The sequence below is a fragment of the Pedobacter sp. B4419 genome, assembly GCF_059693725.1.
This window is the reverse complement of the sequence record NZ_JCASSL010000001.1, coordinates 2,076,177-2,191,519: the sequence shown is the minus strand read 5'-3', so window position 1 is coordinate 2,191,519 and position 115,343 is coordinate 2,076,177. Positions and strand designations below refer to the sequence as shown.

Annotated in this window: 102 protein-coding genes (2 of these 102 cut by a window edge); 57 read left to right on the top strand and 45 right to left on the bottom strand. The window is 40.7% G+C overall.

The window, feature by feature from the left end; genetic code table 11:
* Together AC570H_RS09135 and AC570H_RS09130 are read left to right on the top strand one after the other, a co-directional pair.
* Positions 1-3,542, top strand: partial view of a PKD domain-containing protein gene (locus tag AC570H_RS09135; protein WP_497353913.1) — the 3' portion only. 16 nt of this gene lie to the left of the window's left edge; only the last 3,542 of its 3,558 coding nucleotides appear in the window; its start codon lies beyond the left edge, outside the window; it ends in the stop codon at positions 3,540-3,542.
* Positions 3,543-3,544: 2 nt separating this feature from the next.
* Positions 3,545-4,558 (top strand): PorP/SprF family type IX secretion system membrane protein, encoded by a 1,014-nt coding sequence (locus AC570H_RS09130; protein ID WP_497353911.1) that lies wholly within the window; start codon positions 3,545-3,547, stop codon positions 4,556-4,558.
* Positions 4,559-4,853: 295 nt separating this feature from the next.
* Here the strand turns inward: AC570H_RS09130 and rpoN are convergent, their stop codons facing one another.
* Entirely contained in the window at positions 4,854-6,329 is a 1,476-nt protein-coding gene (gene rpoN, locus AC570H_RS09125) for an RNA polymerase factor sigma-54 (protein ID WP_497353909.1), read from the bottom strand.
* A gap of 192 nt (positions 6,330-6,521) precedes the next feature.
* Here rpoN and mscL point away from each other — a divergent pair, with 192 nt between their 5' ends.
* Positions 6,522-6,908 carry a large-conductance mechanosensitive channel protein MscL gene (mscL, locus tag AC570H_RS09120; RefSeq protein ID WP_497353907.1) on the top strand — a complete coding sequence of 129 codons (387 nt, stop codon included), beginning with the start codon at positions 6,522-6,524 and terminating at the stop codon, positions 6,906-6,908.
* Positions 6,909-6,965: 57 nt separating this feature from the next.
* Here the strand turns inward: mscL and AC570H_RS09115 are convergent, their stop codons facing one another.
* Positions 6,966-7,844, bottom strand: coding sequence for a ChaN family lipoprotein (locus tag AC570H_RS09115; protein ID WP_497353905.1), 879 nt, complete (start codon positions 7,842-7,844; stop codon positions 6,966-6,968).
* Positions 7,845-7,884: 40 nt separating this feature from the next.
* On the bottom strand, positions 7,885-10,134 hold the full coding sequence (locus tag AC570H_RS09110; RefSeq protein WP_497353903.1) for a S9 family peptidase: 2,250 nt from the start codon (positions 10,132-10,134) through the stop codon (positions 7,885-7,887).
* A gap of 264 nt (positions 10,135-10,398) precedes the next feature.
* Between AC570H_RS09110 and AC570H_RS09105 the strand changes: the two genes are divergently transcribed.
* From AC570H_RS09105 to tsaB, 7 genes are all read left to right on the top strand, one after another.
* The gene (locus AC570H_RS09105) at positions 10,399-11,229 is read left to right on the top strand and encodes a LiaF transmembrane domain-containing protein (RefSeq protein WP_497353901.1); all 831 of its coding nucleotides are present in this window, start codon (positions 10,399-10,401) and stop codon (positions 11,227-11,229) included.
* Between the two features lie 26 nt (positions 11,230-11,255).
* Complete coding sequence (locus tag AC570H_RS09100) at positions 11,256-12,317, top strand: sensor histidine kinase (RefSeq protein ID WP_497353899.1); 1,062 nt, start codon at positions 11,256-11,258, stop codon at positions 12,315-12,317.
* Entirely contained in the window at positions 12,295-13,029 is a 735-nt protein-coding gene (locus tag AC570H_RS09095) for a LytR/AlgR family response regulator transcription factor (protein WP_497353897.1), read from the top strand. The genes AC570H_RS09100 and AC570H_RS09095 overlap by 23 nt, the downstream gene beginning before the upstream one ends.
* 132 nt (positions 13,030-13,161) lie before the next feature.
* Entirely contained in the window at positions 13,162-13,320 is a 159-nt protein-coding gene (gene rpmH / locus AC570H_RS09090; protein ID WP_008241331.1) for a 50S ribosomal protein L34, read from the top strand.
* Between the two features lie 65 nt (positions 13,321-13,385).
* Complete coding sequence (gene rnpA / locus AC570H_RS09085) at positions 13,386-13,784, top strand: ribonuclease P protein component (RefSeq protein WP_497353894.1); 399 nt, start codon at positions 13,386-13,388, stop codon at positions 13,782-13,784.
* Positions 13,771-14,001, top strand: coding sequence for a membrane protein insertion efficiency factor YidD (yidD, locus tag AC570H_RS09080; RefSeq protein ID WP_497353892.1), 231 nt, complete (start codon positions 13,771-13,773; stop codon positions 13,999-14,001). The genes rnpA and yidD overlap by 14 nt, the downstream gene beginning before the upstream one ends.
* Positions 14,002-14,337: 336 nt before the next feature.
* Positions 14,338-15,024 carry a tRNA (adenosine(37)-N6)-threonylcarbamoyltransferase complex dimerization subunit type 1 TsaB gene (tsaB, locus tag AC570H_RS09075; RefSeq protein ID WP_497353890.1) on the top strand — a complete coding sequence of 229 codons (687 nt, stop codon included), beginning with the start codon at positions 14,338-14,340 and terminating at the stop codon, positions 15,022-15,024.
* 73 nt (positions 15,025-15,097) lie between these two features.
* Here tsaB and AC570H_RS09070 read toward each other — a convergent pair whose 3' ends face one another.
* From AC570H_RS09070 to AC570H_RS09060, 3 genes are all read right to left on the bottom strand, one after another.
* Positions 15,098-16,513 (bottom strand): DUF5723 family protein, encoded by a 1,416-nt coding sequence (locus AC570H_RS09070; protein ID WP_497353888.1) that lies wholly within the window; start codon positions 16,511-16,513, stop codon positions 15,098-15,100.
* 5 nt (positions 16,514-16,518) lie between these two features.
* Positions 16,519-18,102 (bottom strand): hypothetical protein, encoded by a 1,584-nt coding sequence (locus AC570H_RS09065; RefSeq protein ID WP_497353887.1) that lies wholly within the window; start codon positions 18,100-18,102, stop codon positions 16,519-16,521.
* A gap of 198 nt (positions 18,103-18,300) precedes the next feature.
* Entirely contained in the window at positions 18,301-19,002 is a 702-nt protein-coding gene (locus AC570H_RS09060; RefSeq protein WP_497353885.1) for a porin family protein, read from the bottom strand.
* Between the two features lie 354 nt (positions 19,003-19,356).
* Between AC570H_RS09060 and AC570H_RS09055 the strand changes: the two genes are divergently transcribed.
* Both AC570H_RS09055 and priA read left to right on the top strand, forming a co-directional pair.
* On the top strand, positions 19,357-19,743 hold the full coding sequence (locus AC570H_RS09055) for a DUF423 domain-containing protein (protein WP_497353883.1): 387 nt from the start codon (positions 19,357-19,359) through the stop codon (positions 19,741-19,743).
* Positions 19,743-22,220: a replication restart helicase PriA gene (gene priA / locus AC570H_RS09050; RefSeq protein ID WP_497353881.1), complete on the top strand. Its 2,478-nt coding sequence runs from the start codon at positions 19,743-19,745 to the stop codon at positions 22,218-22,220. Before AC570H_RS09055 ends, priA begins: the two co-directional genes overlap by 1 nt.
* On the opposite strand, the gene AC570H_RS09045 is transcribed toward priA, so the two are convergent.
* The gene (locus AC570H_RS09045; protein ID WP_497353879.1) at positions 22,217-22,897 is read right to left on the bottom strand and encodes a hypothetical protein; all 681 of its coding nucleotides are present in this window, start codon (positions 22,895-22,897) and stop codon (positions 22,217-22,219) included. The two genes, priA and AC570H_RS09045, sit on opposite strands and share 4 nt — an antisense overlap.
* Positions 22,898-23,105: 208 nt before the next feature.
* Here AC570H_RS09045 and AC570H_RS09040 point away from each other — a divergent pair, with 208 nt between their 5' ends.
* The gene (locus AC570H_RS09040; RefSeq protein ID WP_497353877.1) at positions 23,106-23,762 is read left to right on the top strand and encodes a protein-L-isoaspartate(D-aspartate) O-methyltransferase; all 657 of its coding nucleotides are present in this window, start codon (positions 23,106-23,108) and stop codon (positions 23,760-23,762) included.
* A 299-nt stretch (positions 23,763-24,061) separates the two neighbouring features.
* Here the strand turns inward: AC570H_RS09040 and smpB are convergent, their stop codons facing one another.
* Positions 24,062-24,511: an SsrA-binding protein SmpB gene (gene smpB / locus AC570H_RS09035; protein WP_497353875.1), complete on the bottom strand. Its 450-nt coding sequence runs from the start codon at positions 24,509-24,511 to the stop codon at positions 24,062-24,064.
* Between the two features lie 179 nt (positions 24,512-24,690).
* Between smpB and AC570H_RS09030 the strand changes: the two genes are divergently transcribed.
* The 3 genes from AC570H_RS09030 to AC570H_RS09020 all read left to right on the top strand — a co-directional run bounded on the left by AC570H_RS09030 (position 24,691) and on the right by AC570H_RS09020 (position 28,727).
* Positions 24,691-25,890, top strand: a complete 1,200-nt coding sequence (locus AC570H_RS09030; RefSeq protein WP_497353873.1) for a GTP-binding protein — start codon at positions 24,691-24,693, stop codon at positions 25,888-25,890.
* A 93-nt stretch (positions 25,891-25,983) separates the two neighbouring features.
* The gene (locus tag AC570H_RS09025) at positions 25,984-28,269 is read left to right on the top strand and encodes a TonB-dependent receptor (RefSeq protein ID WP_497353871.1); all 2,286 of its coding nucleotides are present in this window, start codon (positions 25,984-25,986) and stop codon (positions 28,267-28,269) included.
* The gene (locus AC570H_RS09020; RefSeq protein ID WP_497353869.1) at positions 28,269-28,727 is read left to right on the top strand and encodes a thioredoxin family protein; all 459 of its coding nucleotides are present in this window, start codon (positions 28,269-28,271) and stop codon (positions 28,725-28,727) included. The genes AC570H_RS09025 and AC570H_RS09020 overlap by 1 nt, the downstream gene beginning before the upstream one ends.
* A gap of 98 nt (positions 28,728-28,825) precedes the next feature.
* Here AC570H_RS09020 and AC570H_RS09015 read toward each other — a convergent pair whose 3' ends face one another.
* Both AC570H_RS09015 and AC570H_RS09010 read right to left on the bottom strand, forming a co-directional pair.
* On the bottom strand, positions 28,826-30,685 hold the full coding sequence (locus AC570H_RS09015) for an Nramp family divalent metal transporter (protein ID WP_497353867.1): 1,860 nt from the start codon (positions 30,683-30,685) through the stop codon (positions 28,826-28,828).
* A gap of 1 nt (position 30,686) precedes the next feature.
* The gene (locus tag AC570H_RS09010) at positions 30,687-31,337 is read right to left on the bottom strand and encodes a metal-dependent transcriptional regulator (RefSeq protein ID WP_497353866.1); all 651 of its coding nucleotides are present in this window, start codon (positions 31,335-31,337) and stop codon (positions 30,687-30,689) included.
* 138 nt (positions 31,338-31,475) lie between these two features.
* Here AC570H_RS09010 and AC570H_RS09005 point away from each other — a divergent pair, with 138 nt between their 5' ends.
* On the top strand, positions 31,476-31,946 hold the full coding sequence (locus AC570H_RS09005; protein WP_330106281.1) for an Lrp/AsnC family transcriptional regulator: 471 nt from the start codon (positions 31,476-31,478) through the stop codon (positions 31,944-31,946).
* A 43-nt stretch (positions 31,947-31,989) separates the two neighbouring features.
* Here AC570H_RS09005 and AC570H_RS09000 read toward each other — a convergent pair whose 3' ends face one another.
* The 3 genes from AC570H_RS09000 to AC570H_RS08990 form a co-directional block, all read right to left on the bottom strand.
* Entirely contained in the window at positions 31,990-32,394 is a 405-nt protein-coding gene (locus tag AC570H_RS09000; protein WP_497353863.1) for a GxxExxY protein, read from the bottom strand.
* A gap of 114 nt (positions 32,395-32,508) precedes the next feature.
* Positions 32,509-33,186, bottom strand: a complete 678-nt coding sequence (ung, locus tag AC570H_RS08995) for a uracil-DNA glycosylase (protein WP_497353861.1) — start codon at positions 33,184-33,186, stop codon at positions 32,509-32,511.
* 4 nt (positions 33,187-33,190) lie between these two features.
* A complete protein-coding gene (locus tag AC570H_RS08990; RefSeq protein ID WP_497353859.1) occupies positions 33,191-33,730 on the bottom strand; it encodes a thioredoxin family protein in 540 nt (179 codons plus the stop codon).
* 128 nt (positions 33,731-33,858) lie between these two features.
* On the opposite strand from AC570H_RS08990, the gene AC570H_RS08985 reads away from it, so the two are divergent.
* The gene (locus tag AC570H_RS08985) at positions 33,859-34,398 is read left to right on the top strand and encodes a DUF2892 domain-containing protein (protein ID WP_497353857.1); all 540 of its coding nucleotides are present in this window, start codon (positions 33,859-33,861) and stop codon (positions 34,396-34,398) included.
* Positions 34,399-34,475: 77 nt separating this feature from the next.
* Here AC570H_RS08985 and AC570H_RS08980 read toward each other — a convergent pair whose 3' ends face one another.
* The 4 genes from AC570H_RS08980 to AC570H_RS08965 all read right to left on the bottom strand — a co-directional run bounded on the left by AC570H_RS08980 (position 34,476) and on the right by AC570H_RS08965 (position 39,187).
* On the bottom strand, positions 34,476-34,688 hold the full coding sequence (locus tag AC570H_RS08980) for a hypothetical protein (protein WP_497353855.1): 213 nt from the start codon (positions 34,686-34,688) through the stop codon (positions 34,476-34,478).
* Positions 34,689-34,790: 102 nt separating this feature from the next.
* Positions 34,791-35,219, bottom strand: a complete 429-nt coding sequence (locus AC570H_RS08975; protein WP_497353853.1) for a DUF2846 domain-containing protein — start codon at positions 35,217-35,219, stop codon at positions 34,791-34,793.
* A 125-nt stretch (positions 35,220-35,344) separates the two neighbouring features.
* Complete coding sequence (lysS, locus tag AC570H_RS08970) at positions 35,345-37,066, bottom strand: lysine--tRNA ligase (protein WP_497353851.1); 1,722 nt, start codon at positions 37,064-37,066, stop codon at positions 35,345-35,347.
* A gap of 213 nt (positions 37,067-37,279) precedes the next feature.
* Positions 37,280-39,187: an AMP-dependent synthetase/ligase gene (locus tag AC570H_RS08965; RefSeq protein WP_497353849.1), complete on the bottom strand. Its 1,908-nt coding sequence runs from the start codon at positions 39,185-39,187 to the stop codon at positions 37,280-37,282.
* Between the two features lie 264 nt (positions 39,188-39,451).
* Here AC570H_RS08965 and AC570H_RS08960 point away from each other — a divergent pair, with 264 nt between their 5' ends.
* Both AC570H_RS08960 and AC570H_RS08955 read left to right on the top strand, forming a co-directional pair.
* Complete coding sequence (locus AC570H_RS08960; RefSeq protein WP_497353847.1) at positions 39,452-41,431, top strand: sensor histidine kinase; 1,980 nt, start codon at positions 39,452-39,454, stop codon at positions 41,429-41,431.
* Positions 41,432-41,609: 178 nt separating this feature from the next.
* Entirely contained in the window at positions 41,610-42,323 is a 714-nt protein-coding gene (locus tag AC570H_RS08955; protein ID WP_497353845.1) for a hypothetical protein, read from the top strand.
* A gap of 68 nt (positions 42,324-42,391) precedes the next feature.
* On the opposite strand, the gene AC570H_RS08950 is transcribed toward AC570H_RS08955, so the two are convergent.
* The 3 genes from AC570H_RS08950 to AC570H_RS08940 form a co-directional block, all read right to left on the bottom strand.
* On the bottom strand, positions 42,392-42,718 hold the full coding sequence (locus AC570H_RS08950; RefSeq protein WP_497353843.1) for a HesB/IscA family protein: 327 nt from the start codon (positions 42,716-42,718) through the stop codon (positions 42,392-42,394).
* A gap of 88 nt (positions 42,719-42,806) precedes the next feature.
* Positions 42,807-43,220 carry a Fe-S cluster assembly scaffold IscU gene (gene iscU, locus AC570H_RS08945; protein WP_497353841.1) on the bottom strand — a complete coding sequence of 138 codons (414 nt, stop codon included), beginning with the start codon at positions 43,218-43,220 and terminating at the stop codon, positions 42,807-42,809.
* Positions 43,221-43,328: 108 nt separating this feature from the next.
* Complete coding sequence (locus tag AC570H_RS08940; protein WP_497354910.1) at positions 43,329-44,540, bottom strand: IscS subfamily cysteine desulfurase; 1,212 nt, start codon at positions 44,538-44,540, stop codon at positions 43,329-43,331.
* 123 nt (positions 44,541-44,663) lie between these two features.
* On the opposite strand from AC570H_RS08940, the gene mce reads away from it, so the two are divergent.
* Together mce and AC570H_RS08930 are read left to right on the top strand one after the other, a co-directional pair.
* Positions 44,664-45,065 (top strand): methylmalonyl-CoA epimerase, encoded by a 402-nt coding sequence (gene mce / locus AC570H_RS08935; protein ID WP_497353839.1) that lies wholly within the window; start codon positions 44,664-44,666, stop codon positions 45,063-45,065.
* 150 nt (positions 45,066-45,215) lie between these two features.
* The gene (locus AC570H_RS08930; RefSeq protein WP_497353837.1) at positions 45,216-45,503 is read left to right on the top strand and encodes a hypothetical protein; all 288 of its coding nucleotides are present in this window, start codon (positions 45,216-45,218) and stop codon (positions 45,501-45,503) included.
* A gap of 12 nt (positions 45,504-45,515) precedes the next feature.
* Here AC570H_RS08930 and AC570H_RS08925 read toward each other — a convergent pair whose 3' ends face one another.
* Complete coding sequence (locus AC570H_RS08925; protein WP_497353835.1) at positions 45,516-47,135, bottom strand: amidase; 1,620 nt, start codon at positions 47,133-47,135, stop codon at positions 45,516-45,518.
* Between the two features lie 251 nt (positions 47,136-47,386).
* Here AC570H_RS08925 and AC570H_RS08920 point away from each other — a divergent pair, with 251 nt between their 5' ends.
* The 6 genes from AC570H_RS08920 to AC570H_RS08895 all read left to right on the top strand — a co-directional run bounded on the left by AC570H_RS08920 (position 47,387) and on the right by AC570H_RS08895 (position 52,313).
* Positions 47,387-47,635 carry a type B 50S ribosomal protein L31 gene (locus AC570H_RS08920; RefSeq protein ID WP_015807394.1) on the top strand — a complete coding sequence of 83 codons (249 nt, stop codon included), beginning with the start codon at positions 47,387-47,389 and terminating at the stop codon, positions 47,633-47,635.
* Positions 47,636-47,707: 72 nt separating this feature from the next.
* Positions 47,708-48,877, top strand: a complete 1,170-nt coding sequence (locus AC570H_RS08915) for a GlmU family protein (protein WP_497353833.1) — start codon at positions 47,708-47,710, stop codon at positions 48,875-48,877.
* Between the two features lie 22 nt (positions 48,878-48,899).
* Positions 48,900-49,661 carry a triose-phosphate isomerase gene (gene tpiA, locus AC570H_RS08910; RefSeq protein ID WP_497353831.1) on the top strand — a complete coding sequence of 254 codons (762 nt, stop codon included), beginning with the start codon at positions 48,900-48,902 and terminating at the stop codon, positions 49,659-49,661.
* Positions 49,661-50,500 carry a 50S ribosomal protein L11 methyltransferase gene (gene prmA / locus AC570H_RS08905; protein ID WP_497353829.1) on the top strand — a complete coding sequence of 280 codons (840 nt, stop codon included), beginning with the start codon at positions 49,661-49,663 and terminating at the stop codon, positions 50,498-50,500. The genes tpiA and prmA overlap by 1 nt, the downstream gene beginning before the upstream one ends.
* 70 nt (positions 50,501-50,570) lie before the next feature.
* Entirely contained in the window at positions 50,571-51,923 is a 1,353-nt protein-coding gene (locus AC570H_RS08900; RefSeq protein WP_497353827.1) for a UDP-N-acetylmuramate--L-alanine ligase, read from the top strand.
* Positions 51,924-51,956: 33 nt separating this feature from the next.
* Entirely contained in the window at positions 51,957-52,313 is a 357-nt protein-coding gene (locus AC570H_RS08895; RefSeq protein ID WP_497353825.1) for a helix-turn-helix domain-containing protein, read from the top strand.
* Here the strand turns inward: AC570H_RS08895 and AC570H_RS08890 are convergent.
* The 4 genes from AC570H_RS08890 to AC570H_RS08875 form a co-directional block, all read right to left on the bottom strand.
* Positions 52,290-53,408 (bottom strand): GNAT family N-acetyltransferase, encoded by a 1,119-nt coding sequence (locus AC570H_RS08890; RefSeq protein WP_497353823.1) that lies wholly within the window; start codon positions 53,406-53,408, stop codon positions 52,290-52,292. The two genes, AC570H_RS08895 and AC570H_RS08890, sit on opposite strands and share 24 nt — an antisense overlap.
* A gap of 72 nt (positions 53,409-53,480) precedes the next feature.
* Positions 53,481-53,690, bottom strand: a complete 210-nt coding sequence (locus AC570H_RS08885; RefSeq protein ID WP_497354918.1) for a hypothetical protein — start codon at positions 53,688-53,690, stop codon at positions 53,481-53,483.
* Positions 53,691-54,139: 449 nt separating this feature from the next.
* Positions 54,140-57,082 (bottom strand): sensor histidine kinase, encoded by a 2,943-nt coding sequence (locus AC570H_RS08880; RefSeq protein ID WP_497353821.1) that lies wholly within the window; start codon positions 57,080-57,082, stop codon positions 54,140-54,142.
* Complete coding sequence (locus AC570H_RS08875) at positions 57,072-57,851, bottom strand: LytR/AlgR family response regulator transcription factor (RefSeq protein WP_497353819.1); 780 nt, start codon at positions 57,849-57,851, stop codon at positions 57,072-57,074. The genes AC570H_RS08880 and AC570H_RS08875 overlap by 11 nt, the downstream gene beginning before the upstream one ends.
* A 141-nt stretch (positions 57,852-57,992) precedes the next feature.
* Here AC570H_RS08875 and AC570H_RS08870 point away from each other — a divergent pair, with 141 nt between their 5' ends.
* Together AC570H_RS08870 and AC570H_RS08865 are read left to right on the top strand one after the other, a co-directional pair.
* On the top strand, positions 57,993-58,712 hold the full coding sequence (locus tag AC570H_RS08870) for a ferritin-like domain-containing protein (protein ID WP_497353817.1): 720 nt from the start codon (positions 57,993-57,995) through the stop codon (positions 58,710-58,712).
* Positions 58,713-58,724: 12 nt separating this feature from the next.
* Complete coding sequence (locus AC570H_RS08865; protein ID WP_497353815.1) at positions 58,725-59,585, top strand: ferritin-like domain-containing protein; 861 nt, start codon at positions 58,725-58,727, stop codon at positions 59,583-59,585.
* Between the two features lie 68 nt (positions 59,586-59,653).
* Here AC570H_RS08865 and AC570H_RS08860 read toward each other — a convergent pair whose 3' ends face one another.
* On the bottom strand, positions 59,654-60,778 hold the full coding sequence (locus AC570H_RS08860; protein ID WP_497353813.1) for a CofH family radical SAM protein: 1,125 nt from the start codon (positions 60,776-60,778) through the stop codon (positions 59,654-59,656).
* Between the two features lie 408 nt (positions 60,779-61,186).
* On the opposite strand from AC570H_RS08860, the gene AC570H_RS08855 reads away from it, so the two are divergent.
* From AC570H_RS08855 to AC570H_RS08845, 3 genes are read left to right on the top strand one after another with little or no spacing between them, the layout of a single operon-like run.
* On the top strand, positions 61,187-62,425 hold the full coding sequence (locus AC570H_RS08855) for a M16 family metallopeptidase (RefSeq protein WP_497353811.1): 1,239 nt from the start codon (positions 61,187-61,189) through the stop codon (positions 62,423-62,425).
* Positions 62,418-63,692 carry a M16 family metallopeptidase gene (locus AC570H_RS08850; protein ID WP_497353809.1) on the top strand — a complete coding sequence of 425 codons (1,275 nt, stop codon included), beginning with the start codon at positions 62,418-62,420 and terminating at the stop codon, positions 63,690-63,692. The genes AC570H_RS08855 and AC570H_RS08850 overlap by 8 nt, the downstream gene beginning before the upstream one ends.
* Positions 63,693-63,715: 23 nt before the next feature.
* Positions 63,716-64,171, top strand: coding sequence for a GNAT family N-acetyltransferase (locus AC570H_RS08845; protein WP_497353807.1), 456 nt, complete (start codon positions 63,716-63,718; stop codon positions 64,169-64,171).
* 10 nt (positions 64,172-64,181) lie between these two features.
* Here the strand turns inward: AC570H_RS08845 and AC570H_RS08840 are convergent, their stop codons facing one another.
* The 4 genes from AC570H_RS08840 to AC570H_RS08825 form a co-directional block, all read right to left on the bottom strand.
* Complete coding sequence (locus AC570H_RS08840) at positions 64,182-65,222, bottom strand: sterol desaturase family protein (RefSeq protein ID WP_497353805.1); 1,041 nt, start codon at positions 65,220-65,222, stop codon at positions 64,182-64,184.
* A gap of 115 nt (positions 65,223-65,337) precedes the next feature.
* Entirely contained in the window at positions 65,338-67,233 is a 1,896-nt protein-coding gene (locus AC570H_RS08835) for a DUF3858 domain-containing protein (RefSeq protein WP_497353803.1), read from the bottom strand.
* 84 nt (positions 67,234-67,317) lie between these two features.
* A complete protein-coding gene (locus AC570H_RS08830; protein ID WP_497353801.1) occupies positions 67,318-69,303 on the bottom strand; it encodes a DUF3858 domain-containing protein in 1,986 nt (661 codons plus the stop codon).
* 69 nt (positions 69,304-69,372) lie between these two features.
* Positions 69,373-71,208: an outer membrane protein assembly factor BamB family protein gene (locus AC570H_RS08825; RefSeq protein WP_497353799.1), complete on the bottom strand. Its 1,836-nt coding sequence runs from the start codon at positions 71,206-71,208 to the stop codon at positions 69,373-69,375.
* Between the two features lie 126 nt (positions 71,209-71,334).
* On the opposite strand from AC570H_RS08825, the gene guaB reads away from it, so the two are divergent.
* The 7 genes from guaB to AC570H_RS08790 all read left to right on the top strand — a co-directional run bounded on the left by guaB (position 71,335) and on the right by AC570H_RS08790 (position 80,624).
* Positions 71,335-72,804: an IMP dehydrogenase gene (gene guaB / locus AC570H_RS08820; protein ID WP_497353797.1), complete on the top strand. Its 1,470-nt coding sequence runs from the start codon at positions 71,335-71,337 to the stop codon at positions 72,802-72,804.
* Between the two features lie 433 nt (positions 72,805-73,237).
* Positions 73,238-74,032 (top strand): M12 family metallopeptidase, encoded by a 795-nt coding sequence (locus tag AC570H_RS08815; protein WP_497353795.1) that lies wholly within the window; start codon positions 73,238-73,240, stop codon positions 74,030-74,032.
* 68 nt (positions 74,033-74,100) lie between these two features.
* Positions 74,101-74,886 carry a M12 family metallopeptidase gene (locus AC570H_RS08810; protein ID WP_497353793.1) on the top strand — a complete coding sequence of 262 codons (786 nt, stop codon included), beginning with the start codon at positions 74,101-74,103 and terminating at the stop codon, positions 74,884-74,886.
* Between the two features lie 97 nt (positions 74,887-74,983).
* Positions 74,984-75,886 carry a hypothetical protein gene (locus AC570H_RS08805; protein WP_497353791.1) on the top strand — a complete coding sequence of 301 codons (903 nt, stop codon included), beginning with the start codon at positions 74,984-74,986 and terminating at the stop codon, positions 75,884-75,886.
* Positions 75,887-75,984: 98 nt separating this feature from the next.
* Complete coding sequence (locus AC570H_RS08800) at positions 75,985-76,815, top strand: helix-turn-helix domain-containing protein (RefSeq protein WP_497353789.1); 831 nt, start codon at positions 75,985-75,987, stop codon at positions 76,813-76,815.
* 178 nt (positions 76,816-76,993) lie between these two features.
* The gene (locus AC570H_RS08795) at positions 76,994-79,924 is read left to right on the top strand and encodes a TonB-dependent receptor (RefSeq protein WP_497353787.1); all 2,931 of its coding nucleotides are present in this window, start codon (positions 76,994-76,996) and stop codon (positions 79,922-79,924) included.
* A 115-nt stretch (positions 79,925-80,039) separates the two neighbouring features.
* Entirely contained in the window at positions 80,040-80,624 is a 585-nt protein-coding gene (locus tag AC570H_RS08790) for an LOG family protein (protein WP_497353785.1), read from the top strand.
* 129 nt (positions 80,625-80,753) lie between these two features.
* Here AC570H_RS08790 and AC570H_RS08785 read toward each other — a convergent pair whose 3' ends face one another.
* The gene (locus tag AC570H_RS08785) at positions 80,754-81,467 is read right to left on the bottom strand and encodes a hypothetical protein (protein ID WP_497353783.1); all 714 of its coding nucleotides are present in this window, start codon (positions 81,465-81,467) and stop codon (positions 80,754-80,756) included.
* A gap of 167 nt (positions 81,468-81,634) precedes the next feature.
* On the opposite strand from AC570H_RS08785, the gene AC570H_RS08780 reads away from it, so the two are divergent.
* The 8 genes from AC570H_RS08780 to AC570H_RS08745 all read left to right on the top strand — a co-directional run bounded on the left by AC570H_RS08780 (position 81,635) and on the right by AC570H_RS08745 (position 90,979).
* On the top strand, positions 81,635-83,263 hold the full coding sequence (locus AC570H_RS08780) for an acyl-CoA carboxylase subunit beta (protein WP_497353781.1): 1,629 nt from the start codon (positions 81,635-81,637) through the stop codon (positions 83,261-83,263).
* 23 nt (positions 83,264-83,286) lie between these two features.
* A complete protein-coding gene (locus tag AC570H_RS08775) occupies positions 83,287-83,865 on the top strand; it encodes a toxin-antitoxin system YwqK family antitoxin (RefSeq protein ID WP_497353779.1) in 579 nt (192 codons plus the stop codon).
* 23 nt (positions 83,866-83,888) lie between these two features.
* Positions 83,889-84,503 (top strand): toxin-antitoxin system YwqK family antitoxin, encoded by a 615-nt coding sequence (locus tag AC570H_RS08770; protein WP_497353777.1) that lies wholly within the window; start codon positions 83,889-83,891, stop codon positions 84,501-84,503.
* Positions 84,504-84,506: 3 nt separating this feature from the next.
* Positions 84,507-85,664, top strand: a complete 1,158-nt coding sequence (locus tag AC570H_RS08765) for a dipeptidase (protein WP_497353775.1) — start codon at positions 84,507-84,509, stop codon at positions 85,662-85,664.
* 320 nt (positions 85,665-85,984) lie between these two features.
* Positions 85,985-86,716 (top strand): helix-turn-helix domain-containing protein, encoded by a 732-nt coding sequence (locus AC570H_RS08760; RefSeq protein WP_497353773.1) that lies wholly within the window; start codon positions 85,985-85,987, stop codon positions 86,714-86,716.
* 568 nt (positions 86,717-87,284) lie between these two features.
* Positions 87,285-88,253, top strand: a complete 969-nt coding sequence (gene trxB, locus AC570H_RS08755) for a thioredoxin-disulfide reductase (RefSeq protein ID WP_497353771.1) — start codon at positions 87,285-87,287, stop codon at positions 88,251-88,253.
* Between the two features lie 143 nt (positions 88,254-88,396).
* A complete protein-coding gene (locus tag AC570H_RS08750) occupies positions 88,397-90,301 on the top strand; it encodes a beta-N-acetylhexosaminidase (RefSeq protein WP_497353769.1) in 1,905 nt (634 codons plus the stop codon).
* A gap of 63 nt (positions 90,302-90,364) precedes the next feature.
* Entirely contained in the window at positions 90,365-90,979 is a 615-nt protein-coding gene (locus AC570H_RS08745; protein ID WP_497353767.1) for a hypothetical protein, read from the top strand.
* 165 nt (positions 90,980-91,144) lie between these two features.
* Here AC570H_RS08745 and AC570H_RS08740 read toward each other — a convergent pair whose 3' ends face one another.
* From AC570H_RS08740 to AC570H_RS08730, 3 genes are read right to left on the bottom strand one after another with little or no spacing between them, the layout of a single operon-like run.
* On the bottom strand, positions 91,145-91,687 hold the full coding sequence (locus AC570H_RS08740; RefSeq protein ID WP_497353765.1) for a DUF922 domain-containing protein: 543 nt from the start codon (positions 91,685-91,687) through the stop codon (positions 91,145-91,147).
* Positions 91,688-91,740: 53 nt separating this feature from the next.
* A complete protein-coding gene (locus AC570H_RS08735) occupies positions 91,741-92,373 on the bottom strand; it encodes a response regulator transcription factor (RefSeq protein ID WP_497353763.1) in 633 nt (210 codons plus the stop codon).
* Positions 92,366-95,308 (bottom strand): ligand-binding sensor domain-containing protein, encoded by a 2,943-nt coding sequence (locus AC570H_RS08730; RefSeq protein WP_497353761.1) that lies wholly within the window; start codon positions 95,306-95,308, stop codon positions 92,366-92,368. Before AC570H_RS08730 ends, AC570H_RS08735 begins: the two co-directional genes overlap by 8 nt.
* 171 nt (positions 95,309-95,479) lie before the next feature.
* Between AC570H_RS08730 and AC570H_RS08725 the strand changes: the two genes are divergently transcribed.
* The gene (locus AC570H_RS08725; protein ID WP_497353759.1) at positions 95,480-96,334 is read left to right on the top strand and encodes a helix-turn-helix transcriptional regulator; all 855 of its coding nucleotides are present in this window, start codon (positions 95,480-95,482) and stop codon (positions 96,332-96,334) included.
* 35 nt (positions 96,335-96,369) lie between these two features.
* Positions 96,370-96,813, top strand: coding sequence for a hypothetical protein (locus tag AC570H_RS08720; RefSeq protein WP_497353757.1), 444 nt, complete (start codon positions 96,370-96,372; stop codon positions 96,811-96,813).
* Positions 96,814-97,209: 396 nt separating this feature from the next.
* On the opposite strand, the gene AC570H_RS08715 is transcribed toward AC570H_RS08720, so the two are convergent.
* Both AC570H_RS08715 and AC570H_RS08710 read right to left on the bottom strand, forming a co-directional pair.
* The gene (locus AC570H_RS08715; RefSeq protein ID WP_497353755.1) at positions 97,210-97,809 is read right to left on the bottom strand and encodes a hypothetical protein; all 600 of its coding nucleotides are present in this window, start codon (positions 97,807-97,809) and stop codon (positions 97,210-97,212) included.
* Complete coding sequence (locus AC570H_RS08710; protein ID WP_497353753.1) at positions 97,796-98,293, bottom strand: RNA polymerase sigma factor; 498 nt, start codon at positions 98,291-98,293, stop codon at positions 97,796-97,798. The genes AC570H_RS08715 and AC570H_RS08710 overlap by 14 nt, the downstream gene beginning before the upstream one ends.
* A 152-nt stretch (positions 98,294-98,445) precedes the next feature.
* Between AC570H_RS08710 and AC570H_RS08705 the strand changes: the two genes are divergently transcribed.
* From AC570H_RS08705 to AC570H_RS08685, 5 genes are all read left to right on the top strand, one after another.
* On the top strand, positions 98,446-99,831 hold the full coding sequence (locus AC570H_RS08705; protein ID WP_497353751.1) for a dicarboxylate/amino acid:cation symporter: 1,386 nt from the start codon (positions 98,446-98,448) through the stop codon (positions 99,829-99,831).
* Between the two features lie 26 nt (positions 99,832-99,857).
* Positions 99,858-100,364, top strand: coding sequence for a hypothetical protein (locus AC570H_RS08700; protein WP_497353749.1), 507 nt, complete (start codon positions 99,858-99,860; stop codon positions 100,362-100,364).
* Positions 100,364-100,876, top strand: coding sequence for a hypothetical protein (locus AC570H_RS08695; RefSeq protein ID WP_497353747.1), 513 nt, complete (start codon positions 100,364-100,366; stop codon positions 100,874-100,876). The genes AC570H_RS08700 and AC570H_RS08695 overlap by 1 nt, the downstream gene beginning before the upstream one ends.
* A 125-nt stretch (positions 100,877-101,001) precedes the next feature.
* Positions 101,002-101,364: a BlaI/MecI/CopY family transcriptional regulator gene (locus AC570H_RS08690; RefSeq protein WP_497353745.1), complete on the top strand. Its 363-nt coding sequence runs from the start codon at positions 101,002-101,004 to the stop codon at positions 101,362-101,364.
* Between the two features lie 4 nt (positions 101,365-101,368).
* Positions 101,369-102,853 (top strand): M56 family metallopeptidase, encoded by a 1,485-nt coding sequence (locus AC570H_RS08685; protein ID WP_497353743.1) that lies wholly within the window; start codon positions 101,369-101,371, stop codon positions 102,851-102,853.
* 93 nt (positions 102,854-102,946) lie between these two features.
* On the opposite strand, the gene AC570H_RS08680 is transcribed toward AC570H_RS08685, so the two are convergent.
* The 5 genes from AC570H_RS08680 to AC570H_RS08660 all read right to left on the bottom strand — a co-directional run bounded on the left by AC570H_RS08680 (position 102,947) and on the right by AC570H_RS08660 (position 109,368).
* On the bottom strand, positions 102,947-105,604 hold the full coding sequence (locus AC570H_RS08680; RefSeq protein ID WP_497353741.1) for a TonB-dependent receptor: 2,658 nt from the start codon (positions 105,602-105,604) through the stop codon (positions 102,947-102,949).
* Between the two features lie 106 nt (positions 105,605-105,710).
* Entirely contained in the window at positions 105,711-106,664 is a 954-nt protein-coding gene (locus tag AC570H_RS08675; protein ID WP_497353739.1) for a GLPGLI family protein, read from the bottom strand.
* A 95-nt stretch (positions 106,665-106,759) separates the two neighbouring features.
* Positions 106,760-107,602 (bottom strand): GLPGLI family protein, encoded by an 843-nt coding sequence (locus tag AC570H_RS08670; protein ID WP_497353737.1) that lies wholly within the window; start codon positions 107,600-107,602, stop codon positions 106,760-106,762.
* Positions 107,603-107,631: 29 nt separating this feature from the next.
* Complete coding sequence (locus AC570H_RS08665) at positions 107,632-108,465, bottom strand: GLPGLI family protein (RefSeq protein WP_497353735.1); 834 nt, start codon at positions 108,463-108,465, stop codon at positions 107,632-107,634.
* Positions 108,466-108,468: 3 nt separating this feature from the next.
* A complete protein-coding gene (locus tag AC570H_RS08660; protein WP_497353733.1) occupies positions 108,469-109,368 on the bottom strand; it encodes a GLPGLI family protein in 900 nt (299 codons plus the stop codon).
* Positions 109,369-109,601: 233 nt separating this feature from the next.
* Between AC570H_RS08660 and rplU the strand changes: the two genes are divergently transcribed.
* Entirely contained in the window at positions 109,602-109,913 is a 312-nt protein-coding gene (gene rplU, locus AC570H_RS08655; protein WP_199138690.1) for a 50S ribosomal protein L21, read from the top strand.
* Between the two features lie 59 nt (positions 109,914-109,972).
* On the top strand, positions 109,973-110,425 hold the full coding sequence (gene rpmA / locus AC570H_RS08650; protein ID WP_497353731.1) for a 50S ribosomal protein L27: 453 nt from the start codon (positions 109,973-109,975) through the stop codon (positions 110,423-110,425).
* A gap of 268 nt (positions 110,426-110,693) precedes the next feature.
* Here the strand turns inward: rpmA and AC570H_RS08645 are convergent, their stop codons facing one another.
* The 4 genes from AC570H_RS08645 to AC570H_RS08630 all read right to left on the bottom strand — a co-directional run.
* Positions 110,694-111,656, bottom strand: coding sequence for a polyprenyl synthetase family protein (locus AC570H_RS08645; RefSeq protein WP_497353729.1), 963 nt, complete (start codon positions 111,654-111,656; stop codon positions 110,694-110,696).
* Between the two features lie 3 nt (positions 111,657-111,659).
* Positions 111,660-112,853, bottom strand: a complete 1,194-nt coding sequence (locus tag AC570H_RS08640) for a carboxypeptidase-like regulatory domain-containing protein (protein WP_497353727.1) — start codon at positions 112,851-112,853, stop codon at positions 111,660-111,662.
* Positions 112,854-112,886: 33 nt separating this feature from the next.
* Positions 112,887-115,019, bottom strand: a complete 2,133-nt coding sequence (gene rnr / locus AC570H_RS08635; RefSeq protein ID WP_497353725.1) for a ribonuclease R — start codon at positions 115,017-115,019, stop codon at positions 112,887-112,889.
* A gap of 116 nt (positions 115,020-115,135) precedes the next feature.
* Positions 115,136-115,343 carry the end of an ABC transporter ATP-binding protein gene (locus AC570H_RS08630; protein WP_497353723.1) on the bottom strand. Its footprint extends 1,517 nt past the window's final position, so only the last 208 of its 1,725 coding nucleotides appear in the window; the start codon falls outside the window, past its right edge; its stop codon occupies positions 115,136-115,138.

Below are 115,343 nucleotides of genomic sequence, written 5' to 3'. Positions count from 1 at the left end.
GTTTAGTATTTCTTTTTTTGTTGGTTGGATCTTTTGAGAAAACCTATGCCCAAAATTCGTCTAACAAAGGCAAGGATTTTTGGGTAGCCTACAGCGGGCATAGAGATGGCCTGAACTCTAGACTTACCCTTTTTCTTTCTGCCGATCAGGCTACTGATTACGAAATTTATGTAGGGGCAGCAATGGTATCAAGTGGTACGATAACCGCAAATACCTGCCTGCCGGTTATTATCGATCCCACTTCAATTCCTGTCTACATTGATGGTTCGGATACATTTGCATCGGATAGGGCTATTCATGTAGTTACTAAGAAAGCCATCTCTTTGTACAGCATCATTTCTTTCAATGCCCGAACTGGCGGTACCTTGGTTTTGCCAAGCAATACATTAGGTAAAGAATATTATACTTTTAGTCATCAAAGCAACAGTGCCGAATATTCCCAATTTACGATTGTAGCAACAGCCGATGCCACGGAGATAGAAATTACGCCCAGTAAAGAAGAAAGAAATGGAAAGCACAGTGCTGGCGTGCCTTTCACTATCCATTTAAACAAGGGTCAGATCTATCAATATCAAGCTATTGCAGACTTATCAGGGAGTCACATTAGATCGGTTGATGGCTGTAAGCCAATCGCTGTTTTTTCTGGCAGTACATGGATTGCTTTCTGCGAAACAGGCAATACCAGGGCGCCATCTGGCGGAGATAATCTTTACCAGCAGCTTTTTCCGGTAAGTGCCTGGGGCAAGAAGTTTGTTACCGCACCCTTTTTTAATACCCTGCATGGCAATACCGATATGTTTAAGATCATTGTTGCCGAAGACAACACCACGATAACCGTGAACGGAAGTACTGCTGATGCCAATGGCACGCCGTTGAGCAATCCTTATGCTAAAGGGTCCATTGTTACCTTTTATTCTAACAATCCGAATGTAATTATTGGTTCGGCTCCAATAGCTGTAGCCCATTACCAGACTTCTCAAACCTGTAACCTGAGTAATCCACCGGGCCAAAATGCCACGCCAACCTTTCCTGGAGATCCAGAAATTACGGTGCTCAATCCGGTAGAACAAACGCTGAAGAACATCACTGTTTACTCCAAGTTGCAAAATGTACCCACTAATATCCGTGTATTTTACCTGAATGTAATCATCAGAACTGCGGATATTCCAACATTCAGGTTAGATGGCAACCCGGTTACAGGTTTTGTACCCATAGATGCCGAATACAGTTATGCCATTATTGATGTAACCAATTTACAGCCACAGCATCGACTGACGGCTAATGGTGGGTTTTCGGCCATTGCCTATGGCTACGGAGAATTTGAATCCTATGCCTATTTGGCTGGTGCAAATATCCAAAACTTCACTTTTCAGCCACAAAGTGTTGCATCTGGAAATTTAGTGGCCAATGGCTGTTTAGGCGAAACCCTAAATCTAAAGGTCAATTTGCCTTACCAGGCTACACAAATAGTTTGGAATGTGGATAATGGCGATGGCGACATTACGCAATCGGCTCCGGTTGCATTAAGCAATTTTACAAAAGATGGCTTAACTTATTACACTTATGCTTATCCTAATCCCATCACTTACCTCAAGGCGGGTGATTATGTTTTTAGCGTAAAAGCAACCAAGCCTTCTGCGGATGCCTGCGGGGCTACCGAAGACTTAAGTACCGATTTTTCGGTAGATGAAAAGCCATCGGCGGCTTTCGAGCCTATAGTTTCCGCCTGTCAGGATTTTGCCGTACAATTTAAAGACAAAAGCAATGCTAACTCTGCCATAAGGGGAATTACCAATTGGCTGTGGGATTTTGGCGATGGAACAGCGCCCTCAAGAGAGCAAAACCCTACACATATTTATGCACAAACTGGTTCTTACAACGTAACCTTAACCATAGGTACAGATGCAGGTTGTGGCAATACCTCTATGCCGATGCCGATTGTGATTAGGCCCAAACCAGTAGCAAAATTTACGGTTACAGGAGGAAATTGTGTTGATCGAACGCTTGCACTGAACAACATTTCGAGCATTGCTGGAGCTGGTGTGATCAAAAACTACCATTGGGATTTTGGCGATGGAGTACCGGTTGATGTAGATAATGCTACGCCCCCGAGTTTTAAATATACTACTCCTGGCACCAAAACCATTAAGCTAACTGTCACTTCTGATTTTGGTTGCGTAAGCGATGTTTTTTCGAATACGGTTGAAATAGTTGCCCTGCCAAAGGCTGATTTTTCAATGCCTGGCTACTGCTTAAATGATGGTGTGGCAAAGTTTCCCAACCTTTCTAAAAACGAAGATGGAAGCAAAACTGGACTGACTTATGTTTGGGATTTTGGAGATTCGGCTTCACCTGCTGTTACCACGACAATAGATGGTGCGCACACTTATACCGAAACGGGTACTTATACTGTAACCTTAAGGGTATTTAATCAATTGGGTTGCGAAACAGATAAGAAAGTACAAACCTTTATCGTGAATCCTTTTGTAACTACAGCAAACTTTGCGGTTCAGAACGAAAACAATCTTTGCAGCGGCAACGACGTGGTCATTAACAATACTTCTGTGGTTGCGGCGCCAGGCAGGATAACCAAGGTAGAAGTTTACAAAGATTATGCAAATGATCCTACCTCATTTATTACAATCGATTATCCGGAAGCTCAAGATATTCATTTAAGCTATCCAGAATTAGGCGGACTTATGCCACGCAGCTATACGATTTACATGGTGGCTTACACTGGTGAGAGCTGTTTCAAAACGTTTTCTAAAACCATCTCCATTAAGCCAATACCCATACTTGTATTTGACAATATTCCTCCAACCTGCGAAAACGATGGACTGGTTACCATTAGCCAGGCAAAGGAAACATCAGGTATTATAGGAAAAGGAACTTATAGCGGGGCGGGAATTGTAGACGGCTCAACTGGCGTTTTCAATACTCAAAAAGCAGGGATAGGTGTACACTTGATTACTTATACTTTTGTGGGCAGTGATCCCGGAGCCTGTTCCAGAACGATTACGAAGGAAATTGTAGTCAATCCATCGCCAACTATTAATGCCGAAAGCGAGTTTTACATTTTGGTAGGAGGGCAGAAACAGATCCAGGCCACAGCAAATGGGGCTGATTTAACCTACAAATGGACACCAGCCATAGGATTAAGCAATAGCAATATCCTTAATCCGATTGCCAGTCCGGAGACAGATACGAGGTATACTTTAACGGTTACTTCAGGCAAAGGCTGCAGCACATCTGCAGTGGTCAATGTGCGTGTATTGCAGCAAATCAATGTGCCAAACAGCTTTTCTCCAAATGGCGATGGCATAAACGATGTTTGGAATGTGAAATATTTAGATACTTATCCAAACTCAACTGTAGAAATTTTTGATAGAAATGGCCAAAAAGTATACTTTAGTAAAGGCTATTCGGTACCGTTTAACGGAAACTTTAACAACAAAGCATTACCTGTGGGAACTTATTACTATATTATTAGTCCAAACAGCGGAAGGAAAAATGTTACTGGAGCGCTAACCATTATTAGATAATTTTGAAAAGAAGCATAAGCATTTTAGGGGTAATAATGGTATTGGCTATTGGCGTATATGGCCAGCAGCGCCCACAGTATACCCAGTATATTTTTAACAACTATTTGCTTAACCCGGCACTTAGTGGCATTGAGAATTACATGGATGTAAAAGCAGGCTACAGAAAGCAATGGTCTGGAATAGACAATGCCCCGCAGACATCATTTTTATCGGCAAACTGGAGCTTGGGAGGCGAATATTTATGGAAAAACGCGCTTTCCATGCCTGATAAGGAAGATAATCCCATGCGCGACAATTACATGCAAAACTACACGGCATCGCCTTCACACCATGGCATGGGCGTGGTAATGGTACTCGATAAGGTTGGGCCAATTTCTAGGTTTGATGCCAGTTTAACCTATGCCTATCACCTGCAATTGTCTGGAACGCTAAATCTTTCGGTTGGCGCAGCGGCTGGATTAACCCGCATCGGCTTAGATGTGAATGCTCTAACTTTGGAAGATCCGAACGATCCGGCCATCAACAATACCATTGTGAGCCAGGTAAAGCCCGATGTGGCACTTGGAGTTTGGCTTTATGGGGCCAGGTTTTTTGCCGGAGCATCGGCCCAGCAAATACTTCCACAGAAATTAGCTTTTACCAACGATCCGAGGTATACCAGCGGAAAAGAGGTACCGCACGTTTTTGTAACCGCCGGCTATAAATTCTTTTTGGATGAGGATATTTCTGCAATCCCTTCTTTTATGATTAAGTATGTAAATCCAACACCGCTTTCGGTTGACGCCAATTTGAAGGTTTCTTTTAAGGACCGCTTTTGGATTGGCGGAAGCTATCGCCATAATGATTCTTATGCAGCTATGGCCGGTATCAACATCAGCCGTTTGGTAAATCTCACTTATTCCTATGATTTTACCACTTCTGAACTAAATAAAGTGAGTTACGGAAGCCATGAAATTGTTTTGGGCCTGCAGCTTAACAATGTATACAAGGTGATGAGCTCAATGCGGATGTGGTAGTTTTGGTTAGCAGTTGCCAGTTTTCAGCTCGGATCTGAAGCAATCTCTTTCTATAAATTTATTTTTTTAGATCATTATTTGGATCTGATACAGAATCTATCTCGGGGGCAGCAAACGAGTCGAAATTATCATCACAAACCTGGGTTAACTAAACCTGATTGAAGGGGAAAGCGCCCAAAGGGCCTTGTATCGTAAAGCAGGGCTGAAGAAACTATAGAAAAGCGACGGTCATTTTCATCATAGCCGGCAGTTTCTCAATTGACATTTCGCAATGATGGCAATAGGCCAAAACTAATTAAAGTTCTTTCCTCAGTCTCGCAACCGGAATATTCATTTGTTCGCGGTATTTGGCTACTGTTCTACGGGCAATGTTATAGCCTCTTTCTTTCAGGATTTCGGTTAGCTTTTCGTCGGCAAGCGGCCTGCGTTTATCTTCGTTGCCAATACAGTCTTCCAATATTTTTTTCACTTCCTTGTTAGAAACTTCCTCACCCGTTTCGGTTTGAATGGCTTCTGAGAAGAAAGATTTGAGCAGGAAAGTACCGAATTCGGTTTGTACATATTTAGAGTTGGCCACCCTCGATACCGTAGAAATGTCCATGCCTATCTTATCGGCAATGTCTTTTAAGATCATCGGGCGCATTTTACGCTCATCGGCTGTTAAAAAATATTCGTACTGGTACTGCATGATGGCATTCATGGTCTTTAACAAAGTTTGCTGCCTTTGTTTAATGGCATCGATAAACCATTTGGCCGAGTCGAGTTTCTGTTTTACAAACTGGACAGCCTCTTTCATTTTTTTGTCCTTTTGCGAAGCCTTATCGTAGTGATCGAACATATCCATATAAGAACGGCTCACCCTTAATTCAGGCGCATTCTTTGAATTTAGCGTAAGGATCAGGACTCCATCGTTATTCGAGATGTGAAAATCAGGTATAATTTGCAGCTGTTTGGTGGTTACCTGGTTAGAATCGCCTGGTTTCGGATTTAAACGCAAGATTTCGGCTACCACTTCTTTCAGCTCCTCGCTGGTTAATCCTACCGATTTTTCCAGTTTATCATAGTGTTTGCGCGTAAATTCATCCAAATGATGCTCTACAATGGCAATTGCTTTTTTAATGATCGGATTGTTAACGTCTTTGCGCTTTAACTGAAGCGACAAACATTCTTGCAGGTCTCTGGCTGCTATACCCGGAGGGTCGAAGCTTTGGATTACCTTTAGCATTTCGAGTACGTCTTCCTCCTCAACCATTACGTTTTGCGAGAAAGCCAAATCATCTATCATCGAAGTTATCGGTCTGCGCAGGTAGCCATCATCGTCTAAGCTGCCGATGATCTGCTTGCCAACGATAAAATCGGTATCAGAAAGTGGTACAAGATCAAGTTGTTCCTGTAGGCTTTCAAAAAAAGTGCTTTCAATGGCAATTGGCGTTTCTTTCTTATCTTCGTCGTCATCGCCATTGTTATAAGAGGTACTGTAGTCGTTGGTGTTGTCGTCTTGCAGGTAATCCTCTACATTAAATTCGTCGCTTCCTATGTCTTCGCTCGAATCCTGGCTATAGTCGTCAGTATCGCCGTTAAGGTCGTCGTATTCGCTTTTCGGTTCTTCGGCAGTCATTAAGCTAGGATCTTCCAATGCTGGATTATCCTCTAATTCTTCCTTGATTCGGGTATCTAAAGCAACAGTAGGGACCTGCAACAATTTAATGAACTGAATTTGCTGCGGGGATAGCTTTTGTAGTAGTTTTTGCTGTAAATGTTGTTTTAGCATATAATGATGAATACGACTTGGTGCCAAAAATAAGCATTTGCTTTAGATTATTGAAGCTCGTTTGTTCTATTCTTTAATAAATAGTTAATTTTTTGAAATAGTTGACTTTTTCAACTTAAATACTTGCATTAATGTTAAAGTTTACTATTTTTAATTCACTTAATTAAATAATTGTACAACTAAAAACTACTTATGGGCTTTGTAAAAGAATTTAAAGATTTTGCCGTTAAAGGCAATGTGATAGACCTAGCTGTCGGTGTAATTATTGGAGCTGCTTTCGGTAAAATCGTGAGCTCTTTAGTGGATGATATCATTACCCCTGCTGTTTTAGCGCCTGCCTTAAAGGCCGCAGGCTTGGAAGATATCAGTAAATTAACCATTGCGGGAACCGCTATTAAGTATGGTAATTTTCTATCTCAGGTGCTTTCATTTATCATTGTTGCCTTGGTGTTGTTTATCATCATCAGAATGGTAAACAAAATGAAGAAAAAAGAAGAAGCTGCGCCTGCCGCACCTCCTGCTCCTACAAAAGAAGAAGTGCTTTTGACAGAAATAAGAGATGCATTAAGAAGCAAATAAGATTGATAGAAACAAAAAAAGAAACGTCATCCAGTAAAGCTGGATGACGTTTCTTTTTTAAAAGGTTTTCTTAACTGTAGGGTCGGTAAGGATAATGTAATCGCCCAGGTCTTTGTATTGAGCCCAGTTGGGCTGGTTAAAGTCTTCGGCAGAAAATGAAGAGATGTTCAGGATCTTGAGTTTTGGCGAATAACCCTTCAGTTTGGCCAATGTGCCTAGTTTTTCATCGCTATGGAAACGGCCGTTCACCTGAAAAATCTTTTTCCCCTTATTGTCTTTGGCATAACTGGCGATGCTCCAGGCCATAGTGGCATCCCAAAAATTTTGGGTCTGGTATATTTTCATGCTGCCCATGCTGTGTCCGCCAAGAGTTTCGATAAACTTATCGTAGTAGCGTCCAACAGCCGTATCAATAGGTAAGGGGGCAATAAAACGTTTCGAATTTTCTGGCAATTGTTGCAATATAGTTAAACCCGATTTGGTTACCGCATTGCTGTACCTTGCTGCGCCATTGCCGCCAATTACAGCTAATTTATTGGCTTTTGCCAACTCGATCATCGGCCTATAGTCTTTATAATTGTTCCAGGCACGGCCTTCTTTGATGAAATTCTTTTCGCTGATGATACCACTCAAATATTCGTTAATTACGGGTTGTACATCGGTATGGAACATTTCTAAGGTCAAGGCTACCTTGCTAGGATAAGCCAGTGCCATCTTCTTGAATAGCTCTGCTTCTAGGTAATGTCCAATCGAGTCGTTATGCTCTTCGCCAAAGAAAAGTACATCGGCTTTGCCCAAATCGCTGATGATGTCATCAATACTGATGGTTTTTTGTTTTTTAACGTCGTATATTTTATAATGGCTCGAAAGGTCTTGCGAAAAGCCAATGAGGGGCAACACAATGGCGATCAATAACAATAAATATTTTCTGGTCATCTGAGTTTTTTGCGCTAAAATAACAATTTGCCAGTTAATACTAGGGCTTTGGAACGGTAATGTTGGGCGCCCAGGTCCATTCTGGCGGATTCACGCCGAGGAGGTGTTTCACGAAAAAATCGCGTCGCTTGTGCTCTCCATAATCTCCGCCCAATGAATGCTTCATGCCCGGAACCATCAAAAAATCAAAGTTCTTGTTGTGTTTGATCAGCTGGTTGATCACCTGCATGGTAGAAGAAGGGTCAACATTATCGTCGAGCTCGCCTAAAATGAGCAATAACTTGCCCTGTAGGCGATAGGCATTGTCTACGTTTGACGATTCTGCGTATTGAGGACCGATAGGGTAGCCCATCCACTGTTCGTTCCACCAGATTTTATCCATCCTGTTGTCATGGCATCCCGACGAGGAAACAGCCACTTTATAAAATTCAGGATGGAATAACAAAGCGCCCAAAGAACTCTGTCCGCCAGCCGAATTGCCAAAAATGCCAACTCTTGTGGTATCCATATAGCTGTATTTAGAGGCTAGTGCCTTGATCCAGGCAATTCGATCGGGGAAACCGGCATCTTTTAGGTTTTTATAGCATACGTCATGAAAGGCCTTCGAACGGTTGGAAGTGCCCATGCCATCACATTGAACCACAATAAAACCCAGTTCGGCCAGTTCGTGTAGGGAGCCGCGAGAATCGTTTACAAAACTTTTAGGTACAAAAGAATCATGCGGGCCTGCATAAATGTATTCGATAATAGGGTATTTCTTTTTGGGATCGAAATTGCTCGGGCGCACTACAATACCCCAAATATCCGTTTTTCCATCACGCCCTTTTGCTGTAAACACTTCGGGCAGCTTCCAGCCGGTTTGCAATAAGGCATCGATATTTCCCTTTTCGAGCGTTTTTAATATTTTGCCGGTACGGCCATCCCTCAATAAAGTTATTTGTGGCTCATCTATGCGCGAGTAGGTATCTACAAATGTGCTGTAATCGCTGGCAAACGTTGCTTTGTGGTTACCATTTTCTTGGGTCAATTTAACCAAGCCCGTGCCATCGAGGTTAATCTTGTAGTATTGGATGAAATAGGGATCTTGTCCGTTTTCCATGCCACTGCCTTCAAAAATCAAGAAACGTTGCTGTTCGTTAACAGTAATTACATTTCTAACCACCCAGTTGCCCTTGGTAATCTGGTTTTTCACTTTGCCTTTGGCATCATAGAGGTACAAATGGTTCCAGCCGTCGCGCTCGCTCATCCATATGGTTTCCTGTCCATCATTAATGTCGTATCTATATCGTTTGCTGTAATAGGTGAAAAATGTATTGCTCTGCTCTTTAACCAAATCGGATAAACGTCCGGCAGTATCTACATTGATGATGCTGTAAACCTGATGTCCTCGCTGGTTGTATTCAAATGTAAATGCTCTGCTGTTTTTGCGCCACACAATATCGGTCAGGAAATATTGGTTTTGGATTTCGTTGGTAGTAATGGCAATTTGCTTTTTGGTGCCAATGCTGAACAATGCAGGTTGCTTTTGTTCTAATGCATCGCCAGGTTTGAGGTAATCTCTCGATTGAAGTATGGGCTGCAATTGGGTGCTTGGCGATGATTCGATCAAATAAATGAGGTGCTTTTGGCCTGGACGTACTTTATAGGTGGCCAAATGCTTCGAATCTGGCGACCAAACCAAGTCATCGCTATAATAATCGCCCTCGGCACCGTCAAAGCTCAATTGTATAAATTCTTTTTTTTGGTTATAGGGTTTGATGAAAACGTTATGGTTTTTAAGATAGGCGATCCATTTGCCATCTGGAGATTTGCTTTGCGCACCCGAAGAATTAGCAGGTGGGGCAGGCCTTGGTGTTATTTTTCTGCTGTTCTTAACCGTTAATGTAGCGATATCAAGCGTATAAATGGTGCTGTCGGCCGTGAAATCGAGTTCTGTTCCCTCATTATTGATTTTAATGGCATTCGCTGGAATTTGTAAAGCATTAATGGCCTTTCCAGTATGTTCTGTAATTGTTTTTGCTAGTTTTTGTTGATCAAATGCAGGCCTTATTTCTTGCGACTTTACCTCTACAATCTTATAATTTGTTCCTTGGGCATCGAGCACAGAATAGAAATATTGATTTTTGCCGGCAATCCATTTAAAGGTGTTCGGCGAATTATAAATTTTGTTCTGCATCAGGCCGTTCAAGGATTCGGCCCTTTGGTAATCGGCCTGGGTTCCTTGGGCATAAGCAAATGCCGATAAAAAGATGAAGCAGCTAGTGGCGATACTTTTGAGAGGAAGTGACATAAGAGGATCGTATAGTTATTAATTAGCAAGATAGCTTTAAATTTAAAGGCCATTGGCTTGATATTAACCTTCAATTGACCAAAATTGATTAATTTGCAATTAGCTGTGCCCTGTTTCTGAGCGGTAAGCCATGGCACCAATTGTTTTAATATTTTTACCGATTAATTAATGCTTTTTACCGATAATTGGCCTGCGAATAGGAGAATGCCATTGGCTAGCATCAACGCTTGCATTACCTTTGGTGTATAATAATTGAAGAAACAAATGGAAAACTATAATAATAATACAAATGTGGATAATCGCTCAGGCAAGGTTTGGGCAGGATTAATCATCATCGTTGTAGGCGCTCTCATTCTGCTCGACAACATTGGCTTCGATTTGCCTCGCTGGCTTTTGAGCTGGGGCAATATTTTAGTTGCGGTAGGTTTGTTAATTGGTTTCAAGCATAAATTCAGACACAGTGGCTGGTTCATCATGATCTTGGTGGGTTTGTACATCAGTTTGAGCAATTCTTATGGAGACGCCATCAATTTTACTAAAATCGTACTTCCCTGTTTAATTGTTGTACTGGGCATATTCATCATTTTTAAGCCAAAAAGCAATTATAAGCATCATGAAGAAAGGTGGAGAAGAAGGCACGAAAGATGGGATAGGAGACATAACAGATGGCAAGACAGATTTGGCGATAAAGAAGCTGTTGAATTCAAAACAGAAGAACCACAGCCTGTTACCGACGAAGAAAAAAAAAATAGCAGCAACGACTACCTCGAATCGATAAACGTATTTGGAGGCTGCCATCAGGCTGTATATTCAAAACACTTTAAGGGAGGAGAAATTGTAGCTGTATTTGGCGGTTGCGACCTTAACCTTACCCAGGCTGATTTTGATGGTGAAGTAAGCATTGATGTAACTGCAATTTTTGGTGGTGCCAAAATCGTTGTTCCTCCGGGATGGAGAGTAAAATCTGAAGTAACCGCAATTTTTGGTGGCTTAGATGACAAAAGAAGCATCCAGCCTTTGGCAGAAGGAGAAATCAAAACATTAGTCATAAAAGGGGTGGCATTATTTGGCGGGGTGGATATTAGAAACTATTAACAGAGTCCTTACCTAAAACGCAGCCTGTGACAACAACCCCATTATCAATAAGGCAAATCAAGCTGGCCTGCAGTATTTTTCTAGGAGGCTGGATAGCGGCATGGTCCGCGATGCTTTATTTTACATTAGATTTTAATTGGCAAATTGCCTTGGCCGATAGCATTGTGAGCAATGGACTATTGGCCATTGGCTGTGTAGTGCTGAGCAATATGCTGGGCTACTACCAACCCAAAAAAGAGCGTGCCTTGTTTTTGGTGCTGCTAACGGGCGTACTTACGCTAGTAGCCATACTTTTATCTAAATACGGCTTGCATTACCTGTTTAACAAAAAAATAGATTACCTCAAGTTTTTAGATTTTTCTTTGCCTTTTAGAGCGCTGGTAGCCTTTTTGTGCCTGAGCTGGTGTGCGGTTTCTATCATATTATGGTATAGGATAGAAGAACAGTCCGAATCGCAAGAGCGCTTATTGACAGCGCAAAATTTGGCCAAAGAAGCAGAACTGAACAAGTTGAGACACCAGTTGCAACCACATTTTTTGTTCAATAGCTTAAATTCGGTTTATGCGCTCACCATTATAAATCCAACCGAAGCCGGAACCATGATTACCAAATTGGCTGCCTTTTTAAGGGGCACACTTAAAAGAGACGATGAGGTTTGGGTAAGCGTAGCCGAAGAAATGGAATATATTCAACTTTACTTGGATATAGAAAAAGTGCGTTTTAGCCATCGTTTAAGTATAGATGCCGAAATTGCCGAAGAAACGTTGGGCCTCTGTTTGCCAGGCACCTTGTTGCAACCTATTGTAGAGAATGCCATTAAGTTTGGTCTTTACAACACTTCCAATGCCATAACCATTACCATTAAAGTAAAGCTGGAGAATAAAGCCTTGGTTGTTTGTGTAGCCAATCCCTACGACCCAGATATGAAGGCCAGCAAAGGAACTGGCTTTGGTTTGTCGGCCATACGCCGCAGATTGTACCTTTTATTTGCAGATAGTAACCTTTTGCAGACAGAAACAAAAGACAATAATTTGTATATTACCACACTTAAAATACCGCAGAAAGATGATAAGAACGATACTAATTGATGATGAGTCTTTGGCTCGCGATGTGGTAAAGCACTATTTAAAAGACTATCCGGATATTGAAGTGGTGGCCGAATGCTGCGATGGTTTTGAAGGCCTCAAGGCCATTACACAGCACAAGCCTGATTTTATTTTCTTGGATGTACAGATGCCAAAAATCAGTGGCTTTGAAATGCTAGAGCTGGTAGAAAACCCGCCAGCAGTAATTTTTACTACTGCATTTGACGAATATGCCATTAAGGCTTTTGAAGTAAACGCAGTTGATTACCTGCTCAAACCAATTGAAAAGATCCGCTTTGAACAGGCGATGCAAAAACTGCCATCAAAACTGGCCAAGGAAGAAAGCAGCAGCGAATTATTAGAGACTGCATCTTTATCACCTGCACAAAACAGCCGTATTGTGGTAAAAAGCGCTGGAGTAATTAAGATCATTCCGGTTAGTGAGCTTCATTACATCGAAGCTGATGATGATTATGTAAAACTGAGCACTTCCGAAGGCAATTTCCATAAGAACAAAACCATGGGCTTTTTCGAGCAGACCTTAGACCCTTCGCAGTTTATCCGTATCCATCGCTCGTATATCATTAACCTGGCGCAAGTAACCAAAATTGAGCTGAAAGAGAAAGACAGCTATATTGTTTTGCTCAAATCTGACATCTGGTTGCCGGTAAGCAAAACAGGTTATGTAAAATTAAAAGCGGCCTTGGGTTTGTAGTATAAATGGTCCAACACAAGGCAGGGATGTTTTGTTGATAAAAATAAAAAGAAATCATTCTTGCATTTGTAGAAAAATCGCGTTATATTTGCACCTCTTATTTAAAAAACTTAGTTAAGATATTATACAGTTATGAAAAGAACTTTCCAACCTTCGCAAAGAAAGAGAAGAAACAAACATGGCTTCCGCGAAAGAATGGCTACAGCAAACGGTAGAAGAGTATTAGCTTCACGCCGTGCAAAAGGAAGAAAAAAATTATCAGTTTCTGACGAGCGTCGTCACAAAGCATAATTTTTGATTGCTTTACCTCATTCGAGGAGTTAGCAGATCAGCTATGCTGCCAAACTGCAATCAAAATGAATAGATTTAACAAAGAAGAACGGTTATGTAGCAAGAAATATTTAGACTTGCTCTTTAAAAACGGTTCTTCTTTTTTATTATATCCCTTTCGCATCACCTTTCTTTTTGTAGAAGAGCCTCACAAATATCCCGTGCAGGTAGTTATTAATGTAGCCAAAAAACGCTACAAGCATGCGGTTGACCGAAACCTGATCAAAAGGCGTATCCGAGAAGCCTATCGCCTGCAAAAAGAAGAAAAGCTTTATCCATTTCTGAATCGGCCAGATAACCTGTTGTTGCTGTCACTGCAATATGTAGGCAAGGAAAAGTACGATTACAGTTTTTTTGAAAAGAAGCTGTCTAACGCCTTTCAAAAATTGATTGCCCAAATCCAACCTGCAGATGAAAATCATTAAGCAATTGTTTTCGTGGCTGTTCTTGGGCATTATCAAGCTGTATCAGCTGTTCTTGTCGCCTTTGCTTGGAGCAAGCTGTCGTTTTACGCCTACCTGTTCGCAGTATGGGGTAGAGGCCATTAAAAAGCATGGACCTTTTAAGGGAGGCTGGCTTACCATTAAGCGTATTGCAAGTTGTCATCCTTGGGGCAGGCACGGGCACGATCCGGTTCCTTGACGTTAGTTATCAGTTATCAGTTGCCAGTTGTCAGTTATCAATTGGCAGTTATCAGTTTTCAACAGCAAAGTGTACGAAGATTTCGCAGGGAATGGAGCACCAAGTCCATAGTCCAAAAATCGTTGCGATTCCGAACTTTCTTTGGGAGAGAAGTCATTCATTTTCAGCCACAGGTTATTTATGCTGCATTTCCATTTTCCATCTGCCATCTTACCTTTTACCTTCCACCTTTTGCCTTTAATCTTTGTTCCTTACTCCTCAATCTTTGTTCTTTAATCTTTGATCTTTGCTCCTTATTCTTTCTTTCAAATAAATCTTTACTTTTGTGCCTGAAAAATGGCTACTATACTTCAAATCGAAACCGCTACACCAGTTTGTTCAGTTGCATTGTCTGTAAATGGGGAAACTGTTGCGCTTAAGGAGCTCGCTGGACAAAATATCCATGCCTCAAACCTCACTTTGTTTATTGATGAGGTGTTGCAAATGGCCAAGCTCAGCTATGCGCAATTAGATGCTGTAGCGGTAAGCAAAGGACCAGGATCTTATACTGGCCTCCGAATTGGTGTTTCTACTGCCAAGGGGCTTTGTTTCGCCTTAGATAAGCCATTAATTGCTGTAGGTACTTTGCCAATGATGGTTAGTGGCTTTCTGCAGCAACATCCAAATTATGGAGGCTTGATTTGCCCAATGATCGATGCCCGAAGAATGGAAGTATTTACGGCGGTTTACAACAATAAGTTGCAAAGCCTAGAAATAGTAAATGCCAAGATTATAGATGAGAAGAGCTTTATCTTGGAGCTCGACAGTAATTTTGTGACCTTTATTGGAGATGGAGCTGCCAAATGTGCACCAGTATTGGCGCATCCCAATGCCCATTTTTCTGATGCCAATTATAATTCGGCTAACTACATGAGCAGATTGGCCTACGATGCCTTTACCAAGGGAATTTTTGAGGATGTAGCTTATTTTGAGCCTTTTTACCTGAAAGATTTCGTGTTTACTACCCCGAAGAACAAGCTTTAGGCTTTCATTTTACATTGAAGTAATTGTTTACCATCTAAGGTACTTCAGAGTTTTCAATTGTTAGGGCTATTACCTACAATTTCTTGAAAAATTCGTACATGCTTCTGAAAAAGCCTTTGTATACTTTTTCTCCATTTACACCCGGCATCGTGCTCAAATTCTGTGGATGCTCTACCGTACGTCCGAATTTAATGCCCATGCCCAAATAAACGGAACCGCCTACGTAGCCGCTCCCAATGCTCGCATCTTTATTGTTGATACCTCTACCTAGGGAAATACTTTTTCCAATGTTATCGGTTCCCAAAAAGAATTCGAAGTTTGGTGTTTGGTACATCCCCTGTAAACCAATCATTATAAAATCATTGAAATTGTATAGTGGTGTAATGCTCGCCGCAAACTTGTTGATCTTGAAAGTATTCACTAGGGCTACATCGCCACCTGGATGAAACAAGTTTTTAGAAACAATAAAGCTCGGCTTATAAAAATCGAATGTCCTGGAAATCAGAAAATCGGCTTTTGCATTGGTTGGCGCAAAAAATCCTTTTTGCTGGTCAATGTCTCTCGCAATATCGGTAATCTCTTGGTTGATGTCTTTGTTGGTCTGAGTGGAGAGGGCGTAAATGCTCTTCAGCTGATTGAACTTCGCAATGTGCGAACTCTTGCTCCATTTGATAAATCCCAAGTCCTTGATATTTCCCATAATGAAGTAACCAGATTTAGAATTATAGGTAGTTCCGAAGCTAAGCGAAACACCAGGGTTTTTGAAATTGGGGATAAAGTTTTTCTTATCAATCTCATCACTCTGTATAAAAGAGCCTTTGTATGTGCCATTAAGGCCAATATCTAGACGATCGTTGGCCACATCGGCGAAGATATAAGAATCGTCTATGCGAACAGAGTTGTAGGTAATGCCACTCAACAAACTGAACTTTACGCCAAATGCCAATCTTTTATCCCAGTTTTCTCTAATGCTTACGCTAAACTGATGATACGATTGAGCGTAACCTTTATCATTAAAAATATCGGTATAGGGCACATTCTGAAATCTTTTGTAGGTGTCGAAGATGGCCAAAGATTCATTAGTGTAGGCCAAATGCGCATCTGAACGTACTTGCCAGGCAAAGCCGATTTCCTGATTGTATTTATAAGAATTGAAAATCCTAAAGGTAAGCAGGTAGACATTGGTGTTCTGATAGAGCTTGTTCATGGCGCCAGTGCCCAAAGGCAATCCCCTGGTGTCGTTTACGTGTTCTTGTGCCAATATCCTCAATGCATCTTGGGCACTGCCACCTCCGGCCGCGTTAAGGCTAAAATTTGGAAAAAGAAAATTAGAAGCGTATTTGCCAGAGCTGTCTAGCGTGAATGCCTTTACTGCCGGATTTTCAAAGGCATCAAATAAAGTCCGAGTGTTAAACAGCGCATATTGCTGGGCTTTTAGCTGATTAAATAAGCATATTAATCCAAACAATAAGAGGTATTTCTTTTTCATCTGTGCTAAGGGATGGTTTGCAAAGTATCGGCTTTAACTGAGGTTTGTTCCGGTTTCTTATACAAAAGCAAATTAGTCAAAAACTTTCCATTATCACCAGCCAACTGGTAACAAAAAGAATCAAAAACTTTTAATCCGTCTTTTGATTGGTATTGCTTAAAATAAGGTGATTTCAAATTACGACCGAAGATGTCGTTCGAATTTTTATGGTTGATGTAAAAAGAAATGGTACTTGATGAAGACAATTGATCGCTTAAGCCCTTGTAATCCTCATCGTTAATGAGCAATTCATTGTTTTTATAGTTATTTAAGAAAACCTGTATGCTGCTCGCATTATTGGCCATCACCAAATAATTATCTATGATGGTATAAAACGGACGTTCAAATTTTTTAAAAGGCTCACCAAAATAACTGTATGGAATATAATTTTCTTTAAAAATCCTGATATCAGGTGCATAGGAAGCGCTTAAATCCAATAAAAGCTGATTTACCTTTTCGCCATTGCTCAAAGCAATTGCCCCGAATTTTTCACCAGTATTTAATTCGAAAACAGCCAACTGGTTTTTAAAGTATTTCGGAATAATCTGATCTAAATCTAGTCCATATTTTTGCTTGATGTTGTCAAGCGTCTTGATTGTTTTGTCCTTGTCTTTTTGTTTGCCCATCCAAACCGTCAGGTCTTTTCTCCAATTGGTGTAATCGCTAATGGCGTAGAGGCAGTAATTGGCCGTTTTTGCAGGTATGATGTTGTTAATGCTGATTTTCTGCTCAGGTATTTTGGCAAACAACTGGAAATAGCTATCCTGATCGTTAACTGCCGTACTTCCGTTAAACAATAGCTTTTCGCGACTGAAATTATAGCTTAAAGAAGCAAAGCTGTTCTGTTTATTGAAAATGCTCAGTTCGCCACTCATATTATTGCTCAAAACCTGTTTAAGCAGGGAAGGGATTTTATTAAAGTCGAGATAAAGATTGGCCAAAGTGTTTTTGTTAAAACGGCTGTTAGCTTTAATGTAATCAATAAAGTTTTGGTCTGGAGCTGTCTTGGGCTGCAATGATTGCTGAATGGCTGCTAAAGTATTAGAAACTACTACAAGCTGGTCTTTAAAAGCCAGGAAATATTGGGTGCTGTCGGTAAAGCTTAACTCATAAATGGAGCCTGTCTGTTTGATCTTTGCTTTTTTAAGTCCCAAATCACGCAGGGAAATATCTTTTTTATAGTTGGGTTTTACTTGGCTGCTGATGACAAAATCAATGTCATTATTTGCTCCGGCAACTAAGGCCACATAAATTTTCTGTCCATCAAATAATCCATTGATCTCTGGCAAATCGATCAGGTTTTCCTTCAGTGATTTGAAGGCGGCCGTCTTGCTTTCGCCAAGCAGTGGACGGAACAGGTCTTGTCCGTTGAGGATTTCGTAAAAGCTTTTGTCGTTTTCAAAGCTAAATACAATTCCCGCATTTGCGGTGGCTGCATTTAACGATAAGTCGTTGGTATTGGTGTCGGTGTTGAGATTGGAAAAATATACATAGACCATCGCTATGATTCCGAGCAATAAAACACTGAGTATGATGTAAATTCTTTTCATGGTCTTCTTCACAAATTTAATCTATTTGGGCCTAATTCTCCGAGAATTTGCCCTAATTCTTATCATTTATGTTGGTAAATATATCCATGTCGATTTTTATGCATTCTAGTTGCCTTTAATCAATGGCTAGCAATTGATTCTAAACAACAAAGGCCACCTCGTATCGAAGTGGCCTTTGTAAAGATAGGTTTAACAATCTTAGAAAGAATAACCAACGCTGAAACCTAGAACCCGGTTTCTTACTTTGGCATCAGTGCCCTCTCTGCTATCCTTTGGAATAAGATTGCTTAGGCCTAAACCGTAATTGGCACCTATGGTAAATCCATTGGTCATCCTAAAACCTAGGCCAAAGTTGGCACCATAATCCATGCTGCTCAAATCATCATCAGCCTTGCTGCCGAAATCAATATCGGTGCTGGTTTCTGATCCATCAACAGCATTGTTTTTTGTCTTGTTTTTTCCAGCAATGGCAAAACCAAGATATGGGCCTGCACTTATTTGCACCGAACCTGCACTTTGTACAGGAATACTGTAAACAACATTTACAGGTACGTCAACATACATCAGGTTAGTTTTGAGGTAGCCATTTAGGTTGTCGTCGTTTGCTTCAAACTTGGTGCCTTTGTTCTGTAGGGTAACACCAGGCTGCAACATCAGATTTTTGGCAATTCCAAAATCACCATAAACAGTTACATTGAAACCTATGTTGCTTTTTTGATAATCTTTTAGCGCCTGGATGCCGCTATTTTCATCAAGATCGCTTCCTGAAAAGCTAAAGCGAGATAAGTTGACGCCTGCCTTAACGCCTATTCTGGCATCAGATGAAGTCGTCGTGTTCTGTGCTTGCGCCATAAATCCCGTACACAATAATACGGCCGCGCCTAATAATAAGTTTTTCATTTTGGTATGTATTTCAGTTTAAGATTGTCCAGTTTAACTGGATTTAGTTATATCATTCAATCCAAAAGCGGTGCCAATATTTAAGAAGAAATTATTATTTTATTTGTAACTAATTGTTATTTAGTATTTTGTGTTTGTTTTTGGCTAGAGATTTATTTTAATTAATGCCATTCGATACATGCCATTTTTTGTCTAGTTATTAGGATTTTACCTGATTAATTCAAGTATTACAAGCGTATACATGGGCAGATGTAACTGATAGCCATCAGGGCTACTATAGCAGTTTATTTTCGTTGAATACAGAGATTATAAGCGCATTTTCTTAATTTAGCGATCGTATAAAGCCGATAATTTATGAATAAACGGATCATCCTTACCGCTGCCTTTTTTGGTGCATTAGCGGTAGTTTTAGGCGCTTTTGGTGCACATGGGCTTAAGAGTTCAATTAGTGCATCAGCGCTAGAAATATGGCAGAAAGGCGTAGAGTACCAATTTTACCATACTTTCGCCCTTTTATACCTCTCTACTTTCGCGCGCTATAAAAACAAGCTCATCGGTTTTGCCTACGTATTTTTTACTTTAGGCATTGTGCTTTTTTCAGGATCCCTCTATATTTTGACCTTAAAAGACGGCTTTCACTTAACTTTTGCAAATATCGTTGGACCCATTACGCCAGTTGGCGGCTTGTGTTTTATTTTAGGATGGATTAGCCTTTTTCTGGCCGCATTAAAAGATAAATAATGCAGTTTGCCGAACCTACCGATTTTTCTGAAAGAGAAACACTCTTTGTAGAAGTGATATTGCCATTGTCATTGGCGATCAACTATACCTACAGGGTGCCCTATGAGCTGAACGACAGTGTGGCTGTGGGTAAAAGGGTAGTGGTTCAGTTTGGCAAACATAAGATGTATACCGCATTAGTGAAACACATCGGTACGCAACCTCCAGAATTTTACCAGGCCAAATATATCATCGATGTGGTAGATGAAGCGCCTGTCATCAATGATAAACAATTTGAGTTTTGGGATTGGATTTCGTCGTATTATTTATGCAACGAAGGCGATGTGATGTCGGCTGCCTTGCCAACTGGCCTCAAACTGGCCAGCGAAACCATATTGGTTCTTCGAGATGAACTACCCGAAGAACTGGAGCTCACAGAAAAAGAAAATATCATTTTTCAGGTGCTCCAAAAACAACAACGCATCAGCATCGACGATGTAGTTGAACTGCTTGGGCAAAAAACGGTTTATCCAATCATCAATTCGCTCATTGCCAAAGAAGTTATTATTGTGGCCGAAGAGGTGGTAGAAAAATACAAGCCACTGCTCAAGTCTTTTATCAGGCTTAATCCATTTTATAAAGAAGAAGAAAACCTCAAACAGCTTTTTGCCATTCTGGAGCGTGCACCAAAACAATTAGATGCGCTGTTGGCTTATCTCAAGCTGACTAGAACAGATCAGGCTGTGCCCAAACAACAACTATTAGAAGAAAGTGGCTGTGGACAAGGCGCTCTAAAGGCTTTGCTTGAAAAAGATGTTTTTAGCCAAGAGAAGCGACAGGTGAGCCGTTTAAATGAGCATGGCGACGAGTTTGAGGTAAATTTTGAACTTAGCAAGGCGCAAGAGCATGCATTTAACGAAGTGCAAAAAGGTTTCGAGCAAAAAGATGTAGTGCTGTTGCATGGCATTACGGCTTCGGGCAAAACCCAATTGTATATCAAATTGATCGAAAAGGCTATTGCCGATGGCGGACAGGTTTTATTCTTGCTTCCAGAGATTGCATTGACAACTCAAATTGTAGAAAGGATCAAACAATATTTTGGAGATAAGATTGGTGTTTATCATTCCAAATTTAACGACAACGAACGTGTTGAGATCTGGAATAAAGTAGTAAATGGTGCTTATCAGGTTGTTTTAGGCGCAAGATCTGCCGTGTTTTTGCCTTTTAAGGAGCTTAAGCTTATTGTGGTAGACGAAGAGCACGAAGCTTCCTATAAACAACATGAACCTGCGCCGCGCTACCAAGCCAGAGATGTTGCGGTTTTCTTGGCTCATTTGCATCAGGCCAAAGTGGTATTGGGATCAGCTACGCCTTCTATAGAGAGCTTTTATAATGCGCAAACCGATAAATATGCCTTGGTAACGCTGAATGAAAGATTTGGTGGCGTACAGCTCCCGATGCAACAAGTAGTGAGCATTGCCGAAGAAACGAAGCGCAAAAAGATGACTTCTTATTTTACCAGTGTGCTGATAGACGATATGGCCACGGCATTTGAAAATAAAGAACAGGTCATCCTATTCCAAAACCGTAGGGGCTATGCTACCATTTTGATTTGTGCTACCTGTGGCTATGCACCCAAATGCGTAAACTGCGATGTAAGCTTAACCTACCATAAAGCTAGTGGCAAATTGCATTGCCATTACTGCGGCTATCACCAATCGAGTATTAACATTTGTCCGGCCTGCGGTTCTGTACATATCGAGCAAAAAGGCTTTGGTACCGAACGTATAGAAGAAGAGTTGAGCTTGATTTTTCCAGATGTAAAAATTGCCCGTTTAGATTTAGACAGTACCCGAACCAAAAATAGTTTGCAGCAAATCATCTCTGATTTTCAGGATAAAAAAACACAGGTGCTTATCGGAACACAGATGGTGGCCAAAGGATTGGATTTTGACAATGTGAGCCTCATTGGCGTCATCAATGCCGATACCTTGCTCAATTACCCAGATTTTAGGGCTTTCGAAAGAAGCTATCAGTTATTGGCGCAAGTAGCTGGCAGAGCAGGAAGGAGAGACAAGCAAGGGAAAGTTTGTATCCAGGCCTATGACGAATCGCACCGCATTATACAACAGGTAATGGAAAACAACTACCTGCAAATGTATGCCGATGAAATGGATGAACGCAAACAATTCAATTATCCGCCGTTTACCCGACTGATTTTTGTAAACGTAAAACATAAAGATGCAAATGTGCTCAACATGGCCTCGCAACAATTGGCAACGGCACTAAGACAGCAGTTGGGAAGTAGGATTTTAGGGCCAGAACAACCTTTGGTGGCCCGAATCAGAAACTATTACATCAAGCAGATCATTATCAAAATAGAAAAATCGGCTCCCGTACAAAAGGTGAAAACCATTTTAAAAGATACGATCAGGGATTTCAATGCCCAAAAAGACTTTAAAAGCGTAATTACGCAGATCGATGTAGATCCTTACTAGTTTCTTTGGATCAAGTGGATCTGAAGTCCTACAGAAACAGGGTTAAGCAAGAATTCCCATTTGGTATATTTTACAAAGCTACGGGTGTTAACCGCATCTTGTTGGGTAGCTTCCTGTCTTTCGTAAGAGTAGTAGAAATCAAGGCTGGTTTCGGCAAAAATGGATACGTTTTTAATCGGATTGATTTTAAGACCAAGAACTGGTGCCATCACAAAACCGTTTTTATCAGCATCTACCGTATAAGGCAAGCTGGCACTTTTAGCATTATTGGTTTTGATCTCGCCGGTAAAACGATTGGCCCTAAAACCCAAATCGGCACCAAAATAGGGCTGTACAATAGCATAATTGATGCTTTTTTCGAAACCCAGCTTGAAAGAATAGTCGGTTACATGTCCGGTAGCGATTTCGCAATTGCTGCATTGGTTAAAGAACGTTACTTCATTTCTGAAATAATTGCCGCTTAGGCGATAGCTGATCTGGTTATCGTTAAACTTAATCATCACTCCGTTGGCATAGGCATGAGTATAATCTTGGGAATTGGTTTGATTTAAAACTTTAGGCATTTGCATCATGCTGTAGCCCCGAAGTCCAATGCTATAGTTATAATTACCATCTAACTGCGCAAATGCCACAGAAGACACCAACAAACAAAAAACACTAGCTAAAAATCTTTTCATGCGATCAAGATAAAATTTACCGAGTTCAAAAGTAGAAATTATTTGCTTATTTATCCGTACTTAAAATTAAGGTTTGGATATATTTTTTCACACCCCTTATTGAAGTGGATAATTTTTAGGATTGATTTTGTGCTCGTTATAAATAAATAATGCGTTAAACAATATAAAGTAACTTAAATTAGTGTTAAACCCTTATTTTTGGAGCAAGATGGCGTATAAGTTTGTAGATAATTACCGAGAACAAGGAGCAAGAAAGAAACTGGTTGTTTTATTAAAGGAAAGAGGAATTAGCGATGAAAGGGTATTGAAAGCAATAGGCAAAGTGCCCCGCCACTTCTTTTTCGACGAAACTTTCTGGAACCAAGCCTATAAAGACATTGCTTTTCCGATAAAAGATGGACAGACCATCTCACAGCCCTATACCGTAGCCTATCAAACAGAATTATTGCATATCCAAAAAGGCGACAAGGTATTGGAAATAGGAACTGGTTCAGGTTATCAAACTTGTATTTTGTTAGAGCTTGGTGCAAAGGTTTATACCATCGAGCGTCAGGCCAATCTTTATGCCCATACCTTAAAAGTATTGCCGGGCATGGGTTATAAGGCTAATTTCTTTTTAGGCGATGGCTCTAAAGGCATTGAAGAACATGCACCTTACGATAAGATTATTGTAACTGCAGGCGCACCATTTGTACCCGAAATACTGTTAAAGCAATTAAAAATCGGCGGTATTTTGGTTATTCCGGTAGGGGATGAGAAATCACAGAAAATGCTGACAGTAATCCGCGTAAGCGAAAATGATTATGATAAAATTGAACTCGATACCTTCCGTTTTGTGCCTTTGGTAGGCGACCAGGCTTGGTAGCTTTTAGTTATTAGCTAGTTTATTGGCCATTGGTTCATTAGTGGGTTAGTCGAGCTAGACTCGTCATGCCGGACCCCGAGCCCTTTTGCCATTCCGAGGTACGAGGAATCTATCTATAGTTACTTTTATTAATAGATCCTTCACTGCGTTCTGGATGACAAATTATTGAAAGAGGTGGTTAACCAACAACTCTTAACTGAGAACTCACAAATGAAAACTCACAAATGAAAACTAACAACTGGCAACTAACAACTGTTAACTGAAAACTAACAACTGGTAACTAACAATTGAAAACTAGCCTAAAACTTCAACGCCCTGTCCATTTCACGTTTGCTTTCGCGTTCCTTGATGCTATCGCGTTTATCAAATTCTTTCTTGCCCTGTGCCAAGCCGATTTCAATTTTTGCAAAGCCTCTTTCATTGGTAAAGATGCGCAGAGGAACAATGGTATAGCCTTTTTCTTCGCCTTTAACCTTTAGCTTTTTAAGCTCCCTTTTTTGCAATAGCAATACGCGGTCTCTTTTAATGTCGTGATGATAAAAAGAACTATGGCTGTATTCTGAAACATGGAGGTTTCGTACATATAGATTATTGCCAATAAACGTACAGAAGGCATCAGTCATATTGGCTTTGCCCTGCCTTATCGATTTGATTTCGGTACCCAACAAGGCGATGCCCGCCACAAAACTTTCTAAAATGTGGTAATCGAAATAAGCCCTTTTGTTTTTAATCTGTATATCCTTTGACATGTTGCAAATATCGGTATTTATTAGCTAAAATCCATATGCGCGCTCGTTTTGAAGAAAATACCTAGACTAATACTGGTCTATAAATTTTAAATGCAATAATGTTGCATTTAAAATTTGACTTTTTATATTTGCATCGAAGTTGCGTTGAACAGCTTCATTCAATATTATCCACAGCACACATGAGAAAACTACCAGTAACCGTTCTGAGCGGATTTTTAGGGGCAGGAAAAACAACTTTGCTCCATCACATCCTAACCAATAAAGAAGACCTGAAAGTGGCCGTAATCGTAAACGATATGAGCGAAATCAACATCGATGCCCAATTTATTGCGAACAAAAACGTGATCTCGCACAGCGAAGAAAAGCTGGTTGAAATGAGCAACGGCTGTATTTGCTGTACCTTGCGCGAAGATTTGTTGGTTCAAGTAGAAGAATTAGCCAAAGAAAACCGGTTCGATTACCTGCTTATCGAAAGCAGCGGCATTAGTGAACCCATTCCGGTGGCACAAACATTTACTTATGTTGACCAAGAAAGTGGGATAGATCTTTCTCGCTTCAGCTATATCGATTCAATGGTTACCGTGGTAGATTGCTTTAATTTCTATACCGATTTTGGCACCAATGAATTGCTGCTAGATAGGGAATTGACTACGCTGGAAGGGGATCAAAGGACAATCGTCAACCTATTAACCGATCAGATCGAGTTTGCCAACATCATCATTTTAAATAAAACCGATCTGGTGAGCAAAGAAAATCTGGGCTTGTTAAAAGCCCTGCTTCGCAAGCTCAATCCGGTTGCGAAAATAATGGAGAGCAGCTTTGGAAAGGTAAAACTCAGTGAAATACTCGATGTGCGCTTATTTAATGCAACTGAAGCAACGGCGAGCGCATCGTGGCAACAAGAACTAGCAGCTGGCAGTCATTTGCCAGAAACAGCAACTTATGGCATTAGTTCCTTTGTTTTTTGCAATGCGAAGCCTTTTCACCCAACACGCTTTTGGAAGTACCTGAACCAAGATTATCCCAGTGAGCTGATCCGGGCCAAAGGATTGTTCTGGTTGGCCTCTAGACCAGATGAAGCCATCAGTTTTTCGCAGGCCGGTGGCTCGTCGAGGTTAGAGCCTGCTGGGGTATGGTGGGCAAGCATGGCACCACAAGATCGATTAAAGTATCCGGATTACCTTCATAACGAAGCCCAGATCAAAAAAAGATGGCACAGCCAATGGGGAGATCGAATCAATGAACTGGTTTTTATCGGACAAGATATCAATGCCAAGCAAATCACGGCTGATTTAGAAAAATGTCTTTTACAAAAGGAGGAATTGAAAATCGATTTGAATCTCTTTGCCTTTGATGATCCCTTTCCTCAGGATATCTAACGATCGAGATTTATCAAAATATTTAAAGCTATATTCTTAATTTATTTTTTAGATTAATCTAAATTTATATTTTTGCAAGACTAATATTTTAAGATGAAAAGATTTATCCTCCCTATTTTATTAATTTTCTTATCTACTGAGGTACAAGCGCAACAAGTTAAGCTAAGTGGCCAAGTGCTGGCCGGCGCAACACCTGTACACAAAGCCAGTGTACAATTGGTGGGACTCAATATCGGGGCTGTTACTGATAGTTTGGGGAATTTTACGCTGGCTAAGCTCAGACCTGGAAACTACAGCTTGAAAATTAATGCCATGGGCTACAGAACTTTAACCATGCCTATCCAATTGCAAAAAGATAGTTTGCTTTTGCCTATCAGCTTAGAAACCATAGATGAAAGACTAAATGAAGTAGTGGTTACAGGTACCCAAAAAGAAATCAAGCGTTTAGAAAGCCCGGTGCCTGTAGAGATTTATACAGCCAAGTTTTTTAGAAAAAATCCAACACCGAGCATATTCGATGCGCTACAAAACGTAAATGGGGTGAGGCCCCAGCTCAATTGCAATATCTGCAATACCGGCGATATCCATATTAATGGCTTGGAAGGGCCATATACCATGGTGCTGATAGATGGCATGCCAATCGTAAGCAGTTTATCAACAGTTTATGGTTTGTCGGGTATTCCAAATTCTTTGGTAGAGCGGATTGAGGTAGTTAAAGGCCCAGCTTCATCGCTGTATGGGAGTGAAGCGGTTGGTGGGCTGATCAATATCATTACCAAAAAGGTACAAAATGCACCATTGTTCTCGGCCGACGCCATGGCAACAGGATATGGAGAATACAGTGCAGATCTTGGGTTTAAAGTCAATGTTTCGCCAAAAGTAGCCGTGCTTACCGGGGTTAATTATTTCAACTACCAAAACAAGATAGATCATAACCACGATGGATTTACGGATGTGACCTTGCAAAATCGCATTTCATTGTTCCAAAAATGGAATATAGACCGTAAAGAGAACAGGCTGTTTTCATTGGCTGGCCGGTTTTTGTATGAGGACCGTTGGGGAGGAGAAATGAATTGGAACAAATCTTATCGCGGTGGAAACGAAGTGTATGGGGAGAGTATTTATACCAAAAGATTTGAATTGCTAGGCAATTATCAGCTGCCGATCAAAGAAAAATTCTTCTTGGCTTTTTCTTTAACCAGTCACGACCAGAACAGCAGGTATGGCGATGTGTCTTATATCGCGCAGCAAAAAATAGCTTTTACCCAGCTTACCTGGGACAAAAAAATGGGAATCCACGATCTGCTTTTCGGCTCGGCCCTCCGCTATACTTATTATGACGACAATACGCCAGCCACCGCTTCGGCAGATTTAAACAAGCAGCAGAACCAGCCGGAAAATACATTTTTGCCGGGCTTGTTTGTGCAGGATGAAATGAAGCTGAGCAAGGCGCATTCGCTGCTGGCTGGCCTAAGGTATGATTACAATTCGATACATGGCCATATTTTAACACCAAGATTGGCCTATAAATGGAGCCTTGACGAGAAGAATATCATCAGGTTGAATGCCGGAACTGGATTTAGGGTGGTGAACCTCTTTACCGAAGACCATGCCGCCTTGACTGGTGCCAGAGAAGTAGTGGTGAACGATCAGCTAAAGCCAGAGCGGACCTATAACGTAAATCTAAATTATTTAACCAAGGTCTACTTGGAAAACGGTTCTTTTTTTGGTCTGGATTTTTCAGCCTTTTATACTTATTTCAATAACCGTATTGTTGGCGATTTTGATACCAATCCTAATCAGATCATTTATAACAACCTGAATGGCCATGCCGTGAGTAGAGGCTTTACAGGAAATATAGACATGGCTTTGGCCAATGGCTTAAAAGCGAATATTGGAATGACCTACCAAGATGTTGGTCTGACCGAGGATGGTATTAAAAAGCAGCAAATACTAACGGAGAAGTTTTCTGGTACTTGGGCAGTTTCCTACAAAATCAATAAAATGCATTTGGCCATTGATTATACTGGGAATGTTTACGGACCGATGCGCCTGCCTTTGTTGAGCAGTTTAGATCCCCGCAGACCGTTTTCGCCAACTTGGAGCATCCAGAACATCCAGTTGACTTATGATGGCTTTAAACGGATAGAAATTTATGGTGGCGTAAAAAACCTGTTGAACTTTACGCCAAACAAGGGAACGCCATTTATCATAGCGCGTTCCAACGATCCTTTTGATAAAAACGTGCAGTTTGGTGCAAATGGGCAAGTATTGGCAACTGCTGATAATCCTTATGCGCTAACTTTTGACCCTAATTACGTATATGCACCGAACCAAGGCATCCGAGGATTTTTAGGTGTGCGTTTAACCATCAATTAATGATGAAAAAGCTGATTTTCTTTATAGCGGTTCTTTTTTGCGCTGGGCCTGCCTTTGCTCAATCACATGCCTTTGGCTTTTGGCAATTAGATAGTCTGCAACAAATAGAAAAGCGGAAAGTAGTCGTATTTGTTTATACGGATTGGTGCAGCTACTGCAAAGCCATGGAAAGGAAAGTGTTCAGCGCACCCGAGATACAGCAACAGCTCGGGCAGAACTATTATTGGATAGCTTTAAATGCAGAAGAAAAATTGCCAATTCGTTATGGTGGACGAACCTTTGAATTTAAGGCAAGTAAAGGTTTTCATGAATTGGCGCTCAGTTTAATGTCTGATAGAAAGCGGCTGCCCTTTCCTTTTTTGACTATTCTCGATACGCAAGATCAAATCAATTATCAGCAGGAAGGCTTTATCAATGTTGCTGCGCTCCAAAAGATCTTGGCTTATTTTAAGCCTTAAATCTATGGTCAGTGGGACACAGACCACGGATTAAGCGATTAGCAGGAAGGTTTTATGAATACTGCTGAACTCCAAAAAATCTTGGCTTATTTTATTCTTTAACGTACAATCAATACAGGAATATCCACTTTGTGCCTTACTGAATCTACTGTTGTGCCAAAGATCAAGTCTTTAAGGCCTTTATGTCCGTGCGCACCCATCACCAAAAGTTCGATGTTGTTTTCCTTGCTGATGTTGGCAATGGCTTTTGCAGTGCCTCCAAAACCAATATGGCTACTCGATTCATAGCCCAATTCCATCAGGTTCAGTCTGTATTTTTCGAGATTTTCAGTGTCTGATTGTGTTTCATGGTCCATTGCGGTTTGGCCATGGTAACGGGCTACGGCCGTTTCTACAACATGAATGAGGTAATAGTGTGCATTTTTGCCTCCCTGGATCAACGCATGTCTAATGGTATTCCTGTCATTTGCAGAGAAATCTACTGTAATTCCAATTCTCTGGTAGTTTATCTTTTCGATATTGCTAATAGCCAAGGCATCGCCATGTGGCACGTTACCCACGCGTTGCCTTTTGTTGATGAGCGGATAGATAAAGATATAAATCAATAATAAGGCTGTTAATACAGCAACAGGAATTACAATTACATCGATATACCAACTGCCCGAAGCTGTTCGCCAGCCACTGATTTCTTCAATAACCAATTTGATATTGAGACTAACAATAACAATGGCACTTGTCCAGGCCAATACCTTAACCCATGGTTTAATGGCAAAATCCTTCATTTCTTTTTTGTCGGAAGTGAGGTGGATGAGCGGGATAATGGCGAAGCCCAACTGTAAACTCAGTACGACCTGGCTCAAGATCAATAAACCGCCCAAGGCATCGTCTCCAAAAAATAAGATGGTACAAAAAGCAGGGATAATAGCTAATAAACGGGTAATCAATCGGCGTAGCCATGGCTGGATCCTTAAGTTCAAGTGACCTTCCATGATAATCTGGCCAGCCAAAGTTCCAGTAACGGTAGAGCTTTGCCCTGCAGCAATTAGGGCGATGGCAAACAAGGCAGGAGCAACCGAGCCAAAAATATTGCTCAATAAACGATGGGCATCTTGTATTTCGGCCACTTCATGAAAACCGTTCTTAAAAAAAGCGGCAGCGGCTAGGATCAAGATGGCCGCGTTGACAAAAAAAGCCAGGTTAAGCGCTACAGCTGTATCTATAAAGTTGAATTTGATGGCTTCCTTAATGCCTTTATGATCTCGTTCAAACTTGCGGGTTTGGACTAGCGAGGAGTGGAGATACAAATTGTGAGGCATTACTGTAGCTCCAATAATACCGATGGCAATATAAAGTGCTTCGCCCGAAAGCAACGAAGGCTCAAAGCCTTTAGCGATCTCTTTAATGGAAGGCTCTACGATAAACATCTCTACCAAAAAAGAAAGGCCAACTATAAATACCATAGAAACGATAAAGGCTTCCATTTTACGCATGCCTTTGTTCAATAGAAAAAGTAGCAGTACGGTATCGAATATGGTAATAGAAATGCCCCAAATTAACGGCAGGCCAAACAAGAGGTTTAATCCAATGGCCATTCCAATAATTTCGGCCAGATCGCAGGCTATAATGGCGGTTTGGGCCAAAACAAACAATGGAAAGTTCACCCATTTTGGGTAGGCATTTCTCGAAGCCTGGGCCAGGTCGAGCCCCCTTACAATACCCAAGCGAGAGCTTAACGATTGCAAAAGCAAGGCGATCAAGTTCGACATGAGCAATACCCAGATCAGCTGATAACCGAATTTACTGCCACCGGCGATGTCTGTTGCCCAGTTGCCCGGATCCATGTAACCCACGCTTACCAGGTATGCGGGACCTATAAAGGCCAAAATCCTTTTCCAGCCTGTGCGTTTATTGGTGACTACGCTCTGGTGTACTTCGCTTAACGATTGCTTCTGGTCCATGCTATTTGCTGATTAAAATGTGTTTGGCCACTTCTCTGCTAATGCTCAATTTGCTGCCGTTAACCAATAGCTCAACCGAACCATCGAAATCTGTGATTTCTGTAATTTCTATTTTTTTGCCCAAGGTCAGGCCTAGTTTTTCTAAATGTTTTAAGAAAGGAGAGGAGTGTTCGCTCACGCCAGTAATTGTTCCTCTTTCTCCGGTTTTTAGTTTGTTCAGTTTAATAAAAGCCAAATCTGCAAAATTCCCGTTTTGATCAGGAATAGGATCTCCATGTGGGTCGACTTTTGGAAAATCTAAAAAAGAATCCAAACGCTCAATCAGCAAGGCCGAGTTGATGTGTTCGAGCTCTTCGGCCACTTCATGCACCTCATCCCATTTAAAAGAGAGCTTTTCTACCAAAAATACTTCCCAGAGCCTATGTTTCCTTACAATATTAATGGCTGTTAACCTTCCTTTTTCGGTTAGGGTAACACCTTGGTATTTTACATAGTCGACCAGTTCTTTATCCGAAAGCTTCTTCAGCATGTCGGTAACCGAGGCCGCTTTGGTTTGAATACGCTCGGCAATGGCATTGGTTTGTACAGGATTGCTGATTTCTGAAAGGTGATAAATGATTTTCAGGTAGTTCTCTTCGGTATAGGATTGCATTTTGTTAGCCTAATAATTATTTTAGACAAATCTAAAAAATTAACGATAAAATAAAAAGTAATTTTATTGAAGCTTTATAGAATAAAATTTGGCTAATCGACGTTAGTATTCTACCTTTGGGTAACAAATGAAACAAATATGGCTACAGAACTAGATAAAACCGATTTTAAAATACTTAAACTGCTCCAAGAGAACGGCAGAATGACCAATTTGCTATTGTCGCAAGAAATCGGCCTATCGCCAGCTCCAACCTTGGAGCGGGTACGTAAATTGGAAATGTCGGGTTATATTAAAAGTTACCATGCTTTGGTTGACGAGGAGAAATTGGGCCTAGGCATCAAAACTTTTATCCAGGTGCAGTTGGATTTCCATAAAAACAATACCATCCAAATTTTTCTGGATGAAGTAAACCAGATCAACGAAATTACAGAGTGCCACCACGTTACGGGCCAGGCAGATTTCTTGCTTAAGGTTTATGTAAATGACATTAAGGCTTATGAGAGGTTGATCATGGATAAAATCAGTAAGATTTCTGTGGTAAAAACCTTCCAAACCATGATGATCATGTCTACTACCAAGAAAGAGCCAATTGTGCCTTTAGAGTATTAACTTATTGCATGCTCACCACCTAAGACACCTCAGGTAGGCTAAGTTAGAAGGGGGGATAATATTCGTTGATGAAAGGTTTTTTGCCATTCTTAACTATATTGATGCAATTGAAGTTAACAAGCAAGCCCTTTGGGGCTTGTAGTATTTTCATGTAAGTCAATATTTGAGCTTCATGTATTGGTAAAATGGTTTCAATTGATTTAAGCTCTAAGATAAGGCAATTCTCAATAAACAAATCGGCTTTTAATTCTGTATCTAATAGTACGCCTTTGTAGGCAATTGTAATGACTTGCTCAGAAACAAAAGAAATGTCTCTTAATTGCAGTTCTCTAATTAGGCATTTGTGATATGTCTTTTCCAATAACCCTGGACCTAAGGCTCTATGAACCTCAATACATGCCCCTGTTACCCTATATTCTAAATCGTCTAGGAAGTTTTTATCAATCATGTTAAATAAAGTTTAAATGATCAATAGAGAGATACTCTAATATAAGGATTTAAACTATTTTGCTTAACTAATAAAAAACTTAGATGTGCTTAGGTGTCTAAGGTGGTGTTAAAATTAGATAATTTGCCAATCAATTGGTTCCAATCCTTCTTTTTTCAGGATTTCATTGGCTTTTGAGAAATGATTAGACCCGAAAAACCCATTGTAGGCTGAAAATGGCGATGGGTGGGCGGCTTTAAGTACGAAGTGTTTTTTGGTATCAATCAGGCTTTCCTTTTGTTGCGCATACCTGCCCCAAAGCAAGAATACCAGTCCGCTTCGTTTTTCAGAAAGCATGGAAATCACGTGATCTGTAAAAGTTTCCCAACCTTTGTTTTGGTGCGAACCTGCCTCATGTGCCCGAACGGTTAACGTAGCATTTAGCAAAAGTACGCCTTGATCTGCCCATGCCGTTAAATCGCCATGATTGGGAATCTTGAAATCTGGGAACTCTTCAGCAAGTTCCTTGTACATGTTTTTTAGCGATGGGGGAACTACAATGCCCTTTTGTACAGAAAAAGATAGTCCGTGAGCCTGCTCTTGCCCATGGTAGGGGTCTTGACCTAAGATCACTACTTTTACCTTGTCGAAAGGCGTATGGTTAAAGGCATTAAAGATATCGGCGTTTTTTGGATAAACAGTAAATCCTTTCTGCTTTTCTTCTAGCAAAAAGGATTTAAGGTTCTTCATGTAAGGCTTTTCAAATTCGCCTTCTAATACATGTAGCCAGCTTGGCTCTAAAGCTGTAGCCATAGATTTATTTGGTTTTTGCTTTAGCCGCTGCAGGAGCTGACAAGATACTAACCATGTCTTTCTCCAATGATTCTTTCGGATGCTCGGTAATACGGCCAATTTCAGTTCCTTTTTTATCGGTAAAGATAAAAGTAGGTACACGCTCGATTTTTAGGTTGTCGATGATTCCGTTTTCAGCATGTTTGGTGCCGTCAACAGCTATAAAAGTGATTTTATCTTCATCGATTTTAAGCTTGTCCATTACCTTTAAAAAATTAGGCACTTGATATTTGCTATCGCCACACCATGTACCTAGTACAATGGTTACTTTTTTGTTTTTTAAAAGCTTGGTAAGTTGCTCAAATTGGGTCGAATCGGCTACATAAGCCTTATAGTTTGCATCATAGCTTTCCTTAAATTCTGGAAAACTCGTGATGCCTTCTCTTGTACATTGATTAAGCATGACTTGTTTGTGCCTGTTAGGGTCTTCGATTTTTTTGTTCAATTCTTGTGCGCCTGCGTTCATTGCGAATAAAAGTATAAGAGCAGTTAGTATATTTTTCATTGTAATACAATTGTTTTTAGGGGTGCTCAATAACGATGATTTTTCTATCGGATTTTTTGATGAAATTATGAATTTAAAATCTAAATATTGGTATTTAAACACGATATTTGCGAAAATATTATAAAACTATGTCGAATTTAATACGTCTCATTATAGGTTTTGCTTTTGTTGGTGCTGCAGTTGCATTGATGATTTTTGGTTTTTGGGGTTGGGGTATCCTTTTGGTAGTGTTGAGCATCTTTTTGTTTGTTACTTATTTCTACAACGAAAACATGCTGATTGCCCAATGGTACCTACGCAAAGACAACATGCCTAAAGCAGAACAATTTTTAGGCAGGATCACCAATTTCGAGAAACAATTGAACCGTGTACAACACGGATACTATAATTTGCTGATCGGTTTGATCGAATCGAGAAAAGCACCAATGAAATCTGAGAAATATTTCAAAACTGCATTGAGCCTTGGCTTGCATATGGACCATAACGTGGCCTTGGCCAAGTTAAGTTTGGCGGGTATTGCAATGGCCAAAAGAAATAAGAGAGAAGCCCAAATGTATTTAGCAGATGCTAAAAAGGCAGATAAGAATAAACTATTGGCCGATCAGATCAAACAGATGAAAGACCAAATGGTGATGATGGATAAACAACAGATCAGGTATAGTAGGTAGTCTTATGGTTTGTCATCCAGAGCATAGCGAAGGATCTATGTTAAGATAGATTCCTCCTGAGGTCGGAATGACAAATACTACTTATCACTAAGACGATCGAAGTTTTCATCGTATTCTACAGCATTTCTGCTGATGATATCGTCATCTAGGCTATCGTTTTTACGACTAAAGAATAACTCTTCTGCTTGTATGCGCTTGATCAGCTGACGGATCAACGATAAATCGAAAGTATCCTTACTCAGCTTAATGCAATATTCGTTTTCTGTAATTTCTAAGCTTGAACTGTTCATTTTACGGATTGTTTAAATTTCAAGCTAAAATTAAAAAAGGCTTGCTACAATTCATGCAGTAAGCCTTTAAGTTATTATTATGCTTTTGTTAAGTGCAAAACATTAATCGCACTTCGTATCTTGCTTCATATCAGCCATTTTCTTCTTGGCCGATGTTTCTGTGATTTCTTCACAATAAACATTATTAATAATCAGACCGGCATCAAGTACCACCTGTATATAATAAGTTTTACCGCCTTTAATATCCAATTCAAATTTTTCGGCCTTTGCTTTTGGCTTTGTACCTCCAAACTGAACTGAAAATGTATGTTTGCCTGGCGCAACCGAATGGATACTGTATTTATTGTTATTTAATCGGCATGCAAATTTATCGTCAATGAAGGTTTTAAATGCAGAGCCAGATGATGTAAAACCAGTGGCTCTAATAAAATAGATTTTGGCATCTTCAGTTGGCTTTTCAAAGGCATGATTATTTAATCCGTTAATTGCCATGAAGCCGGTCATGGTGATTAGAAGCAATAGGTTTTTCATAGATTTTATTTTAATACATGATTTGTTTTCACAAAATTGTCTGTAAAAAAATAAAAATAAAATAGCCGTGAATAGCTATTTGTTATTCCCTGAAAACAGTAATCTACGCTAAAATCGCCCTGAAATTAAGCAAACCAGGCCTCAACTTCGGCTTTGCTCGGCATTGCCAATTCCAGCTTCAGTTTTTTGCGCATCCCGCCTAAATCATTAAATACTTTGTTAGGGTTGCCGGCTTTCAGTTCTTCAACCGTATTGAAGCCCATTTTACGGATCACCTGTACCCAATCAGCCGCTACGCCTGCATCAACAAAATCTTGATCGGTAGTTACCTTTGCTTTTTTCTCCGGACGCATCTGCGGGAAGAACAATACTTCTTGAATGGTAGATTGGTTGGTCATCAGCATCACCAAGCGGTCAATACCGATACCTAAACCTGAAGTAGGAGGCATGCCATATTCCAAAGCACGAACAAAATCATCGTCCATGGCCATGGCTTCGTCGTCGCCCCTGGCTGCCAGTTTTAATTGCTCTTCAAAACGTTCTTTTTGATCGATAGGGTCATTCAGCTCCGAATAGGCATTGGCAATTTCTTTACCGTTTACAAAAAGTTCGAAACGTTCTACCAAACCGTCTTTGCTGCGGTGTTTTTTGGCCAAAGGAGTCATCTCCAATGGGTAATCGGTAATATAAGTAGGTTGGATGAGGTTAGCTTCTACTTTCTCGCTGAAAAGCTCATCGATTAGTTTGCCACGGCCCATTGAATTGTCAACTTCGATATTGAGGCTTGTGCAGGTAGCCCTGATTTCGTCTTCGCTCATAGCCGAAACATCAATGCCCGTATATTTTTGGATCGACTCGTACATGGTCAGTTTCTCGTATGGGCCAGCAAAGTTGATTTCATGCTCGCCTACTTTCACTACTGGAGTTCCATGGATGGCTGTAGCTATTTTTTCCAAGCATTCTTCAACCATGGCCATCATCCAGATATAATCTTTATAGGCCACATAGATTTCCATTGCCGTAAATTCAGGGTTGTGGGTACGGTCCATACCTTCATTCCTGAACATCTTTCCGAATTCGTAAACCCCATCAAAACCGGCTACGATTAGCCTTTTAAGGTAAAGTTCATTCGCAATGCGAAGAAACAATGGCATATCCAAGGTATTATGGTGCGTTTCAAACGGACGTGCCGCGGCACCGCCATGTACAGCCTGTAGGATAGGGGTTTCTACTTCCATCCAGCCTTGGCTATCGAAATAGTTGCGCATAGTGTTGATTACTTTGGAGCGATTGATGAAAATCTGCTTGTAATCTGGGTTAACCGTTAAATCTACGTAACGCATTCTGTAGCGCAGTTCCGGATTGGTAAAACCATCGTAAACATTGCCTTCGTCATCACGTTTTACAATTGGCAAAGGGCGCAATGATTTGGCAAGCACAGTCAGCTTTACCACGTGGATAGAGATTTCGCCAGTTTGGGTGGTGAAAACATAGCCTTCAACGCCAATAAAATCGCCAATATCCAACAGCTTTTTAAATACGGTATTGTAAAGGGTCTTATCTTCAGTTGGGCAAAGTTCGTCGCGCTTTAAATAAATCTGGATACGGCCTGTTGCGTCTTGTAATTCTGCAAAAGAAGCAGCACCCATAATATTGCGGCCCATAATTCTTCCAGCGATGCTGATGGTCTTATAAGCGGTCTTGTCTTTTTCGTAGTTAGCTAAAATATCTGCAGCATTGGCATTAATTGTATATGCTTCTGCAGGGTAAGGCTCAATCCCTAATGCGCGTAATTGCTTTAGAGATTCGCGACGTAATATTTCCTGTTCTGATAATCCTGTACTCATTTATCGTATATTTTTGCAAAAGTAATGATTTACTAGCGTTTATCGTAATAAAGTCCATAGTTGATGGTCGATAGTTTTAGCTCATCACTTAAAAGAAATGCATCATCCCGGACACCAATCAGGGGATCTCTTTCGAGAATAGATTCTAGATCAAGTCCAAGGTGACGATTCGAAGGGGATTCGTGCTAAAGATGAACTAATAACACCAATCAACTAATCTACCTCTACACCTTCGGCGTACATGTCATTGATCGCTTCTGCATATTTTTTCTCGACTACGCGGCGTTTTACTTTCATGGTTGGAGTAATCTCGCCCTCGTCTATGCTAAAAGGATTGCGTTTGATCTTGAAATTCTTGATCCTTTCGAATTTGGCCAGCTCGTTCGAAATCTTTTTGATGTCTTTTTCCACCCAATCGATGATCTCTTGGTTTTCGATAAAATCGCCTGGCTCCTGAAAGAAAGATTCTTTTAAATTGAAAATTTCTTGAAGCGTTTCCTTGTTAGGGATGATGATGGCGGTAATGTATTCGCGTTTATCGCCTACCAAGAAAAGCTGGTCTATCTTAGGACTCTTTAAATAAATGTTTTCAACTGGCGTTGGATACACGTTTTTGCCATAGGCATTAACGATCATGTTCTTTAAACGATCGGTAATTTGGAGATTTCCCTTGTAAAAACGGCCAATATCGCCTGTATGGAACCATTTATCCTTGTCGATGGCTTCGGCAGTTTCTGCAGGCTTGTTGAAGTAGCCCTTCATTACGCAATGCCCACGTACGATGATCTCGCCCTCCGCACATTCAAATTCCTCGTTAAAAGTATCGTGTGTTTGGATATTGATGATCTGTTTGCTTTCCACATCCTGAATGCCTATTTCTATACCCGGAATAACGCGGCCAACCGTGCCATAAACCTGACGGTGATATTCGGTAACCGACATTACCGGCGAAGTTTCGGTTAAGCCAAAGCCTTCCAAGATTTTAATGCCTAAGTCTCCAAAAAATTCGCCCACGTTTTTAGGCAAAGCAGCCCCACCAGAAATCATGAACTTTAAGCGTCCGCCGGTTTTTTCTTTTATTTTGCTGAATACCAATTTTTCGGCGATTGCTTTTTGCGTGCCTAAAACCAATCCGGCACTTTTGCCTGCTTCTTTAGCATGGCGATATTTTTTGCCGATTTCAAGTGCCCAGGTAAATATTTTGGCTTTTAAGCCGCCACTGGCAGTACCCGATTTAATGGCTTTGTCGTGAATGCGTTCCAATAGCCTCGGTACGCAAGACATTACCGTTGGTCTTACTTCGCCCATGTTTTTGGCCAAAAGCTCTAAGCTTTGAGCGAAGGCAATTTTACAGCCCTGCGCGCAACATACATGATAAGTAGCAGTGCGTTCGAATACGTGGGAAAGGGGCAAGAACGATAAAAAGGTTTCGGTTTCATCAATTACAGGGATCTGTTGTAGACAAACATTTACATTTTCTACAAAATTGCTATGGGTAAGCATCACACCTTTAGGGGTTCCGGTAGTACCTGATGTATAAATCAAGGAAGAAACATCACTTGGAAGTACGGCAGCCCTGTGCGCATCGATTGCTGCTCGTTCTTCATTGCTTACCGTTTTGGCCAATACTGTATCAAAACTGATAATTTCGGCTTTGATGTCTGCTGGTACAGCTATTTTTTCGTAATCTTTAAATGTTGGGATAACGTACTGCAGTTCCTGACAGTTGCCGGCCACTTTTAATACTTTCCGCATTAAAAACGGATTGCCAATCAATAAGGATTTGATGCCCGAATCGTTAATGATATAAGCTACCTCATGCTCTGATAAGGTAGGATAGATGGAAACATTAATGGCGCCTAGCTGCTGGATGCCTTGATCGTAGTAAACATATTCAGGCGAATTTTCTATCATAAGGCCCAATCTATCGCCTTTGGCAATGCCTTTTTCTAAAAAGAAGGCTGAAACCGCGTCGGCATTGGCTAGAGTGGTGGCAAAAGATATTTCTTCCCAGCTGGTATTTTTCTTGTGGATTAAAAAAGTTTCTTCGGGCTTATGAATATTTTCTACTACGTTTCGTAATAAGGTTGGGACTGTAGAAAATTCGTTAAATGAGACCATTTTATTGTTTGGTTTGTGTTGAACTCGCAATAATAATGCTTTTGGTTTAATATATCAACGTTTAAATAGGGGCTTAGGTTTTTAGTAGTGTTTTGGATAGACAAATGGGCTATTTAAACAGGATTCCCGAAACCTTGTGCGATTTGATTCTATTGAAATTTTACTTGTTTCTCACTTGTATTGACTACAGCTCCATAAATTTCATATCTTGAATGGATTTATATTTATTTTTTGATTAGAGATTTTTAGATGATGAGATGGCCGATGTTTTTTTGCCTGTTGCTTTTTTGCACTTTTTGCAAGGCCCAATTAGTTCCGCTTAAAAAACAACAATATGTAGATAGTTTAAATGCTATTCTAAAAAGCAAGGTTTCCGATAGCCTTAAAGCCGAAATAAACTTCGATTTATCCAAATATTGGATGTTGGAAGGAGATACCTTAAAGGCGAAATTTCATCTGCAGGAAGGTAAAAAGCTCAGCAATAACTCTCCTTACTTGAGGGCACGTTACATTTATGGCACCGGATGGCTTTACATGAATATAGATAACAAAAAAGCCAAAAGGTATTTTTTACAGGCAGATTCGCTGTTGGCCCAGGTAAAAAACAAAGGCGGCTATCTAGTTAGGGCAGGTCTTTGGCGCAACTATGCCTTAATGGTACAGTTTGAAAACGATGATGAGCAGACGCTTGACATTATGATCAATAAGGTAGTACCCTATACCGAGCTATCTGGACACAAGGGATCTTTAGGCTTGGCCTATGTTAACATTGCGATAGTTTTAGATAACCTTAAGCAACATGAGAAAGCTGCGCTTTACTGGCAAAAAAGCATAAAAATTTACGAAAGCCTTCCTGTAAAAAGTTGGCACAGATTAGCTACCTATATTAATGCAGCTAAAAATAGCATCACACGTAAAAAAAATGCGGAAGCCAAGTTATTGCTTGATAAGAGTAAAGCATTACTTGAAAGTGATAAAACGACTAGCTTTTTTGTGGATTACTGCGAAACTGAAAGCGAATATTTGATAGGGCAAAAACAATACGAAAAGGCGCTTCAGATTTTAGGTGAAGGAATGGCTGTAGCAGAAAAGCTGAAGTTGGATCGGCAAAAAATCGCCATTTTGCAACAAGAGTATAAGGTATTTACCTTACAAGAGAAGCATGAGGCAGCTAAGGGCATTATTCTAAAAATAGTAAAAAATAATGAACGTGACCAAACGACTTTTATAAATGATAAAATTTCAGGTTACTATGATGCATATCAAACATACGATAAACTTAAAAACATACCTGAAGCCTATAAGTGGTTACAGAAATATACTTTTTTAAGAGATAGTGCCAACCAAACCCAACTGAAGGAAGAAATAAGCAAGTTAGAGGTAAAGTTTCGGAGTGCAGAAAACCAAAAAAAGATCATTGAACTCAATTCATCAAATGAAAAGAATAAGCTGAAGGCAAAAAACAATCGCCTAATTGGCCTGCTTACAAGCTTGTTCCTGCTAATTGTAGCTGTATTTGGCTGGTTGCTGTATAGAAAGAGCAAAAAACTGTCGACCCAAGAGGAGTTGAACCATAAACAGGAAATTAAGGAATTGGAGCAGAGAGAGCGGATTAAGGTAACACAGGCCATGTTGCAGGGACAGGAAGAAGAACGCAAAAGAGTAGCCCAAGACTTGCACGATGGGTTGGGAGGAATGCTTGCCGGTGTAAAAATCAACCTGTCGGTGTTCGCCACAAATAACAAAAAAGAGGATAAGGAGAAAACAGACCTGTATGGGATTATCGAGCAATTGGATAAATCTGCCATAGAGCTTCGTCGCATTGCCTACAACATGATGCCCGAAACCCTGCTTAGGTTTGGACTGGAAATTTCATTAAGGGAATTGTGCGAATCCATTATTTCAAATAAGCTTGTTGTTGTTTTTCAGGCTTATGGCATGAATAACAAATTGCTGATCCAAGAGCAGATGAGTATTTACCGCATTGTACAAGAACTATTGGCTAATGCCCACAGGCATGCAAAAGCCACAAAAATGTTGGTGCAGTGCAGCCAAGATGAAGGTTCTTTTTTGATTACGGTCGAAGACGATGGAATAGGTTTTGAGCTGAACTCGGTTCGTTTGGGAATGGGGCTCACCAATATTAGGAACAGGGTAGATTATTTAAAAGGAACTATGGAAATTGTGCCAGGGCATGATCAAAAGGGTACTGTAATTAATATTGAGCTGAAGCTGTCAAAATAAGTACTTTATTTTATAATCAGGGTGTCCTAATTGCCGGTATTAATATTTCTAAAACAGTGGTTTCAAGTAATTTTGAACTCATGGTTTTCCGTGATTTTTCGATTATTTAAGTCTGATTTGCTCCAAATGGCATTTGGCTTGCAAGTAGCATGGTTATGTAAAAAATAAAAACCATTCTATGAAAAACTTGAAACTTAAATTCGGGATTACAAGGCTGATCCCCTTAGCGTTAATTGTGATAGGATTGATGCAGCTTGGCGCCTGTTCTAAAAGCAAGGATATTAATCCAAAAGACGAGGAAATCTTGAACAAGAAGATCAGTGATATTATTCCTCAAAAATACATTGATTCGTTAACCAAACTTGGATTTCAAATCAATACCGGAACAAAGGCCCCAAATGTTGAGGGCGCTTATTTGGTCTCTCCATTTATACTTAAAAGCAGCAATATACCTGGTGATGTAAGCCCTGGATATACTTTCACTCCGGGAAAAGTAAAGCTTTATGAACAAAGCACTAAGGATTTCAGCATAAAAATATTGGGCAAAAACTTTATCAGCACCGCTGATACCAGTATTGTAACTGCTATTAGTGGCAATGGAAATAAGTTTACGGTTTATGGCAAGGTTAAATCTAGTAGGGGAAGCTATTATTCTTATTTTGCTTTTTTAATGTCGGGCGAAAAGGAAGGTAATACTATCAAAAATGCCATAGTAGGTATTCTAAATGTTGATCATTCTCATGGCGCACCTGATGTAATTAAAGAAGGACAGGGACGTGTAGCCTACGATAGCGATAAAGTTTCTGAATCTATAAATTTTGAAAGCAAAACAGCAGCAAAGCAAAATGAAAACTTTTTAAATCTTTCACAAAAAGGCATGCGCCCTCAATAAAAATGTTTGAACATGAAAAAGGCGTGTCAGGAATACCCTGCACGCCTTTTTGCTTTTATTAAGTAATATTAAACAGAAAAACTTTCGCCACAGCCACAAGAACGGCTGGCGTTTGGATTGTTAAAGTTAAAGCCCTTGCCATTTAAGCCATCGGTAAAATCGAGTTCAGTGCCGGCAAGGTATAGGAATGATTTCATATCTAAGGCAATTTTAATGCCCCTGTCTTCAAAAAACTGGTCTCCTGTCTTTGCTTCGTTGTCGAAATCAAGATTATAGGATAACCCAGAACAGCCACCGCCCTTTACAGAAACACGTAAAAAGTAGTCAGAACCCAATTGGGAATCCTGCATAAGGTGGTCAATTTTGCTTTTTGCTTTATCGGTTATGGTAATCATAATAATATCAAGTAGTGAGTATCGAGTAGCAAGATCAAATGTTTACGCTTATTATTACGTCATACACTTTACCTTTTTACATCATTCTCTAGTGATGTGATTTTTCTAAAACCAATGCTTCTAAACCGTTTTTAACACGGTAATCGTTAATTGCCGATTTAATTGCATCTTCTGCCAATACAGAACAGTGGATTTTTACAGGTGGCAATGCCAACTCTTCAACGATGTCCATATTGTCAATTTCCAATGCCTGATCAATGGTCTTTCCTTTTAGCCACTCTGTAGCCAAAGAAGAAGAGGCGATAGCCGAACCACAGCCAAAGGTTTTGAATTTGGCATCGGTAATTACGTTGTTTGAATCAACTTCGATTTGCAAACGCATTACGTCGCCACATTCTGGTGCGCCAACTAAACCAGTACCTACGGTTTTGCTGTCTTTATTTAAAGTACCAACGTTGCGGGGGTTGGTATAGTGATCAATTACTTTTTCTGAATATGCCATGTTTTCTATTCTTAAGTCTCCTTTTGGAGGTGATTTTATTAATTAGTTTTCAATTTACAGTGCTCAGTTGTCAGTTTAGAACTGCAAACCAAAAAACTGTTAACTGGATTAGTGTTCAGCCCACTCGATTTTGCTCAAGTCTACGCCATCTTTAAACATTTCCCAAAGTGGAGAAAGGTCTCTCAGGTGGTTTACGGCTTTCTTGGTATTCTCAATTGCGTAGTCTACTTCTTCTTCGGTAGTAAAACGGCCAAGACCGAAACGGATCGAAGAGTGTGCCAAATCATCAGAAAGGCCTAAGCTTTTCAATACATAAGATGGCTCTAAAGAAGCCGAAGTACAGGCCGAACCAGATGATACCGCCAAATCTTTCATCGCCATCATCAAGCCTTCGCCTTCTACATATTTGAAAGAGATATTGGCTACATGTGGCAAGCGGTGCTCACGGTTTCCGTTTACATAGCTTTCTTCTAAAGTAGTCAATGCGCTTTCCAATTTATCGCGCAAAGCTGATAAACGCGTTGCCTCAGATTCCATTTCTAACCTGCACAGTTCGCAAGCTTTACCCAAGCCAACAATGCCCGGTACGTTTAAGGTACCCGAACGCATGCCACGCTCATGGCCGCCACCGTCCATTTGTGCGGTAACTTTAACTCTTGGGTTTTTTCTGCGTACATATAAAACGCCAACACCTTTAGGACCGTACATTTTATGTGCACTGAAAGCCATCAAGTCAATGCCATCTTCGTTTACGTTCACTGGAATTTTGCCAACAGCCTGGGTTGCATCTGTCATAAACAATGCGCCATGTTTGTGTGCAATTGCCGAAATTTCTTTAATCGGTTGAACCACGCCAATTTCGTTGTTGCCGTACATGATGGTTACCAAAATGGTTTTCTCTGTCATTGCCGCTTCAAGCTCCTGCAAATCGATCAAGCCATCTTCTTTTACGTTCAAATAAGTAACCTTTGCACCTAATTTTTCTAAGTGCTTACAAGTATCCAATACAGCTTTGTGTTCTGTGGTGGCAGTTATAATGTGGTTACCTTTATCTTGGTACATCTCAAAAACGCCTTTAATACCTAAATTATCGGCTTCTGTAGCACCAGAGGTAAAAATGATCTCTTTATCTGTACAACCAATTAATTTTGCTACCTGCTCACGCGCATAATCAACACCCTCTTCGGCTACCCAACCAAAAGCATGGTTACGGCTAGCCGCATTGCCAAATTTATTGGTAAAGTAAGGCAACATGGCCTCAAGCACTCTCGGGTCAAGAGGCGTGGTAGCATTATTATCTAAGTAAATTGGAAGTTCCATCATCTATCAATTGTTATTCAATACACAAAGATACGAAAAAAGTTTTCGAACAATTATAAATAATAGCTATGAACCTATAGGTAAAACCCGCATTTTTACATTTGCTTAACGGTTTACATTGATATGAACAAAATAGAACACATCGGCATTGCCATTAAAGATATGCAACAGGCTTGCAATACCTACGAAAAACTGCTTGGAACGGCTTGTTACAAAACAGAACCGGTAGAGTCGGAAGGGGTGAGTACGGCATTTTTTAAAGTGGGCCTTAACAAGATCGAATTGCTGTCGAGCACCAGACCAGATAGTGCCATTGCCAAGTTTCTAGACAAAAAAGGCGAAGGAATCCATCATATTGCCTTCGATGTGGAAGATATATATGCAGAAATGGAACGGTTGAAAAACGAAGGTTTTACCCTGCTGAATGCAGAACCCAAAAAGGGGGCAGACAACAAACTGATCTGTTTTGTGCATCCCAAAGATAGTAACGGCGTACTGGTAGAGCTTTGCCAAGAAATTAAATAAGGTAAAAGGTAAAATGGAAGATGGAAGAGGTGAGAGGGAAGAAGTGGTGAGTTTATTAGTCACTGGAGAATTGGTTGATTGTCAAATTGCTAATTGAAAACCAACAACTGCTAACTAATAACAAGCAGCAAATAAATAAAAACAAAACGCATGAGCGATACGATCGCATTAATAAAAATAGTAAGTAAGGATTTCGATATAGCCGAAAACCTAAATGAGGAACAGCTCTATAACATCTTAGTCAACTCGTTTGATTATTTGGTAGAAAATGATTTCTCGAAGCTCCTACAGATTCTCTATAGGGCTGATGTAGACCAATACAAGCTCAAGGAGCTATTGGAAAACAGCGAAAATAAAAACTCAGCCGAAGTAATTGCCAAGGCTTACATCGAACGCCAAAAGGCCAAGATAGAAACCTGGAAAAAATACAGCAATTAAAGCCGGTGCAACCTAAATACCCGACGAAAAGTTAGAAGACCTGATAAATTTTGGTGCCGATCTATGTTTGGTGGCCTGTTCAAAAGCATAGGCCATGCCCAAGATCTTTCCTTCTTCGTAAGGCCCTGCAATAATAGACAAGCCTACCGGTAATTCGTAAATCCTGCCCATGGGCAAGGTGATATGAGGCAGGCCAGCCATAGCCGCTGGAGAAGCAAAGTAGAAACCGCTTCCATAATCGCCGTTTAACAAATCAATATTAGATGGAATACCATAAGTAGTGCCTACAATGGCATCGAGATTGTTTTTGGCCATTAAATCAAGAATGGTTTTTCTCGATGAAGTGGTTTTGGCTACTGCTTCTTTATATTCTTTGCTGTTCAGGTCTGGTGCTTTATCGCTGCTTTCGAGGGTTTCCTGCTTAAAATAAGGCATGGCTTTGGCTTCGTTGGCCTTGTTAAAGGCAATTACTTCGCTTAGGCTTTTTGCTTTTGCATTAGATTTGGCCAAATAAGCATTTACACCGTCTTTAAATTCACATTGCAATACGGTAAAGCTTGCGCTCCCTATAGGCCTGAGCTCTTTTAAAAGTTCTATTTCAATAATGGTTGCCCCCAGCTCCTTTAATCGCTCAATTGCATTTTTATAAAGTGCAACAACGCCTTCGTGTCCACTTAGAAATGACTTTTCGATACCGATTTTCTTTCCTTTCAAGGCCTCGGTTTTAAGGAACTGTGTATAATCCTTTTCAGGTTTGCTGTTTGCTGTTGCTTCATCCTTTGGGTCAGTTCCGGTCAATGCAGCAAGGAGCAATGCCGCATCGGTTACGCTTCTGGTCATTGGTCCGGCAGTATCCTGCGTTTTTGAGATAGGGATAATTCCACTTCTGCTGAGCAGACCAACTGTTGGTTTAATGCCTACTACGCCATTATAAGACGCTGGAGCAGTAATAGAACCATTGGTTTCTGTGCCGATTGCAACGACGCATAAATTGGCAGACACCGCTGCGCCAGAGCCAGAGCTCGAGCCACTTGGACTTCTGTCGAGGCAATAAGGGTTTTTGGTTTGTCCACCACGGCTGCTCCAGCCGCTGCTGGGCCTCGATGACCTGAAGTTGGCCCATTCGCTCAAATTGGTTTTGCCTAAAATTACGGCTCCAGCTTCGCGCAATTGTTTGATGATAAATGCATCCTCACTGGCAATGTTGTCTTCCAAAGCCAATGAACCTGCAGTGGTCTGCATCTTGTCGCCAGTATTGATATTGTCTTTTATCAATACCGGTATGCCATGAAGAGGGCCTCTTACTTTTCCATTTTTTCTTTCCTCGTCTAACTGGGCGGCAATAATCAATGCATCCGGGTTTATCTCGATAACCGCATTTAGTTTTGGGCCATTTTTGTCTATTTCGGCTATTCTTTTCAGGTATTTTTTGGTTAACGATTTGGCACTGAGCTGGCCATTTTCCATTTTGTTTTGCAGTTGGCCAATGGTAATTTCGTTCAGCTCAAAATCAGTTGCCAAGGCAGCACTGGTTTCGCTTGAAGGAGAGGGGAGCATGGCGTTTGCAGCAACGCCAACCGTTGATATTAATCCGGCTACTGTGCTTTTTTTAAGGAAATTTCTTCTGTTCATTGTTTGAGGCCTAAGGCTTGGTACGATAAATATAAGTCTAAATCATTTAAGCTTTTGTACAATTTAGAATTTCTCTCAAATTTTAATTGAATTAGTATTGTAAATGAAAAATAAAATTAGGATATTTGCATCCTCTAAAATTAGGGCGAAGAAATTAAAAGACTAATTTGAGACATTCATAAGTAGCGTTGCCAGCAAATTGCAACCTTATTCTTGAAGTTTCATACACATAAAACTTAAATAATATTCAAATGAAAAAAGATTTGCATCCATCAAGCTACAGATTTGTTGTATTTAAAGATATGTCTAACGACTATGCTTTCTTGACAAAATCATGTGTTGACACTAAAGAAACTATTAAATGGGAAGATGGAAATGAATATCCATTATACAAATTAGAGATTTCTCACACTTCACACCCTTTTTATACTGGTAAAATGAAGTTGGTAGATACAGCTGGTCGTATCGATAAATTCAAAACTCGTTACGCTAAGAAATAATTTTAGCTTTAAGCATAAAATAATTGAAAGTCCCGTGCAAATGCCTCGGGACTTTTTTTATTTTTGTAGCTTATGACAATCAATTTATTTGATGACAAGTCTTGGCTTTCGCTAAGGCCATTGACCTTTACAAGGCCGGTGGCAAATTTAAGGATAGGTATCTTAACTATTGCCGAAAAATGGGCAAAATACCTCAATTCCGATTTTGGTTACTTAACGCAACCTTATCTCAGTGCTAAATATCCTGCCCTCGATTCATCGCTTTACATTAACGGCTCGATTTGCCCAGATGAAGCGTTGCTGGAAGCCGTAACGGCGCTCAAAGATGGTGAGGTACTGGTTAAGGGCGAATTGATCATTGCCTATTCTTCATCGGTTTCGATGTTGGAAGTTCAGGTTTTATCGCAACTGAAGCCTATCGCTTTTAATGGAGATTTTATCCATATCGTTTACCCCGAGCAGCTATTTGGCCTCAATCCTATAGAAATAAGAAAAGATTTTGCCTTGCTCACCAAAGGAAGAACATCGGCACAGCTAGATGGAACAAATAGGGTTTTAGGCGATCATATCTTCGTGGAAGAAGGCGTAAAAGCGAGCTGCAGCATTTTCAATACTACTTACGGACCGATTTATTTAGGTAAAAATTCAGAGGTTTGGGAAAGCAGCGCCATTCGCGGTTCTTTTGCGCTGTGCGAGAATTCATCGGTAAAAATGGGTGCCAAAATTTATTCGGGTAGTACCATCGGCCCCAACTGTAGGGTAGGTGGCGAAATCAATAATGCGGTGATCTGGGGCAATTCGTCTAAAGGACACGAAGGTTACCTGGGCAACTCGGTAATGGGCGAATGGTGCAATATTGGTGCAGATAGCAATAACTCGAACCTCAAGAACAATTATGCCAATGTCAAGCTGTACGATTATGAAGCGCAAAAAATGCGGGATACCAACCTACAGTTTTGCGGATTGATTATGGCTGATCATGCAAAATGTGGCATCAATACCATGTTTAACACCGGTTCGGTAGTAGGAGTGAGTGCCAATGTTTTTGGCGCTGGTTTTCCGCCCAACCATATTCCAGATTTTAGCTGGGGTGGCGCGCAGGGCTTCGAAACCTACCGTTTAGAGAAAATGCTGGCTACTGCAGAGAAAGTACTGGCCAGGAAACAAGAGGCACTAAGCGAAACAGACCAAGCGATTTTGGCGCATATTTTTGAAATAACAGAACAATACAGAGGGTTTTAATCCAACAAAACAATAAAGAATTATGAGAAAGAAGATAGTTGCAGGCAACTGGAAAATGAATATGGATTACCAAGATGGGTTATCTCTATTCTCGGAAATCGTAAATATGGTGAGAGATGAAAGAAAAGGCAATCAGATTGCCGTGATCTGTTCTCCATTTATCCATTTGAACAGCTTGTCGCAATTAGCTGGCGGAATAGTTAAAATTGGCGCGCAAAACTGTCACCAAAACGAAAGTGGTGCATTTACAGGCGAGATTTCGGCTAAAATGTTGCAATCGGTAGGTTGCGAATATGTAATTATCGGCCATTCTGAACGTAGACAGTATTTTGCCGAATCGGATGCCTTGTTGGCTCAAAAAACCGATCTAGCCCTTAAAAATAACCTTACTCCAATCTTTTGTGTTGGCGAAACGCTTGATGAAAGAAACAACGGAAGCTATTACCATGTGCTAAAAACCCAATTGGAAAATGGTGTTTTTGGCTTAACCGCCGATGATTTTACTAAGGTTGTATTGGCTTACGAGCCTGTTTGGGCTATCGGTACAGGCTTAACGGCAACGCCAGAGCAGGCGCAGGATATCCATGCTTTTATCAGATCAGAAATCGAAGCCAAATACGGAAGCACTATTGCCGATAATACCACTATTTTATATGGTGGCAGCTGCAATGCAAAAAATGCGCCCGAATTGTTTGCGCAGCATGACATTGATGGGGGTTTGATTGGTGGAGCTTCCCTGAAATCGCGTGATTTTGTAGACATTATCAAAACCTTTAATTCGTAATGGATTATAAACAAGTGGCTTTTCAGTTTAGCCAAATTGAAGAATACCAAAAAGATTTGTTGGTAGCGGCTTTGGGCGAAATTGGTTTTGATACTTTTGAAGATACAGCGGAAGGCTTTGATGCCTTTATTCTGGCCAATCAGTTCAACGAAGCTCAACTGAACGAGGTTTTGGCAGGTTTTGGAGATGAACTTCAGTATACCTATCTGGTAAATGAAATCGAGACCCAGAACTGGAATGAGGAGTGGGAGAAGAACTTTAGTCCGCTGGTGATTACCGACAACTGCTATGTTCGCGCTACTTTCCACGAAGCACAGCCACAATATGAGTATGAAATTGTAATCGATCCGAAAATGGCCTTTGGTACTGGCCATCATCAAACTACGACCATGATGATGCAGTACATTTTGGAAGCAGCTGTTGCCGATCAGTTGGTGCTAGATATGGGAGCAGGAACAGGTATATTGGGTATTCTGGCAGCCAAAAGAGGCGCAAAGCAAATTGTAGCCATCGATAACGACGAGGTTTGTCACCGCAGTACGATCGAAAATGCCGAATTGAACGAGATCAGCAACCTCACTTCATTTTGTGGCAGCAAAGAAGCTATTCCAAACACTGAATTTGATGTCATATTGGCCAATATCAACCGTAATATTCTGCTTGATCAAATTGCTGATTACGCAAGGGTATTAAAAGAGAATGGACGTATTTTCTTTAGCGGCTTTTATGAAAACCCAGACCTGGAGATGATTAAGACGCATTGTGCCGATTTTAACCTGGTTTATATAGACCACAAAAAGCTTGGCGATTGGGTAGCCACTCAATTTGTGAAAAAATAGTTGTAAGGTTGAAATGTTTGAATATTCTAACGTTTCAACTTGCTAACTTTACAACATTCAACATTTAAATATGCGTATACATTTTATCGCTATAGGTGGCAGTGCCATGCATAATTTGGCCATTGCCCTACATAAAAAAGGATTTAAGGTTACTGGCTCTGACGATGTGATTTTCGAACCGTCGAGCAGCAGATTGGCCAATTGCGGACTTTTGCCTGCAGAGATGGGCTGGAATGAATCTGCGATTACTGCTGACCTGGACGCTGTTATTTTGGGCATGCATGCCAGGCTGGATAATCCGGAGCTGTTAAAAGCCCAGGAAATGGGCTTGAAGATCTATTCTTATCCAGAGTATATCTACGAACAATCGAAAGATAAGTTAAGGGTAGTAATAGGTGGCAGCCATGGCAAAACGACCATCACTTCGATGATTTTACATGTGCTTAATTATTACCATCGCGATTTTGATTATTTGGTTGGTGCGCAACTGGCTGGTTTTGATACGATGGTTAAAATAACCGATTCGGCGCCGGTTATCATTATCGAAGGCGACGAGTATTTGGCATCGCCGATAGACCGCAGGCCAAAGTTCCATTTGTACCATGCAAACATTGGTGTAATTAGTGGAATAGCATGGGATCATATCAACGTTTTTCCAACATTTGAGGAATATATTTCCCAGTTTAAAAAATTTATCGAAGCGATACAGCCGGGCGGAAAGTTGATTTATTGTAAAAGTGATATAGAATTAAGAAAAATTGTCGTTAACTCAAACGAAAGTATTGAGCAGGTTCCTTACGGTATTCCGCCACATGAAGTATTAGATGGAGTAACATATATATTGCCTCAACATACCGCTTTAAAGGTGTTTGGCGACCATAATTTGATGAATCTAAATGCTGCTAAATTGGTTTGCAAGGAATTGGGTATCGGTGATGATGATTTTAACCAGGCCATTGCATCTTTTACAGGTGCAGCCAAGCGTTTGGAATTGTTGAACAGTGTAGCACAAACGAACGTATACAAGGATTTTGCACATTCGCCATCTAAGTTAAAAGCCACGATTGATGCTGTTAAGGCACAATTCAAAGACAGAAAATTAGTTGCCTGTATTGAACTGCATACCTTTAGTAGCCTGAATAAAACTTTCTTGCAGCAATATAAGGATACGATGAAAGATGCTGACCAAGCGATTGTTTACATAGATGAAAAAACATTTAGTCAGAAGAAAATGGAACCTCTAAACGAAATAGATGTTCAAACATCTTTTGGTGATGAAAGGATTCTGTTTTTTAACCAGGCATCAAAGTTGGAAGCCTATTTGCGTTCCCTAAATTTTTCTAAAACTAACCTCCTATTGATGAGCTCCGGTAATTTTGGGGGCATGGATTTGATTAAATTGGCATTAGAGTTGAATGTATAGTTATACATAACTCTATTTACCTAAAGAAATCAAATGAACACAATCGGAAAAAACATCAGACAGCTCCGCCAAAAAAAAGGCTGGAGCCAGGGAGAAGTGGCCAAGCGGCTTGATATTTCTATCCCTGCATTTTCGAAAATCGAAACTGGCATTACAGACATCAATATTTCTAGGCTAGACCAAATCGCAAAGCTTTTTGAAGTTTCAACACTGGAAATCATTTCTTACGACGGAAAAGGCGTGCAGGCTATCAATCCGCTCGAAGTGGGCATGTTAAAAGAAAAGCTATCTCATAAGGAAGAGGAAATCACCAAGTTGCAGAAAAAGATCATCGATCTGTATGAAGAACTCAGAAATGTTTCGGCATCAAAGAGTTTTTCTCAAGGTTAAATGCCGCTTGCCAAATGCAGCTCCAGTAGCTTGATGTATGGCAATCATTTTCTCATTAAAATCGCCTACCCACGAAAGTTCTAGTTCCTTATATTGATTTTTTGGTATAACGTACTCTTTTAACTTGATAAAAAGCACGGATTCCAATCCGTGTTTTTGGTAGGCAGATTTGGTACCCATTACAATAGCGCGCATTCTGGTTACACCCACCCAGCGCCTGTAAGCAAATTTCAGCTTCTCTAATAGTCCCAATTTGCCGTCAAGACCTTTAATCATTTGGTTGGCATCTGGAATGATCACCACGAAAGAGGCCGGTTCGCCATTGAAGTAGGCAAACCAAATGAGCTTTTCGTCCATGATTACTTCCATTTGCTTAAAGCTTTCTTCGAGGGTTTCCTGTTTAATAGGTACGAAGTTTTCAAAATCGCTCCAACCATCATTATAGATTTCCATCAGGTCTTTGATGTATTTCTTGGCCTTGCTTTTTTCGAAATGCTCAAAAGTATAGCCTGGCTTGTTGGCTACCCAATTGGCAATTTTGGTAAACCTTTCTGGAAATGGAACCGTAAGGTTAATGTGGTTGGTAAGCTGTTCATAGGCCGTTTCGAAGCCATAGTCGCTAAAGAATTTTTGGTAATAGGGCAGGTGATAATTCATGCCATAAGAAGGTGGGGTAAAGCCTTCTACCAATAGCCCCCAGAACTGATCATTTTCGCCAAAGTTAATCGGACCTTCCATTACTTTCATGCCTTTGGAAAGCAACCAGTTTTTGGCGGTGTCAAATAATAGAAAGGCAGCTTCTTTTTTGTTGATGCATTCGAAAAAACCCATCCCGCCAGTTGGCAATTCGTATTGATGTGCTTTTTTCTCGTTAATGAAAGCTGCCACGCGGCCAATGGTTTGGCCCTGCTCGTTTACCAGGATCCATCTTGTACACTGGCCATGCTTAAAGAATGTGTTCTGCTCTTCGTCGAATATTTTTTCTATGTCTTGATCCAGCGGACGGATCCAATTTAAATCATCCTTATAGATGCTTGCTACAACATTTAAAAATTCTCTTTGCGTTCCTTTGTCCTTAACGGGTACAATCTTCATTTGCTAGGGGTAATGGATTTAAAATAAAAAGCACCCTAAAAGGATGCTTTTAAATATAAGATTTTAATCTAATTAATATCTGTCATCGTCGTCGTCATCGTCGTCAAAACTTTCGAAGGTGTCTAAATCATCCAACGGCATGTCAAAGTCGTCGTCATCTTCTTCGTCTCTGACATCGCGATCTTGGATATCATCGTCTTCTTCATCTTCATCTGATTCCTTTTTGCTAGACATCGGCTTGTTCATTGGGTTTTTCTGAATAGGTTTTTTTGGCGTTTTCATAACACAAAAAATATTAATTGTCGGAAAGTTTTAACGTTTACTCTAAATTACAAAAAATCTTTTTAAATAGAAAGAAACCTGTTTTTTAGAATTTTATTTACTTCAAAATTAATATAAAATCGTGCTTTCTGAAAGTTTTTTTGAATTTTTTCAGGGCTTGAAATGCAAGGAGTTAACTGCTGGTTTTCTGTTGCCGAAGAGATAGGAGATTGCTTATAAAGCAAAAAAGCGTCTCGATTTTTTCGGGACGCTTTTAACACACAAATGAAACCTGAATTGAGATATAGTTTTAGGTTAGGTTAAAAAATATCTTTTGTCAATCCTATAAGAACGCTTTTATAACAAACCCTTCTGGGTTGTTGAATATCTTATAACAAGTTTAATGCTATTCGGACAATGATTGGAGAATATTTAGTGAGTGGTATGAATAATTGAGTAAACGGTAAAATTTACTTCAAAGGAACCAAAATAGTAATAGAAGTGCCGCTTTCTCCATTCTGTTCTATATACAGTTGTATAGGTTTTGCTTCAATTTTGTTCAATAAATTGATCCTTTCCTTGGTGAGGGTCATGCCTTTGCTTTGGTGCGTGCCATTCTTCTGCTGCAAGGAGTTTTTAATGCCTACTCCATCATCTATTATCTTTATGCCCAAATAATCGTCATCCTGTTGGGTAATACTGATGGTTACTTCTCCACCTTCTTCCTTTGGCATAATGCCGTGCCAAATGGCATTCTCTATATAAGGCTGCAAAAGCATAGAAGGAATAAGTGTTTCTTCCTTATCAATTTGTTGGTCTAACTGGATGCTGTAAATGAGCTTATCTCCAAAGCGGTTTTTCTCCAAGCTGAGATAGAGGTTGAGGTATTCGATTTCTTCTTCTAAATTGATATAGCTCTTGGTACAGATTTCAAGGTTTTTTCTAATCAGTCTTGCAAAGCCGGTAAGCACCTTATTGGCCGATGAGGTATTTTTGGTATTGATGTAATGCTGAATGGAATTCATCACATTGAATACAAAGTGGGGGTTCATCATGGCTTGCAATGCCTGCTGTTCCAACATCAATATCTTGTTCTTCAGTAATAATTGTTCTTGTTCCTTGTTTTTCTGCCTTTTGGTAATGCTTACGGTTATGGCATATAAGAGATAGCCACCAATTGCCAGCATCAAAAGAAAGAACCACCAGGTTTGCCAAAAATGTTTTTCGAGCACAAAACTGATCTTCGCAGGCGCGCTCCAAGGACTGTCCTGGGTCTTCGCGCTTACCTCAAAGCAATAATTGCCCGGTTCGAGCGAAGAAAGCTCCAAGCGCCTGTTTTTGGTTTCAGACCAATTGGCATCAGGTTTTAGCCTATACCTGTATAATATCTTTCTATTTTTAAAATCGATGGCGCTGTAGTTAAAAGTAATGTTGCGCTCATCTGGCTTTAGCGTAAAACTGGGCGAGCTTAAATCGAGTACTTCTTTGTTATTGAGTGCCGAAGAAATATAAACTTTCGGGGCTTTGGTTTGTGCCGCCCTTTGGTTGTGGGCAAAATAGACCAAGCCATTATTGGTGGCGAAATAAGCGGTATCTGCATCAATATATAGGTCGTTTAAGTCATCAGACAGGAGATCGTTTGCATAATCGAAAGAGTTGATGCTAAACTTGTTTCCGGCAGTGGCAATGCGTGTAATGCCTGTATTGCTAATCGCCCATAAATAATTGTCTTTTACAAATAACCTATTGATGATGTTGTTGTTGAGGCCATCTTTTTGGGTAATGCGTTTAATGACCTTACCGTTTTGAAAAATGACGATTCCGTAGCCATCTGTTGCCATGGCCAAAGCGCCATTGGGCAATTCCTTAATATCGTTGATCCTTTTGGTCAACAGCGATGCTCGTTCATAATATTTATTGAGCACGCCTTGGTTGAATTCGGAAAGCCCGCTTACATTAGAAAACCATAGGTTTTGTGCCCTGTCATAAAATACGCGATAGGAGCGGTCTTTAAAATAGTCTTGTTCTTCCTTATAGTTTAAAGAAGAGAACTCGAGTTTGTGCTTGCGGTCGTTCACAATCACCACGCCAGATGATAAAGAGAGGGCCAGTTTGGCACCGGTGTCAATACTGAAATTCTTGACTACAAATACCGAATTATTGGTTTCCTTAAGGTAGCGGATAGCCTTTTGTTGCGGATAAGTTGAAGGAATAGTTCCCAAGCCATAATCGGAGGCAAAATAAGTGGTATGGTTCTTTTCATCAACCATTAATTGCTTAATGTTATTGTATTTTTTCTTATCGGGAATGCTCAATTGCTCAACGGTTTTCGATTTGAGGTTCATGATGTTGAGCTCGCCATTGTTCATGCCCAGCCAAAGCCTTCCTTTTTCATCTTTGGTTACGCTTTTTACCACTTCATTGCTTAAACCCTGGTCTTTGTTGATGATGTATAATCTTTCTCTTGAAGCGGGCAAGCGATAAACACCGTTTTTAGTGGTAAACCACATGTTATGGTTATGGTCTTTGATCACCTGATTTACATCGACATTCTTTAAAAGCTGCTTGGTCTTTCCATCGTAGTCTATAACGTAAACACCACTGTTATTGCTGAGCCACAGCTCATTGTCGTTGGCATAGATATAGCCCGGACTATTGTTCAGCAGTTCTGGGTCAACGCGCAGCACTGGCCTGCTCATGGCGCCAGATTTGATGTTTAAACCATCCTTATTTAAAAAGTAAACCAGTTTTTCTTTGGTTAACGAAAGCGTTTTATAAGATAAAGGCAGAAAATTGTCTTCTATCAATACAAAATTGTTCCTGATGTACAGAAAACTCGCTGTAGTACTGTAGGCCCAAATATTACCATGCAGGTCTTCGTAAATAAAAGCATTGGCATATTGTTTCTCCATATTGGGCGAGCTGTATTTGAAAAGCGATTCGCCATCCCATACGCCAATAATGTTTTTGTTGGTGCCAAACCAGATCCTGCCTTTGCTGTCTTCGAAAAAAGAAACAATTACCGCATTGAAATTGAGTTTTTTCAGTTGTTTATCATTATCTGGATTGTAGATCTTGCCATTATAAAAGTAGCTCAGCTGCCCGTTGAGCGAAAGGAACCAAATCCTTCCTTTTTTATCCTCCCTTAATTGGAGCACCTGGTTATCGGGCAGGCCATCATCAACAGAAAAATTCTCAAACATGGTACCGTCAAAGCGACTTACGCCAGCATCGGTAGCAATCCAGATGTAGCCTTTTTTATCTTGCAGGGTATAGTAGCAATTGTTGCTGGGCAGTCCGTTTTTGGTGGTGTAGTGGGGCAGATAGGCTGTTTGGGCAACAGCTTTTACATTGGCGAAAAGAAACAGGGCCAAGCCGGCAAAAAGCAAATGCAAATAGGTTCTAGCTCTCACTTTGGATGTTAGTATAGGCTTTAATGGCATCGAAAAAATCGCTTGCCCTTCTGCGTGATACGTTGATGGCTTCGCCGTTGGTCAATACTACCTGCAGGCCATTTTTAGAATTGTATTCTTTTACATATTTGAGGTTAACAATACTCGATTTATGGATACGCACGAAGCGTTCTTCGGGCAAAATTTCCTCATATTCCTTTAAAATTTTAGAAACTGCGATTTTTTCGAGGTTGTTAAGGTGAAAAACCGAGTAATTGCTATCCGCTTCGATGCGTATGATTTCGTCTATATCAACCAATCGATAACCTTGTCCGCTGGGCAATGTTATTTTTTTAATGGCAGAGCGCTCGCTCAGGTCGCTGGCCAGGTTTTTAAGGCTTTCGTTGCGGTTGTTTTCGGCCTTGTTCATTTTGATGTACTTGGTGGCTTTTTCTACAGCCTCCTTCAATTCGTCGATATCAATGGGCTTGAGCAAGTAATCGAGGGCATTTGCCTTGATGGCTTTAAGGGCATATTGATCGTAAGCTGTGGTAAAAATAACCGTAGCATTGGCATTTTGGGCCTGGGGGATAAGTTCGAAACCGTTTTCGCCGGGCATGGCAATGTCTAAAAAAATCAAGTCTACACTATATTGGCTCAGCAAGGCCCTGGCATCGTTTACCGACTTGGCAATACCCATAATATTTACATTTTCGCAGTTTTCCTGAAGCAGGAAATAAAGCGAGGAACGTGCAAACTCTTCATCATCAACTATTATCGCATTGAGCATAGGTCAGTTTTAATAGGGCTTAATTTATCAAAAATAGCAGGAAATAGGAAATATTATGCGGTTTAAAATCCAAGGGAGTTCAACTTGCGTATGTTAACTCAAGACCTAATTAATTGAACCTTAAACTTAAATTTCATTCTTATGGAAAATTTGAACGAACAAAATGTGTTGCAGGAGGAAAGCAATATTTTGGATGCCAAACTACAACGCCGTTCTTTTCTGCAATATGCAGGGGCAAGTGCGGCCGCTTTGGCGCTTGTAGCGGCAGGCTGTAAAAAAGACAGGGGATACCAACCCGTTGGCAGTGGCGTAACGCTGGATTTTAAAGATGATACCGGCGTATTGAATTATGCCTATGCCTTAGAACAGCTGGAAGCGGCGTTTTACATCCAGGTAGCTTCAAATCCGCCTTCTGGCTTTACTACTGCTCAAAAAAACTATTTCCAGGATGTACAGTTTCATGAAATTGCCCACCGCGAATTCTTTAAAAAAGCTTTAAGCGCTTCGGCAATTGGAAGCTTGGAAGTGAATTTCTCTTCCATCGATTTCACCAGCGCAAGCAGCGTATTGGGTGCAGCCAAAACATTTGAAGATTTAGGCGTTGCTGCTTATAATGGAGCTGGCGTGAGGTTAACCAATGCTGCTAATTTAGTAATTGCAGGCCAAATCGTTTCTGTGGAAGCACGTCATGCAGCTTGGGTAAGAGATCAGATTTCTAATGGAAGCTTTGCCGATTTGGCGAGCCTCAGTGCTTTTGGTGCTGTTAACGCCAATGGTTTAGATGGCGCATTAACTCCTGATAAAGTTTTGGCTTTGGCTAAACCGTTTATCAAAACAAACATCAACGTTATCAATCTTTAAAACCTAGAAATCATGAACATTGTAAACATATTAGAAGAAATTGAAAAAGTTGACGGCGAAATCTATGAGAGACTGAGCCCGAGAAGAGCAGCCATGAAGGATTTTTTCAACATGGGAAAGAAAATATCTTTAGCGGCCCTTCCATTAGCTTTAGGTTCGATGTTTCAAAAAGCATACGGACAAACTAATCCGAGTAGCGTAAACGACGTTTTAAACTTTGCGCTATCGTTAGAATATTTAGAATACCATTTTTACAACCATGCGGTAGCTGCTGCACCAGGCTTAATTCCTACAGGGGCACCGTTAACGGCTATCACCACCATTCGCGATCATGAGAAAGCGCATGTCGATTTGTTGGTTACCGCCTTGGGTGCAAATGCCAGAACACCATTGGCTTATACCGATTTTGATTTCACGGCTGGAGGTACATTTGGAGATGTATATACCAATTATTCTACTTTCTTAAAAGTAGCCACGGCTTTCGAAGATACAGGGGTGAGGGCTTATAAAGGACAGGCACCTATTTTAAAAGGCATGCCAGTTTTAACAACCGCATTGCAGATCCACTCTGTTGAAGCCCGTCATGCATCGCATTTGCGCCAAATGACAGCTGCAAATTTAGGCGTGGCCTTAAAGCCTTGGATTAGTTTGGGACCGAATGGAATCTCAAATGATACTGGTGTAACTGCTGCAGATGGAGTTTATGCGGGTGAAAACAATACGGTACAGGCTAATGTAGAAATTACCGGTATTGGTGGTTTTAGCGGAATTACCAAAGCCGCTGCCGCAGAATCATTTGATGAATTTTTAACAGGCGCAGCGGTAAAAAATATTGCCAACCTATTCATCATCCCAAGCAAAAGATTGACCTAGAATAATTGTTAAGTTTTTTATTGGTTTTAAGTTGAAGGGGAGAGGCTATCAGTCTTTCCCCTTTTCTATTAATAGGTGATGACCTGTTCTTCCAAATGAGCTGGCAGTTCGCGGTAATTGTATTTTTGTCCGCGGAGCTGAGGCTCAAAACCAGCTTCTCTAATGGCGCTCTGAATGCCATTTGCCGTAAAGCGATGGGGTGCACCGGCAGCCGATACCACGTTTTCCTCGATCATGATCGATCCAAAATCGTTGGCACCTGCATGAAGGCACAATTGTGCTACAGCCTTGCCTACGGTAAGCCAGCTGGCCTGTATATTTTTAACGTTTGGCAACATGATCCTGCTCAAGGCAATCATGCGCACATATTCGTCGCCGGTTACGTTGTTGCTAATTCCCCTTAAGCGTTTTAAGAGGGTGCCATCGTCTTGAAAAGGCCAAGGAATAAAGGCCAAGAAGCCATTGGCTTCAGCCGGTTTTTCGCTTTGTACTTCTCTAATCCATACCAAATGTTCAAAACGCTCTTCAATGGTTTCTACATGGCCAAACATCATGGTGGCCGAAGTAGTGATGTCAAGCTGGTGGGCGGCGCGCATCACATCCAGCCATTCCTGGCCCCCACATTTGCCTTTTGAAATCAGTCTTCTAACCCGGTCGTTTAGGATTTCTGCACCTGCACCAGGCAAAGAATCCATGCCGTTAGCTTTGAGTTCTTTTAGCACTTCGGTATGCGAAATACCTTCTAATTTGGCTACGTGCGCAATTTCTGGCGGACCTAAGGCATGCAGTTTCAGGTCTGGATAAAGTTCTTTGAGCTGCTTAAACAAATTGGCATAAAAGCTCAGGCCTAAATCGGGATGGTGCCCGCCTTGCAGCAAAAGCTGATCTCCGCCCAAGCGAAAAGTTTCTTCTATTTTAACCTTGTAGGTTTCGATATCGGTAATATAGCTTTCGTCGTGGCCCGGCCTGCGAAAGAAATTACAGAATTTACAGTTGGCAATACATACGTTCGTGGTGTTTACGTTACGGTCGATCTGCCAGGTAACCTTGCCACTTGGAACTTGTATCTTTCTCAATTCGTTGGCTACATAAGCCAGTTCGGCTGTAGTGGCATTATGGTATAAAAAAACGCCTTCTTCTTTGCTTAAGAAATCGAATTTTAGCGCCCGCTGTAATAAATCGGCAGTATTCATAACACAAAGATAATTAAAAGGGATGTAAGGTGGGTGTAAAATTAGTCCATAGTCTTTTAGTCGATGGTCCATAGTCGGGAAGTCTGAAGTCGATAGTCCATAGTTGATAGTCTATTGTCTGGGGGCTTAGCCAAACATCATTGCAAGCCTGCGAAGCAATCTCTTAGACGGCTTGTCATCCAGAACGCAGTGAAGGATCTATTTCTAGACAGATACTGGATCGGTATCAAGCATGACGAGTCCATGAACGAACCAATAAGCAGTTTTTAGTTTGCGATTAGCAATTTAACATTATACCAATGAACAAATGATAACAATGAACCGAATTTATCATAAAACAGACACATCTTCTTTTTTACCTTATCCATCTTGCCTTTTTCTCTATATTTACGCTCCTTAAAAAATAATATGGTAGATTTTAATCGTTTTACGCTGTCGAATGGCTTAAAAGTGTTGGTACATGAAGACGACACCACACCAATGGCAGTATTGAATATTTTATATGATGTAGGGGCAAGGGACGAAGAAGAGGGAAGAACAGGCTTTGCCCATTTATTTGAGCACCTCATGTTTGGGGGCTCGGTTAACATTCCAAGCTACGACGAGCCTTTGCAACGCGTAGGTGGCGAAAACAACGCTTTTACCAGCAACGACATTACAAACTATTACATCACCTTGCCTGCAGCTAACCTAGAAACAGCCTTTTGGCTTGAAAGCGATAGGATGCTGAGCTTGGCTTTTTCTGAAAAGAGCTTAGATACCCAACGCAATGTAGTGATGGAAGAATTTAAGCAACGATACCTTAACCAGCCTTATGGCGATGTTTGGCTTAAACTGAGACCGTTGGCCTATCAAAAACATCCCTATCAGTGGGCAACCATTGGCCAAGACCTGGCACAGATTGAAACTGCGCAAATGGCCGATGTAAAAGCCTTCTTTAAAAAACATTACAATCCCCAAAATGCCATTATGGTAGTTGGTGGCAATGTGAAAACCGAAGAAGTAAAAAAGCTGGCCGAAAAATGGTTCGAGCCTATTCCTGCCGGCGATAAATATGTAAGGAATTTACCTCAGGAGCCCGAGCAACTAGAAGCCAGAGCCTTAACGGTGAATGCCAATGTGCCTCTAAATGCCATTTATATCGCATTTAAAATGTCGGCAAGATTGGATTCGGATTATCAGGTTTATGATTTGCTGTCTGATATCCTTTCTCAGGGCCAATCTTCGCGTTTGTACAATAGCCTCCTTAAAGAGCAAAAGCTGTTCAGCGAGATCAATGCCTACATTACCAGTAGCCTAGATGAAGGCTTGTTTGTGGTTGAAGGTAAACTGGTTGCCGGTGTAGCCATGGAAGATGCAGAAAAAGCCATTTGGAAAGAACTGGAAAAAATAAGCCAGGAACAGGTGAGCGAAGAAGAGCTGACCAAGGTAAAGAACAAATCCGAATCGATTATGGTATTTGCCGAAATGAACTTATTGGATAAAGCCATGAATTTGGCTTATTACGAACTTTTAGGCGATGCAGCTAAGCTGAGTACCGAAATAGACAAGTATTTGGTGATTACTGCCGAACAGCTTCAACACGTAGCTGCCCAAACTTTTGTTAAAGAAAAATCGTCTACCTTATATTATTTAGCCAATGCTTAACCGTACCACAGCGCCTGATTTTAAGCAGGTTACCGCTATTCATTTTATTGATCCTAAAACACAGCAGCTGGATAACGGCATTAAAGTATTTACCATTAATGCGGGCAAACAGGAATTGGTTAGGATCGAATTCATCTTCGAAAACGTAAACTGGGACCAGAGCAAGCCATTGCAGGCTGTAGCGGTAAACGGTTTGATCAATAATGGAACCAAAACATTGTCGGCTAAAGAAATTGCCGAAAAGGTAGATTATTATGGTGCTTTTTTACAGACTGAATATGCTGCAGATCAAACCACGATCACGCTGTATAGCTTAAACAAGCATTTAAAAGCCGTTTTGCCCATTGTTTGGTCAATCATTAACGAAAGCATTTTTCCAAAGCACGAGCTTGATATTTACATCCAAAACCAAAAGCAGCGCCTACAGGTTAATTTGCAGAAGAATGATTTCTTGGCAAGAAAGACCTTTGCCAATGCTATTTTTGGACAAACTCCTTATGGCGTTGATATTACGCTCGAAGATTATGACGCCTTAACGCAAGCTGAATTACTCAGCTATTTTAAAGTGGCCTACCAGCCCTATAATTGTACGATTGTGGCCGCTGGTAAATTTGAAGACCATGAATTTGCCTTATTGAACCAGGTTTTCGGTGGGACATGGGAAAACCAAGGATCTTCTATTGTAAATGATTTTAGCTTTGATGCGGTAAATGGTCAAGAAGTTTATGTAGAGAAGGCAGATGCTTTACAATCCGCTATTCGTATGGGTAATTTGAGCATTACGCGTAAGCACAAGGATTTTCCAGGCCTGCAATTGCTTAACTGTGTATTGGGTGGTTATTTCGGCTCGCGTTTAATGACTAACATCCGCGAAGACAAAGGCTATACCTATGGCATCGGATCTGGAATTGCTTCGCTAAGACATGCGGGCTATTTCTTTATTGCCACGGAGGTGGGAACAGAAGTTTGTGCAAGCGCGCTAAATGAAATAGAAAAAGAAATCAACCTGTTAAAAACCGAACTGATTAGCGAAGAAGAGTTAGGCTTGGTGCGCAACTACATGTTGGGTTCTATGCTGGGCAGTTTAGAAAATGCTTTTTCGCATGCCGATAAGTTTAAGAATATTTATTTCTCTGGCCTGGGCTACGATTATTACGATAGGTATATCCAGACCATAAAAACAATGGGTGCCGAAGAACTAAAAGACATTGCGAATGTTTATTTAGACTGGAACGCCATGATCCGAGTGGTAGTGGGCAAGAAATAATCTATTGTTAGCTTAAAGTTTTTATGAATATCATCTCTCAAGAAGACCCAAAATATACCTATAAAATCAATCCCGACCTTGCTGCAATAGATTGGGATTACGTGATCTCGCTGTTTTATAAAATAGAGTGGAAGCACCGCAAAGCAGCAGAAATAGCGGCCGCTTTTAAAAACAGTACCACTACGCTTTTTGTATTCGATGAAGATAAAATCATCGCTTTTGGCAGGGTGGTAGGCGACGGCAGGTATTATGCAATGCTGGCCGATATTGTAGTTGATCCCGATTACCAAAAACAGGGTCTGGGCAAATACCTAGTGACAACGCTCAACAACCAGTTAGAGAACTACCACTTTGTGAATTTAAGCGCCGCGCCTGGTGCCGATGATTTTTATAAAAGCATGGGCTGGAAAAAACAGACAACAGCTTTCATTTGGCCACAAGGTCCCAAACAGTTGAGGCAACATTGCGAGGCCGAATAGTTAGGTGTAATTAGGAAGAGAAGCTTTTGCTTCGTTCATCATAAAAGGTCTGGTCCTGCTCCTGATGGTGTGCTTTGAGGTACTCGTCTCTCACTACTTTGGCGGTTTTGTGTTCCTTGGTGTGGCTCCATCCGGGAGGCATGAAAATGTACAGGAATTTGTTTTTTAGTCCGGGAGCACGCCAAACATCCTTGGCTAAGATGATGATTTCACCAAAATAGGCATCTAGGAAGCTGTTTTTTTTCATCTCTCGGGTAATGCCGTATTCGATATTAATGGTTTTGTCTTCCTCTTGGTAGGTTTTAAAAATACGGTCCCAAATAGGCAAGAGGTTACAGAAATTGGTGTCCATGTATAAAGGGTTTTTAGCATGGTGTACCCGGTGGTGCGAAGGAGTAAGGATAATCTTGTTGAGAAAGCCAAAACGACCGTCTTTGGATACATTTTCTCCGATATGGATAAAAGAGCCCCAAGTACCATCAATAAACATAATCAGAAACAGCAAAGCAGGACTTACCCCTAATAATATGCAGACGGTTGTTCGGATCAGGTCAGCATAAGGCGCTTCGAGGAAAAAATGGGCAAAATTAACCGATAAGTTCATGGTTTGCGGCGCATGGTGGGTAGAGTGCAGGCACCAGAATAACCTTACTTTATGGGCCAAAAAATGATAGATAAAATGGCCGAATTCCCATACAATATAGCCGTAGATAAGTCCATACCAGGTGATTTCGAGGCTAAATGGGGCAAACCTACCAAACAGTCCGATGCAAATGGATACCATGCCTATAGAAATGATCCTGCCCACCAAAGAGTTGAGTACTAAAGAGAAGAAAGAGATACGGTAATCTACCAGTTTAAATCTACGGTAAAGCAACATCCTGATGATCTCGAATAAGAGCAAAAAAGGAATGATAGGGCCAATCAAAGCTGTTGTGCCTTTCCAGGTAAGGAATTGGCTGTAATCGTTTGTGCTTAATAGCTTTAAAAAATCACCAAGGCCAAAAAAGCCAATGAGCCAATCTTTGACCCCAATAAAAAAGTTTTCCATTTGGTTAGAGGTATTTGTAAAATTAAATTTACGGCAATTCTATAAATTTTCCAAAAACGTTTTAGTACGGTTACACTGCATAAAAAATCCCGCATCTTTTGAATGCGGGATTTTTTTATGGTGTTTTAGCCAAAACAGCTTTCTGTTTGTCGGCCTGATAGATCTTTTTGTAAAAATCGACCAGTTCATTGTATTTTTCTGGCGGAAATTTTTTAGCTGACATCGTTTGTGTACGCGTGTAGGTAATGGTATTGTCTTTGGTGACGAATTTTGCAGTATAAGTTCCAAATTCAGAGCTAATGCTGATGTCTTTTGGGATAAACTCTACCTTGTAAGATTTAGGCAAGGTAAAGTTGATTTCATCTAGATCTTCATAACTGAATGGAACGGCAAAATAGGTTTTTCTGCTGTCTAGCTTTGCCGGAACACTTTCCCTGCGGTTCACCAGGTTTAAGGTTAAAAATGCCTTATCTCCACCTTTGCTCAGCAATTGATTACTTTTTAGATTAATGTCTTCTGTCATTACAGGAAGCATTTTATTGGCCTGTTCGTATTTGAATGAAACCAATTCGGCACCAGGGATATCATTGCTCTCTATGATTCTTTTTCTCTGTTCGGTTGGCTCTATCAATAGCATACTTAAATAGCTCTCAAATTGAGCATTGCCATAAGTGGCTTTGATAGCTATATTGGCTGTTTCATCATCCGCAAAACTTATTTTTGTTTTCCTGTTCTGAAAATTGTCTTTCGAGTTGTAAATAGGGGTATGTACCAGCTTTCCGCCATCTTCGGTAACCATCAGTACATCTCTATCGGAATTGTCAAAACCGATAAAGCCCATTGGCATGTGCTGACTAGTGCATTCTAAAAATGTAGTGTCGTTTGGCAATGGTACTGATAAAATCATGTGGTTGGCCTGCCCCATGCTAGAATAGGTTGGATTTAAGCCTGGCATGCCATTTCCGATCATAATAAGGTTAGATTTGATGCCCACTTCGTTGAGCAAGGCTTTCATATAATTAGATAATGCTTTGCAGTCGCCATAATTTACTTGAGCCACTTTTTCTGCCAAAATTGGTTTAAAGCCACCAATACCCAGTTGTACGCTTACATACCTAGTGTTTTGTTGCAGGTAGCCGTACAAAATTCTCATTTTGTCTTTTGGCGTTTTAGCATCTTTGGTTAAGTTCTGAACCATCTGCTTGGTAGCAGGAGGGAGGTTATTGCCATTTTCGTTCAACTTATAAATCCATGCTCCAAAATTCTTCCAATTGTTAAAGTTGCCCTGGCTGCCATCGTACTCGAATTCATTGGGCGAAACCTTTACCCAATCTACCACGTTGTCAAAGCCCGTGCTGAAAGGTTCGTTGCTAATGGCAGGTATATTGGCACTAGCCCATTTATAAAGGGTTTTGTCGCCATTTTTTGTCGAATCGGTTTTTAGGTTGGGACTAGCCAAGTATCTTAATTTAACCGAAGGGTTTTTCTGAAGTGTGTATACTGATTTTTCCGTAGAAATGCCATAACCTTTTATCGATCGCCAAGAGGGAAAAGACAAAATACCCTTATAATCCTGGCTGTAGCTATATTCGATAGTATAGGGATAAGTGGTACTGTAAAATTTTAAAAGCTTAAGGCGATTGTCTTCAAAAATGGAGTAGTCAGAAACCATGCTCATGTCTTTGATGTCGGACGATTTATATTCTCTTATCTTTTTGCCACTGGCATCATAAAGTATCGCCTTAATGTTGTAAATGTTTGAAAACTTATCATAGCCTTCGGCCATTTCGGCAAAATCATCTCCAGCTTTATTCAATACGGTGATGGCAATTTTGTAATCCAGTTGACCAGAGCTAATGCTTTTGAAATCAAAAAACTGTTCTTCGGTACGCACAACTGCAACCGCGTCTTTGGTTAAGCTGGGGTAAATTTTAGATGCATCGTAATTGCCTTGGGCATAACTGGACACACTAAGCAATGTGCATAAAAGGCTGGTTATTGTTTTTTTCATCTGTTAAAGTTTGTATTCAGCTACGATGAAGCTGCCATGATTTTAATCATTTCTATAGGTGATTATAAAACCGTGGCGGTTTCATTAGGCTTTCTTTTTGAAGACAATCTGTTCTGCTTGTTTCTGAACGATGGCTTTAAACAATTCTTTCAGGTCAAAATATTCTTCAGGACTATAAATAGATTGGGGAATATCGATCATGCTTTTTACCATTAAGGTCTTGCCTTCGCTAAAATAGCTCATGGTAAAAGACCCCTTATTGTCTGGCAGTTTATAGGTGATGCTTTTTGGCAATTTATCTACTTCATAATCTTCTGGAAAGCTTACCGTAATACGATAGTTTTCCTTCATTGGATAGGCAAAATCAACCGGGAAAAGACGTTCTTCATGTTTGAACATATTTTCTTTGGTGCGTTCGTACAAAAGAGGGGTAAAGTAAATCAGGTTTCCGGCTTCCTCCACGTTGTCCTCAATGGTTACGTCCATAGATTCCGTTAAAAGTTCATCCAAGTTGTTAAGGTTGTCTATTTTGTAATTTGCCAGTTCGAGGCCGTTTTTGTTCTTTTTAAAGTCTTTTAAAAATTCGGTCTCGTTATTGGTAGTTCTGTATTTGTCTCTTAAATGCAGGGCAGCATAGCCTCTGGCATATTGGCTCACTTTTCCTTTCAGCTTGTTTTCCTTATCGAGTACCAAGGTGTAGTTAAACACTTTTTCGCTTGGGGCATTGGCTTCGGTCGGAATCCATATCCCAAAATTCTTTTTAAGGTCGATGGCAAAACCTTGATGGTTAAGGTTGTCGTCGGCTATCATACCCAAAGGCAGGTCTTTGTTGGTGGCATCGAGCAATACGTTTTTATTGTCGATCACTGTAGCAACAATCACGTTATTGAATTTAGATACAATCGGGTAGCCCGGATGTGTACCATTATCGCGAGTGCTCAATAAAACTGCATATGATTGGATTTTGGCTTCGTTAAGCAGGCTCAGTAAACTCAGGTTAAGATCGGCAGAGCTTCCCGATTTTTTCTCGAAAACAGCCTTTGGATTAGTGCCTGTAGTGTAGATATTGTAATCGTCATTCCATTTAAGATTGTTTTTTACATAATCGAAAATGAGTTTCGTCATGGCTAGCGTATCTTTTTCGCCTTTCAATATTCCTGGCAAAACAGATTTGGCATAGGAGTTTTTCCCTACAAATCCGCCAAAATTTTCATCCTGCGCCAAGCCATTTACAATCTTTGGCCAGGTGCCGTTGTAATCTCTGACCATTTCGCCAGGAAAACGGGTCATCTGCAATTCAAAATCGATTGACGGCCTATAATCATCTAATGTGGTAATGTAGGCTTCATCTTTTAATGCAGGTACATTTTCCAGTACATACTGATCGTACATGGCCGATGAGCTGAGGCCGGTTACGTAATTTGCATTGATGCTTTCGTGTTTGGTTTGATTTACTTTGAGGTAGCCGTTAAAATTGGTTTTATAAACCAAGTATTCGGGTATTTTAACATTGTACTCCGTGTAAAGCGTAGGTACTTCACTCTGAAAGCTCCAGCCACGCAGGTTAAAGATAAAATCAGACTTGATGGTATACTTAAACTCAATGATAGAGCCTTCTTTTACGTTTGGCAGGGCAAACTTTTTATAGGTATAATTCTTATTCAGTTCTTCGGTAAACTTTGCATCCTTGGTGAGTTTGCTGGTTACCATTTTGCCATCAACCATATTATAGGTTGCCGCATCCATATTCATGAGCGTTTCTTTTGAATTGCTGCTGCTGCGGTATAAACCGATCTTGTAGTTGGCCAAATCGTAGCCGTTTTTATTGAGGATCTTATAACGTACGTGTTTTTCATATACATAGACAAAACCACCGCCAGAGGATACTTCAAAATAGCAACTGCCTACGTCAAACAGTTTTACGGCTGCTGCTGCGGTATCGGCACCGGGTGCCTTGGCATTGAAATCTTCAGGGGTGATTTTTCCGAACTTGAATTCTTTTTTTTGGGCGTAGCCAACCAGATGGGATACAGTGATCCCTAATAGGAGTAGGAGAGCTTTAATTTTCATGTTTTATTTATCTTGATGCAATGATATGAACATTTCCATAAGTTTTAAAAAAAACAAAGAAATATTTAGTTATTGCTCCTGTAGCAACGTAACTACGCCATCCATTGTACTTACCAAGATCTTTTTCCCATTAATCACATTTACGGTATTTACCATCGAATTATCGATTTTATGGGTCCATAAATTCTGTTGCTTTTTAGGGTCAAAAGCATAAACTACTCCATTTCTGGTACCAAAAAATACTTTCCCTTCTTTCTCTATCAGCATCGATGGCGCGTGTTCGTAGCCAAAGCCTAAGTTCAATCGCCATAAAACACCAGGGTCTGTAGCTTGGGTTTTATAAGCTATCACCTGATCTTGCATGGTTTTGCCATAAATTAGGGTGCTGTCTGCAGAAAGACCGATGGATTCGCGAACACCAGCCTCCTTGTTGCGCCATAAGGTTTGACCATTGGTGGCATCAATCGCGGTTAAAAACCGATCGGGAGCTGCGATATATACAATCCCATTGGTGGCTACCGGTGTAACCATGGCCGGAGAAAACATTCTATTGCCGTTGCCGTTGTTCCATTTCCAGTTCAATTTGCCGGTTTCCAAATTTAATGCGTACAAATGACGGCCCCAAGAACCGAAAATCAGTTGGTTTCTGTAAATAAGCGGTTTGCCTACAATTGCACCTTCAACTTCTTCAAACTTCCAAAGTTCCTTGCCGGTTTTCACGTCGAAAGCCCTAAAGCTATGGTCGCTGCCACCAATAAAAACTTTGCCTTGGCTAACGATGGGCGAGCCCAGAACCGCATTTGCAGTGCTTGCCTTCCAGGCCAATTTACCCGAGTTGAGGTTGATTGCATAAATGTTGCCATCGCCCGAGCCAATAATGGCCAGTTGTTCGGCTATTGCTGCCGATGAATAGATGGCGCCTTTGCTTTGGAAAGACCATATTTTTTTTCCGTTTTGTGCATTGAGCGCTTCAACAAGGCCTAAGCTATTGCCAAAAACAACAACATTGCCACTGTAAGCCGGCGTATTTACCACATTGGCACTCGAATGGTAAGTCCAGCTTGCTTTTACCTGGCTATATTTTTTATTGAGCTCGAAACTCGGACGCTCATAGCTTTTGGTGTCGTTGTTTACAAATGTTTTCAATGCTATTTTTCTCCAAACCGGCAATAGGTTTTCTTGTGGTTTTTTAACAGAGAAATACACCGAATCTTTGCCCATTTCCACAATATTATAGCCACCAATGCTATCTTTAGCCCTCAAATTAGAGCGCCCCATTGTGCCAGGAATCCCTTCGAAATCGTAAGGATGGTTATTGTGTCCGTGTCCGCAGATGATGTATTGGATGTTGTGCTTTTTTAAGCGATCGGTGGCTTCGTACCAATTGTCAAGGCTATTGTCGATTGGGTAATGGTTCAAAAAAACAATGGGCATTTTTGCAGGTGTTTTTTTGAGTACGCCATCTAGCCAAACAACCGCATCTCGTGGAATATGGCCATCAGACATGCGTACATAGGGCCCAGAAGCGCAGGCAATAAAGCGGTAGCCGTTATAGTCGAAAGTAAATTTATCGGCGCCAAATTCTTTGATAAAGCTGACGCCGCCTGATTCAGACCAGCCTGTATCATGGTTTCCCGGAATGATGTAATAAGGCTTTTTCAGCTCGGCTAAAATGCTTTTGGCAAGTTTGAGTTCGTCGTTTGTGCCCATCTCGGTGATGTCGCCAGTAATTACGGTAAAAGCAATATCGGGCTGATTGTTGATATCGGCCACTGTTCTTCTCAGGTCTTCCTCGCCGGTAGTTGCGCCAACGTGCGTGTCGGATACAAAAGCATATTTAAAGCGCTGCGCAAAAAGGGAGAGGCTAAAAAGAGAAAAAAGGGTAAGAAAAATAAGCTTCTTCATCGGAATGGGGATTTGTGATTAAAGATGCTCAAACTTTTTCGGCTACACAAAACGTAATGATATTTTTATATTATTGGATTATATTGTATCTTTGCCCGGCAAATAATAATTCTTAATTTATTTGCTATGCAACTCGACCCCCAAAAATTTATTGCAACTGGTTTAACGTACGATGATGTGCTTTTGGTGCCGTCTTATTCGGAAATTTTGCCCCGTGAAGTGAATACATCCACTTTTTTAACGAAGAAGATCAAGCTGAACGTTCCTTTGGTTTCGGCCGCTATGGATACCGTTACAGAGGCTGCATTGGCTATTGCCATCGCTCAAAATGGTGGACTTGGCATGTTGCACAAAAATATGACGATTGAAAGACAAGCCGACGAAGTGCGCAAAGTAAAGCGTTCGGAAAGCGGTATGATCCAAGATCCAGTTACCCTGCTTGAAAGCTCGATTGTTGCCGATGCCTTTAAAATCATGAAAGAGCATAAAATTGGTGGCATACCTGTAGTAAGCAACGATAACAAATTGGTGGGGATCATTACCAATCGCGATTTGCGTTTCCAAAAAGATATGAACAAGCCGATTGCACAGGTAATGACCAAAGAAAACCTGATAGTTGCACCCGAAGGTACCACATTGTTGCAGGCTGAAGAGATTTTGCAAAACTATAAAATCGAAAAACTGCCGGTTGTGAATAGCGAAGGTTTTTTAAGTGGCCTGATTACCTTTAAGGATATCCAGAAGGTAAAAAACTATCCAGCAGCTTGTAAAGACGAAAAAGGCCGTTTAAGAGTAGGTGCCGCAGTAGGGGTTACTGCAGATACCATTCAGCGTGTTGATGCACTGGTAAAAGCTGGTGTTGATGTAATTGCGATTGATACTGCGCATGGCCACTCTAAAGGAGTTATTGATAAATTAAAAGAAGTAAAGGCCAAATATCCAGACTTGCAGGTAATTGCCGGCAATATTGCAACAGGAGCTGCCGCGAAGGCGCTAGCCGATGCAGGTGCCGATGCTGTAAAAGTGGGTATTGGTCCGGGTTCTATCTGTACCACCAGGATTATTGCCGGAGTAGGTGTACCTCAGCTTTATGCGGTATTCGAATGTGCCAAGGCTTTAAAAGGAACTGGTGTACCGGTTATCGCCGATGGTGGCATTAAGCACACTGGCGATATTTCTAAAGCAATTGCAGCTGGTGCGAGCACAGTGATGGCGGGTTCGCTGTTTGCAGGAGTTGAAGAATCGCCTGGCGAAACCATTATCTACGAAGGCCGTAAGTTCAAGTCGTACCGTGGTATGGGTTCTATCGAGGCAATGGAACAAGGTTCAAAAGACCGTTATTTCCAAGATGTAGAAGATGATATTAAAAAACTCGTACCAGAAGGCATTGTAGGTCGCGTTCCATTTAAAGGAACTTTGGCCGAGGTAATGTACCAGTATGTTGGTGGCTTGCGCGCAAGTATGGGCTACTGCGGTGCTGCTACAATCGAAGCCCTGCAAGAAGCGCAGTTCGTTCAAATTACGGCTGCGGGTATGCGAGAAAGTCACCCACACGATATTACCATTACCAAAGAAGCGCCAAATTATACCAGGTAATAGGCATACGCTATACAAATAGGACGGAGCATCAGCAATGAATGCTCCGTTTTTTTTATGCTTATTTTTTAAATATAAAATATTGATTTTGGCTTATTTATCGAATGTATATTTTGTTTTGTACTAAAAAATGCTTCTAAATAGCCATAAACAGTGATTGGATGATTTTCAATATAAAAAGGATAAAATCACTAAAAGAAAAGATTTTTTAAGCATTAGTTTTGATATAACCAAATATTGTGGCTGTGTTTTGTGTAACATAGTTGTGTATTGACTACTAATTCTATATTTTATGCATGCAAACCAAACTATTACCCTGAGGAGGATCCCTCTGTTTGCTTTATTCTAGCTTGAAATAGGCATTCTAATGATGACCATCACCAAATTAATGCGCTAAAAACTTAACTAACCCTAAAACTTTAAAACGAAAATTATGAAAAACTTTAGAACAATGATGATGTTGACGGCATTTGTTGCTGTATTTGTTGCCTGTAAGAAAGATAAGGAGGCGAGCGAAGAACCAACGCCAGAAGTTAAAACTACCGCAATGGCACCTGAATTTGCCGACATCCAAATGTGTACTGAACTTTATCCTGAAGGCGTAAGCCCAAGAGGCGCGACCATTAAAACAAAGCAGTGGGCCAATGGAACCAAAGTTAAAGTAAGCTTAAATGGAGGAACATCTTTTGTACGCAACAAAGTAATCCAATTTGCAACCACATGGGAAACTTATGCAAACATCGATTTTGAATTCGTAACTAACGATAACACTGCGCCTATTCGCGTAACTTTTGCAAACGACGGTTCATGGTCTTACATCGGTAAAGATGCCCTTTCTATTCCATCATCTCAGGCAACCATGAACTTTGGCTGGTTTAACGATAATACTTCTGATTCGGAGTTTAGCCGTACAACCATTCACGAGTTTGGCCATGCCTTGGGTATGATCCATGAGCATCAGCATCCATTGGTTGCTATTCCATGGGACAAACCAAAAGTTTATGCCTACTATGCCGGTGCGCCTAACTATTGGTCTAAAGCTCAAGTTGACAACAACCTATTCGCAAAATACAGTACTGGCCAAACCAATTATAGCGCCTATGATAAATTTTCAATCATGCACTATTCTGTTCCAGAGCAGTTAACCATTGGCACTTACTCTGTTGGAAACAACACAGTACTGTCAAGTACCGATAAAACATTTATTGCCTCAGTTTATCCTAAATAATAGCATGGCTTCTTATTTGTTTAAAATTTTCAACCTATAAAAACCTAACTAACCTAAAACTTACCAAAATGAGAAATATAAATAAGCTAATGTTGTTTTTTGCAGTTATTGGTGTCCTGGCATCTTGTAAAAAAGATAAACAGGCAGAGGAGTTAACGCAAGAACCTCAAGTTCAATCAAGTTTACAGGGAGCAGATGAAATAGATATGTGTACCTTGCTTACACCAGATGGTACGATGCCAAGAGGTGCTACCGTTAAAGCTAACCAATGGGCCAATGGCACAAAAATAAAAGTGAGCTTAAATGGTGGAACAGCGGCTCTTCGCAACAAGGTAATCCAATATGCTAGCGAATGGGAGCAATACGCAAACATTGATTTCGAATTTGTAACCAACGACAGAACTGCACCGATAAGAGTAGGTTTTGCCAGAGATGGCCATTGGTCATATCTTGGAACTTATGCCAAGCAGATTCCATCTAATCGAACTACTATGAATCTGCAACTCACTTCGTCTTCTAGCAACACAGATATATCTCGTGTGGTTCTTCATGAGTTTGGCCATGCATTGGGTATGATCCATGAGCATCAACATCCTTTAGTGAGTATTCCATGGGATAAGCCAAAAGTTTACGATTATTATGCAGCCACACAGGGTTGGAGCAAAGCCGAGGTTGATCAGCAGCTTTTTGCCAGCTATACCACGGCCCAAACCAATTATAGTGCTTATGATCCTACATCAATCATGCACTATCCTGTAGAAGAAGCACTAACAATTGGTACTTATTCTGTAGGTTGGAATACAGTTTTGTCTAGTACCGATAAAACATTTATTGCCGCGGTTTATCCTAAATAATCACAAACAATTAGTACAAGTGTCCCGGAAACTGCAGTAAACTTACTGCGGTTTTTCGGGTATCTTTATTATTGATGATATTAGAGTTTAACTGCCTATGAAAAACTATGCTCGGATTGGAGTTGCTGTACTGTTGTTTTGTCTTGCCAGACCTTGTTTGGCGCAAGACAGTCTTAAAGGAAAATTCTATGTAGAATCTCATGTTGCCTATAGTCAAACCAATTTGAAATGGTCTATTGCCGGAAACAAGGATGGAGAAAATCCCAATGTATTATCGGAACTGGAATGGGAAAAGCTTAGGGGTGCACAGTTTGGTCTAGACCTGAAATATGGAATTACCAATAAAATAGTGGCCAGAATAGATTTTTCGGCCATGGCTATTGCCTCTGGGCGTGTAACCGATACCGATTATAGCCAGGATGACAGGCAAGGCGTATTCTACCAGGAGTTATTTGACGCAAATAAGGGAACAGCTCTTTCGCTTAAAGCCACAGTTGGCTATACTTTGCTTAAGCTGCGTAATTTTAGCCTAAGCCCATTTTTGGGCTATGAGCTCAAAAAGCAAAATCTTTACTTGTTGGGCAGGGCAGGCGTGGCCGAACAGCAATCGCTAAACAGCAGCTATAAAACCAATTGGCAAGGAATAATATTGGGTACCACTGTAGATTTACAAGTACATAAGCTTAATTTTAATCTTGAGCTCGCTGCAAGTTTGCTTGATTATAAAGCAAAGGCAAATTGGAACCTGATCGACGAATTTGTAAAGCCTGTGAGTTTTAGGCATCGTTCTGATGCGTTTTCGCTATACGGACAATTGAAGGTAGCCTATCGGCTAACTCAAAAATTTGGTCTTTCGCTCAACTTTGGTTCAATTTATGCTAAGGCTTTAACAGGTATAGATGAAGCTTATTACCTGTCGCGTCCCTCTGTACAAACACAGCTGAATGAAGTTAAATCATTTGGCTACAGTGCAGGTGCAGGTTTTAGCTATCGCTTTTAGCCTTATAGTTTTTAATATTGGTTAGCTCTTTTAGATGGATAGACTGCGCATTTAGCGCTAAATAAAAGAATGCAAATCATTTTCTATTGTAATTGTTAATGGACGAAATCAATATCCCCTTATACCATCTACCGAATGATGGTGTGGCAATTGTTGTCAAGACAATTGATCATTTGAATAACTGCGATTGTGGTATACTGCATCGTCATAATTACTATGAGCTAATATTGTTTGAGCAGGGTGGTGGCGAGCAACTGATCGATTTTAAAAAACACGAAATCACTTCTAATACCATTTATTTGATTAACCCCAACCAGGTACATTTAATGGATGAGGCAAAAAAATCGAATGGTTTGATCCTAAAGTTTTCTATAGATTGTTTGGCTACTTTGGCTATCGACCCTTATGTTTTAAACGATATTTGGCAATTACAGCTGAACAGCGAACGGTTCAGGGAGTTTTACGACTTGGCTTTAAACATTGATCAGCATAGTGATTATTCCTTGCCAGGAAACAGGCAAATATCTTTGCATTACCTCTCTATTTTGTTGTTGAAGCTTGCAAATAGCGATGTTGACGAACTGAAAAGGCTTTCTTCGGAAGATGCGGCGGTATTTAGCAGGTTCTCGTCTTTTTTAGAAGAGAACTTTAGAACCAATCGTGCCATCAAGGCCTATGAAGAATTTTTGGAAATTCCTTATAAAAAGCTCAATGCCATTGTAAAGAAAAAAACAGGAAAAACCGTACTTCAGGTGATACACGATAGGCTATTATTGGAAATTAAGCGAATGCTGGCCCATGGAAAGCTTTCGCAGAAGGAAATATCCTATCAGTTGAACTTTGATAGTGCAGCCACTTTTAACCAGTTTGTGAAAAAACAGACTTCATGCACTCCGAATGAAATTAAGCAAAGGCTGATCATCACCTAAATAAAACAGCAATTTTTGTAGCTGTTGATTGATTTTGTTTGGAATCTTATTTGGCAACAACAATTTTTTATCTAAAAATCAGAATAAAATTTTGTTGTTGCTTTTTTTAAAATATATTTGTCTACTTAATCTATAGATATTATATATTTTAAGAATTAATTTAAACCACCTCAGCTTTATGAAACACAAGTACTCCCTTTTTAAGTTTACATTTATTTTTATCCTCTTCCTTTCGTCAACGGCCGTCTGGGCGCAAGGCAACAATTTTATCGAAATCAGCGGCCATATTATCGATAAAGACAGCAAACAGCCATTGGCGGGCATTAATGTGCTGGTTAAAGGTACTGTGAATGGCATAGCCACCGACTCAAAAGGTGAGTTTGTATTAAAAACCAAGGCTAAGTATCCGTTTACCCTGGTTTTTTCTTCTGTAGGCTTCGAAACCCAGGAATTTGAAGTATCCGGACCTAATTCGGCACTCAATATCGAGCTAGTTACCCAAACGCTTTTGGGCAAAGAAGTCGTAGTAACGGCATCGAGGGTAGAAGAAAGCATTTTAAAATCGCCGGTAGCCATTGAAAAATTAGATATCCGGGCCATCCGCGAATCGCCGGCACCTAGTTTTTACGATGCCCTAGAAAATGTAAAAGGCGTACAGATGACTACTTCGAGCATTACCTTTAAGGTACCCAATACCCGTGGATTTAATATTCCGAACAACTTTCGCTTTGTGCAATTGGTTGATGGAATTGACATGCAGGCCGCTACATTGGGGGTACCACTGGGCAATGCCATTGGTCCAACAGAACTCGATATCGCCAGCGTTGAGATCACGCCAGGTGCGGCATCGGCTTTGTACGGCATGAACGCTATTAATGGAATGGCTAATCTCCTAACCAAAAGTCCGTTTTTATACCAAGGCTTAAGTTTTTATCAAAAAACCGGCATTAACCATGTGGGTGGAACAGGCAGAGAACTGAGCAATTTGACCGAAACAGCTTTGCGTTATGCCAAAGCCTTTAACAATAAATTCGCTTTCAAGGTGAATTTCAGCTACCTGAGAGGAACCGATTGGCTCTCAGATACCAGGACCAATCAAAATCCCAATGATTTAAATACGGCCAATCCCTCTTTTCCCGAACTTAATGCCGATAATGACAATCCAGCCTATGATGCCTGGAACAAATACGGCGATGATAGTGGAAGCAATGCCGTAACCTTAACGGGATTGACCATTCCTGGGCATGCAGGCAACCAGAGTATCATTGTAAGACGTACCGGCTATTGGGAAAAGGATGTAGTAAAGCCTACTGTAGATAACCTCAAATTTGATGCTTCGCTCCATTACAGGTTGGGCGATAATGCAGAGCTTTCTTATGGCTATCGCATTGGTAAAATGGACGGTGTTTTTCAACGTGGCAACAAGATCCAGTTGGATAACGTAATCGTGCAAAACCATAAAGTGGAGCTTAAAGGAGCTAATTACTTTATCAGAGCCTATGCTTCTTTAGAAAACACGGGCGACTCTTATAACATTAAGCCCTTGGTTGATAACCTCGACATCACCAGTGGCGGTACTAATAGTGTTTGGGGCGCCAAATATAAAACGGCCTTACAAACTGCACTCAATAATGGATCAACCTTGGCCGATGCTTTGCGCATTGGTCGCACAGCTGCAGATGCCAGTAGGGTAGTTCCGGGAACTCCAGCTTTCGAACAGCTAAAAAATACGATCATTGGCATTAATAACTGGGACCATAAGGCAGTGGTAGGCGGAGATGCGCCGGCAACAGGAGGAGCTTGGCTAAGTCAAAAAAGCCATACCTATCATGCCGATGGACAATTGGATTTATCGCACAAAACCAAAGTATTCAATCTGTTGCTGGGTGCCGATGCGAGAATTTACGAGGTTATTCCAGACGGAAACAACTTTGTGGACTTTAAGCGCCCAATTGCAGATAGAAACAAGCCTTTGGCCGATGGAAGTTTTGGAGATAACGTATATTATAAGAAGTTTGGTGCCTTTGCACAGGTAACCAAAACCTTGTTCGACGAGAAATTGAAGCTTTTTGGTTCACTGAGGATAGATTATAACCCAGAATTTACCGCTAAGCTTAATCCGAGGGTGGCTGCGGTTTATACCGTGGCCCAAAAGCATAACTTTAGGGTGTCTTTCCAAAATGGCTACCGTTTCCCAGCCTTGTTTGAAGCCATTTCGTTCGTAAATAACGGAAACATCAGGCGCGTGGGCGGCTTGTCATATATCAACGAAGGATTAAACTACCTCGACAATTCTTATACGTTAAACTCGATCAATAATTTTAATGCGGCGGTAAATAAAGACGTGGCTGGAGGACTAACGACCAATGCAGCGGCATTGAAAAATAGAAGCCTGCTCGAAATCACCAATCTTTCGCCTACCAGGCCAGAGCGGATCAATTCTTTCGAATTTGGTTACAAAAGCGTACTGCTAGAAAATAAATTGGTGTTGGATATCGATGCCTATGTTAATCAGTACAATGGATTTTTGGGTCAGGTAGAAGTGGCAGTGCCTTATGCCACAGGTTTAACCTCGCAAGTTAAGGTCGGATCAGATGAAGCAGTAATTGCCATGGTACAATCTAACAGAAATACGCAACAAACGCGCTATAGGGTGTATACCAATGCCAAAAACCAATACAATAACTATGGATCTTCGTTAGGAGTAACCTATAATTTCTACAAACAGTTTACCATCGCCGGGAACGTGAATTACAATGACATTTCAGAAAACAAAAACAAAGATGTTTTTGTAACTGGCTTCAATACCCCAAATTGGGCCACTAATATTTCTTTTGGCAACAGGGAAATCGTAAAGAACTTTGGATTTAACCTGCTTTGGAAATGGCAAGAGAAATTTTTGTGGGAAAGTCCTTTGGTTAATGGCGAAGTACCCGCATTTAATACATTTGATGCGCAGGTTACTTATCGCATTCCGCAAAACAAAGCGACCATTAAATTGGGAGGGACCAACATCTTCAACAAAAACTACGTGCAATATGCCGGCGGACCAACTTTGGGAGCTCTATACTACGTAGCAGTAACTTTTGACGGCTTGTTGGTGAAGTAGTTTTAGCCATAGGCGATAGTCCATAGTTTGGAATCCGTAGTCTAGTTGCCATTAACTATCAACTATGGGTCATGACTATGGACTATTTTCATATTTTTGCATCAAAATAAAAGATATGAAATCCATCTGCGTTTATTGTGGTTCAAATTTTAATGGTGATGCTACCTTACAAAAAGCAATAGAAGACTTGGCGCTTACACTGGCTAGTCAGCAAATTACGTTGGTTTATGGCGGGGGGAGCGTTGGGGTTATGGGCGCTATTGCCAATAAGGTGCTTGAAAATAAAGGCGAAGTAATTGGCGTTATTCCACAGTTTTTGATGGATAAGGAAGTAGGACATAAGGGACTTACCCAAATGATAATTACCGAGAATATGCATCAGCGCAAACAGAAAATGGCCGATCTTTGCGATGGCTTTATCATTCTGCCTGGAGGTTTTGGTACTTTGGAAGAATTTTTTGAAGTATTAACCTGGCTGCAGTTGGGGCTACATGCCAAACCGATAGGCGTGCTGAATGTAAGCGGATTTTATGATCACCTATTTCTACAAATGGATGTAATGGTTCAAAACCGTTTCTTAAAGCAAGCCAATAGGGATTTGGTTTTTAATGAAACAGATCCGGCTACCTTGGTAGAAAAAATGAAAAACTTTTCGGCTAAGCCTGATGAGGTTTGGTTTAGAGACCGCAATTTGACTTAGGAATACCTCCCGCAGGAGGGAATAGAGTGTCTTATTACCCTCTTTTAGGGGGTGGTCAAAGACCGGGGGTGTTAAACTGGATAAAATAATATAGAGAAGGCTAATAAATCACTATCCTGATAGTTTATCCTACAAAAAGTTATCCTTGGTAATTTCCCAGGTCCAAGGTTTTTTAAAATCGCTTAAGGTACGCAGTTCTGTAAAATAGAGTATCTCTTCGCTGGTTCGATTGGCCGCATTTCTGGCAAACAGGTTACCATCAACCTGCTTTAATCGGCGGTCTATAAAATCATAGGTTTTATCACTCATTTCGCCAGAAGTAACGTTATAATAAGTGTTGTTTGCCTTCACAAGTGCCCATTGCTTATTTTGATACTTAAACTCGTAGGCTAGTTTCCAGCGCCAATCTCCGCCACCTTCAAATAAAAGATTTAAAGTATTGTTTTTGATGCCCAGTTCTTTAAACGGCTCGCCTAAGGCTCCACCTTCTTCAGACCGAAGCATAAAATTATTGTTTTGTAAAGCCAATTGATAATTCCCTAGCCGCTTATTCTTAAAAAATACGGCCAAAATTCGGGGTTTTTGAAACTCTTTGATCAGCTCTGTTTCACTATCGCCATAAGCCCTTTTTTCGGTAATGGCATGGTTATATTCGAGTACCAGCACCATGTCGTCCACTAAATCATTGTTCAGGTCGCCATAGGCTGTATCGATAGCCTTCCAGTTGTTGGGAACAAATGCACTTACAGATTTACCCTGTACAGCTAGTTTAGGATAGCTGAAGTTCTGTGCATGGGCAAACTGCAGGCAACAAAAGCATAAAATAAGGATTAGGTAGCGCATCTCTATTCAAACGTTAAAAAAGTTAATTTAGCATGCACCGCCTCTTAAACTAAATACCAAACAGGGTTTTAGTTTTAAGAATATATCGGTTAACTTGCTCGCGTGGACCGGTATGGTTAAAAATCATTTAGCCCAGGCTCCACCTGCCAAATAAATAAACAACACAGATGGACATAGAATTCAATAAAAACGAAGACGGAAATAAGCAATTGGTTTACGATTTGAAAACCAGGCTAAAAAAGATATATAGTGGTGGGGGAGAGAAAAATGCCCAAAAGCAAAAGGAAAAGGGCAAGATGCTGGCAAGAGAGCGCATTAAGTACCTTATCGATAAGGAGAGCGAGTTTTTAGAGCTTGCTGCTTTTGCTGCCGATGGGATGTATGTTAACGAGGGTGGTTGTCCAAGCGCAGGTGTTGTGGTTGGTATTGGCTATGTTTCGGGCAGACAGTGCATGATTGTGGCCAATGATGCTACCGTAAAAGCTGGCGCATGGTTTCCGATGACGGCCAAAAAGAATTTACGGGCGCAGGAAATCGCCATGGAAAACCGTTTGCCCATCATCTATTTGGTAGACAGTGCCGGAGTTTATTTGCCTATGCAGGATGAGATTTTTCCAGACAAGGAACATTTCGGCAGGATATTCAGAAACAATGCCATCATGTCCTCAGAAGGAATTGTCCAAATCTCGGCAATCATGGGTTCGTGTGTTGCCGGAGGCGCCTATTTGCCGATCATGAGTGATGAAGCGATGATCGTGGAAGGAACAGGTTCCGTATTTTTGGCTGGTTCTTATTTAGTAAAATCGGCCATTGGCGAAAGCGTAGATAATGAGACTTTGGGCGGGGCTACCACGCATTGTGAGATTTCGGGTGTTACCGATTATAAACATCCGAACGATCAGGCTTGTTTAGATAGCATCCGCAAGATCATGAGTATGTTGGGGGCTCCCCAAAATGCAGGCTTCGACAGGATAAAACCAGCGATGCCAAAGCTCGACGAACAGGAAATTTATGGCATTTTGCCAGATAACAGGGAGAAACCTTACGAAATGAGGGATATCATCCACCGTTTGGTAGATAATTCTGAATTTGAAGAATATAAAGCCTTATATGGCCAAAGCATTGTGTGTGGATTGGGCAGGGTTGATGGCTGGGCTGTGGGCATTGTAGCCAATCAGCGTAATGTGGTCAAATCTAAAAAAGGCGAAATGCAGTTTGGCGGGGTAATCTATTCCGACAGTGCCGACAAGGCTACGCGCTTTATCATGAACTGTAACCAAAAGAAAATACCATTGGTGTTTTTGCAGGACGTAACCGGTTTTATGGTTGGCAGCAGGTCTGAGCAAGGAGGAATCATCAAAGATGGCGCGAAAATGGTAAATGCAGTAGCCAATTCGGTAGTACCCAAATTTACCATTGTAATAGGCAACTCTTATGGCGCAGGCAATTATGCCATGTGTGGCAAGGCCTACGATCCTCGATTGATTTATGCCTGGCCGAGTGCAAAAATTGCGGTAATGGGTGGCGCGCAGGCGGCCAAGGTATTGCTACAAATTCAACAGGCCTCTTCCAAAGCCAAGGAAGAAGTATCAGATCCAGAAAAAGAAAACGAACTGCTCAATCAGATTACAGATCGCTACAATAGTCAAACAACACCTTATTATGCGGCTTCAAGGCTTTGGGTGGATGGAGTAATCGATCCTTTAGAAACCCGAAAGGTGATTTCGATGGGTATCGAAGCCGCCAATCAATCGCCCATAAAAAAAGCTTTTAATGTTGGTGTTATCCAAACCTGATTTTTCGTATATTGCTTTTGCAAATGAAAAATGTCCTATTCTCCCTTTTACTGCTTGCCTCTCTGGCAGCCGGAGCGCAAGTGCGTCCAGTATATTTTATTGACGACAAGCTCACTACCAATAAGGATAGCGCAACTTATTATGGCGTTTTTGGTAAAGTAAGTACAGATAGCGTATGGACCTTAAAATTGTACGACCTTTATGATAACCTGGTACAGGTTGGCTTTTATGCAGATTCTTTGTTGGAAGTTCCCACAGGCAAATTTTTATATTACAGCTCCGTTGATCGTTTCAACTATGACAACGATGAGAATTTTTACCTAAAGCAAACCGATCGCTTCTTGTCTGAGCAAGGCCAATATGTAAATGGCAAAAAAAATGGCAGATGGATCGAATTCTTTCCCGATGGAAAAATCAGAAGCATTCAGCCCTATGTTTCTGGCTTGAAACATGGAGAATACAAGCTGTTTAACCGAAGGGGAAAGCTATTGGTGGCCGGACAATATGCATTGGACCTCAAGGAAGGTGAATGGAAGTATTTGGAAGGCAAAAAGGAAACCTATGCATCGGGAATATTAACAGCGATTAATAAACAACCATAATTCAGCTCAAAAAAATAGTTGAAATGAAAAAATATCTGCTCTTTTTTATTGTAGGCATAATTGGGCTTACAGCGCAGGCTCAAATGAAGCCCGTGTACTTTATAGGCGATGAAGTAACAAGAGATGCTTCTAAAGCCACATCTTATGGTGTTTACGGGAAATTAAGTACCGAAGATTTGTGGGTGCTCAAGAGGTATGACCTCTACGACAACCTTACGCAAACCGGTACGTATAAAGATGAGGTTTTGAGTATTCCGCATGGCCAATTTGTGTTCTACATGGATCTGAACTATTTTAACTTATTGGGCAAAGAAAATTTTAAGCTGAAAAACAAAACCAGGTTCAAATACCAGGAAGGTTCATTTGTTGATGGCCTGGAACAGGGAAAATGGGTGCTATATTATCCAGATGGAAACATTCTGAACGAACAGAACTACAAAGACGGCAAGCTAAATGGCGAGTTTAAAACGCTTGATAGGCTTGGAAATATCATTTTAAAAGGGAATTATGTAATGGGTGAGAAGGAAGGCGAATGGATTGCCGAAAAAGGAACCAAAAGATATATTTATGAAAAAGATGTACTCAAGTCAAGCGAAGATATCAAACGTCAAAAAGGAAAACAAAATATAAAGAACTAGTTAATGAAAATATTTGTCGCCCTATTGCTTTCGCTTTACGTAACTAAAGGCTTTGCCCAAGCACCTGCAACCATCCACCAACAAGCCATAGTAGTTGATACCCATGGCGATATCCTCTTTAACCAGATCAAATCAGGCATTGATATCGGCAAGCTACAGGCTACAGGTAATTTTGACTTGGTTAGAGCTAGAAAAGGCGGATTGGATGTGCAGGTCTTTTCTATTTGGTGCGATGAAACAGGAGGCTTTGATTTGGCCAATCGCGAAATAGATTCTTTGTATAGACTCATTCAACGTTACCCACAACAAATCGCCTTGGTAAAAAACGCAAATGAACTCACGCAAGCTGTTAAAGACAAAAAGCTGGCCGCTATGATTGGTGTAGAGGGCGGTCACATGATCGAAAACGACCTGGCGAAATTAGATGCACTGGCCAAAAGAGGGATGATTTACCTCACGCTAACCTGGAACAACAGTACGTCTTGGGCCAGCTCGGCAGCAGAGGAAACCTCCGGCAAAGTTAAACCTGCCAATGCCGGATTAAACGAATTGGGCAGAAAAGTAGTACAAAGATTGAATGAATTGGGTGTATTGGTCGACTTGTCGCACGTAGGCGAAAAAACATTTTTTGATGCCATTCAAACTTCAAAGAAGCCAATATTGGTATCGCACAGTTGCGTATATGCCCTTAATCCGGTTTCACGCAACCTAAAAGACGAACAAATCAAAGCTGTAGGCAAAAATGGGGGCGTAATTTCGCTCAATTTTTATAGCGGTTTTTTGGATTCGACTTACGATGCGAAGCAAAAGCGTTTTTTTGCAAAGTATAACGATGAACTCAAAACCCTAGGCAGCAAATATGGCCGTAGCAATGCAATTGATACCCTTATTGCCAAACACAGGGCAGATGCCGATGCCACAAGGCCTTCTGTTGAGCTGTTGGTTGATCATATCGATTATATCGTTAAAATGATTGGTGTAGACCATGTTGGCCTGGGTGCAGATTTTGATGGTGCCGAATCTTTCCCTTTGGGCATTGATGGAGTGGCCGATTATCCAAAAATTACTGCTGCGCTGATTAAGCGAGGCTATAAAAAAGAAGCAATTGACAAGATACTGGGTGGCAATTTTGTCAGACTGCTTAAAGCCAACGGCCGTTAACCTATGAATTTAATGAAATAATGGAAGGATCAAATCAGTTGCTTTTCTTTTTTAGTGCTTTAGGTGCTTTTAATGGTTTTTTACTTTCAATATATTTTGCCATACATGCAAGAAAGAAAACTTTTGCAAACTATTTTTTATCCCTTTTGCTACTGGTTCTCAGTATCAGGATTATTAAATCAGTATTTTTGTATTTCAGTCCGCAATTATCCAATGTTTTTATACAGGTTGGGCTCTCTGCTTGTGTACTGATTGGACCATTTCTTTTTTTATACCTGAAATCGTACAGAGAAGATGAAAAACCTAATTGGACAAAGCATGTGATACCTTACATCACAGCAATAACCATTATAGGTCTTTTTTATCCCTATGTTGAATATCGTCTAGTTTGGAGAACATGGATCATCAAAGCAATACATGCCCAATGGTTTATTTACATTATTTTGGCTTTTAAATATATTCAGCCTATCATTCAAAAATTTAAGGAGAAAGAAAGGTTAGGCAAAATTGATATATGGTTGCTGAGCATCTATTTAGGGGTCGCATCAATATGGCTGGCCTATGTTACCTCAGCTTATACATCTTATATAGTTGGAGCCTTGTCGTTTACATTTATTTTATACGTAATCGTATTGCTTTTGATTTTTGGAAACAGCAGTGAAACCTCTTTTTTTAAAGAAAAGGAAAAATATAAAAACAAAGAAATTGACCAAACAACGCTAGATATCATCTGCCAAAAACTGAATATCATCATTGAAAAAGAACTCTTTCTTAATCCGAACTTCACGCTTCATGAGGCTGCAAAAGAGCTGAAAGTAACAAAACATATATTATCTCAATATGTAAACGAAGTATTGGGCAAATCTTTCTCAAACCTCATTAAAGAATATAGAATTGAAAAAGCAAAGAAGCTATTGGAAACCGAGAAAAACTATACCATCGAGAGTTTAGGCTATGATAGTGGTTTTAACTCAAAATCAACCTTCTTTACCGCGTTTAAAAAAATAACAGGCCTAACCCCCGCGGCCTATCAGAAATCATATTCAAAATGAGGTCTATATTATAGCATCAAACTTCTACTTTATAAATTAAAGCCTTTAAAGTAAGAGTATTCCAGACATTTATACTCATTATTTAACAATTTAAAAATTTAAAAAATGAGAAAAGTATTTTTATTTATCGGACTTAATCTTTTGTTTCTAAATGTAAATGCCCAGGTAGACGATACTACAAATGATTGGCATTTGATTCAAAAACGTTAAACCTTTACATTGATGGGCAGGCTACCAGCGACTCGGTTAAGGGGATAACGAGTTTGAATTTGTACCTAAATCTCAGTATCTCGTAGGCTGTAAAAAACGTGATACTAAACCCAGCAATTGGTCCGCCCGTACAGTATTTATCGATATTTCAAACGATGTAAAAATTATACTTGGCAAGAATTGCCAAAAGCGGAAAAAAAAATAAAACACAGTTGCTAACATGGGTTGAGCTATTGTTATCAAAATTCCTTATACTGATATAGTCAAAACCGATATATTTCCCATCTTATTTTCACATTTTAGGGCAGGTTTTGTCTATCGAAACTTAAACCGTATTTTTGTATAAATTTTAATCATAATGTCTCAAGAACAAGAAATAGAACACGTAAAATGTCTAATTATAGGCTCGGGCCCGGCAGGTTACACCGCTGCCATTTATGCTGCTCGTGCAGACCTGAGCCCAGTAATGTATACAGGCATGGAAATGGGTGGTCAGCTGACCCAAACAACCGATGTAGATAACTTTCCAGGTTATCCAAACGGAATTATGGGTCCAGAAATGATGGAAGATTTTAGAAAACAGGCAGAACGATTTGGCACACAGATCCGTTTCGGCTATGTGAGTTCTGTTGATTTCTCGGCCATGCCACATAAGGTTGTGGTTGATGAAGCTAAAACAATTACTGCAGATACAGTAATTATCGCTACTGGTGCCAAAGCCAAATGGTTAGGCTTGCCAAGCGAACAACAATATAACGGCTTCGGTGTTTCTGCCTGCGCTGTATGTGATGGCTTTTTCTTCAAAGGCCAGGACGTAGCCATTGTTGGAGCCGGAGATACGGCTGCCGAAGAAGCCACTTATCTAGCCAAGCTTTGTAATAAAGTATACATGTTGGTTCGTAGAGACGAATTTAGGGCTTCGAAAGCCATGGTTCATCGCGTATTGAATACCCCAAACATCGAAGTGATCTACAATACAGAAACCACTGAGATAGTGGGTAATGGCAAAAACGTAACAGGGGTGAATGTATTTAACCACCAAACCAAAGAATCAAAAATTTTACCAGTAGAAGGTTTCTTTGTAGCCATTGGCCACAAACCTAATACGGATATTTTTAAAGGTTGGTTAGATATGGATGAAACCGGTTATTTGCACACCATTCCAGGCACTACAAAAACCAATATAGAAGGTGTATTTGCCTGTGGAGATGTACAAGATCATTACTACCGTCAGGCAGTAACCGCTGCGGGCTCTGGCTGTATGGCCGCTTTAGATGCCGAGCGTTATTTGGCAGCCAAAGGCGATTTGGTAAAGCTAACCGCTTAATTATTAAAATTGATAAATAGAGAGAGCGTCGCCAATAGGCAACGCTTTTTTGTTTTAAGGGCTTAGTAAATGCTTTTAGCATTGGCTTAAATTTTATATCTTGTGGGCTTAACAGATGACCATTGAAAACAAAAATGAACCCTATGAAAAAACTAATCCCTATTTTCTTCAGTACATTTATGGCCTTCCAAAGCCTGGCACAAACCGACCCGAATTTGGGAATCATACCTGCTCCGGTATCCATTAAGAAATCGAGCGGCAGTTTTCAGCTTGATAAAACCGTGGTACTGGTGAGCAATGAAGCAGCCAATGCCAAATCGGCGGATCTGCTTAACGCCTTTATTGTAACTCGAGGCGGCTTTGCATTGAGAGAAGCCAAAACCGTAGCCAATGGACAAAAAGCCATTGTGTTAACCTCGGTAGGGGCAGAAAAACTTCCTGCAGAAGGCTACAACATTAAAATTACGCCTACACAAATTAAAGTTACGGGAACTGATGCCGGCTTGTTTTATGCCATCCAGTCGCTCATGCAACTGATGCCAAATAAGGTGCAGGATAAAATCACAGTTCCTGCAACAGAAATCGATGACTATCCGCGCTTTAAATATAGGGGCCTGCACTTAGATGTAAGCCGCCATTTCTTTCCCATATCTTTTGTTAAAAAATACATCGATATGATTGCCATGTACAAGTTAAATACTTTTCATTGGCATTTAACAGATGATCAGGGCTGGCGCATAGAGATTAAAAAATATCCAAAACTGGTAAGCTTGGGCAGTACGAGGCCAGGCTCGATTGCCGGTAATTATCCAGGTACTGGCGGTAACAATAATAGAGTAGAAAAAGGCTATTATACACAAGATGAAGTAAAAAGCATTGTGGCTTATGCTGCGTCAAAATACGTAACAGTTATTCCTGAAATTGAGATGCCTGGCCATGCTTCAGCGGCAATTGCTGCCTATCCTGAGCTCAGCTGTTTTCCTGACAGAGACACTTTTATTTCAAAAGAAACACCATGGGCAGGCACCACAAAAGGTAAACTGGTACAACAGACCTGGGGCGTTTTCGATGATATTTTTGTGCCTACAGAAAATACATTCAAGTTTTTAGAAGACGTTTTGGATGAGGTAATTCCTTTGTTTCCTTCAAAATATATCCATATTGGTGGAGACGAAGCTCCAAAAACCTATTGGAAAGAATCGCCTTTTTGCCAGCAGTTTATTAAAGACAACAACCTGAAAGACGAACACGGCCTGCAAAGCTATTTTATCCAGCGCATTGAAAAATACATCAATGGCAAAGGTCGTTCAATTATTGGTTGGGATGAGATTTTAGAAGGTGGTTTGGCTCCTAATGCTACTGTAATGAGCTGGAGAGGCGAAGCTGGTGGTATCGAAGCCGCCAAGCAAAACCACGATGTAATTATGACTCCTGGTTCTGCAGGGATGTATTTCGATCATAAACAATCTGATTCTCCTGACGAGCCCTTAACCATTGGAGGTTTCGCCCCATACACCAAGACTTATAGCTATAACCCGGTTCCAAAAGAATTAACTGCCGAACAACAAAAACACATTATTGGCGTACAAGGCAATGTGTGGACCGAATATATGGAAACTCCGGCCAAGGTAGAATACATGATCTTGCCTAAGTTGCTTTCGCTATCGGAAATTGCATGGAGCCAGTTAGACAGAAAAGACCTGAAAAACTTTACCGAAGAAAGAGTGCCTTTGCACTTGGCCCGTTTAGATCAAACGGCTACCAATTATTGGGTGCCAACGCCAATCGGGCAGAATGAAAAAGTACTTAACGGAGAAAACATCACGGTAGAATTGAAAGCGCCAATTCCAGGAGCTAAAATCTATTATACGCTTGATGGCTACCGTCCATCTGAAAATGCAACCGAATATACTGCACCAATTAAAGTAATTGTACCACAAGGGCAAAAGAAAACGTTAAAGACAGTAGTGGTAGCGCCAAGTGGCAAAAGAAGCGTAGTAAAAGAAACTACCTTGAACAATGGTGCACCAGAAGTGAAGACCAAATAGCATAAAATGCTTGCAAAGAAAGTATAAAACCTATAATTTGGGGTTAAAAATAAATCATCACAAATGAAATTGACCAACGCTATTAAATTAGGCCTTTTTGCACTTACAGGTGCATTGATGTTCGCTGCTTGCAGCAATGATCAAAAGCCTGTTGTTACCACCAAAACTGCGGCAAATACCAAGCAACCAAATCCCTTTCCATTTTATAAAAGCATAGAAATTAAGCCAGGCTATCATTTTGAAGTAGTAAGCTGGGGAAAGGGAGTAGACACAGTAGGTGGCTATTTGTTACTGATGTCTGATTCGATCAAAAACAATTACAGATCGATTGCAGGGGAGCGAAAAGGGATCATTACCGATGCCTGGAATATGGATTTAGACAACGATGGCAATCCAGAGTTATATATTCAATATGTGGTAAGGAAAAACGTAAACGACCTTAATGTATACGAGTTTGCAGGTAATAGTTTTGATAAGCTTAGTTTTCCAGGCTTAAACAGCAACCTGAAAAAGGGTTATCAGGGCGATGATAAATTCTTCGTGAAGAACGGCGACTTATTTCGTTCGGTGCCTGTGATAACTACGGATAGTGGCAAAACAACAACCCTAATTAAAACCCTTAAATATCGTTTAAGCGGCAATAGCTTTTCTTCAACAGAAGTAAAGCCCGAAAATTAATTTGGCATTAAAAATCCAATCAGATCCCTATCGAATAATATCGGTAGGGATTTATTATTTGATGGTCATCCTGAGCCTTTAAAGGATTATAATAAAGTGCATTTCGACAAGCTCAATGTGACAATAACATAGTTAAATACCTGCCTGTTGAAGATTTATAAAAAACTATTGGTATTTGTTCATTTCCGATTGTAGGAAATCATCCCACTGATCTTGGGCCTCTAAATCAGAGCCGTGTTTGGTTTCATTGTCGTAGCGTTCTTGCAGGTTGCTGTAATAGTCGCTTACCTTGTTGGCTGTTTGTACAATTAGCTTTTTATAATTGTTGGCTGTATATTTTTGGCTGGGGAGCTGGATTTCACCTGCCTTAAGCAACAGGTAATTGATATAAACATGTCCTTGTTCGTGGTTTAGCAACTGTCTGCTTACTTTTCTGTTGCTGATCCTGTCTCTTTTTACCCATGAGCGCGCAGGATCTACACCTGCAGCAAACTTGAAATTGATAGAAAGATGTCCGTTTCTTACGGTTGAAGTATAGCTGTAATGCCAAGTGGTTACTGTTAAGGCCGCGTAGGCCGAGTTTCGGTCTGGTTCGGCCCTGAAATGGGTATCCCAATCAATTTGTTCGGGAACAAAGTCTTGTGCGCTTTTAAAGCTGCTCAGGCAAATCAAAAGCAGTGCAATGGCTATATTCAATACGGTTTTCATTCGATTGTATAGAACGAAAGCCGTGCCAAGAAATTATGGTGCAGTTAAATTTATTAAATTAAACGATTGGCTTTGGCTATTTTAATGGCATCAGCCTTAGAATTTACATTTAGCTTGATATAAATATTCTTGACGTGCGTTTTTACCGTTTCTACCTCGATAAACAATTCGTTTGCAATCTGGCTTCGGTCTTGGCCCTTTGAAATCAGGTCCAATATCTGTGCCTCTCTTTTGGTGAGTGGCGAGTCGAGGTTTTTTTGCAACGACCTGATAACTGTTCGCGCTACATTAGGGCTCATTGGTCCGCCACCTAGCATCACTTCCTTAATGGCATCAATAATCTTTGCCGATGGCGTGTTTTTGGTAAAATAACCCGAAGCTCCATTGGCTAAGGCATCCAGGATGGTTTTTTCTACTTCAAAAACGGTGAGGATAATCACATAGGTATGGGGAAGTATTTTTTTAATGATGGGAATAGCTTCAATGCCGCTTATTCCGGGAAGCTGGATGTCTAGTAAAATCACATCCGGATTGTCCTTAAGCAGGTGCTGCTTGGCAATTTCGAAACAGGAATAGGTATTGGCCACTTGGTAAGGGGAGGTGTGGTTAATTAAATAGGCATAGCCTTCCCTAATGGTTTCGTCATCTTCTATGATTACAATTCTTGCATCGGCCTTATTATACATCTTGTTTTTGATTTAAGGATGAAAAATTAATAAGTACACAAATGGCCGTTCCATCGCCTTTAGAGATCACATTTAGATCTGCACCAATCCGCTCGGCCCGCACGTACATGTTGTTCATGCCATGTCCGGTTTTGGCATGGTTTACATCAAAGCCTACGCCATTATCTTCTAAGCTAAGAAATAAGAGCTTACCATTCAACTTCGCTTTGAAATATACCTCTGTTGCTTTAGAATGTTTTAATGCATTATGGATCGATTCTTTAAAAATGAGCAGTATGTTTCTGTTCATATCCAGAGAGAGTATAATATCATTGTCCGGAATTTCAATGCTATGTTTAAACTGCGATAAGGTATCGTTAAACATTTCGCTTCCAAACTCCTTAATGTGGTCGATCAGTTGGTTTAGCGTATCGTTTTTAGGGTTGAGCGACCAAAGTATGTCTTTTGTTCCTGTGTAAAGCTCGTTTACATTGGCACCAATTTTTTTAACGATGTTTTTCTTCTCTGCATCGTCTTGTTGCAACATGCTGTTCAGTACTTCAGAAAGCACGGTAATCCGGGTAAGCTTATTGCCGAGGTCATCGTGGAAATCTTCGGCCGTTTGCTTCCTGATTTTATATTGTTCTTCGAGCTTTATCTTTAAACGGAGTTTTCTTCTCCGCTCGTTAACCGTTAAAATGGTGTATACAGTAGCGAGGATCAATAAAATAACCACAAGCACAACGAAAAACCTAAAAGTATTGGTTTGGTAATATGGCGGCAGGATTTCGAAAGAAAAAGAGGCCGTATTTGCCGATATAAGGCCGGTTCTGGTAATGGCTATTACTTCAAACATGTATTTTCCGGCAGGTAAGGCCGTAAAATTAACTGAGGTACCGCCACCCGCCTGACTAAATTTATTATCGAGACCAATCAATCGGTATTGATATAGCAAGGCATTTGGCCGGGTAAGGTAGATGCCAGAAAAATTGATACTCAGGTAATTGTGGCTATAGGGGAAAGTTGGCCGTTCCTTTAGCTCGTGGTTTCTGAACTGAGTTTTAAAATCGTATCGTTTGTTGCTTTTGTAGCTGGGATAAACGTTAATGGAATTGATGGTAACGTAGGGCTTTACCATTGTGTTGGCAACCGGATTTACTTTATATACGATGGCCCCTTTGGTGGTGCCTATCCACATGTTTTGGCCATCTTGGATCATGGCATTTTGGTTACACTCTACCTGTAGGTCTGCCGCATCGGGTGTATTGATGATCTTAAGGGTTTTGGAATCCAATCGGCTGATGCCCCTGCCTGTACCCACCCAAATTATGCCATTGCTGTCTTTGGCAATACTATAGATATGATCTGATATCAAGCCGTTTTTGCTATTCAGTGTCCAGCTTTTGCCATTTCTTTTATCCCATATCAGCAGGCCGTAATCTGAGGTGCCAAAAAGTACATAATGTCCTAGCCTAAGCATGCACAATACGCTCGAACCCATTAAAATCTTGTTTTTGATAAGGGTTACGTTCTTTTTTTCAGAAAAAAGAAAGGCGCCATCTTGCGTACCAACCATAATCGAGTCGCGGCCAATTTCTAACAAGCTGCAGCCTCCAATCTTTAGGAGTTTGTCGAGGCTTTTGGTTTTTTCGTTAAAGGTAAAGAGCCCCGTATTGGTAGTCGTCCATATTTCGCCATTAGCCGTTTCTAAAATGGCTTGATAAGACGAGGACATGGTGTTTTTGTCAACCCGTTCAATTTGATTGTTGCGGGCAAACCACAAACCGCCATCCGAAGTGCCTATCCATATCCTTTTTTTGCTGTCTTTCTTTACCAGGTTGATGTGGTAAGCCTCGTCGTTTTTGGCAAATGGGATTTTAATGTTTCTTATTTTGGTTCCTGCCCGATATTCATACAGCCCGCCAAAAGAACCTAACCATATTGTTCCTGGTGTTGGACCATGGCTAATACCCATTACTAATCTGCTCTTTACGCCTTGGCTTTCGTCAAAAGTAACATAGTTGTTTTGGTGAAACTTAAACAAGCCAGACCCATAAGTGCCTAACCAGATATTGTTTTCTACATCTTTAAATATGGAGCTTACGGTACTGTTGGTGAACCCGTTTTCTGATGTAAAATGAATGGTTTTACCCTCATAAATGCGATAAACACCCCTGGTTGCTCCAATCCAGATGGCGCCTTTGCTATCCTGTGCGATTGCAGAAGCCTTTACATCGGGGTTTATCTCCGGAATTTCACTGTTTAAAAAACCATTTTCTACCGTTAACAAACCCTTAGTGGTTACAAGCCACAGTTTGTTCGGTGTGTAACTATCTATTAATAAATTGCTTACGTCGAAATCGAAGAGGGAGGAATTCTTTATTTTGAGATTTTTCCAAGCGCCATTCTGCAGGTAATAAATTCCTTTGTTGTAAACGGTTGCCCACAGCATACCCTTTTGGTCTACACTAATCGTGCTCACGTACTCCATCGTGTCTTTGGTAATGCTAATGATTTGTTCCCGCTTGTCTTCTATTTTAAAAAGATACCTTTTTCTGAGTCCATACACATCGCCGTTTTTGGTGGTTGCCAATTTCCTTGTCCAATAAGAGGAAGGGCTGCGTTGGATGAAATCGCGGCCATTATAGCTGATGAGAGCCCCAGAAGATCCGATCCAGATGTTGTTCTTTTGGTCTACGGTAAGCGCAACATTGTAATTGCTGGTTAGGCCGTTGGTTCTGCTGTAGTTGGTAAATTGTCGGCCATTAAATGAGCCAACACCGCCTAATGTCGCAATCCAAAGTTTTCTTTTTTGGTCTTGCGCAATGGCAACTACCTGCGATTGGGTAAGCCCTCGGTCTATGTCGTATTGCTCAAAATTATATCGCTGAGCAATGACTTTGTAACTATAAGTTAAAAATAGGAGGAATAATAGTAATATTTTTTTGTAGCCCAATGTATTAGAGATATGAAGCCTAACCTAAGGTAAATATATTTAACCATACAGAATTAAAAAATACCCCTTAAAGCGGGATTTTGTGTTATCCCCCAAAAATACCCCCTGAGGGGTGAAATGAAGGCTTATTTGATAAGGTAAATTTGTTATATACAACTAAACCCACTTCCGATGAGCACCAAAAAGACCCGTATTTTCAAGAACGAAATCCTCAATGAATTTTCGAGCAATGCATCCTATGCTGGCGTTGCCGGAAAATATATGATCAGTTTAGTTAACAATGGCTCTGTTCAGTACCATTTAGGCAAAAGACAATTGACTTTGTTTCCGCAAAGCTTTATATTCTTAAATGAAGGTACCAATTATTCGAGTCAGATCAGTTCAAAGGATATTGTAAACCGTTTTTCGGTTTTGTTGGATCCGGGTTTTGTTTGCGATTATGAATATTCGATCGCCAATAAAAACCATACTTTGTTAGACTGTCCGGCCTATGCCGATAACAAACCGGTTTTTTTGGAAGCCATTTATCCCTTGCAGGGAGAGATGTCGGTGGTATTGCAACAGCTTAAAAGCAATGTGGAGAACGGAATGACCAATGAGTTTGTGTTGAACGAATCTTTGAACCATTGCCTAGAAAGCTATTATAACCTTTACCGTGCCGAAGTAACCAATAGGGCCGAAGCACTTAAGTTCCTGAACCAATCAACCCGTACAGAGATTTTAAAGCGCTTGTCTATCGCCAAAGATTTTATCAATAGCAATTACAATAAAAACATCAGCTTAAACGACATTGCATTGGCTTCTTGCTTGTCTGTTAACCATTTGTTGCGCACGTTTAAACAAGCCTACCAGCTTTCTCCACACCAGTTCCTTACGCAGGTTAGGCTGCAACAGGCAAAATACTATTTGAAGAATACAGATTACCAGGTAAGCGAAATTGTAGATATCGTAGGTTTCGAATGCCAAAGCTCCTTTACGCGTTTGTTTAGAAACTCGTTTCAGGTTACGCCAAAACAATACCGATAACACCAAACAATTATCAAACAATAAAACCACACATTATGAAAAAAACAATTCTCCTGTATTTGGCCTTACTAAGTATAGCCATTACAACCGCAAATGCAACCGGAGTTGAACCTTCAAAAAAAGTAAATTCTAGCAAGCCAAGTTATGTAATCGATGCTTTTATAGAAGCACAAGTAAAAGGCGATGCTTCTTTGTTTAAGCAGATATTAGCCGATGATATGGTAATGAAGGTAAATAGACCACACAGTGTAAACTGCCACAGCAAGGAAGATTTGTTGGCCTATTATAAGAAAAATCAAACCGTGTTGATGAATTGTGATGCGGATTATGAAATCCTGTCGAGCAGCGATGCCTCTATGATGGCCAGGGTTGACATTAAGTTTCCAACTTTTGTACAACAGAATTTTGTTTCTTTAGAGAAGGACTCGTCTGGTGCTTGGAAAATCACCCAATTGAACAGATTTAACAAAGCAGCTTAAGCAGAATGGGTGATTTTCGCCTATCTACCATGTAAAAGCTACACTATCTTTGAATTTAGGAAGCCCAATATAAGTTTGGATGAATTTAAGATTTGGGTTAGTTAATAGTAGGAGTCATCCGTTTTCGGATGACTTTTTTTATGCGCCTTGTTTAAGGATATTTCGGCAACAAAAAAAGTTTTACAGCTATACAGCGCGTGCAAAGAAGTTAGTCGTTTTGGTAAGGCCTGTGACAAGGTAATTGTCAAGTTGCACTTAACTCGGTCTGAAATTCGAGGGCGGTTTTGGTCAAGATTAACCAATCTATTGAAGCTGTAAATGATTTTGGTCAATCATGTTCATATCCACTATGAACTATAGACTAAGGACTATTGACTGAAGACTAAGGACTAAAAATTAATGAAGCTCCTTGAACTGGCTGCCAATGCGTTCGAATTTTTCGATGAGCAATGCAATCCTTTCCTTGTCTTTTTTGATGACCGCCTTACGCACCAATGTAGAGCAGAAGATCATCCAGCCAAAGCTGATCACCAGCGCTACAATCTTTAGCCATAGGTCTAAATGCAGTACCTCAAAGAAATAAAATGCCATGCCCAGAGAAAGCGCAAAGGCGTAGAACCAATATAAGCGGTTATATAAGCGGAAACGTTTAAGCTGATAAAGTTTAAGCTGGGCAATAAATTCGTGCGGATTGGCCGTAAAATCGCTTTTAGATATAATGCGGTAATTGTTGTATAGGATGATAGTATATACGGCAATGGTTACGATCATCAGGCTAATGCCAATATGTGTAGTCCAAGAATGGGCCTCGAAAACAAACCACAAGAAGGCTAAGGCAATAAAAGAAAGCATCATGCCTACTACAGTCAATAGCGATTTGGTACGCATGCCGCTTACTTCCTTTTTGGCCTGCTTCAGCATCTCATCGGCAGATATCTTCACATCTACGGTGTTATGCGTTGCCCAAAGCGCTTCTATGTGATCAAATTCTTGCATGCTGGTTATATAATTCGGTCAGTTTTTGTTTAATGCGGTGGATTTTTACCCTCAAATTCCCTTCGCTAATGCCAGAAATCTCAGCAATTTCGTTGTAAGGCAGTTCATCCAATACCATCGTAATGATTAAACGGTCGTTTTCTTCGAGCTTTGATATAGACTTATAGAGCAGGGCAATCTGTTCGTTTTTTTCAGAAAATTCTTCGATTTTGTTTTCGATGATATTCTCCGTCAGTTCATCTTTGGCCTGTCTTTTTTCAGATCGCAAATAAGTTAAACAGGTGTTAACAGCAATACGGTAAATCCATGTAGAAATCAGCGACTTGTTTCTGAACTTGTCCAGGTTTTGCCAAACCTTTAGAAAAGTTTCCTGCAACAGGTCGTTGGCAGAATCCTTATCTCCTGTATAACCATAGCATAAGTGAAAAATCTTCTTTGAATTCTTGTCGAAAATATCCTTAAATAGTATATCTTTTTGGTTCACTTAGCGGCTTTTGATGATCAACGATTAGATGTTCGGAATATAGTTTTGTTACGCCCCAAATATGTAAAATAACTAATGCTTTATCAACAATGTTTAGAGAATAATTTAATTATTGTAGTTTTACGGCTTCTATTCAAATGTAAACTTAACAAATGTCGAATAAGAACAAACTTACACTCTTTATTTTTATCGCGCTTGTATTGGGCGTAGCCGTGGGTTATTATTTAAACGTTAATAATTTCAGCAAAAATAACGAAGCGATTGTTAGTGCCGAAGCACAGATCAAGAAAATAGATGGCAAACTGGGCGATTTAAAGGATACCACCGTTGTTGAATATGCGCAGCTTAAAACCCAAAAAGCAGCACAGGCTAAAATCCGCAAGGAAAACGAAACCATAAGAGAGAAAAAACTCGAACCATTTACCTTGTTGAGCGATATCTTCTTAAGGCTGATCAAAATGATTGTGGCGCCTTTGGTATTCACCACTTTGGTAGTGGGTGTAGCCAAGGTAGGCGATATTAAGGCCGTAGGCAGGATTGGTGGAAAAACTATGTTGTGGTTTATCAGTGCCTCATTAATGTCTTTATTGCTGGGAATGCTTTTGGTGAATATCTTCAAACCGGGAGAAGCCATGCACCTGCCTTTGCCTAGCAGCCATACCGATACAGGCATCAAGGCAACCGCTTTATCGGTTAAAGATTTTATTTCGCATATTTTTCCAAAAAGCTTTGCCGAATCGATGGCAAATAATGAAATCCTGCAGATCGTAGTGTTTTCTTTGTTCTTCGGTGTGGCTACTGCAGCCGTTGGCGAAAAGGGCAAGGTTGTAATTGAGTTTTTTGATTCGGTAGCGCACATTGTGTTAAAAGTAACGGGTTATGTAATGAACTTTGCGCCCTTTGCCGTATTTGGTGCCATGGCCGCTATTGTAGCCAAACAGGGAATCAGTGTCTTATCAACCTATGCCTTGTTTATTGGCGAGTTTTATTCGAGCATGCTCATCCTGTGGTTACTCTTGATTTTCATCGGTTACCTCATCTTAAAACGCAGGATTTTTAACCTGATGAACAGGATGAAAGAGCCAGTGATGTTGGCCTTTAGTACGGCCAGTAGCGAAGCAGCCTATCCGAGAACCATGTTGCAGCTAGAGCGTTTTGGCTGTAAAGACAAAATTGTGAGCTTTGTATTGCCATTGGGCTATTCGTTTAACTTGGATGGTTCGATGCTCTACATGACTTTTGCATCCTTGTTTATCGCGCAGAGCTATGGCATCCATCTTTCTTTTGAACAACAAATTACCATGTTGCTTATTTTGATGCTGACCAGTAAGGGCATTGCCGGTGTGCCACGTGCCTCGCTGGTTGTAATTGCAGGTACCATTGCCACTTTTAATATTCCCGAGGCTGGTTTGGCCCTGTTAATTGGTATCGATCCGTTATTGGATATGGGCAGATCGGCTACCAACGTTATCGGTAATAGCATTGCAACGGCAGTGGTGAGCAAGTGGGAAGGCGAATTAACCGGTCCCTTAGATTAATTTAAAGTATATTCAGCCTAACAGAAATGACAAGCAGAGGAAAGAAAATATTTTTGGCTTCAACAATCATAGTGCCTTTTATTATTTATTGTATTGTTTATTACGCGCCTATTATCAGAAATGCGCCTTTTAAGGCAAAGGAGTTTGTATCTGTGGAATACAAATGGGGGGCAGGCGATAAATTGGAAAACTCTTATAATTCGGCTACCGGAGAATATAAATACCTTAACGATCAGGATTCGCTGATTGTAAAACATGTGATGCTGAATGCCAAAGACAAAAAGTTTTTAGACAGCAATGCAGATGTGCAGGGCTTTTGGAACTTGCCAGATGTGGTGGCCAATAGCGAAGAAGACCTAAAAAACTCCAAGGCACCACGTTTTTTCATGAAATTCAATTACCAGAAAAAATCGAAAGAGGTAACCTACTTGGCTGATTTTGCCGGAAATCCTAAAATGAAAAGCGCAGCCGCACAGATGCAAAAGGTAATAGAACAAACCATAAACGATAGGGAAGAAAAGGAACGCAAGTAATGGTCTCGTCTTTCAAAAAGAATTGGTCGATCATCAGTACCGTAGCCGTGATCTTAATTGCAGGTATTGGAGGCTATTACCTGATTAAATTGAAGCAGGGGCCTTACAAATCATCAGATTTTGTTGCTATCGAATACAGATGGGGCATAGGCGATACTTTGGTGAACAGCTATAATTCGGCTACCGGCCATTACCAATACCTTAACAATAAAGATTCGCTGGTTACCAATAAATTCAAGTTGCGCAGCAACAACAAGATCTTTTTGCACAGCAAGGCCAACGAATTGAACCTTTGGGCTTTGCCCGACGTAATTGCCCAGCCTGGTGCAGATTTGAAGAGCAAAAAGGTATTGCGCTATGAAATCGTTTTTCATTATACCAACAAAAGCAAAAAGATCATTTTCATGAGCGATTATGCCGAGGATCCGAAAATAGCCGAGGCCGCTACCGAACTACAAAAACTGGTAGAAAGCACCATTACAGAAGCAGAAGAACGCTACACAAACCACTAATTTACAACAGAGTATAACTTATTCTTATTGGTTTGTAAACGTCATGTTTTATGATAATTTCATCGCTTTGCAGAAATTTTACAGATTGTGATTTATTTCGTATGTTTACGATATATTCGTAAGTAATGGAAAAATTAACAATACAGGAAGAAGAAGCAATGCTTGCCGTATGGCAGGCCGGACCAGGTTTTATCAAAGATTTTATGGATGCCATGCCCGAGCCCAAACCTCCCTATACTACTTTAGCCTCTACCATCAAAAACCTCGAACGCAAAGGTTTCTTAAAGAGCGAGCGTTATGCTAATGCCAATCGCTATAGTGCAAAAGTGAAAGAAGCCGAGTACAAGAAGCGTTTCATGAATGGTTTTGTGAACAGTTATTTCCAGAGTTCATATAAAGAACTGGTGGCTTTCTTTGCCAAAGACAAAAAGATCAGTGCCGAAGAGCTTAAAGAAATTATCAATTTGATCGAAAACCCTGAAAAGTAATGCTATGCCACACTTTTTTGTCATCTTGCTTAAAATAAACCTGGTACTCATCCTTTTTGGAGCTACGTATTACCTGGTTTTGCGCCGATTGACTTTTTATACGCTTAACCGCATATTCTTGGTTTTCGGTATTTTGTTTTCAACGATTTATCCTTTTATCAACCTCACTGATTTCTTTCATAATCGAATGAGCCAAAAGGTGGCTTTTGTACCCGAACTTAATCAAAAGGCTGCCGAGCTGGTGCCTAGCGATTTTATAGCATTAAACTGGCAATTGCTTACCGTTTTATTTTATGCGGGAGTGGTTTTGATGGCTTTGAGATTGATGCTGCAGTTCCTTTCGTTGTATCGGATGCATCAAAAATCGGCACCTGGGCATGTCGCCAATTATCCCGTTAGGTTATTGGAAGAGCCGGTTAGCCCTTTCTCGTTTTGGCAAACGGTGTATGTAAATCCTTCTTTGCACAAAGAAAAAGAACTGGCCACCATTATAGCGCACGAAAAAATACATGTAAAGCAGTGGCATTCGCTAGATATTATATTGGCTGAGTTAAGCGTAGTTTTTTACTGGTTTAATCCAGGTGTATGGCTGATGAAAAAAGCGGTTAAAGAAAACCTGGAGTTTATTACCGACGAAAAAATATTGAAGAAAGGGGTGGATAGAAAAACCTATCAATACAGTTTGCTCGATGTAGGCAATTTAACCCCATCTGTAGCCATAGTCAATAATTTTAACCTTTCAGATCTGAAAAAGCGTATTAAAATGATGAATGCCAAACGTTCATCGCGCCTAACCCTGAGCCGTTACTTGTTTGCACTGCCTGTGCTTTTGTTAACTACATTAGCCTTTACGGTGAGCAAAAAGGATATCAACAAACATTTTGAGCCATTAAAAGCAGCCATTACGCGTACCATTTCCGTTCAGGAGCCAGTGGTGGCTATCCCTCAAAATCAGGTTGCCAAGAAAAGAAAAATTCAGCCTCAAGCAATAGTAGCCGATAGCACGCCTAAAGTCCTGGTGCTGATTAAGCAAATCGGTATTGCAATCGATTCGCTAAAAGATGGTCATTTTGATTTGCCTTTGCTAACGAAAGATGATAAAGTAAACGAAATGATTGCGGCCACATTGAGAGACAAAACACAGATCAAAAATATTACATTCCTTCGTAGGGATAGCATCAGCGGAACTGGAGTGATGTCTGGAAAGGTAGAAAATTTGAAGATCGAGTTTAGGGGAAAAGGTACCGAAACAGATAAAGAAAACCCAACAATTGATAAAGTAGTTGTAGTAAGGGGCTATGCCACTAAAAGAATACCAAAAGATAGTGTGGCTACTGGTACTGGCCAAATGAACTATTATGTAAACGGTGTAAAAGTTAATCAAGAAGAGCTGAGCAAATCTCTCGAACCAAGATTAATCAAAGGAATTGCCATTAAAAGGAAAGATGCCAAAGAGTCTAATTTGATGGTCGAAACTAAAGTCAATTAATCGCTTTCCTAATAAAAACTAAACTGGAAGAGATTTAGAAATAAAAAAAAAGCCCCAAATAGGGGCTTTTTTCATTGTTGTTTGTTGGGTTATTTAAAAGTTGAATGTTGCTTTTAACATGGCTACACGTCCTGGGATGTAATAGGTGCCCGAAGTAAGCGAGTTAACGGAAAGGTTAATGGCTTCGAATTTTTTGACATTGGCCAAATTAGTAATGCCAAATTCAAGGTCTGTTTTATACTTGATGAGCCTGTATCTCACATTGAAATCGGCAAAGATGTATTTCAAATCTGGCTGACTGGCCTGATGGGTGAAAATATGCTCGGCTGCCACATTCACAAAAAAGCTTTTAAATACGGTTGCAGTTAAATTAGATTGTTGCCTTAACTGCTGGTATTTGGTGGTAATGGCATCGGCTATAGACGATTTGCTGGTATTAACCGAATAGGTGGCATTGTAAGACCAATTCATGAAATTGGTAAGCTTAGCTTCTATGCCTGCCTTGTAGGCGATGGTAGAAGAGTTAAAAGGCAGGAGCTCGTTATTGAGCAACTGATCAAATTTGCTTTGGTTAAACGTTATGCCAGCATTAATGGTACTTCTCCAGTCGAATAGGTATTTGCTGCCGTTGGCGCTTATGTTAAAGCTCTTGATCTGATTGGCCAAAGGCAATACCACACGTTGTTGGATGTTGTTGCTAAGCGTGAAAGATGAAATCGTATTCAATGTGGTACTGCTGTAGCCTGCATTCACGGCAAAGAAGAACATCTGCATCGCTTTGCGAAAATTAAAGCCTGCGCCCACATAATGGGTTTGTTTTTCAGAAATAGGCGCATCGTTGGCAAACAGCGAGCGGTAGTTTTTCAAAATGGTGCCACGATAAACCTCGTCTAAGCTGCCCAAGTCGTTTTTAAACGAATAATTGGCAGTTACGTAATTCTCTACGCCGGTTTGGTACCTGATGTTGAAACTTGGATTGATGAAATACTTTTCTAAACTTTTATCCAAGCCATGGCTAGCGTCGTTGTAATCTATTTTATTATAACTGAGTGGCAAGCTTAAACCGGCTTTGAGTTTGTCGCCTGCATATTCGTAAGTAGCCTCTGCATAGGTTTTTAGCTTGGTCCAATCCAAATCGTTGGTCATATCGGCCGAAACCAATTCGGTAGTCTGGTCGTTTTGGATCCGGTAGAGCTCAGAACCCAATTGTTGATTTTGCCAATTAAATCCAGCCTTATAGGTTTGAGAGAATTTGCCGTTGACCAAGGCAAAAGACAGGTAATTGTTGGTAAACCAGGTAGGCAGGGTGATGTATTGATCCAATCCGGCATAAGGCATGTTGTTGTTCAAGATGTTTTCGTTCAATCCCGGCCTGATGTTAAGCGTCTCCGGTTGCGAGCTTCTGTCTACATAAGAATAGAAATTGAGCACATTTGAGGATTTTAATTTCTTTCGGTAACTGAATTCGTTAGAAATATCATAAAGCTCCTGCTTTAGCGATTGATTGGCACCGATGCCATTGATCACCACCTGCGAATTCGTTTTAAAGGGATTGTAGTCGGCAATTAACGTGTTGTTCAGGTAATGTTCTTCCGCATTGCTGTTCAGGTTCAATTGGGCATGCAGCTTTTGTGGATTGATGCCGTTGTTTTGCAATTCGGTATACCTGATGGTTTGCCCCGGCAAATAGGTTTCAGAAAACTTGCTGTACTCTTGCCTGCGCTGATCGTATAAATAAGAAACGTTGGCCTTTAGCTGCAGGTCTTGGTTAAACTTAAAAAGGTTGTTGAGGTTAATCAAACCGGCCTTGTTAAAAAGTGAACGGTTTTGGGGCAGGGTAGGTACGCCAGCTGCGCCTGCGGATAAAAAATTGCCCGGTTTGTCGTTATCTGCCCTTTTGAAAAAATCGTTAAAAGAAGTCAGGTCGATGCCCGGATCAATGCCAATATTGTTGCCTTTGATGTTGTTGATAAACTTCAGGTTTTTTTTAAGCATGATGCCGTTAATGTTTCCGTCAAAACGGTCGGGTGTGCCCAAACCAGCTTTGATTTCACCCATCATTTTGAGCTTGGCTTCATCCTTGATCACCAAATTGAGGGCTACATCATCGCTCATGTTGTTCTTTTGCATCATTTTAATAGGCTGGTCTTTTTCAATTACCTGTACCTTCTCTACGGCGCCATGTGGAATGCTTTTAGTGGCAATGCCATATTTGTCATCCAGCAGGTTATCTTTGTCAAGGTAGAGGTTAGAAATTCCTTTGCCATTATAGGTTACTTTGCCATTTTCGGCTACTTCTATGCCCGGCATTTTTTTCAGTACATCGCCAATGGTCCTGTCTTGCTTATCCGCAAAATCAGAGGTTTTGTAATTTAAGGTATCGCCCTTGCTAGAAAGCGAAGGCCTGTTTTTAACCACCACCTGTTTGAGGTTGATCTCGCTGTCTTGCAGTACCAGGTCGTAATTTTGATTAAGCTCGGTGACGTTGATGGCTTTCTTTTCATAGCCGATAATGGTAGCCTCGATGCTGAGGTCTTTGGTTTCGTCGCCAAGCGACAAGCTGTATTCGCCTTTGGCATCGGTACGGGTAAAGCTGATGATATTGCCTTCCTTGTCTTTGAGGTTCACGTTTGCCGATACAATGGGCGCACCTTTATTGTCCTTCACATTTCCTTTGAGCTGCTTCTGGGCAAATGCCGATACCGAAGCCAACAACAGGAAAAGCAAGGTGAGGGTGTATTGCTTTTTCATCTGAATGTGATTGTTTTTAACGCTTATGAAGCAATCATGAGCATATTTATTACGGTTTTACGCCGTATGCCCATAATGGTTTCATGATATATGGTGAAACGTGAACTTATTTTTGTTCTGGCAATTCTATCGGATTGTTGATCACGATTTTTGTCGGGCCACTGCCTGGAGTAGCAGGCCTCATTTGCGTATTCATCCTTACGCTTCCCTGAATGCCGCTGCCGGCCAATTGTGCGTTCGCAAAACCTTGTGGATCTTTGTCCCTGGCTTCTTTTAGTTTATCCAATTCCTTGCGTGTAGTTTTAATCGCGTCGGTAGGTAATTTTATTTCATTGCCTAAATAAAATGTCTCTGCATCCATTCCCATGATTTTTACAGTAGCACCTGAAACTGCACCCGAAATTGGTTTGTCCTCTACGGTTGCCGTAACGGTAGTCTGGTCAACCATGTCAATACCTGCAAACTGGAATTGAACATCTTTCTTCTCGTCATAAGCCTCGATAATCAATCCGGGCAGGCCGTTCAGTTTCCATGGGCCGCTTTGAAAAGGCATATCCGGAGCATACCAGGCAATCCAATTTCTGCCTTTAAAATGAGCAGTTGCCTTTTGGCAGCGTACACCCGAAAAGCTTGCCGTATCCTTGCTGATTTTCCAATTGATTTTAGGCGCATCTTCTTCAACCAGGTAATTGTTAAAGAGGCGTTCTTTGGTGATGAACTTGTTTTCTTTTACAAAAAAGAAATAGTCGAGAGGAGTGGTAGGCTTAGTGCCTGTTCTTTTGATGCTGATGTTTTGAGGGCCGCCTGCATTGTTTTTGATCTGTTCCTGGATTTGCTGGTTCAGGGCTATGCTTTCGTTAATTTTATCATAACTGGCATAAAGAGAGGCATTTTTACCGATAACCAGCAGCATGTTTTCTGTGTAAGGCTTATCCCTTTGGGTGGTATCCTGAATGTGGGTAAAGGTATACCTTACCCTAGCCAATGCCTTGTCTGGACTTTGTGCAAAAGCTACCGTAGTAAGCGCAATTGCAAAAATGGTGGTTAAAATAGTTTTCATTGTGTTTGTGTTGGTTTGTATAATTAGATATTCGTAAAACTACGATATTTTCGTAATAAGGAAAATGATTTAACACTTTTTAACGAATACATTGATTAATAGCCTGATTGGCTTTTTACAAATCCCTTGGGGTCTTTCTCGTAAGCAGTTCTCAGCTTGTCTAGCTGTTCTTTACTGGTTTTAATGCTGTTGCGTGGCAGGGCAATGGTATTATCGAAATAGGCGCCAGTGATATCCAATCCCAATATTTGGTCGATAGGCAGTATAGCGCCGCCTTGCTCTTTTGTACCTGGCCTGATAAATTCTCCTGCTTTGGTATTCTCTATGCCGGCAAATTGAAAAAGAACAGTTTTGTTTTCGTCGTAGGCTTCAATGATGAGCCCAGGCAAGCCGTTCAGTTTCCAGGGGCCGCTTTGAAAGGGTAGGCTAGGCGCAAACCAGGCTGTCCAATTTTTACCTTCATAGCTGACCGTTGCCTTTTGACAAGGCAGGCCCGAAAAACTTAAAGTATCCCTGCTTATTTTCCACTTCATTTCAGGTACTTTATCTTCGTAAATATAAGTTTGAAGCGAAATGAATTCTTTGCCAAAAAACTTGTTTTCCTTAATGAAATATAAATAAGAGGTTTTGGCCATCCATTTACTTGCCGAAGTATTGATGGCGTAAGCCTTGGGTTGGCCATTGTTGGCTTGGCTCATGATCATCGCCCTAAATTTCTGGTCTTCTGAAATTTCATGCCTGATTTTATCATAACTGGTATATAGCGAAGCATTTTTGCCTACAAATAGCAACATATTTTCGATACGTGTTTGGCCATTGCTTAGCGTATCTTTCTTATTGGTGTACGTATAACTCACCCTGAGCAGTACGCTGTCTGGTTTTTGAGCAAAGGAAGCGGAGATGCTTATGGTCAGTAATAAAGTGAAGAAGATTTTCATGAGCTTGTTGTTTAGTTATTCGTTAAACCTTATTTTTTTTCGGGAAGTTCTATCGGATTGTTGGTAACGGTGGGGCCGGCAATTCCTGTTGTGCTTCTGCCCACCACAACGGTTTTTCGGTCTACGCCAAACATCGCAGCAGCGAAACCTTTTGGATCTTTTTCCGAAAACTCTTTAACCTTGTTGTATTCTTTAACATCGGCTCTTTTGGCGTCTTTGGGCAATTTGATCTCCTTTTCAAAAAAGATGCTGTCGCTATTGGTGTTTGCGCTGGTTACATTATCCATGCCTGCAAACTGAAAGTGTACCTGCTTTTGTGTATCATAGGCTTCTATGATCAATCCCGGCAGGCCATTGAGTTTCCACGGACCACTTTGAAAGGGAAGTTCAGGCGCATACCAGCCAACCCAGTTGCGGCCCTTAAAATATGCAGTGGCTTTTTTGCAGCGAATGCCCGAGAAACTTGTCGTATCCTTGCTGATTTTCCAATTGATTTTTGGCGCAATCTCTTCGGCCAAATACTCATTAACCAGTTTCTCTCTGGTAAAAAAGAGATTTTCCTTCACAAAGAAATAGTAATCAATATAAGAAATAGGTTTAAATGGGGCATTTGGATCTTTTGGAGAGGCTTTGATCTTTCCGTCTTCCTCCAATTTGCGGTTCAATCGATCAAAGCTTGTATAAACCGAAGCATTTTTGCCAATCACCAGAAGCATATTCTCGGTATAGGGATTATTCTTTTGCGTAGTGTCTCTGATATGGGTGAAACTATATTTGACACGGGCCAAGGCCTTGTCTGGATTTTGGGCCAAGGCTGGGACTGCAAGTGCCATGAATAGGGCAGCAATGAGGTTCGTTTTCATGTTTTAGTTTTTTTCAGGTAATTCAATAGGGTTATTTAGGATGTTCTTGGCAGGAGCATTCCCTGTTTTGGAAACCCCGCTTACTATAGTTAGGCCACTATCACCCATTTGAGCCTTTGCAAAACCGACAGGATCTTTTGCCCTTGCTTCTTTCAGCTTGTTCAGTTCTGCCACAGTTGTTTTTACGGCATCGGCAGGAAGACGAATTTCATTGCTTGATAGCGCAGTTTTAGGCGTGCTGATGGTGTTTTCGGTTGTCAATGCTTGGCTTGGCAATGGTTGATCTTTTAGGTTTTCGAAGCCTGCAAATAAGAATTGTACCTCTTTTTTGTCGTCGTAGGCTTCAATGATCAATCCGGGAAGACCATTGAGCTTCCATGGCCCACTTTGAAAGGGCAGGTCGGGCGCGTACCAGGCAATCCAATTCCGGCCTTTAAAACTTGCTGTAGCTTTTTGGCAATGGAGGCCTGAAAAACTTGCGGTATCTTTGGTCATTTTCCAATCGATTTTCGGCAAAGGCTCTTCGGTGAGGTACATGGTGATTAAAGGCTCTTTGATAAAAAGCTTGTTCTCTTTGATGAAGCTGTAAAATTCTACAGCGGTAGTGGCTTTGGTTTTGCCGAGGTTAATGCTGATCGATTGTCCGTTTGCCGAATTTTTGACCTGTTCTTCAATCATTTTTCTTCTTTCGAGGTCTTGGGCCACTTTATCATAGCTGGTATAAACAGAGGCGTTTCTGCCAATGAGCAATGCCATGTTTTCGGTATAGCGTTTATCTTTTTGCGTGGTATCTCTCAGATGAGAGAAGGAGTAGCTTACCTTGGCAAGTACCTTGTCTGGCGTTTGTGCGGCTGCAATTACACCTGTAAATGCATAAAAGCAAGAAATTAAAAGGGATTTCATCGGGTTGGTTTTAATTTATAGTAATTTAGTTTTCGTAAATCTACGAATTATTCGTAATTATGGAACAAACAAAATGTTATTTTTTGTTATAATTTCGTTGCAGTAGGAGCGAATGGAAGTTTTGCAGGAAAAGTGCCGAAAATTATTTTATATATCTATTTGTGTTTGAATAGTATTTGTTCTATATTTGCACCTCGATAAAAAATAAACAAGTCTAAAATAATTATTTAACAATGTACGCAATAGTAAATATAGCAGGACAGCAATTCAAAGTTGCAAAAGACCAGCACCTTTTTGTACACCGTTTACAAGGAGATGAAGGCGCTAGTATTGAATTTGACAATGTATTGTTGGTTGATAATGGTGGTAAGATTACTGTAGGTGTTCCTGCGGTAAAAGGCGCATCGGTTACAGCTAAAATCGTGTCTCATTTAAAAGGTGATAAAGTAATCGTTTTCAAAAAGAAACGTAGAAAAGGTTACAAAAAGAAAAATGGTCACCGCCAGTATTTCACCAAAATCCAGATTGAGAATATCACTCTGTAGTTAATTTTTTGTTTAATTCTGAGATTGGGTTTTCCAATCTATAAAAAATATAAAAGAAAATGGCACATAAAAAAGGAGCCGGTAGTTCGAAAAACGGACGTGAATCGCATAGCAAGCGCTTAGGTATCAAAATTTTTGGTGGTCAACAAGCTATCGCTGGTAACATCATCGTTCGTCAGCGTGGTACAAAACACCACCCAGATAAAGGTGTTGGCATTGGTAAAGACCATACTTTGTTTGCTTTGGTACCTGGTATCGTAGTGTTCAAAAAGAAACGCGACAACAAATCATATGTTTCTGTACTTCCAACAGTTGTTGAAGATGCTCCAGTAAAAGCTGCAGCACCTAAAAAAGCAACTGCAAAAGCAGCAGCACCAGTTGTTGAAGCAGAAGCAGCTGAAGCACCTGCAAAAAAAGCGCCTGCAGCTAAAAAAGAAGCAGCGCCTAAAGCAGCTAAAGCACCTGCAAAAAAAGCAGCTAAAGCCGATGACGAAGCTCCAGCAGCTGAGTAAGGTTGAGATAAAATATAGAAAGCCTCGGTAATTAATTATCGAGGCTTTTTTTATGTTCAAATTTCACTGATAAGGCACCTAGAAGTTGTCATTCCGAGTTAACAAGGAATTTATCTCAAGAATAGATGCTTCGCCTCGCTCTGCGTGACAAACCAGGCTTGGTATAGAGAAATCAAAAGAAATTGCTTTGCTAGCACCTACAATACCGATTTTTGGACTATGGACTATGGACTATGGACTATGGACTCAAAGCTCTTCCATTTAGCCCTTATCTATCCCGCTCCATGATCTGTTGCACCAATTCCCTAAACTGTTCTTTCTTTTCTTCGGCTACGGCCAAGGTATTTAGGGCATGATGCGCTTTTTCGAGGTATTTGTCCATTTCTGAGGTAGCCAATTCTTTTACGCCATACTTATTGTAAAGCTCGGTTACCTGACTTACTTTTTCTTCCTGTATAAAAGAGGTACTAGTTAGGGCAACAGCTTCTTCAAGTGGCGCCAAAGCCAGTGTTTTGAGGTGCAGGAATGTTTTCTTGTTCGCCATGATATCGCCACCTACTTGTTTGCCAAATTTCTCTGGATTGCCATATACATCTAAAATGTCGTCTTGCAATTGAAAGGCCACGCCCAGGTTTTCGCCGAAATTGTACAGCAGTTCTGCATCGGCCATGCTGGCACCACCTACAATGGCTCCCAATTTCATGGCGCCACCCAATAATACCGCCGTTTTTAGGCGGATCATTTCAATGTATTCGTCAATGCTTACATCGCTTCGCTGCTCAAATTCCATATCCAGTTGCTGGCCTTCGCAAACACCTTGGGCAGTGGCATTAAAAGTATCGAGTACGGGTTTTAAAACGCTTACATCAACCTTCGAAAGGTGTTTGTTGGATTCTACCATCATTACATCACCACTCAATATGGCGTTGTTGTTGCCCCATTTTTCGTGAACGGTTTGTTTGCCTCTGCGCAAAGGCGCATTGTCCATAATATCATCATGCACCAAGGTGAAATTATGGAAGGTCTCTATCGCCAAGGCCACGTCGAGCGCTTTGCCGATCTCGCTGGTAAAGAGTTCTGTCGCCATCAACACCATTACCGGCCTAATCCTTTTGCCTCCCAAACTCATAATGTAACGGATCGGTTCGTACAAATCGGCTGGATGTTTTGGATATTCGATTTTAGGGATGGCGTTTTCTATAATTTCTTGTAGTTGTGTAGGACTGTGCATTACTTAGGGGTTAGTCATGGTACCGAAAGCGGCTTTGCTTTCCATCATTTTAATAAAAGAGTCTTCTAGGGTAGTTTGCTTCACAATAGGATTGTTTCTCCAGAAGATGGGGTCGTAGGCTATCGATTCGATAACGGCTTTATCTTTTGTGCGCCGATTGAGCGCCTCAAACTGTTGGCCTTTTAAATCGTTGTCTACATTGTACACCGTGAGCAGGGAACTGATGCCTGGATTGAGCTCTCTGCCTTTTGCATTGAGGCTGAGGTACATTTTGGTAGATACGCTTTCCAGTACGGCAATTGGATGTGCATTGCCATTAAAAGTAGCTACGGTAGTTACGATAGGGGGGATTTTGGCGCTTGCATCAGAAAGCCTGATCGGCAAGTTGAATACGCTGTTCTCCAGCCTATATATTTTTGAATCATCTACCCCAACATAATAAGTGGAGTTAACGTAGTAGAGGTTTTTCTTTGCTTTTTTGTATTTGCAAGAGAGCACGGCTATTTTCTGGTCGGCCTGTTCGATGTATTTCTCGACGTTGATTTCATAATCCGCTAGTGTATTGAGGGTGATAAACTTTCCGCCTTTATCTGGAAAAAGGTAGCCGCTAACCGAGAAGGTGTAGTAAGACTGGTTGCTCATGGAGAAGGCTACCTGTCCATCGTTTACTTCGGCAAATCTGCTTTGTTTGGCTATCCAGCCCTGTACACGCTTTGGTGTCCATTTCAGATCGAAAAAGAGCTCGTAGATTTGGCTAGGCTTGCCGTTAAGGGTAGTTAACTGCCTGTAAAAGGCATTTACATAAGAATTATCGGTTTCGTAGGTCTTTGCTTTTTCGAGGGCAGCTTTTAAAATACGCTGACCCAAGTAAGGATCTATGGTTACGGCATTTAAGCTAATGCTTGCTGGTTTAAGCTTGATGACCAAGGCACTGCTGCTTTTCTCTGCCAGTTCCAACTCGCCGGTTAAATAGCTTACATGGCTGCAGCGTAGTTTGGCAGGGTAGGTAGGAGTCTTCAGCACAAAGTCCCCATTTTCATTGCTCACAGAAGCGTTATTGGTGCCGATGATCCCTACCGAAACAAAGGGAATACCTGCGCCGCTTGCTTCGTCGATCACTCGGCCCTGCAACAGGTTTTGAGCCTGAACATGGAAGCAGAGCGAGAGCAGTGCAATAAAGATGGCTAGTTTTTTCATCTGTTTAATCTATTATGAGCGGTGATGAAGTGGCTATTGCTGTACTAAAGAAAAATCTATTTGGCGTTTAGAAAGATCAACTTTTTTCACTTTTATTTGTACTTCATCGCCCAATTGGTATTTCTTCTTTTTGCGTTGCCCAACGATACAGTAGTTTTTCTCGTCCAGCACATAAAAATCGTCTGAAATATCGCGCAGGCGAACCATGCCCTCGCATTTGTTTTCGATAATCTCTACGTACATCCCCCATTCCGTTACGCCAGAAATAATGCCGGTATAGATTTTTCCAACATTTTCCTCTAAATATTCGGCTTGTTTGTATTTAATAGAGGCTCTTTCGGCATCTGCCGCACGTTTTTCCATGGCTGACGAATGCGAACTTGCGGTTTCATACTCTTCGGCATTGGCCGATTTTCCACCATCGAGGTATAGGGCGAGCAGGCGATGTACCATCACATCGGGGTAACGCCTGATGGGTGAAGTAAAGTGGGTATAGTAATCGAAGGCAAGGCCATAATGGCTTGTTTTCTTGGTAGTATAAATGGCTTTGGCCATGGAGCGGATGGCCAATTGGGTTAGGATGTTCTGTTCTTTTTTGCCTTCCACATCTTCCATCAGGAAATTGAGGGATTTGGCAATTTCTTTATCGCTCTTCATGTTGATTTTGTAGCCAAAACGCGACGCAAAGCTTGCAAAATTGTTTAGGTTTTCGAGGTTTGGCGTATCGTGAACGCGATAAACGAAGGTGTACTGCTGCTTGCCCTTTCCTTTTTTGGCGATAAATTCGGCAACTTTTCGGTTGGCCAGCAACATGTAATCTTCAATCAGCTTATGTGCGTCTTTACGTTCTTTCACATAAACGCCGGTTGGTTTTCCATTTTCGTCAAGCTTGAATTTTACTTCGGTACTTTCGAAACTGATTGCTCCATTTTTGAATTTCCGATCCCTTAAAATATAGGCTAATTCATTTAGTTTGGTGATTTCTTCAACAAAATCTCCGGTTTTGGTTTCGATTACCTCCTGGGCTTCCTCGTAGGTGAAGCGCCTGTCTGAATGGATAACCGTACGGCCAAACCATTCGTTTTGGATGTTGGCTTCTTCGTCCAGTTCAAAAACAGCCGCAAAACATAATTTGTCTTCATGCGGGCGCAAAGAACAAACGCCATTGCTCAGTCGCTCGGGCAACATCGGAATTACACGATCTACCAAATAAACCGACGTTGCGCGCTCGTAGGCTTCTTTGTCGAGTTTGCTTTTGGGCAATACGTAGTGCGATACATCGGCAATGTGCACCCCAATTTCGTAATTGCCATTGGGCAGTTTTTTGAATGAAATGGCATCGTCAAAGTCCTTGGCATCAGCCGGATCGATGGTAAAAGTCAAGGTATTTCTGAAATCCCTTCTGCCTTTCACATCAGCTTCGCTTACCTGTTCAGGAATGGCATTGGCTTCTTGTTCAACTTCATCGGGAAAGCTGAGCGGAAAACCATATTGGGCCAAGATGGCATTCATCTCGGTATTGTTTTCGCCCTGCTCACCAAGCACGTTGATGATTTTTCCTATTGGATTTTTTGCGCCCTCAGGCCAGTCGGTAATGGCTACCTGAACTTTTTGCCCGTTTTTCGCGCCGTTAAGGTCGTTCAATGGCACAAAAATATCGTGCAGCATTTTTCTGTCGTCTGGAATAACGAAAGCAAAACGCTCGGAAACTTTGGCCACCCCAATAAAATCGGTTTTTACACGACTGATGATTTCTACAACTTCGCCTTCGTTTTTACGGCCAGTCTTTTTCTTGAATACATATACCTTTACTTTGTCGCCATGCAGGGCATTGCGCAGTTTTCTAGGTGCTACGTAAATATCTTTTTCAAATTCATCATCGGGCACTATAAAAGCAGAACCATCCGCAGTCATGTCTACAGTACCTTCAACAAATGTTTTTAAGTCTTTTAATCTGAATTTTCCTCTTTCAGGCTGTGTAAAGTGGCCTTTGTCTACCTGTTCCTTCAATACCTCTAAAATGGTATCGGAAGATGCGCCATCTTTTAGGTTGAGCTTGGCTGCAACTTGTTTATGGTTAAGGGCCACATTTTTGTTTTTTTCGAATATATCACTAATCAACTGGGTAAGAACCTGTTTTACGTGTGAGGATTTGTTTTTTGCCATAGCGGTATTTGTGTTGTTCCCAATATAGTAATTGTATGTTTAGCATGGGGTATTTTTGGTGAGAAATAACACGGCTATAACACATTGGGATAGCTTGGGGTTAAAAAAAGAGGGGATTAACCGGCCAAAGGGGCTGGTGTTTTTCCAGGAATGGCGTCTATCAGTTTTTGTGTATAGGCGGCTTTTGGACTGTTGTAAATTACTTCTGGAAAACCTTCTTCTTCGATTTTTCCCTTGTTCATTACGATCATCCGATCTGAAATATGTTTAACTACCGCCAAATCATGGGAAATGAAGATATAGGTTAAGCCAAATTCCTGTTGC

What these genes read in the sequence shown, in the direction of transcription:
- rpoN (WP_497353909.1), bottom strand. Translation starts at nt 6,329, where the DNA reads ATGCTAAAACAACATTTACAGCAAAAACTACTACAAAAGCTATCCCCG.
- mscL (WP_497353907.1), top strand. Translation starts at nt 6,522, where the DNA reads ATGGGCTTTGTAAAAGAATTTAAAGATTTTGCCGTTAAAGGCAATGTG.
- AC570H_RS09115 (WP_497353905.1), bottom strand. Translation starts at nt 7,844, where the DNA reads ATGACCAGAAAATATTTATTGTTATTGATCGCCATTGTGTTGCCCCTC.
- AC570H_RS09110 (WP_497353903.1), bottom strand. Translation starts at nt 10,134, where the DNA reads ATGTCACTTCCTCTCAAAAGTATCGCCACTAGCTGCTTCATCTTTTTA.
- AC570H_RS09105 (WP_497353901.1), top strand. Translation starts at nt 10,399, where the DNA reads ATGGAAAACTATAATAATAATACAAATGTGGATAATCGCTCAGGCAAG.
- AC570H_RS09095 (WP_497353897.1), top strand. Translation starts at nt 12,295, where the DNA reads ATGATAAGAACGATACTAATTGATGATGAGTCTTTGGCTCGCGATGTG.
- rpmH (WP_008241331.1), top strand. Translation starts at nt 13,162, where the DNA reads ATGAAAAGAACTTTCCAACCTTCGCAAAGAAAGAGAAGAAACAAACAT.
- rnpA (WP_497353894.1), top strand. Translation starts at nt 13,386, where the DNA reads ATGAATAGATTTAACAAAGAAGAACGGTTATGTAGCAAGAAATATTTA.
- yidD (WP_497353892.1), top strand. Translation starts at nt 13,771, where the DNA reads ATGAAAATCATTAAGCAATTGTTTTCGTGGCTGTTCTTGGGCATTATC.
- tsaB (WP_497353890.1), top strand. Translation starts at nt 14,338, where the DNA reads ATGGCTACTATACTTCAAATCGAAACCGCTACACCAGTTTGTTCAGTT.
- AC570H_RS09070 (WP_497353888.1), bottom strand. Translation starts at nt 16,513, where the DNA reads ATGAAAAAGAAATACCTCTTATTGTTTGGATTAATATGCTTATTTAAT.
- AC570H_RS09065 (WP_497353887.1), bottom strand. Translation starts at nt 18,102, where the DNA reads ATGAAAAGAATTTACATCATACTCAGTGTTTTATTGCTCGGAATCATA.
- AC570H_RS09060 (WP_497353885.1), bottom strand. Translation starts at nt 19,002, where the DNA reads ATGAAAAACTTATTATTAGGCGCGGCCGTATTATTGTGTACGGGATTT.
- AC570H_RS09055 (WP_497353883.1), top strand. Translation starts at nt 19,357, where the DNA reads ATGAATAAACGGATCATCCTTACCGCTGCCTTTTTTGGTGCATTAGCG.
- priA (WP_497353881.1), top strand. Translation starts at nt 19,743, where the DNA reads ATGCAGTTTGCCGAACCTACCGATTTTTCTGAAAGAGAAACACTCTTT.
- AC570H_RS09045 (WP_497353879.1), bottom strand. Translation starts at nt 22,897, where the DNA reads ATGAAAAGATTTTTAGCTAGTGTTTTTTGTTTGTTGGTGTCTTCTGTG.
- AC570H_RS09040 (WP_497353877.1), top strand. Translation starts at nt 23,106, where the DNA reads ATGGCGTATAAGTTTGTAGATAATTACCGAGAACAAGGAGCAAGAAAG.
- smpB (WP_497353875.1), bottom strand. Translation starts at nt 24,511, where the DNA reads ATGTCAAAGGATATACAGATTAAAAACAAAAGGGCTTATTTCGATTAC.
- AC570H_RS09030 (WP_497353873.1), top strand. Translation starts at nt 24,691, where the DNA reads ATGAGAAAACTACCAGTAACCGTTCTGAGCGGATTTTTAGGGGCAGGA.
- AC570H_RS09025 (WP_497353871.1), top strand. Translation starts at nt 25,984, where the DNA reads ATGAAAAGATTTATCCTCCCTATTTTATTAATTTTCTTATCTACTGAG.
- AC570H_RS09020 (WP_497353869.1), top strand. Translation starts at nt 28,269, where the DNA reads ATGATGAAAAAGCTGATTTTCTTTATAGCGGTTCTTTTTTGCGCTGGG.
- AC570H_RS09015 (WP_497353867.1), bottom strand. Translation starts at nt 30,685, where the DNA reads ATGGACCAGAAGCAATCGTTAAGCGAAGTACACCAGAGCGTAGTCACC.
- AC570H_RS09010 (WP_497353866.1), bottom strand. Translation starts at nt 31,337, where the DNA reads ATGCAATCCTATACCGAAGAGAACTACCTGAAAATCATTTATCACCTT.
- AC570H_RS09005 (WP_330106281.1), top strand. Translation starts at nt 31,476, where the DNA reads ATGGCTACAGAACTAGATAAAACCGATTTTAAAATACTTAAACTGCTC.
- AC570H_RS09000 (WP_497353863.1), bottom strand. Translation starts at nt 32,394, where the DNA reads ATGATTGATAAAAACTTCCTAGACGATTTAGAATATAGGGTAACAGGG.
- ung (WP_497353861.1), bottom strand. Translation starts at nt 33,186, where the DNA reads ATGGCTACAGCTTTAGAGCCAAGCTGGCTACATGTATTAGAAGGCGAA.
- AC570H_RS08990 (WP_497353859.1), bottom strand. Translation starts at nt 33,730, where the DNA reads ATGAAAAATATACTAACTGCTCTTATACTTTTATTCGCAATGAACGCA.
- AC570H_RS08985 (WP_497353857.1), top strand. Translation starts at nt 33,859, where the DNA reads ATGTCGAATTTAATACGTCTCATTATAGGTTTTGCTTTTGTTGGTGCT.
- AC570H_RS08980 (WP_497353855.1), bottom strand. Translation starts at nt 34,688, where the DNA reads ATGAACAGTTCAAGCTTAGAAATTACAGAAAACGAATATTGCATTAAG.
- AC570H_RS08975 (WP_497353853.1), bottom strand. Translation starts at nt 35,219, where the DNA reads ATGAAAAACCTATTGCTTCTAATCACCATGACCGGCTTCATGGCAATT.
- lysS (WP_497353851.1), bottom strand. Translation starts at nt 37,066, where the DNA reads ATGAGTACAGGATTATCAGAACAGGAAATATTACGTCGCGAATCTCTA.
- AC570H_RS08965 (WP_497353849.1), bottom strand. Translation starts at nt 39,187, where the DNA reads ATGGTCTCATTTAACGAATTTTCTACAGTCCCAACCTTATTACGAAAC.
- AC570H_RS08960 (WP_497353847.1), top strand. Translation starts at nt 39,452, where the DNA reads ATGTTTTTTTGCCTGTTGCTTTTTTGCACTTTTTGCAAGGCCCAATTA.
- AC570H_RS08955 (WP_497353845.1), top strand. Translation starts at nt 41,610, where the DNA reads ATGAAAAACTTGAAACTTAAATTCGGGATTACAAGGCTGATCCCCTTA.
- AC570H_RS08950 (WP_497353843.1), bottom strand. Translation starts at nt 42,718, where the DNA reads ATGATTACCATAACCGATAAAGCAAAAAGCAAAATTGACCACCTTATG.
- iscU (WP_497353841.1), bottom strand. Translation starts at nt 43,220, where the DNA reads ATGGCATATTCAGAAAAAGTAATTGATCACTATACCAACCCCCGCAAC.
- AC570H_RS08940 (WP_497354910.1), bottom strand. Translation starts at nt 44,540, where the DNA reads ATGGAACTTCCAATTTACTTAGATAATAATGCTACCACGCCTCTTGAC.
- mce (WP_497353839.1), top strand. Translation starts at nt 44,664, where the DNA reads ATGAACAAAATAGAACACATCGGCATTGCCATTAAAGATATGCAACAG.
- AC570H_RS08930 (WP_497353837.1), top strand. Translation starts at nt 45,216, where the DNA reads ATGAGCGATACGATCGCATTAATAAAAATAGTAAGTAAGGATTTCGAT.
- AC570H_RS08925 (WP_497353835.1), bottom strand. Translation starts at nt 47,135, where the DNA reads ATGAACAGAAGAAATTTCCTTAAAAAAAGCACAGTAGCCGGATTAATA.
- AC570H_RS08920 (WP_015807394.1), top strand. Translation starts at nt 47,387, where the DNA reads ATGAAAAAAGATTTGCATCCATCAAGCTACAGATTTGTTGTATTTAAA.
- AC570H_RS08915 (WP_497353833.1), top strand. Translation starts at nt 47,708, where the DNA reads ATGACAATCAATTTATTTGATGACAAGTCTTGGCTTTCGCTAAGGCCA.
- tpiA (WP_497353831.1), top strand. Translation starts at nt 48,900, where the DNA reads ATGAGAAAGAAGATAGTTGCAGGCAACTGGAAAATGAATATGGATTAC.
- prmA (WP_497353829.1), top strand. Translation starts at nt 49,661, where the DNA reads ATGGATTATAAACAAGTGGCTTTTCAGTTTAGCCAAATTGAAGAATAC.
- AC570H_RS08900 (WP_497353827.1), top strand. Translation starts at nt 50,571, where the DNA reads ATGCGTATACATTTTATCGCTATAGGTGGCAGTGCCATGCATAATTTG.
- AC570H_RS08895 (WP_497353825.1), top strand. Translation starts at nt 51,957, where the DNA reads ATGAACACAATCGGAAAAAACATCAGACAGCTCCGCCAAAAAAAAGGC.
- AC570H_RS08890 (WP_497353823.1), bottom strand. Translation starts at nt 53,408, where the DNA reads ATGAAGATTGTACCCGTTAAGGACAAAGGAACGCAAAGAGAATTTTTA.
- AC570H_RS08885 (WP_497354918.1), bottom strand. Translation starts at nt 53,690, where the DNA reads ATGAAAACGCCAAAAAAACCTATTCAGAAAAACCCAATGAACAAGCCG.
- AC570H_RS08875 (WP_497353819.1), bottom strand. Translation starts at nt 57,851, where the DNA reads ATGCTCAATGCGATAATAGTTGATGATGAAGAGTTTGCACGTTCCTCG.
- AC570H_RS08870 (WP_497353817.1), top strand. Translation starts at nt 57,993, where the DNA reads ATGGAAAATTTGAACGAACAAAATGTGTTGCAGGAGGAAAGCAATATT.
- AC570H_RS08865 (WP_497353815.1), top strand. Translation starts at nt 58,725, where the DNA reads ATGAACATTGTAAACATATTAGAAGAAATTGAAAAAGTTGACGGCGAA.
- AC570H_RS08860 (WP_497353813.1), bottom strand. Translation starts at nt 60,778, where the DNA reads ATGAATACTGCCGATTTATTACAGCGGGCGCTAAAATTCGATTTCTTA.
- AC570H_RS08855 (WP_497353811.1), top strand. Translation starts at nt 61,187, where the DNA reads ATGGTAGATTTTAATCGTTTTACGCTGTCGAATGGCTTAAAAGTGTTG.
- AC570H_RS08850 (WP_497353809.1), top strand. Translation starts at nt 62,418, where the DNA reads ATGCTTAACCGTACCACAGCGCCTGATTTTAAGCAGGTTACCGCTATT.
- AC570H_RS08845 (WP_497353807.1), top strand. Translation starts at nt 63,716, where the DNA reads ATGAATATCATCTCTCAAGAAGACCCAAAATATACCTATAAAATCAAT.
- AC570H_RS08840 (WP_497353805.1), bottom strand. Translation starts at nt 65,222, where the DNA reads ATGGAAAACTTTTTTATTGGGGTCAAAGATTGGCTCATTGGCTTTTTT.
- AC570H_RS08835 (WP_497353803.1), bottom strand. Translation starts at nt 67,233, where the DNA reads ATGAAAAAAACAATAACCAGCCTTTTATGCACATTGCTTAGTGTGTCC.
- AC570H_RS08830 (WP_497353801.1), bottom strand. Translation starts at nt 69,303, where the DNA reads ATGAAAATTAAAGCTCTCCTACTCCTATTAGGGATCACTGTATCCCAT.
- AC570H_RS08825 (WP_497353799.1), bottom strand. Translation starts at nt 71,208, where the DNA reads ATGAAGAAGCTTATTTTTCTTACCCTTTTTTCTCTTTTTAGCCTCTCC.
- guaB (WP_497353797.1), top strand. Translation starts at nt 71,335, where the DNA reads ATGCAACTCGACCCCCAAAAATTTATTGCAACTGGTTTAACGTACGAT.
- AC570H_RS08815 (WP_497353795.1), top strand. Translation starts at nt 73,238, where the DNA reads ATGAAAAACTTTAGAACAATGATGATGTTGACGGCATTTGTTGCTGTA.
- AC570H_RS08810 (WP_497353793.1), top strand. Translation starts at nt 74,101, where the DNA reads ATGAGAAATATAAATAAGCTAATGTTGTTTTTTGCAGTTATTGGTGTC.
- AC570H_RS08805 (WP_497353791.1), top strand. Translation starts at nt 74,984, where the DNA reads ATGAAAAACTATGCTCGGATTGGAGTTGCTGTACTGTTGTTTTGTCTT.
- AC570H_RS08800 (WP_497353789.1), top strand. Translation starts at nt 75,985, where the DNA reads ATGGACGAAATCAATATCCCCTTATACCATCTACCGAATGATGGTGTG.
- AC570H_RS08795 (WP_497353787.1), top strand. Translation starts at nt 76,994, where the DNA reads ATGAAACACAAGTACTCCCTTTTTAAGTTTACATTTATTTTTATCCTC.
- AC570H_RS08790 (WP_497353785.1), top strand. Translation starts at nt 80,040, where the DNA reads ATGAAATCCATCTGCGTTTATTGTGGTTCAAATTTTAATGGTGATGCT.
- AC570H_RS08785 (WP_497353783.1), bottom strand. Translation starts at nt 81,467, where the DNA reads ATGCGCTACCTAATCCTTATTTTATGCTTTTGTTGCCTGCAGTTTGCC.
- AC570H_RS08780 (WP_497353781.1), top strand. Translation starts at nt 81,635, where the DNA reads ATGGACATAGAATTCAATAAAAACGAAGACGGAAATAAGCAATTGGTT.
- AC570H_RS08775 (WP_497353779.1), top strand. Translation starts at nt 83,287, where the DNA reads ATGAAAAATGTCCTATTCTCCCTTTTACTGCTTGCCTCTCTGGCAGCC.
- AC570H_RS08770 (WP_497353777.1), top strand. Translation starts at nt 83,889, where the DNA reads ATGAAAAAATATCTGCTCTTTTTTATTGTAGGCATAATTGGGCTTACA.
- AC570H_RS08765 (WP_497353775.1), top strand. Translation starts at nt 84,507, where the DNA reads ATGAAAATATTTGTCGCCCTATTGCTTTCGCTTTACGTAACTAAAGGC.
- trxB (WP_497353771.1), top strand. Translation starts at nt 87,285, where the DNA reads ATGTCTCAAGAACAAGAAATAGAACACGTAAAATGTCTAATTATAGGC.
- AC570H_RS08750 (WP_497353769.1), top strand. Translation starts at nt 88,397, where the DNA reads ATGAAAAAACTAATCCCTATTTTCTTCAGTACATTTATGGCCTTCCAA.
- AC570H_RS08745 (WP_497353767.1), top strand. Translation starts at nt 90,365, where the DNA reads ATGAAATTGACCAACGCTATTAAATTAGGCCTTTTTGCACTTACAGGT.
- AC570H_RS08740 (WP_497353765.1), bottom strand. Translation starts at nt 91,687, where the DNA reads ATGAAAACCGTATTGAATATAGCCATTGCACTGCTTTTGATTTGCCTG.
- AC570H_RS08735 (WP_497353763.1), bottom strand. Translation starts at nt 92,373, where the DNA reads ATGTATAATAAGGCCGATGCAAGAATTGTAATCATAGAAGATGACGAA.
- AC570H_RS08725 (WP_497353759.1), top strand. Translation starts at nt 95,480, where the DNA reads ATGAGCACCAAAAAGACCCGTATTTTCAAGAACGAAATCCTCAATGAA.
- AC570H_RS08720 (WP_497353757.1), top strand. Translation starts at nt 96,370, where the DNA reads ATGAAAAAAACAATTCTCCTGTATTTGGCCTTACTAAGTATAGCCATT.
- AC570H_RS08715 (WP_497353755.1), bottom strand. Translation starts at nt 97,809, where the DNA reads ATGCAAGAATTTGATCACATAGAAGCGCTTTGGGCAACGCATAACACC.
- AC570H_RS08705 (WP_497353751.1), top strand. Translation starts at nt 98,446, where the DNA reads ATGTCGAATAAGAACAAACTTACACTCTTTATTTTTATCGCGCTTGTA.
- AC570H_RS08700 (WP_497353749.1), top strand. Translation starts at nt 99,858, where the DNA reads ATGACAAGCAGAGGAAAGAAAATATTTTTGGCTTCAACAATCATAGTG.
- AC570H_RS08695 (WP_497353747.1), top strand. Translation starts at nt 100,364, where the DNA reads ATGGTCTCGTCTTTCAAAAAGAATTGGTCGATCATCAGTACCGTAGCC.
- AC570H_RS08690 (WP_497353745.1), top strand. Translation starts at nt 101,002, where the DNA reads ATGGAAAAATTAACAATACAGGAAGAAGAAGCAATGCTTGCCGTATGG.
- AC570H_RS08685 (WP_497353743.1), top strand. Translation starts at nt 101,369, where the DNA reads ATGCCACACTTTTTTGTCATCTTGCTTAAAATAAACCTGGTACTCATC.
- AC570H_RS08680 (WP_497353741.1), bottom strand. Translation starts at nt 105,604, where the DNA reads ATGAAAAAGCAATACACCCTCACCTTGCTTTTCCTGTTGTTGGCTTCG.
- AC570H_RS08675 (WP_497353739.1), bottom strand. Translation starts at nt 106,664, where the DNA reads ATGAAAACTATTTTAACCACCATTTTTGCAATTGCGCTTACTACGGTA.
- AC570H_RS08670 (WP_497353737.1), bottom strand. Translation starts at nt 107,602, where the DNA reads ATGAAAATCTTCTTCACTTTATTACTGACCATAAGCATCTCCGCTTCC.
- AC570H_RS08665 (WP_497353735.1), bottom strand. Translation starts at nt 108,465, where the DNA reads ATGAAAACGAACCTCATTGCTGCCCTATTCATGGCACTTGCAGTCCCA.
- AC570H_RS08660 (WP_497353733.1), bottom strand. Translation starts at nt 109,368, where the DNA reads ATGAAATCCCTTTTAATTTCTTGCTTTTATGCATTTACAGGTGTAATT.
- rplU (WP_199138690.1), top strand. Translation starts at nt 109,602, where the DNA reads ATGTACGCAATAGTAAATATAGCAGGACAGCAATTCAAAGTTGCAAAA.
- rpmA (WP_497353731.1), top strand. Translation starts at nt 109,973, where the DNA reads ATGGCACATAAAAAAGGAGCCGGTAGTTCGAAAAACGGACGTGAATCG.
- AC570H_RS08645 (WP_497353729.1), bottom strand. Translation starts at nt 111,656, where the DNA reads ATGCACAGTCCTACACAACTACAAGAAATTATAGAAAACGCCATCCCT.
- AC570H_RS08640 (WP_497353727.1), bottom strand. Translation starts at nt 112,853, where the DNA reads ATGAAAAAACTAGCCATCTTTATTGCACTGCTCTCGCTCTGCTTCCAT.
- rnr (WP_497353725.1), bottom strand. Translation starts at nt 115,019, where the DNA reads ATGGCAAAAAACAAATCCTCACACGTAAAACAGGTTCTTACCCAGTTG.